Origin of the sequence: Rathayibacter sp. AY1F6 (assembly GCF_002932035.1) — a bacterium.
Taxonomy (GTDB): domain Bacteria; phylum Actinomycetota; class Actinomycetes; order Actinomycetales; family Microbacteriaceae; genus Rathayibacter.
The window spans coordinates 1-112078 of record NZ_PSVD01000007.1 but is presented as its reverse complement, the minus strand read 5'-3'; the positions used below and the strand labels follow the sequence as shown (position 1 = coordinate 112078).

Below are 112078 nucleotides of genomic sequence, written 5' to 3'. Positions count from 1 at the left end.
GGTCGCCGACGAGCGGATGTGGTCGACGAAGCCGTAGGCGAGGGCCTCCTCGGCGCTGAACCAGCGGTCGCGGTCGCCGTCCTCGTTGACCTGCTCGACGGTCTTGCCGGTCGCCTTGGCGGTGATCTCGGCGAGGCGCTTCTTCATGTCGAGGATGAGCTGCGCCTGGGTCTGGATGTCGGAGGCCGTGCCGCCGAAGCCGCCGTGCGGCTGGTGGAGGAGCACCCGCGCGTTCGGGGTGATGTAGCGCTTGCCCTGGGTTCCGGCGGTGAGGAGCAGCTGGCCCATGGAGGCCGCCATCCCGATGCCCACGGTCACGATGTCGTTCGGGACGAACTGCATCGTGTCGTAGATCGCCATGCCCGCGGTGATGGAGCCGCCGGGCGAGTTGATGTAGAGGTAGATGTCCCGCTCGGAGTCCTCGGCTGCAAGGAGCAGGAGCTTCGCGGCGATCTCGTTCGCGTTCTCGTCGCGCACCTCGGAACCGAGCCAGATGATCCGGTCCTTGAGCAGGCGGTCGAAAACACTGTTGGGCATAACCATGTCGGCCATGTATTGCTCCGTTTCAGTTGTCGCTTCGGAGGCGAATCTATCGGACGCCGCCAGGCCGATCCGGCCGTGTTCGCCCGGGGCGGAGCGGGAGTCGCCCGTGTTCGCCCGGGGCGGACCGGAGCCCCCCAACGAGAGGAGCCGCCCTCCGACGGATCGGGGGGCGGCTCCTGACGTGCTCGCGGCGACTACTCCGCGGCCGGGGTCTCCTCGGCGGGAGCGGCGGCCTTCTTCTTGGCCGGCGCGCGCTTCTTCTTGGGGGCTGGGGCGGGCTCCTCCTCGGCAGCGGGCTCCTCGGCGACGGGCTCCGCGGGGACCTCGGCGTCGGCGGCGGCCTGAGCCTCCTCCACGACCTCGGTCTCGTCCGAGGCGACGGCCTCGTCGGAGGCCTCGACGGCCTCGTCGTCACCGGGGACCGCGGTGAACGCGGTCAGGTCGACGGCGTTGCCCTCGGTGTCGGTGACCTTCGCCTTGCCGAGGACGATCGCGAGCGCCTTGTTGCGGGCGACCTCGCCGACCATCTGGCCGATCTGGTTGTTCTCGGACAGGATCTTGATGAACTCGTTCGGCTCCATGCCGTACTGCGCCGCACCCTGGATGAGGTACTGCGTGAGCTCGTCCTGGCTGACCTGGACCTTCTCCTGCTCGACGACGTGGTCGAGGAGGATCTGCGTCTTGAAGGTCTTCTCGCTGGCCTCCTTGACCTCGGCGCGGTGCTCGGCGTCCTCGAGGCGGTTCTCGCCCTCGAGGTGGCGGTGCACCTCGTCCTCGACGAGACCGGCGGGCACGGGGACCTCGACGAGGGCGAGCAGCGCCTCGACGAGCTTCTCGCGGGCCTCGCCGCCCTGGCCGAAGGTCTTCTGCTGAGCGGCCTGCTCCTTGAGCGACTCGCGCAGCTCGGCGATGGTGTCGAACTCGCTGGCGATCTGCGCGAAGTCGTCGTCGGCCTCGGGGAGCTCGCGCTCCTTGACGGCGGTGAGCGCGACGGCGATCTCGGCCTGCTCGCCGGCGTGGTCGCCGCCGAGCAGCGGAGCGGTGAACGTGGTGCTCTCGCCCGCGGTGAGCGAGTCGAGCGCCTCGTCGATGCCCTCGATCAGCTCGCCCGAGCCGAGCTCGTACGAGATGGCGTTGGCGGTGTCGACCTCGACGCCGTCGATGGAGGCGACCAGGTCGATCTGCGCGAAGTCGCCGGTCTTCGCCGGGCGGTCCACGGTGACCAGGGTGCCGAAGCGGCTGCGGAGCTTGTCCAGCTCGGCGTCGACGTCGGCGTCGGTGACCTCGGCCGCCTCGACGGTGAGCTCGATGCCGTCGTAGTCCGGGACGGTGATCTCGGGGCGCACGTCGACCTCGATGGCGAGCTCGAGGTCGCCGGTGAAGTCCTTGTCGCTCGGCCAGGCGACGATGTCGGCCTGCGGGCGGCCCAGGGGGCGGACCTCGGTCTCGCGGACGGCCTCGCGGTAGAAGCCGTCGAGGCCCTCGTTGACCGCGTGCTCGAGCACCGCGGCCTTGCCGACGCGCTGGTCGACGATGGCGGGCGGGACCTTGCCCTTGCGGAAGCCGGGGACGTTGATCTGCTCGGCGATGTGGCCGTAGGCGTGCGTGATGCTGGGGCCGAGCTCGTCCGGGGTGACCGAAATCGCGAGCTTCACGCGGGTCGGGCTCAGCTGTTCTACCGTGGTCTTCACGTGAGGGGATCTCCTGTGCTGGTTGGTGTCGGCGCCGGATGACGGTCGTCACGGGTCGATGTCGTCACGATGAGTACTCGTGGTCGGGGCGACAGGATTCGAACCTGCGACCTCCCGCTCCCAAAGCGGGCGCTCTAGCCAAGCTGAGCTACGCCCCGGATGCGCGGGCCTGGGCACCGTGCGTGAGACTCTCGTCGAGCCGTCCCCGCACGTGCGCTTGCGCGACACGCCGAAATGGCCTTCGCAAGTGTACTGCACCGCGGCAGCGGCGACCGGAACCGCGCGGCGGAGGACGACCGGGGTGTCCACGGTGCTCGTGCGATGTACTACGCTGTCCTGGTGCCCGGTCGAGAGACCCGGTCGCACCGGTTCGCGGTCGTCAGGCCGCCGATCCGGGGCTGTAGCTTAGTGGTAAAGCCTCTGTCTTCCAAACAGATGATGCGAGTTCGATTCTCGTCAGCCCCTCTCCTCTCGAAGAGCCCCGGATGTCCGGGGCTCTTCGTCGTTCCGAGGCGTTCCGGGCGTGCTCAGCCGACCGCGCCGCGGTGCTCCTCCGTCAGGGCGAGGTACGAGGCGGCGTTCCGGCGGATGCCCTCGCGCTCCTCCTCCGTCAGCTCCCGCCGGACCCTCCCGGGGACGCCCGCCACGAGCGAGCCCGGCGGGACGACCGTCCCCTCGAGGACGACGGCGCCCGCGGCGATCAGCGAGCCGGTGCCGATGACGGCCCCGTTCAGGACGGTCGCGCTCATGCCGACCAGCACGTCGTCTTCGAGGGTGCAGCCGTGCAGCACAGCGTTGTGCCCGACCGAGACTCCGGCGCCGATGACCGCGTCGTAGTCGGCGTCGACGTGGACGACGACGCCGTCCTGGAGGTTGCTGCCGGCGCCGAGCTCGATCCGCGCGTGCTCGGCGCGCAGGACGGCGCCGTACCAGACGCTCGCCCGCTCCCCCAGGCGCACGGAGCCGATCACGGTGGCGCCCGGAGCGACCCACGCGGTGTCGGCGATCTCCGGGGCGCGTCCCCCGGTCAGGGCGAGGACGCGGGCGCCCTCCGCAGGACTCGACGGCATCGGGTTCTCCTCTTCTCCGGTGGTCAGCGCCCGGCGCGCAGGAAGGCGAGGACCGCCAGCACCCGCCGGTGGTCGGAGCCCGAGTCCTCGAGCCCGAGCTTCTGGAAGATCGCGGTCACGTTCTTCTCCACGGCGCCCACGCCGACGAAGAGAGCGGAGGCGATGCCCGCGTTCGTGCGCCCCTGGGCCATCTGCTCCAGCACCTCCCGCTCCCGCGGGGTCAGCGAGGCGAGCGGGTCGCGGTTGCGCTGCAGGAGCGAGGCGACGACCTGCGGGTCGAGGACTGTTCCGCCCGCTGCGACGCGCTCGACGGCGTCGCGCAGCTCCTCCACGGAGGCGACCCGGTCCTTCAAGAGGTAGCCGAGTCCGCCGTCGCCGGAGCCGAGCAGCTCCTGCGCGTAGGTGACCTCGACGTACTGGCTGAGCAGCAGAACCGACACCTGCGGGTAGCGCCGGCGGATCTCCAGCGCCGCGCGGACGCCCTCGTCGCGGAAGGTCGGCGGCATCCGGACGTCGAGCACGGCGACGTCGACCCCGGCCGGGTCCCGCGCCAGATCGGCGAGCAGGGCGTCCGCGTCCCCGAAGGCGCCGACGGAGGCGAACCCCGCGTCCTCGAAGAGGCGGACCAGGCCCTCGCGCAGGAGGACCGAGTCCTCGGCGATGGCGACGCGGATCACGGGCACGCCCTCAGGATAGGGCGGCCGGGCGGTAGGGGACGTGCACCCCGACCGTGGTCGGCCCGCCGACCGGCGACTCCACGCTCAGGATCCCGCGCAGGCCCCGGACGCGCCCGCCGACCCCCTCGAGACCGTGACCGGCGACCGGCGACGCCCCGCCGACTCCGTCGTCCACCACCCAGGCGTCGAGCCATCGCTCCCCCGGAGTGCCGGAGTCGCGGGTGTCGAGATGCACCCGCACCGATCGGGCACCGGAGTGCTTGGAGACGTTGGCGAGCAGCTCGGCGACGACGAAGTAGACGCTGCGCTCGACCTCGGGCGGCACGTCCGCCACGGGGTGCTCGGTGAGGACCTCGACCGGCACCGGGCTGAGCTCGGCGAGCGAGTGCACCGCCGCCTCGAAGCCCCGGTCCTGCAGGATCGGCGGCGCCACTCCGCGGGAGAGGGCGCGCAGCTCGTCGAGCGCGGCGCGCACGTGCTCGCGAGCCTCGTCGACCAGGCGGGCGGCGGACTCCGGGTCGGCGGCGAGTCGGTTGCGGGCCGAGGCCAGGTCCATCTGCACCCGGATCAGGCGCTGCTGCGGGCCGTCGTGGATGTCGCGCTCGAGCCGGCGCAGCGCGCGGTCCTCGGCGGCGACGGCTGCGCCGCGGGAGGCGCTCAGCTCGGCGACCTCTCGCTGGAGCGCCTCCGACTCCCACGGGCCGAGCAGGAGACGGTCGACCAGCCAGTGCAGGAGGGAGAGGCCGCGGGTGGCGAACGGCAGGGTCGAGACGAAGAGGACGGTCGTGGCGACCGTCGCCGCGGCGACCAGTCCCGCCGGAGGCTGCGGGGCGCCCAGCAGAGCGGCCCCGCTCTCGGCCAGCAGGCGGGCCGGACCGGGGGCCCCCGTGAGCGCGGCGGCCACCGTGCCCGGGCCCGCCCAGGTCCACAGCGCGAGGAGCAGTCCGGACAGCAGCGCGAGCACCGGAGCCACGACGAGCGTGTGCAGGAGAGCGAGCCAGTAGTGCCCGTCGATCACCGGACCGTAGAGGGCGAAGGTCGAGGGAGTGACGGCGGAGGGCGGTCGCCGCCACTGCGGCCGGGGGACGGCGGGCCGTCCGGCCAGCACGTCGAGGCCGACGGCGGCCCGCGAGAAGAAGCGCGCCGTGTAGAGGGCGGCGGGCAGGAACACCAGGCCGATCAGGACTCCGACGAGCCCGAGCGCGACGGCCAGCGCGACGCCGGCGCAGAAGGCACCGAGGAGGGCGACCGGGATCGCGGCCACCAGCGCGAGCACCTCCCGGGGCAGTCCGCGCCAGAGCCGGAGGTAGGCGCGCGAGGCCTCGCCGAGGGCCGTCGATGCTCCGCTCATCCGCGCCTCCTGTCCGCTCCCGCCGCCGCCGCGACCCGGTCGAGCGTACCGGCGGCACGGCTCCGGGCACCCGGGGGGAAGCCCCCGTGACGCCCCTCCGCGACCGAGGTGAGCCTGTCCTTCACCGGACTGAGCCGAGCCTGCGCTTCCTTGCGGCGCCGAGGGATCTGCGTACTGTTGACGATCAGTCACCCCCTCTCGAAAGGACCAGACGATGTCCACCACGTCCGTCACGTCGCTCACCTCGTCGAACCCGGATGTCGCATCCGGAGTCGCCCAGTTCCTCAGCCCCGTCGTCGTCGAGATGACCGCGCTCGCCGTCAACGGCAAGCAGGCGCACTGGCACGTCCGCGGCGCCAACTTCATCGGCGTCCACGAGCTGCTCGACGCGATCGTCGGCCGCGCCATCGAGTGGGCCGACCTCGCCGCGGAGCGCGTCGTCGCCCTCGGCCTCCCGGTCGACGCCCGCATCCAGACCGTCGCCTCGGCGACGCAGTCCGAACCCCTCACCCCCGGCTTCCAGCGCTCCGAGAACGCGATCGTCGAGATCATCCGCCAGATGGACGTCGCCATCGCGACCGTCAACACGGCGATCGCCGAGCTCGCCGAGATCGACGCGAGCAGCCAGGACGTCGCGATCGAGATCGGCCGCGGCCTCGAGAAGGACCGCTGGTTCCTCTTCGCCCACGTCAGCGAGAGCTGAGCACCACGCCTCGACCGGCCCGCGGATCCTCGGATCCCGCGGGCCGTCGTCGTTCCCCGGCCCGTCCGCGCGATCCGGAGCAGCCGGAGTCGCGACGGGCGCGGGTCAGCCGCCGTGCGTGAAGCGGCCCGCCAGGAGGGTCGCGGCGACCGGCATGGATCGGAGGGCTCCTGCATCGGCGGCGAGCGGATCGCGGTCGACCACCACCAGATCGGCGGGATCGCCGGCCGCGGGCGTGAGCCGGCGCACCCGGGTCGAGGCGACGATCGCCTCCTCGACGCTCACCCGCTGCTCCGGATGCCAGGGCTCGTCGCCCGGCAGCGCCCGCGCGACCGCGGCCGAGATCGCGACCCACGGGTCGAGCGGAGCGACCGGAGCGTCCGAGCCGAGCACCACGCGGGCCCCGGAGTCGAGCAGCGAGCGCAGCGGGAACGCCCGGCCGGTGCGTCCCGGCCAGTACCGCTCCGCCACCTCGCGGTCGTCGAGCGCGTGCGCGGGCTGCACTCCGGCCTCCACGCCGAGCGCGGCGAACCGCGGAAGGTCGGTCTCCGCGAGCAGCTGAGCGTGCTCGATCCGGCCCCCGCCGACCCGGCCGAGCGCGTCCAGAGCCAGCGTCGCCGCGGCGTCTCCGATCGCGTGCACGGTGGAGCGGATGCCCCCGGCGGCCGCGCGGGCGAGCAGCTCGTCCAGCTCGGCGGGCTCCACGGTGAGGACGCCGTTGCCGTCGTGGTCGGCGTAGGGGTGGGCGCAGTAGGCGGTCCTCGTGTTGAGGGAGCCGTCGATCAGGACCTTGAGCGGGCCCATCCGCAGCAGGCCGTCACCGCCGTCGAGTTCGTCGCCAGTGCGCAGTCCCTCCGCGAGGGCGCGGTCGAGGTGGTCGCGGTAGACGCCGGTGTCGACGCGGAGGGAGCGTGCTCCGCCAGCGACGCGACGGGGCCAGTCCCCCACATTCCAGCGCATCTCGAGGTCGACGACGCCGACCACCCCGCGAGCCGCAGCCCGCCGCGCCGCCGCGTCGGCGAGTGCGTCGAGCTCGTCGTCGCCGAGGGCGCCGAGTGCGGTGACGAGCTCGAAGCAGGCGTCCTCGCGCAGCAGCTCGGGCTCGGGAGCGACGGCGTAGCGCCGGTACGCGGCGGAGTTCAGCCAGGCGCAGTGCAGGTCGCCGCTGATCAGCACGACGGGCCGCTCCGGAGAGACCTCGTCCAGGAGCGCGGTCGTCGGCGGCTCCGGCCAGAGGCCGTCGCGGAAGCCGAAGCCGATCAGCGTGCCGGTACCGGGCTCCTCCGCCAGGCGACGTCGGACCGCGTCAGCCGTTCCGCGGGCCGAGTCGGCTGACGAGACGTCCAGGCGCGGGGCCGTCATCGCCCACTGGGAGAAGTGGACGTGCTCGTCCCAGAGGCCGGGGAGCACCCAGCGCCCGTCGAGGTCGCGCACCTCGTCGCCCGGGGCGGCGGCGGCGTCCGGTCCGACCGCTTCCACGCGGCCGTCGCGCAGGAGCACGGCACCGGGTCGGGACGAGCCGAGGAGGCGGGCGCCCCGGAGCAGGAGACCGCCGGTCATCGGGCGGCCTCGCGGAGCGCGGGGCGGACGGCTCGGCGGGTGCGCGACCGGGCGGACCGCTCTCCACCCGCGCTCACGACTGGCACACCGGGCACCAGTAGAGCTTGCGCGCGCCGATCTCCTCGAGCAGCACGTTCGTGCCGCAGACGCGGCAGGGCAGGCCCTCGCGCTTGTAGACGTAGTTGCGCTCGGCGCGGCTGCGGACGGCTTTCGAGCGCTCGGTCTTCGTCAGGCCGCGGCGCGTGATCATCATCCCGGTCCGGATGCCGTCCTCGAGCAGGTCCGCCCAGTCCCGCCACAGCTCCTGTGCGAGCTCCAGCGGCACCTGCTTGCCGGGAGTGTGCGGGTCGAGGCCGGCGCGGTAGAGCAGCTCCGCGCGGTAGATGTTGCCGATGCCACTGACCACGGACTGGTCCATCAGCACCAGCCCGACCGGCGTCGCCGTCCTGCGGAGCCGGTTCACGAAGCGGTCGCGCGCCTCGTCGGAGTCGTCGTCGGCCGGATCCGGACCGAGGCGGGCGAGGAGGGCCTCCACCTGGGCGGGATCCATCACCTCGCAGGCGGTGGGGCCGCGCAGGTCGGCGACCGTCTCCTCCGTCATGATGCGCACGCGCACCGCGCCCACGGGCGGCGGCGGGAACTCGTCGAGATCGGAGTCGGTCTCGTGCTCCGTCTCGGAGAGGCGCACGGCGCGGCGGCGCCGGGGAGCGCCGATGCTGCTGCCGGCCTTGCCGTCCGGGAACAGCGGCGAGACGTGCCCGAGGAAGTCCCACGCACCGTAGAGGCCGAGGTGGACGTGCAGCGTCAGGTCGCCCTCGAAGCGCAGCAGCAGGTGCTTGCCGACGGCCGTGGACTCGAGGACCTCGCGCCCGTCGAGGAGCGCGGCTCCCTCGGTGAAGCGGCCCTGGGGGCTGCTGGTCGTAACGCGGTGCCCGACGACGTCGCGCTCGAACTGCAGGGCGATCCGGTGGACGGAGTGCCCCTCGGGCACTCAGCGCTCCTTCGCGGCGGAGTCGACGACCCGGCCGGCGATGTCGCCGGTGGCCTCGTACTCGGCGAGCTGCGCGATGCGGCGCACGTGCCGCTCCTCGAAGGTGAAGGGCTCGGCGACGAACGCGTCGATGAAGCCGGTGGCCTCCTCGACGGAGTGCTGGCGGGCCCCGATCGAGATGACGTTCGCGTCGTTGTGCTGGCGGGCCAGCACGGCGGTGCTCAGGTTCCACACGAGTGCCGCGCGCACGCCCGCGACCTTGTTCGCCGCGATCTGCTCGCCGTTGCCCGAGCCGCCGAAGACGACGCCGAGAGCCTCGACCCCCGCCTCCTGATCGCGGACGACCGCGGCGGCGGCGTTGATGCAGAAGGACGGGTAGTCGTCCAGCGGGTCGTAGGACGTGGGGCCGTGGTCGATCACGTCATGACCGGCGGCGCCGAGGTGCTCGATCAGGTGACGGCTGAAGTCCAGCCCTGCGTGGTCCGTGGCGATGTGGATGCGCACGAGAGAACTCCTCCGGAAGAGCCGTCTGGGGCCCGCGGTGCCCGGGCCGGGAGCCAGAGTACCGCGGGTCGGCTCAGTCGAACTGCGGGTCGCGGGTCCGCGAGCGCTTGAGCTCGAAGAAGCCGTCGAAGGAGGCGGCGGCGACGATGCCGTCCCAGAGGGTCAGCGCCTGCTCGCCCCTCGGGATCGGCGAGATGACGGGGCCGAAGAAGGCGACGTCGCCGATCGCGATGACCGGGGTGCCGACGTCCTGGCCGACCCGCTCGATCCCGTCGAAGTGGGAGGCGCGCATCGGCTCGTCGTACTCGTCCGAGTCGGCGTGGGCGGCGAGCTCCGCAGGCAGGCCGAGCTCGGCGAGCGACTCGGCGATCACCGCGTCGACGTCGGTGCGCCCGCCCGGGTGGATCCGGGTGCCGAGCGCGTCGTAGAGCGGCTTGACGTGCTCGCGGCCCTCGCGCTCGGCGACGGCGGCGACCAGGCGGGTGTATCGCAGCGCGCGCGGGAGGAAGGCGCGGTACGAGTCGTCCACGTCCTTGTCCTCGTTGAGGACGGCGAGGCTCATGATGTGCCACTGCACGTCGAGGTCGCGCGCGGGGGTCACCTCGTCCACGAATCGCGAGGTCATCCAGGCCCACGGGCAGGAGGGGTCGAACCAGAAGTCCACAGAGGTCATGGGGACACGCTACGCCGCTCGCGGCGGCCGCGTCCGCGCTCCCCGGCGGCTCCGCAGGATCGGCGCCACGGGGCTCCACGGCGGGTCCCGGCAGCTCTAGGGTGGATCGGCGGCGCCCGCACCCCGGCGCCCGCGGCAGCGCCCGAGACGAACGGATGGAGCACCCCCGTGCCAGGAGACAACCTCACCCGGAGCGAGGCGCAGGAGCGCGCCTCGCTGATCCAGGTCCACGACTACGACATCGCCCTCGACCTGACCCGGGGAGCCGAGACCTTCCTCAGCACGACCACGGTGCGCTTCTCCTCCGCCGAGGGCGCCTCGAGCTTCATCGACGCCGTCACGGGCACGGTCCGCTCCGTCACCCTCAACGGCGCGGAGCTCGACCCCGCCGACGTCGCCGACGGCGTCCGGATCCGCCTCGACTCCCTGGCTGCGGACAACGAGCTCACCGTCGTCGCCGACATGCTCTACACCAACACGGGCGAGGGCCTGCACCGCTTCGTCGACCCCGTCGACGGCGAGGTGTACCTGTACTCGCAGTTCGAGGTGCCCGACTCCCGCCGCGTCTTCGCGGTGTTCGAGCAGCCGGACCTCAAGGCCGAGTTCCGCTTCACCGTCACCGCGCCCGCGCAGTGGCAGGTCGTGTCGAACCAGCCCACTCCCGAGCCGGTCCCGGCGGGCGAGGGGATCGCGACTTGGAGCTTCGAGCCCACCCCGCGCATCTCCTCCTACATCACGGCCCTCGTCGCCGGACCCTACGTGGTCGAGACCGACTCGCTCGTCTCCTCCGACGGCCGCACCATCCCGCTGGGGGTCTTCGCCCGGGCCTCGCTCGCGCCCTTCCTCGACGCCGACTACGTGTTCGAGAAGACGAAGCAGGGCTTCGCCTTCTACGAGGAGAAGTTCGGCGTCCCGTACCCGTTCGCGAAGTACGACCAGCTGTTCGTCCCCGAGTTCAACGCCGGCGCGATGGAGAACGCGGGAGCGGTGACCTTCACCGAGACCTACGTGTTCCGCTCGAAGGTGACGGACGCGATCAAGGAGCGCCGGGTCGTCACGATCCTCCACGAGCTCGCCCACATGTGGTTCGGCGACCTGGTCACGATGAAGTGGTGGAACGACCTCTGGCTCAACGAGTCGTTCGCCGAGTACGCCTCCACCCTCGCCACCGCGGAGGCGACGGAGTGGACCGAGGCGTGGACCACCTTCGCCGCGATGGAGAAGAGCTGGGCCTACCGCCAGGACCAGCTGCCCTCGACCCACCCGATCGTCGCGACCATCAACGACCTCGAGGACGTCCAGGTCAACTTCGACGGCATCACCTACGCCAAGGGCGCCTCGGTGCTCAAGCAGCTCGTCGCGTGGGTCGGCGAGAAGGAGTTCCTCGCCGGCGTCCACGAGTACTTCGTCAAGCACGCCTTCTCGAACACGGAGCTGCGCGACCTGCTGGTCGAGCTGGAGGCCACCAGCGGGCGCGACCTCACCGAGTGGTCGGCGCAGTGGCTCGAGACGGCCGGCGTGAACACGCTCCGCCCCGAGATCGCGGTCGACGAGAGCGGAGCGATCGCGTCCTTCGCGATCCTGCAGACCGCGGTCGAGGAGTACCCGACGATCCGCCCGCACCGCCTGGCGATCGGCCTGTACGACTTCGAGGGCGAGCGCCTCGTCCGCGTCGACCGCCTCGAGCTGGACGTCGACGGGGAGCGCACCGAGGTGCCCGAGCTGATCGGCCGCACCCGTCCGGCGCTCGTGCTGCTCAACGACGACGACCTCGCCTACGCGAAGGTCCGCCTCGACGACGCCTCGCTCGCCGTGGCCGTCGAGCACCTCGCGAGCATCGACAGCCCCCTGGCCCGCTCGCTGGTCTGGGGCTCGGTCTGGGACTCGACCCGCGACGCCGAGTCGGCGCCGCGCGACTTCGTCCGCCTCGTCCTGGGCAACGTCGCGACCGAGACCGAGTCCACGACCCTGCGGACGGTGCTCAACCAGCTCGTCGCCACCGCCACCCAGTACGTCGCTCCGGAGTACCGGGCCGAGGTCCTCGAGGAGGCGGGCGATCAGCTGTGGACGCTCGCGCAGAGCGCCGAGCCGGGCAGCGACGCGCAGTTCCAGTTCGTGAAGTTCTTCGCCGCGATCGCGTCCACCCCGGCGCACCTCGAGGCCGTGCAGGCGCTGCTCGACGGCTCCACCGCTCTCGACGGCCTCGACATCGACACCGACCTCGGCTGGGAGCTGCTGATCGCTCTCGTCGCCGGCGGGCGGGCCGGTGCGGACGACATCGACGCGGCGCTCGCCTCGGACAACACGGCGACCGGCCAGCAGTCGGCCGCGCACGCCCGTGCCGCGCTGCCGACCGCGGAGGCGAAGCGCGCGGCGTGGGATTCCGTCACGGCCGACGACTCGGCACCGAACACGATCGTCCGCTCGACGGGCCTGGGCTTCCAGCGCGCCGCCGACCCGCGCCTGCTCGACGCGATGGTCCCGGTCTACTTCGACGCCCTCCGCACCCTCTGGGAGTCGAAGAGCTACAAGATCGCCGAGTACCTGGTCGTCGGCTTCTACCCGGCCGCCACGCCCTCGCAGGAGATCGTCGACGCCACCCGCGCCTGGCTCGACGCGAACCCGGAGGTCCCGGCGCTGCGCCGACTCGTGATCGAGAACCTGGCCGGCGTGGAGCGTGCGCTCCGCGCCCAGGAGCGCGACACCCGGGGCTGACAGTGAGCCGCCCGGTCCCCCGGCGCTCGGCGCTGCGGGACCGGGCGGCTCTCCCCGCTCCCGGCGCCTAGCGCTGCGGGACCGAGCGGCGCTCCGGCCCGTCATAGGCGGACAGCGGCCGGATGAGCGCGTTCGAGCCCCGCTGCTCGATCACGTGGGCCGTCCAGCCCACCACCCGCGCGGCGACGAACAGCGGAGTGAAGATCCCGGTGTCGAAGCCCATCAGCCGGTAGGCGGGGCCGGACGGGTAGTCGAGGTTCGGCAGGATGCCCGTCCGCTCGGCCATCGCCGCGGCCAGAGCGTCGTACAGCTCCATCATCTCGCCGGCCCCCTCGTGCTCGGCGAGCCGCCGGAGAGCGGCGTCCATGGTCGGCACCCGCGAGTCGCCCGACTTGTAGACCCGGTGGCCGAACCCCATGACCTTCCGGCGCTGTCCGAGAGCCTCGGCGAGCCACTCGCGGGACCGCCGGTCCGCCTCCGGTCCGGTGCCGACCTCGTCGAGCACGTGCAGCACGGCCTCGTTCGCCCCGCCGTGGAGCGGTCCCTTGAGCGCTCCCACGGCGGCGGTCACGGCGGAGTGGACGTCCGACAGCGTCGACGTCACGACGCGGGCCGTGAAGGTCGAGGCGTTGAAGGAGTGCTCGGCGTAGAGCACCAGCGAGACGCGGAACGCGTCGACGACGACCGGCTCCGGCACCTCGCCGAAGGTCGTCCAGAGGAAGTTCTCGGAGTAGTCGAGGTCGTCGCGCGGATCGATCGGCTCGAGGCCGCGCAGGCGGCGCTGAGCGTAGGCGACGATCGCCGGCAGTGCCGCCCAGAGCCGCACGGAGCGCTCCAGCACGGCCTCGGGAGCGTCGGCGTCCGGATCCTCCTCCAGCGCGCCCAGGACGCTCACCGCCGTTCGCACCACGTCCATCGGGTGCGCCGACAGCGGCAGCAGGTCGATCACGGTGCGCACCTCGGGGGCCAGGGCGCGGTGGGCCCGCTCCACGGCGGCCAGCCCGGCCGCCTCCTCCGCAGTGGGGAGCTCGCCGTGCCAGAGCAGCCAGGCCACGTCCTCGAACGAGGTCCCCGCCGCGAGCTCCTGCACGGGGTAGCCGCGGTAGAGCAGCGAGTTCGACGCCGGGTCGACCTTCGAGACGGCCGTCGTGTCGACGACGACCCCCACGAGTCCCTTGCGGATGTCCTGATCGGTCGTGCTCATCCTTCGCTCCTTCGCGAGAGGCGGGCGGCGGCGCCGGGGAGCGCCGCCGGTTCGTGCGGGTCGGCGCGCTCAGGCGCCGTAGTGGTCGGCGAGCGAGAAGTCGAAGACGCCGTCGTCGAAGCGGCTGTACGAGGCGTAGTCGAGGAGCTCGTAGAGCTCGGCGCGCGTCTGCATGCCTGCGACCTCCGAGCGGAGCGAGCCCTCCGCCTTGAGGGCGTCGAGTGCCCGCATCGCGGCGCCCATCGCGATCCGGAGCAGCGAGACCGGGTGGATCACGACGTTCACGCCGACGTCGGCGAGCTGCTGCGCGGTGAACAGCTCGCTCTTGCCGAACTCGGTCATGTTGGCGAGGATCGGCACGTCGATCGCGGCGCGCACGGCCTCGAACTCGGACAGGTCGCGCATCGCCTCGGGGAACACCGCGTCGGCTCCGGCGTCGACGAGGCGCTTGGCGCGGTCGATCGCGGCCGGCAGGCCGTCGAGGGCGCGGATGTCGGTGCGGGCCATGATCACCAGATCGGAGTCGCGGCGCGCGTCGACGGCCGCCGCGATCCTCCGCACCGAGGTCGCCTCGTCGACGACCGCCTTGCCGTCGAGGTGCCCGCAGCGCTTGGGGTTCACCTGGTCCTCGATGTGCAGCCCCGCGACTCCGGCGTCCTCGAGCATCTGCACCGTGCGCGCGACGTTCAGCGGCTCGCCGAAGCCGGTGTCCGCGTCGACGAGGACCGGCAGGTCGGTCAGGCGCGCGATCTGCTGCGAGCGGCCGGCCACCTCGCTGAGCGTGGTGAGCCCGATGTCCGGCAGCCCCAGCTCGGCCGAGAGCACGGCGCCCGAGACGTAGATCCCGTCGAAGCCCTTCGCCTCGATGAGGCGCGCGGAGAGCGGAGTGAACGCGCCGGGCAGCTGCAGCAGCTCGCCCGAGGCGAGGCGCTCGCGGAAGAGGCGGCGCTTCTCGGCGGGAGTCCGGGTGGAGTGGAGCATCGGGCGTCCTTCCCAGGGCGGTGTCCGGGTCCGAGCGGACCCGCCTCGAATCTATACGCGCTCGGGGCTCGTGCACCCGTCTCGGAGGGAGGCGTCCCGTAGCCTGGAGCGGTCATGCTGCTTCTTCAGACCTCCACCCCGGACCCTGTCGCCGCCACCGTCTCCTTCTTCGAGTCCGAGCCCTTCTGGAAGGTGGTCGCGATCCTCGGGATCGTGCTGGGCGCGCTGCTGGTGCGCGTCATCGCCCACTTCGTGATCGGCCGCGTCGTCGACCAGATCGTGTCGGGAGTGAAGCGCCGCCAGCGCGTCGAGGACACCCAGTCGATCGCCGCGTCGCCGCTCGCGGCCGTGCGGGTGGTGCAGCGCACGCGCACGCTCGGGTCGATCCTCAACAACCTGAGCTCGATCCTGATCGTCGTCATCGCCCTGGTCATGATCGTGACGACGATCGACAAGGACCTCATCGGCTCCTTCGCCCTGCTGACGGCCGCCCTCGGCGCGGGCCTCGGCTTCGGCGCGCAGAACATCGTCAAGGACGTCCTCAACGGGCTGTTCATGGTCGCGGAGGACCAGCTCGGGGTCGGCGACGTCGTCGACACCGGGCAGGCGACGGGCGTGGTCGAGTCGGTCGGCGTCCGGGTGACGCAGATCCGCGACGTCAACGGCACCCTCTGGTTCGTCCGCAACGGCGAGATCGTCCGGGTCGGGAACATGTCGCAGGGCTGGTCGCGCGTCATCGTCGACCTGGCCGTGCCCTACGAGACGGACCTCGAGCAGGTGCAGTCCACGGTCCTCGCGACAGCGAACGAGCTGGCGGCGAGCAGTCGCTGGCGGGCCCGGATCATCGACAAGCCCGAGCTCTGGGGCCTGGAGTCCATCGCCGACGACGCCCTGGTCATCCGGGTCGTGGTCAAGACCCGCACCACCGCCAAGGACGACGTCGCCCGCGAGCTGCGCCTGCGCCTGAAGAAGTCACTCGACGCGCTCGACGTGAAGCTCCCCTCGCTGGCCACCGTCGTCCTCGAGGGCTTCGAGGGGGCGACGAGCGTCGGAGGCGCCAAGCCGCCGCGGACCACGCCCTCCCCCACGATCAGCACCGAGCACGGCAAGCCCGTGCGACTCCCCCGCGCGCTGCGGCGCGGGAGCGGGACGCCGCCCCAGGACGGCGGCGGCACCTCCGGCCCGACGGGAGCGCGCTCGTGAGCGGCCTGCAGATCGGCGGCACGCCTCCGCTGCGCAGCTTCTGGGAGCACATCGGCGGCCGGCCGACGTTCGAGCGCCTGGTCCGCCGCTTCTACGAGGGCGTCCGCGAGGACGAGGTCCTCTGGCCGATGTACCCCGAGCACGACCTCGAGGGCGCGATCCAGCGGCTGACCGGCTTCCTCGAGCAGTACTGGGGCGGCCCGGGCACCTACAGCGAGGAGCGCGGCCACCCGCGCCTGCGGATGCGGCACCAGCCGTTCCGGATCAACCCCGAGGCCCGCGACCACTGGCTCCAGCACATGCGGACGGCCGTCGACGATCTCGAGCTCGCTCCGGCCGACGACGCCCTGCTCTGGGACTACCTGGAGCGCGCCGCCCACGCGATGGTGAACACCTTCGAGGAGTAGCCGCTCAGCCCGGGGTGCGGACCAGCACGTGTCCGCGCCGTGAGGTGAGGCGGCGCCAGGCGCCGCTCTCGAGCAGGGCGACCGGGTCGTCGGCGCCGAGGAACCCGAGCGCGAAGAGGGCGAACGCCGCTCCCGCCGGGACGTCCTCGAGGCCGTCGAGCGGGCGGCCCCAGACGCTCGACCGCACGCGGCCGACGATCTGCTCGCCCGTCTCGGAGCCGACGGCCGCCGCGATCTCGTCGATCCCCTCGCGCGCGACGCGCTCCAGGAAGCCCGGGTCCACGGGCTCGCGCCGGGTCCAGCCGCCGCGGGGCGGGGAGACGCCCGCCCAGGGTCCCGCCGTCGCGTCGTCGCCGTCGGGCAGCACGACCGGCTTGCCGTCCGCTCCGCCCGGCTCCCACTGCAGGCGGGCGAGGCGGTCCGACAGCGCACGGATCGGCACGACCCGGTCGAAACCGGCGGGCTCGTCGAGCGCGAAGACGCGCAGGCCCAGCACGGTCGCGGAGCGGTCGAGCAGACCGCGGGGCTGGAGGATCGCGGTGTAGGCGGCCAGCACGTGGTCGTCGGCGAGGAGCCGGACCGCACCGTCCTCGACCCGGGCCGAACGGCCGAGGAAGACGCGCAAATCCGACAGGCTGGGCGGATCCGCCAGGGAGAAGGACGAACTCATCGCGTCGATAAACTTACCCGAGGCCGCTCGCCCCACCGCCCGACACCCCGGAGGTACCGTGCCCGATCCCCTGTCCTCGTTCCTCACCGCGCTCGACCTGACGGACACCGGCGCCCGCACCAGCGAGGACATCTCGACGGGTCCCTCGCAGTGGATGCCCGAGGGGCGGGTCTTCGGCGGCCAGGTCCTCGCGCAGTCGCTCATCGCGGCCGGTCGCACCGTCGAGGGGCGCTCCGTGCACTCGATGCACGGGTACTTCCTCCGCCCCGGGGACGTCTCCCTGCCGATCACGTTCTCGGTCGACCGGATCCACGACGGCCGCTCCTTCTGCACCCGTCGGACGCAGGCCTACCAGAACGGACGCCCCATCCTCTCGATGATCGCCTCGTTCCAGACCGAGGACGAGGGCCTCGATCACCAGGCGCCGATGCCGGAGGGGATCCCCGACCCGGAGTCGCTGCCGAGCACCGCTGAGATCCTCGCGGGGGTCGACCACCCGGTCGGCAGCTTCTGGGCCACGCAGCGCCCCTTCGACGTGCGGCACGTCGAGCAGCCGGTGTACCTCCGGGCCGACCCCGAGCGGGTCGCGCACCAGAGCGTGTGGATGCGCTCGCTCGGACCGCTGCCGGACGATCCGATGCTGCACCGCGCCGCCCTCGCCTACGCGAGCGACTACACGATCCTCGAATCCACGCTCCGCCGGCACGGTGCGGCGTGGACGTCGCCGGGCCTGCGGATCGCGAGCCTCGACCACGCGATGTGGTGGCACCGCCCCGCGCGCGTGGACCAGTGGCTCCTCTACGTGCAGGAGGCTCCGAGCGCGTCCGGCGGACGCGGGCTCTCGCTCGGGCGCATCTACACGCAGGAGGGCGTGCTCGTGGCGAGCGTCGCCCAGGAGGGCATGGTCCGCGTCCCCCTGGGCTGAGCTCAGCCCCGCTTCGAGAAGGTGATGGGCTCCTCAACATAGGGGCCCCACGCCTCGCGGAGCTCCTCCGGGATGCGCTGGGGCCTGCCCGTCGCGGCCGTGACCAGCACCAGAGTGGTGGCCGCCTTCGTGAAGAGCACCCGCGGGACGACGCCGGCGGGCGAGTAGAGCTCGTAGCAGACCTCGAGGCTCGCCCCGCCGATCCGCCCGATCCACAGCTCCACGTCGATCGGCGCGCGCATGTACGGGATCGGCGCGAGGTACTCGATCTCCTGCCGGGCGATGAGGCTGATCGACTCGGCGCCCGGCCGTGCGTCGAGCACCGCCGTCGCCATCCCGCCGGGCTGCGGCGAGTCCGGCTTCCAGAACGCCTGGATGCGCGCCTCCTCGAGCAGGCGCAGCATCTCGGCGTTGTTCACGTGCGCGTAGGCGTCGAAGTCCGACCAGCGCAGCGGGATGGCGACGTGCAGGCGCATCAGTCGCGGGTGAGCTTGCGGTACGCGGAGCGGTGCGGCTTCGCCGCGTCCGGGCCGAGGCGCTCGATCTTGTTCTCCTCGTACGCCTCGAAGTTGCCCTCGAACCAGTACCAGTTGGCCGGGTCCTCCTCGGTGCCCTCGTAGGCGAGGATGTGGGTCGCGATCCGGTCGAGGAACCACCGGTCGTGAGTGATGACCACGGCGCAGCCCGGGAACTCGAGGAGCGCGTTCTCGAGGCTGCCCAGGGTCTCGACGTCGAGGTCGTTGGTGGGCTCGTCGAGCAGGAGCAGGTTGCCGCCCTGCTTGAGCGTCAGCGCGAGGTTGAGGCGGTTCCGCTCGCCGCCGGAGAGGACGCCGGCCTTCTTCTGCTGGTCCGGGCCCTTGAAGCCGAACTGCGAGACGTAGGCGCGGGAGGGGATCTCGGTCTTCCCGACGGTGATGTAGTCGTGCCCGTCGGAGACGACCTCCCACAGGTTCTTCTGCGGGTCGATGCCGCCGCGGCTCTGGTCGACGTAGGAGATGTCGACCGTCTCGCCGATCTTCAGGTCGCCCGAGTCGAGCGGCTCGAAGCCCACGATCGTCTTGAAGAGCGTGGTCTTGCCGACGCCGTTCGGGCCGATGACGCCGACGATGCCGTTGCGGGGCAGCGTGAAGCTGAGGTCGTCGATGAGGACGCGCTCGCCGAACTGCTTGTGCAGCTTCTTCGCGTCGATGACCTGGGAGCCCAGACGGGGGCCCACCGGGATGACGATCTCCTCGAAGTCGAGCACGCGCGTCTTCTCGGCCTCGGCCGCCATCTCCTCGTAGCGCGCCAGGCGCGCCTTCGACTTGGCCTGACGGCCCTTGGCGTTGCTGCGCACCCAGTCGAGCTCGGTGGTGAGCCGCTTGGCGAGCTTGGCGTCCTTCTTGCCCTGGACCTCCAGGCGGGCGCTCTTCTTCTCGAGGTACGTCGAGTAGTTGCCCTCGTAGGGGTAGAGGTGTCCGCGATCGACCTCGGCGATCCACTCCGCGACGTTGTCGAGGAAGTACCGGTCGTGGGTGACGGCGAGCACGGCGCCGGGGTACTTCGAGAGGAACTGCTCGAGCCAGAGCACGCTCTCGGCGTCGAGGTGGTTGGTGGGCTCGTCGAGCAGCAGCAGGTCGGGCTTCTGCAGGAGGAGCTTGGTGAGCGCCACGCGGCGCTTCTCGCCACCCGAGAGGTTGGTGACGAGGGAGTCCCCCGGCGGGGTGCGCAGCGCGTCCATCGCCTGCTCCAGCTGCGAGTCCAGGTCCCAGGCGTCGGCGGCGTCGATCGCCTCCTGCAGGGTCCCCATCTCGGCGAGGAGGCTGTCGAAGTCGGCGTCCGGGTCGGCCATCGCGAGGGAGATCTCGTTGAAGCGGTCGATCTTGCCCTTGATCTCGCCCACGCCCTCCTGGACGTTCTCGAGCACCGTCTTGGTCTCGTCGAGCTCGGGCTCCTGCATCAGGATGCCGACGGTGTAGCCCGGGCTGAGCCGCGCCTCGCCGTTGCTCGGCGTGTCCAGCCCCGCCATGATCTTCAGGATCGTCGACTTGCCGGCGCCGTTGGGCCCGACCACGCCGATCTTCGCTCCCGGCAGGAACGACATGGTGACGTCGTCCAGGATCAGCTTGTCGCCGACCGCCTTCCGCGCGCGCACCATCGAGTAGATGTATTCAGCCATGCCCAGTCCTCAAGTCCGTCGGTCTGCGCGGAGTCGGGTCGCCCGCCGGTCCCCTGCTCCGCGCGGAGGCGCTGACGGAGGCTCGGACCGGGGCGGGACGCCGGGCCCCGGCCGACGCGGAGCGCAGGCCGCGGGACCGTCCGCACCAGTCGAGGATAACGGGAACTCGCCGGTCCGCGTCGGAGGGAGCGCCTGAACGCGGACCGCCCTCCGCTCCGGCCGGGCCGGTGGGGAGGGCGGATCGCGTCAGCGGACGACGGTGCGGATCAGCTGCAGGGCGTCAGGCGCTCCACCGCCTCGGACAGCGTGTCCGTGCTGCCGAGCAGGATCACCTGCGTCGCCTTGGACGCGGTGATGTCGGCGAGGACCGCCCGGGGCACGCAGGTGGGCTGGACCGCGAAGAGCGGGCTCCCGGTGTAGCCCGCCGCCGTGGCTCCGGCCAGGGCGTCGGGGAACTTCTCACCGGTCGCGAGGTAGACGGTATTCGCCGAGGTGAAGGCCGCCTCGTTCAGCTTCTCCGAGGTGTCGTACCGGTCGGTCCCGCCGATGCGGGTGATCACCGGGCCCGTGATCGAGCGCTCGATGCCGGCGCTGACCGAGAGCGTCGAGCCCGCGATCGTCAAGCTACTGACCTCGAGGCCGCTGATGATCTGCTGGGTGAGGGGGTCCACCGTGGAGCCGGTTCCGTTGGTCAGCACCACCGGAGCGCGATTCGCGCCGGCTGCGGCGCTGGCGCTCAGGGCGTCGGGGAACTTCTCGCCCGTGGCCAGCCAGGCCATCGAGGAGCCGCCCCTGAAGGCGTCCTGGAGGATCAGCTTCGAGGTGTCGTAGCGGTCGACTCCGCCGATGCGTGTGGTCTTCCCCTTCGGCGCATACGCGGCCAGGTCGCTGTAGACCTGGCTGCCGACGCTGAGCTCGGAGCCCACGACGACGATCTTCGCGGGCTTGAGACGCGTCAGCTCGGTGCGGACGACCTGGCTCATCGAGTCGCGGTCGACCAGGAGCAGCGGCCCGCGCGCCTTGGCCGCGGCGGGTCCGGCGCTGAGCGCGTCCGGGAAGTTCTGCCCGGTGGCGACGTAGACGACGGGGACGTTCGCCGGGAAGGTGCGCTTGGACACCTCGACCGCGGTGCCCTGACGGTCGGTGCCCGAGATGCGCGAGACGACCGGCGAGCCGGCAGGCGGGGCCGTCGGCGTACTGGTCGGCACGGGCGTGACCGGAGGAGTGGTCGGGCTCGGCGTGACCGGCGGGGTGGTAGCGGTGGCCGTCGGGGTCGGCGTGACCGGCGGGGTGGTGGCTCCGCTTCCCGTCACGCGGACCGCGGCGTCCGACGTGATGGTCGCTCCGCGGGGCTGGTCCACCCTGCCGTTGCTGACGCCGGTGACCTGGACCAGGCTGCTGGCGCGGTCCTTGTAGGCGTCGTAGGCGCTCGAGGGGATCGTCACGGTGACCGCGGACCGTCTGCTGTTCGTACTCACCTGGGCGGGGATCCGCTCGGTCCTGCTGGGACCGACATAGGCGGCGAGCCCCTGGAGGTCGTAGAAGTCGTCCCGGTTGGACTCGAGGACGACGGTGTCGCCACCCTTGACGTCCAGAGCCATGTCGACCTTCTCGTACGCGAAGTACGCGGCGCTCCGCTGGAGCGTCTGTGCGCTGCTGCTGAGGTCGACCCCGCCGACACCGCCGGCGCCGGAGGCTCCGGCGACGGAGAGGGTGGCCGACGTGGTCAGCTCAAAGCCGCTGTCGACCGGCTGGCCGATCGGAGTCTCTTTCTCCTCCAGCGGCGGCTTCTGCGCCGTGATCTGGAGGGCGACAGTCCCACCGCCGAACGAGGAGAGGGGCCGCTTCAGGTCGATGAGGAAGGTGCGATCCCCGGGGTCGAGTTCCACCGACCCTGTGAGGGCGTAGTCGCCGATCACCCAGTTGTACGTCGTGAACGCCGGGTACCTCCCCGTCGGCCGGGCGGAGTCGGACAGCGTGACGTCGAGCCCGGTGACATCTCCCGCCACGGGAGCGGTCTGAGCGGCCGAGAACGTCTCGGTGGTCGACCAGCTGTAGGGGTAGGGCTTCGTCTGCAAACGCGTCTCCGCTGCGGCAGCCGCTCCGGCTCCTGTCGTCACTCCGAGAACGACGGCTGCCGTGCTCGCGACCGCGATGGCGGCGCGCCTCCACCTCGCTCGCGTCGTCGTCTGCGGTCGGGATGTGGTCATGGCGAGTTCCCCCTCGTCGTGGTCCTCGTGCCGAGCACTCCTGTCGGCACGTCCGTCGCGGTGCCCGCGCTGGGGCCCACGTGTCGGTCAGGGCAGCCTAACCGTGCGGAGCGGCGTCCCGGGGAGGGGAGGGCGCCGCCGACCACCGGGATCGTCGACCGGTCCGCTCGCACGAGGCTGTGCTCACGCTCGGATCCGCACCGGTCGGAGTGGTCCTGCAGGAGCGTCGGGCGAACACCGGGCGCTCTCGGACTCGACGGGCGAGGGGCCTTGTCGAGGATCCTTTCGTCCCTTCCGACCCCGACCGGGGCGCATGGCAGAGCGGACCCCGGTCGAGGCGAGCGCGTCAGCGCTGGATCGGTACGGTCCGGCCGACCAGGCAGGCGCCGGTCGCGATCGGTGCCGCGATCACCGCCCGCACCCCGCCGCTCTTCGGGCCGTACTGGCCGATGAGGCACGACTCCCCGAGCTTGACGGAGACCTGCACCGAGTCCGCGTCGAGTCCGACCGAGGTCTCGTCCGCTGTCAGCTGCATCGACTCGCGGGAGAACCCCGCCGCGACGAGCGCGTCGACCACGCTGGAGCCGCTCACCTCCGGATCGGGCTCGGCCGCCGCGCGAAGGGTCTGCTCGAACACGGGGAGGTTCTGCTCCGTCGTCCCGCCCGGCACGAAGGCGACGGGTGCGGCGGACTCCGCCGGTGCCGGCGCCTCGGCCGCGGAGGAGGACACCACGGGGTCCGGCGCCGACGGCGACGTGCAACCGGAGAGGCAGACGGCGAGACCGCCGAGCACGAGCGCGATGCGGGCCGCTCGGTTCCGTGTCACGCCCGGCTCCTCCCGACCGGGACGGCTCTCGCTCCGGTCCCCCGGATCAGAACGGGGTCTCCCCGGATCCTACCGAGAGACCGGGAGCGCCTCCGCCGACGCCCGCCGCCACCGGCGGCTCGGGCACGGCATCACCGCGGTCTTGGCCCGACGCGCCCCAGTCCCCCGCCGCGGCGCCCTCGCGCGGCGCCTCCTCGCTCCACGCGGGCTCGGCGGCGGGGGCGGGAGCAGAGGCGCGCCCGACGGTCTTCGTGAAGCTGCTGGTCCCCCAGGCGAGGTCGTGCCCGATGCCCTCGGCCGTGAGGACCACATCGGTACCGGCCTTGCCTCCCGCCTCCCAGGCCCTCACCCCGAGCCGCCCGGTGACCAGGATCCGGTCGCCGCGCGACAGGGAGGACAGCGCGTTGCCGGCCAGGCCGTTGAACGCGGTGACGGTGTACCAGTTGGTCGAGACGTCGACCCAGCGCTGCTCCGAGCGGTCGTAGCGCCGCTGCGTCGAGGCGAGCCGGAAGCTGGTCATCGCGGTGCCGCTGGAGGTGTCGATGCTCCGGGGCTCGGTGCCGATGGTCCCGATGACGGTCAGGGTGTCGGTCATGGTCGTGTCCTCTCTACTCCTGCCCCGCCACGGCTGCGACGGGCACGGCGCCCGGGCGGAGGGGGCTGGTACCACTCGGGCGCCGCAGGGCCAGTGTCGCGACGAAGGGCCCGCCTCCGAGGTGGAGGCGGGCCCTTCTGGGGAGAGGACGAGCGGATCGTCCCCTGTGGAGGAGCGTTACGATGCGATGATGTACCTCGAGTAGGACTTGCGGATCTTGTTCACCTTGGGCAGTGCGACCGCCATGCAGTAGCCCTGGCCCGGGTTCTTCGCGAAGAAGTCCTGGTGGTAGTCCTCGGCGGGGTAGTAGACGCCCAGCGGCGAGATCTCGGTGACGATCGGGCCGTCCCACCACTCGGACGCACGGTCGCGCGCGGTCTCGAACAGCTCCTTCTCCTCGTCGGAGGAGTAGAACATCGCCGAGCGGTACTGCGTGCCGACGTCGTTGCCCTGGCGGTTCAGCTGTCGCGGGTCGTGCAGGGTGAAGAAGACGTCGAGGACGACCTGCTCGGGGATGACCTCGGGGTCGAAGGTGACGGCGACGGCCTCGGCGTGGCCGGTGCGCCCGGAGCAGACGTCCTCGTAGTCGGGCTCGGTCGTGCGGCCGCCGGTGTAGCCGGAGACGACGTCGGTCACGCCGTCGAGGACGCGGTAGACGGCGTCCAGACACCAGAAGCATCCTCCGGCGAGTACGAATGTGCGCATTGCGTGTGACTCACTTCCTGTCGCGTCGACGCGTCCGGGGTGCCGGAGGCGTCAGTCGGTCCAACACGCTCACCGCCCCCTGCATTCCGCGGATCCGCCCCCTGCAATAGAGTCGCGGCGTGAGCTACGACGCCGCCCCCGCCCGCTACGACCGCATGGACTACCGACGCACCGGACGGAGCGGCCTGCTGCTGCCCGCCCTGTCGCTGGGCCTCTGGCACAACTTCGGATCCGACCGCTCCCTCGACACGCAGCGCGCGATCCTCCGCCGCGCGTTCGACCTGGGCGTCACCCACTTCGACCTCGCGAACAACTACGGACCGCCCTACGGCGCCGCCGAGACGGCCTTCGGCCGCATCCTCGCGGAGGACCTCCGCCCGTACCGAGACGAGATCGTCATCTCGTCCAAGGCCGGATACGACATGTGGCCCGGCCCGTACGGGGACGGCGGCTCGCGCAAGTACCTGCTCTCCTCGCTCGATCAGAGCCTGCAGCGGATCGGCGTCGACTACGTGGACGTCTTCTACTCGCACCGGCCGGACCCGGAGACTCCGATCGAGGAGACCATGGGCGCTCTCGTCTCGGCGGTGGAGTCGGGCAAGGCGCTCTACGCCGGCATCTCGAACTACTCGCCCGAGCAGACCCGGGCCGCGCAGGCGGCACTGGCGGGCAGCGGAGTGCCGCTCCTCCTGCACCAGCCCCGCTACTCGCTCTTCGACCGCGGACCCGAGGACGGCCTCTTCCCCGTGCTCGACGAGCTCGGCACCGGCTGCATCGTCTTCTCGCCGCTGGCGCAGGGGCTCCTGACGGACCGCTACCTCGACGGCACCGTGCCGGAGGGGTCCCGCGCGGCGACGTCGCGCTTCCTCTCCTCCGACCGGATCGACGAGGCGTACCTGACACGCGCCCGCGGCCTGAACGCGATCGCGCAGCAGCGCGGCCAGTCGCTGGCCCAGCTCGCCCTGAGCTGGGTGCTCCGGGTGCCCACCGTCACGAGCGCCATCATCGGCGCGTCGAGCGTCGCGCAGCTCGAGCAGAACGTCGCCGCGCTGGACGCCGGCCCCCTCTCGCAGGAGGAGATCGACGCGATCGAGGAGTTCGCGGTGCACGGGACGACCCTGCGCTGACGCCCCGGCGGGGATGTCGGTGGTCGGCCGTAGTCTGCGACAGCACTCGGCCGGTGGGTGCTCCGAGACTCGAGCAGGAGGAACCGATGTCCCTGTCCACGCTGCACGCCACCCGCACCCCGCCGACGCTCACCCGGGTCAACGCCCGGCTGTGGCGCGTGAGCACCGGCTCGGGTGCCGTCGTCGGCCACATCGAGCTGGTCGAGGATCCGCTCGGCGAGCGGTACCGCGCCCGGCTGCTGCGGGCGGGCATGCCCGCCGGCGCCGAGCTCGGCGAGTTCTGGAGCGTCGACGACGCGATCGAGGTCTTCCGCGTCGCCTGACGCGCCGATCCGCCCGGTCGGCGGCGTGCCGAACGGGCGGCGGCGACCGCCCCGGATAGCGTTCGCCCCATGCAGTGGTGGAACGAGTTCATGTCCTGGATCCGCACGAGCGACGGGCACCAGGCGGTCTTCACGGCCGCTGTGGTCCTGCTGGCCGTGGTGGTCGGAGCGATCGTGATCGGCTCCGTCTTCCGGGCCTCCATCGCGCGCCTCATCCGTCAGCAGGATCACGAGCGGAAGAACGCGGTCATCGCGACGCTCGTCGACGCCGCGGTCGACGCCTCGGCCTGGAACGTCCTCAGCAGCCCGGAGCGCGTCCTCAGCGACCGCGCGTCCGCGCAGGCCGAGACGCACCTGCGCCTCCTGCCCGTCAAGGGCTCCGGAGTCGCGGCCAACTGGGCCGCTCACGAGCTCGCCGAGCTGAAGCACACGTCGAGCACCGGCGGCTACCAGACGCAGGCGAGCGTGGGCGAGTTCCGCGACCGCCTCGTGCAGTGGCGGGACAAGCCCGGGCGCGCCCGGAAGGCCTTCCTCGCCGACCTCGAGCGCTGGCGCTTCTCGGAGACGGGTCGAGACCGCTCCGCCGAGTCCGCTCCGTCGTCCGATCGGGCCGCGAGCACCGCCGAGGCCGCTCCCCAGCGCACCGCTCCCCCGGCCGCCGCACCGACCGCCGTCGCACCGGTCGTCGTCGGCGCGGGCTCCGCCTCCGGCTCTGCAGCCCCGCAGACGCCCACGATCGTCCTCCCCGCGTCGGCCGGGGACGCCTCGCAGGAGGAGACCCGCCGCCTGCTCGCCGACGTCGACCGCCTGGAGGTGCCGTCGCGCGAGCGTCCCGTGGAGGAGCTGCCGCCCGTCGACCCGCAGCGCTCGGCTCCTGCCGCCGAGCCGCAGCCGGACGCGGAGCACGACGCGACGCCGTCGGCTCCGGCCGACGGAGACCGCGACGACGTGCCGGCCGACGACGAGGCGGTCGTCCGGGCGGACGAGGCCCGGTTCGAGCGGTCCGCCTCGGACGACGACCGAGGCCAGGACCGCAGCTCGGTCTGAGTGCTCCCGACCACGAGAAGAAGGCCCCGATCGCGAGTGCGATCGGGGCCTTCTCCGTGGTGCGGGCGGTGCGTGTACTGACTAGCTGTGTGCATCACGTGCACGGGCGACTCGGCCGACCAGTACGGCGAGGGGCGCCGCGACGATCGTCCACGCGACGGCGATTCCACCGAGGATGGCGAGGAGCAGCATGGTCGTACCTCCGTTCGTTACGTCGTTGTAATTCCGGACACCCCAAGACTAGGTGCCTGAATGACACTCAAACGACTTCGGGTGGGAAACACGCCGGTGTTGCCTCCGATTTGCCGGTGTGTTACTGGTGGAGCGACCGCGAGTCCTCGTCCGAGGGTCACCGGAGCGGAGGAAAACCCCGTGGGTGCCGGGCGTCACTCCTCGGAGGAGCGCAGCGCCGCCCGAGGAGAGGCCGCGACGCGGTCGAAGGACGGGCGCGAGGCGTCGACGCTGATCCGCACGCCACCGGGACAAGACTAGGGACGGCGACCGGCGCGCTCCCGATCCGATGGTGCCCCCGGCAGGAATCGAACCTGCGACCAAGAGATTAGAAGGCTCCTGCTCTATCCGCTGAGCTACGGGGGCGGACTGCGACCACGATACCGAAGCGCAGGGGCCGCGCCCGCCGGGGCCTAGGCGCCCCGGACGAGTCCCAGCACTCCCACGACCAGGGAGACCACGGCGAGGGCGAGCGACACGCCGATGAGCACCGTGTGCACGCGGAGGAAGGTCGTCGCGCGGCCGTCCGCGTCGCGCGCCCGCGGGTCCTTGCGGACGCGGCGGAGGAAGGGCGGCCAGACGATCGCGTTCCACACGGCGTTGACGATCAGGAGGCAGCAGGCGAGCGTGATCACGAGGGTCCAGTGTAGGAGGAGCGGGACGGCCGGACCGGGTGTCGGCGGCCGCCGATAGACTGCCCCGCATGAGTAGCGCCCCCGACCGTCTTGTCTGGATCGACTGCGAGATGACGGGGCTCGACCTCTCCGTCGACGAGCTCGTCGAGATCGCCGTCGTCGTCACCGACTTCGAGCTGAACCCGCTCGACGAGGGGCTCTCCCTCGTCATCCGGCCCGACGCGACCGCGCTCGAGAACATGGGCGACTTCGTCCGGTCGATGCACGAGACCTCCGGCCTGCTGGTCGAGATCCCCTCCGGCGTCAGCGTCGCGGAGGCCGAGTACGAGGTGCTGGAGTACGTGCTGAAGCACGTCCCGGCCGAGCAGCAGGCCCCCCTCGCCGGCAACTCGATCGGCACCGACCGCGCCTTCCTCGCGAAGTTCATGCCGCGCCTCGACGGCCACCTGCACTACCGCAACGTCGATGTCAGCACGATCAAGGAGCTGGCACGGCGCTGGTTCCCGCGCATCTACTTCAACGCGCCCAAGAAGCACGGCGGACACCGCGCTCTCGCCGACATCCTCGAGAGCATCCGAGAGCTGCAGTACTACCGCCGTGCCGTGTTCGTGGAGCAGCCGGGGCCGAGCACCGCCGAGGTGCAGGCCGTGTCGGCCGCCGTCGTGGACGAGTTCGCCTCGCGGATGTAGTACTCTCGTACAGTTGCTTCGGCGGGTCACCCCGCCGGAACACGCTCCTGGTGGGTATAGCTCAGTTGGCAGAGCGCCTGGTTGTGGTCTAGGAGGTCGCGGGTTCGAGCCCCGTTACTCACCCCAGTGGCTGTGCATGCAGCGGAAGAGGCCCGGAGTTCCGACTCCGGGCCTCTTCGCACATCCGGCGACCGGCAGCGATCGCCGACGCAGAGAGGTCCCGGATGCTCGAGCTGGACGAGGACGCCTTCGAAGCCCTGGTGATCTCCGAGCTCGACGCGCTCCCGGACGACATGGTCGACGGGCTCGACAACGTCGTGTTCGTCGTGGAGGACCGGCCCGAGGACGGGACCCTGGATCTGCTCGGCTACTACGACGGCGTCGCCCTCACCGAGCGTGAGCGCTACGGCTTCGGCGAGATGCCCGACCGCATCGTGCTGTTCCGCGAGCCGCACCTCGCCGCGTGCGACGATCTGGACGCGCTGCGCGACGAGATCCATGTCACCCTCGTCCACGAGATCGCGCACTTCTACGGCATCGACGACGACCGGCTGCACGAGCTCGGCTGGGCCTGATCGCCGCCGAGGGCGAGCCTCTCACCGGCATCCGCGCGTCGCCGCGCTCGGAGGGGACCCCTCAGCCGCGCACCGCTCCCCCGCCGCCCGTGTCCAGCACGAGGTCGGCGTTCTCCCGGGGCCGCTCCCGAGCGCAGTAGGAGCGGAAGTCGCGGTCCCAGGCGTCCCAGTGCGGAGCGAAGAGCTCGCCGTCGCGCTCGAGCGCGCGCACGCGCCGCACCTCGTCGTCGGCCTCGAGCCAGACCACCAGATCGGCGTGGCGGCGCGCGGCGGCGCCGGCCGATCCGCAGCCCTCCAACACCAGAAGCTTCTCGCGGACGGCGCGGCGCCCGGCCGTCGTCCCCGCGGCCCAGTTCCAGGGCCGCCAGTGCGCCGCGAGGCCGAGGCCGTGGGGGCGGACGAGCGTCCCGGCCGTCTCCCGCGACGCCCGGTCCAGGCCCGTCCAGCCGGGGTAGAGGTCGTCCATCCGCACGAGCGCGACCGACGGTGCCGCCAGCGCGAGACGGAGCTGCTCGACCAGCGCGCGCGCGAACGTCGATTTGCCGGAGCCGCTCGGTCCGTCCAGCAGCACCGTCCGACGACGCCGCGCGATCACGGAGCGGGCGAGGTCGCTCGCCGTGTGATCCGTCAGCGGCAGGATCCGCTCAGCCATGCAGGACGAAGCTCCAGGAGCCGGTGACGACGGCGGCGGTCACGGCGACGGCAGCGATCAGCACTCCGCCCGCGAGCAGCAGGAGGTCGCCGGCTCCGAGGCGCGACTGCCGCGCCCAGGTGCGCGGGACGCCGGAGCCGAAGCCCTTCGCCTCCATCGCCGTCGCGAGCCTGCTCCCCCGCCGGATGGCCAGCACGAGCAGCGAGAACGTGCGGGCCGCGAGGCTGCGGAGCGCCTCGACGGGCCCGCGGCCGTCGGCGACCCCGCGGGCCCGGCGGGCCATCGACAGGGTGCGCCAGTCGTCGACGAGCAGACCGACGAGCCGCATGCCGGCGAGAGCGCCGAGCACGAAGCGCGAGGGCAGTCGCAGGATCTGCGCGAGGCCGTCCGCCAGGTCGGTCGGGTCGGTGGTGGCGATGAGGACCACGCTCGGCAGTCCGATCGCCAGGACGCGCAGCGCGATGGCCAGCCCGAGGGCGACGGATCCCTCCGTGACCGAGACGATGAGGAACTCCGCGTAGACGGCGCCGCTGTCACGCCCGTAGAGGACAGTCGAGAGGCCGGCGAGCGGAGCCGCGATCCAGACGGGAGCCGTCCGCCGCACGAGCTCACCCGCCCGGAGCCCCGCGAAGGGCAGAACCAGCAGCTCGAGCGCCAGCGCCGTCGCCGCGGAGACCGCATCGACCGTGAGGAGGAGCGCGAACGCGATGACCAGGCTGGCGAGGAGCTTGGCGACCGGGTTGGCCCGGGCGATCCGGCTGCGCGCGGGAACGGAGTCGAGGAGCGTCATCCCGACACAGCCTCGCGGGCGCCGAGGGTGACGACCGAGTCGGCGAGGGCGGCGACCAGCGCCTCGTCGTGGGTGACGGCGAGCACCGCCGTGCCCGCGTCGCGCTGCTCGGCGAGGAGGTCGACGAGCACCTCCCAGGTCAGGCGGTCCTGCCCGAACGTCGGCTCGTCGAGGACGAGTACGGACGGCGACCGGGTGAGGGCGGACGCGACGGCCAGGCGCCGCTTCTCGCCTCCGGAGAGGGTGAACGGATTGGCGTCGGCGAGGTGCGCGAGGCCGAGGCGCTCCAGGAGCTCCTCCGCCCGATGCCGCTCTGTCTCGTCGCGGGCGCCCAGCGCGAGCTCGGCGCGCACGCGAGCGGTGAGGAACTGGTGCTCCGGCTCCTGGAACACCATCGCGATCCGTCCGGCGAGCTGAGCCGAGGTCCAGCGGATCGGCTCCGGGCCCGCACCGGCGCGGAGCGACTCGGAGGCGGTCACCCGCCCCGCGACCGGCGGCAGGAGACCGGCCAGCGTGAGCGCGAGGGTCGACTTCCCCGCGCCGTTGGGTCCCAGCACGGCCGTGGCCCGCGCGGAGTCGACGGCGAGCTCGAGCCCCGAGGCCACGATGGTCGAGCGGCGGCGCCCGAGGACGGGCCGGCCGATGGCGAGGTCGTGCGCGCTCAGGGCGGCGGGCGAGGGCAGCACGCTCGCCCCGCGCCGGGCGGGGGTGTCACCGGGCAGCCAGACGCCGGAGGCGCGGAGCACGTCGTGCGTTCGATCGAGGACCTCGACCGGAGCGCCGTCGGCGACGACCGCGCCGTCCCGCCCGAGCACCACGACCCGGTCGACGAGGCCGACCCACACGTCGACCCGGTGCTCGACGACGATCAGCGTCGCCCCCGTGCGGGCAGCCGTGCGCTCCACCGCCGCCCGCACCTCGCGTACACCGTCCGGATCGAGGTTGGCGGTGGGCTCGTCGAGGAGCAGGAGCCGCGGACGCATGGCGAGCACACCCGCCAGGGCGAGCCTCTGCTTCTGCCCGCCCGAGAGCGCCGAGGTGGAGTGGTCCAATGGCACGTCGAGCCCGACGTCGCCGAGTGCCTCCCGCACCCGCGCGGGGATCTCCTCGCGCGGCACGCCGAGGTTCTCGCAGGCGAACGCGACGTCGTCGCCGACCCGCGCCAGGACCGCCTGAGTGTCCGGATCCTGCAGCACGAGTCCCGCGACACCGCGCCGGGTGAGCGGCGCGGCTCCGTCGATCTCGAGCTCGCCCGCCGCGGAGCCGTCCTCCTCCCCGCCGAGGACGCCGGCCAGGGCGTGCAGCAGCGTGCTCTTTCCCGCGCCGGAGGGGCCGAGGAGCAGCACGCGCTCCCCCGGCTCCAGCGCGAGATCGAGGCCGGAGAGGGCGTCGCGGGAGCGTCCCGCGTGCCGCCAGCTCCAGCCCCGCGCCCGGACGTAAGCGCCGCTCATCGAGCGCCCGCGCCGGCTCCCTCGACCGTCCGGCCCTCGCGCCCGGAGGCGAAGCGGTCCAGCGCTCCCGAGGCCGCGAGCCCCCGCACCGCGAACCAGGACAGCAGCCCGGCCAGGAGCGCGCCCGAGACGATCGAGGAGACGACGTAGACGGTCTTGAAGAGCGCGTCGTTGACGGCGTAGTACGACAGCAGGTCGTTGATCGCGAGGGCCAGCCCGGCACCGGCACCGGCCAGCATCGCGACGAGCGGACGGCCGCTGCGGTAGAGGAAGAGCGCCAGGACGATCTCCGCGCCGAGTCCCTGCACGAGTCCGGAGATCAGCACGGTGAAGCCCCACTGGGTGCCGATCAGAGCCGACACGGCCGCGGCGACCAGCTCGGTGTAGAGCGCGGCTCCGGGCTTGCGGATGATCAGGCCGCCGAGGACGCCGGCGAAGAGCCAGCCGCCGCCGAGGAGCCCGCCGAGCCCGGGCAGGAACTCGAAGGCGAGGCCGAGGACGTTCGTCGCCAGGCCCCAGGCCCAGAAGACGATCCCGCTCGCGACGGCGACGACGCTCGCCACCACGATGTCGACGACCCGCCAGCGCAGATCGCGCCGGGCCGGGGCGGAGGAGGTGAGGTTCTGCGCGTTCGTGTTCTGCGCGTTCGTGTTCTGCGCGTTCGTGTTCTGCACTGACGTGTTCTGCGCGTTCGTGTTCTGCACTGACGTGCCCTTTCGTGGAAGCGAATGGAGGGCACGGGTTGGTAAGAGGAGATCGAAACGTTCCTTCGCTGGCATGACCCAGATCAGGTTCGACGGTCGAAGGCTGCTGCCTTCCTCTCAGCCCGGTGCACCGGACTCCCGTGTTCGTCGGCAATCATAGACGTCATGTCGTGGTCGGTGGTCGTCGTCCTGGCCGTGCTGCTGATCGTCCTGCTGCAGGCCCTGCTCTGGCAGCGCCGTGCGCGGATCCGCCGCGAGCTGCTCAGCTACGGCACGCGGGTGCCGGCGCGCGTCGTCGGGCCGGATCCGGCACGCGGCGATCGCGATTCGGCACGGGATCTGGGCAGGCTCCTGGTCGTCTACCGGACTGCCGAGGGTGTGGAGAAGCGCGCGCAGAAGTACCCGCTGAAGCGGGGGGACGCGTGGATGGCCGGTGAGCCCGCCGCGGTGATCTACGACCCCCGCCGGCCGGACGACGCCGAGCGTCTGATCGTCGGCTTCGGCCGGACGAAGAAGAAGTGGTACCACGCGCGCCAGCAGCGCGCCAGCTGACGCGGGGCCGCTCCGGCTACTTCTTGAGGGCGCGGATGATGCGCGCGAGGGCCTTGCCGGTCACCCACACGAAGGGGATGCCGACGGCGAGGACCGAGATAACGTTCGGCTGGAACCGCAGGCCGAGGTCGTCCTTGATGTACGCGCCGATCGGGATGACCGTGGCGCCGCCGCCTCCGCCGCCGCCCTCCTGGCCGTCCTCGGAGCCGCTTCCTCCGCCGAAACCGAACCAGCGGAGGGCGACGGGGACGAGCGAGACGCCGTCGACGGTGACGGGCTCGCCGTAGATCGTCGCGGTACCCGCGGTGGTGACGGTGTCGGCCAGGGAGACTGCGATGTTGGGCATGGTGCGACGGTACTCCGCGGCTCTCCGCGGCGACAAGCGGCCCGCCGGGGCGCACAGGACTCGTCCATGGACCTCCGGGGACCTGCTGTCATGATCGACGGATGTCCGCCCGCACCCGCCGCCGCCCCGTGCGCTCGGCCGCGGTGGCGGTCGCGAGCCTCGTGCTCGCCGCCTTCCTCGCCTTCCACCGCGCGCTGCCCGATCCGATCGGCTGGCTGTCGGTCCTCGAGGTCGGGATCCCGTGGACGGGGCTCGTCGTGCTGCTCCTCATCGCGGCCGCGGCGGCCCTCCGGTCGCGCCGGACGGCGGCCGCGGTCACCGTGCTGGCGATGGTCTACGGCGTGCTGGTGCTGCCGGTCGCGCTTCCGGCGCCGGCCGTGCGCTCCGGCTCGTTCACCGTCGTCAGCCAGAACATCGAGACGAGCAGCGACGCCGGTGGGCTCGCCGCCTCGCTCGCCGCCCGCGGCCCCGACGTGATCGCGCTGCAGGAGCTCGACGGAGACGCGGTGGACGCGGTCGACGCCGAGCTGGCCGACGAGTACCCGTACTCGTCCGTCTCGAGCACCGTCGGCGTCTGGAGCCGGACCGAGCTGACCGACGAGGAGCCGCTCGACCTCGGTCTCGGCTGGGAGCGCGCGCTCGCCGTCGACGTCGACACGCCGGTCGGCAGCGCGCGCCTGTTCGTGGTGCACCTGGCCTCGTTCCGGCCGGGCGACCACGAGGAGCGGGACACCATGCTCTCGAACCTCGCCACCGCTCTTCGAGACGACGCGTCGGAGCGGACACTGGTCATCGGCGATTTCAACACGCCGACGGACGACCACCTGTTCGCTCCGGTGCTGGCGGAGGCGGGTCTCGTCCGCACGGGTGGAGTCGGCTTCCCGGCGACCTGGCCGTCCCTGCTGCCGCTCGTCTCGCTCGACCACGCGCTCGCCGACGGCGTCACCGCCGCGACCGTCGCGGTCCTGCCGCCGAACGGCTCCGACCACCGCCCGATCAGTCTGACGATCGGTTCCGCGTAGCGAGCGTGTCGCTGAGGTCGATCCCCTTGGCCGACTCGGGAGCCGACCGGGACAGGAGCGAGGCGGGACGCACGGCCCCGGAACCGAAGCGGGCGGCCACGCCGTCGACCGCGAGCTCCGCGTCGCGCCAGTCGTCGGAGTCGCTCCACAGGGAGAACGCGACGTCGTCGCCCTCGACAAGCTGCTCGCCGCGCACGCCGATCAGCCGCACGGGCCGCCGCATCGGGTTGGCCGCCTCGAGCAGCGCGGAGGAGGCCTCGTAGAGGACGCGGGCCACGTCCGTCGCCTCGACGAGCGTGCGGGAGCGGGTGAGGGTGCTGAAGTCGCCGAAGCGCACCTTCACCGCGACGGTGCGGCAGCGCACTCCCGAGCGGCGCATCCGCACGGCGACCTTGTCGCAGAGCCGCAGCAGCTCACGACGGACGAGCTCGGGGTCGGCCACGTCGTCGGCGAACGTGATTTCGTGTCCGGCGCTCTTCTCGATCTGGCGGGTGTCGACCGGCCGGGGATCCACCCCGTTCGCCAGGGCGTGCAGGCGCCTCCCGGTCGCCTCGCCGAGGGCGGACACCAGCGACGGCAGCGGCGTGGTCGCGACGTCGGCGACGGTGCGCAGACCGCGGCGCAGAAGCGCCTCCTCCGTGCTCGCGCCGACTCCCCACAGCGCGCTCACGGGCAGCGGATCGAGGAACTCGCGGACGCCGTCGGCGGGGACGACCAGCAGACCGTCGGGCTTAGAGCGGCCGGAGGCGAGCTTGGCGACGAACTTGGTGCTGGCGATCCCGACCGAGCAGGTCAGCCCGAGCTCGGCGTGCACCCGGCGGCGGATCTCGGTGCCGATCGCGAACGGTGAGCCCGAGATGCGGCGGGCACCCGCGACGTCGAGGAACGCCTCGTCGATGCTCAGACGCTCGACCAGCGGCGTGAAGGAGTCGAAGATCGCCATGACGCGGCGAGAGGCCTCGCGGTAGCGCTCCATGTGCGGCTCGAGGACCACGGCCTGCGGGCACCGGCGGAGGGCGACCGCCATGGGCATCGCCGAGTTGACGCCGTAGCGGCGCGCCTCGTACGTCGCCGCTGTGACGACGGAGCGCGCTCCGTGGTGGCCCACGATGACCGGCCTCCCGCGCAGATCCGGCCGGTCGAGCAGCTCGACGGAGGCGAAGAACGCGTCCATGTCGATGTGCATGATGCTCGCGCGCGGGTCGTCGAAGGGCTCGGTCGTGACCTGCCGCCCCGTGCCGTCCTGCTTGCTCACGCGGTGCCGTCCTGCTCGCTCACGCCGTGCCGTCCTGCCTGCTCACGCCGCTCCGTCCTGCTCGACCACACCTCCGGAAATGATCGCACCCACCACCGACATCGGCTTCCCGGCCGCTGCGCCCGGGCCGGCCGGGAATGAGCGCCGACCACTCGCGGTTGACCCGAGCACCACGACGCTCCGGAGAGACCATGACGCACGAGCAGCCCGACTCCCCCACCGCCACCGAGACCGGCCCCGGCGCCGAGATGAGCCGCTGGCTCGATCTGCAGGACCGCGCCCACCGCGCCTTCGAGCTCCGGCTGAGCGCCGTCGAGGACTGGTCTGCCCCCACGCCCGACACCGAGTGGGACACGCGCGCTCTGGTGCTGCACGTCGTCCGCGAGCAGCAGCGCGCGCACACGCTCCTCTCGGGCGGCGACGAGTCGGCGCTGCGCCTCGAGTCGGTCGCCACCGATCTGAGGAGCGAGTGGCGCCGCGTGACCGACCGCCTGCGCGTCGCTGTCCGCACCGTCGACCCGGCGGCGACCGTGCAGCTGGGGCGCGACACCGTCAGCGCCGTCGAGCTGCTGCAGGAGCAGACGGCAGATGTGACCGTCCACGCCTGGGACCTCGCCCGCGCGACCGGCAGCGACGAGCGGCTGGACGAGGAGCTCGTCGCAGCGGTCTGGGAGCTCTTCGCACCCCAGGAGGAGACCCTGCGCGCGAGCGGCCTCTACGCCGCGCCCGTGCCGGTCGACGACGCCGCCTCCCTCCAGAGCCGCCTGCTCGCCATCACCGGACGCGACGACCGCCTCGCCGCCTGACGGCCCGGCGCCCGGACGCCGTCAAGGCCTGGGGGCGTCCAGGGACGCCGCGGCAGGATGGAGGGGACCACGAACACGGGGCGACCCGCCCCGACGAGGAGAGGAACGTCCATGACACGCATCGCCGTCATCGGAGCCCACGGCAAGGTGGGGCAGCAGATCCTGCACCTGCTCTACGACGCCGGCCACGAGTCGGTCGGAGTGATCCGCAACCCCGATCACGCCGAGGACATCGTCCGGCTGGGCGGCGAGCCGCTCGTGCACGACCTCGAGGACACGACGCCCGAGGCCTTCGCCGAGGCGCTGGGCCACGTCGACGGCATGGTCTTCACCGCCGGAGCCGGACCCGACTCGGGCCCGGAGCGCAAGCGCACCGTCGACCTGGGGGCGTCCGTCCTCAGCCAGAAGGCCGCCGCGATCGTCGGGGTCCAGCACTTCGTGCAGGTCAGTGCGATCGGTGTGGACGAGCCGCTCCCCGAGGACACGGAGGAGGGCTGGAAGGCCTACGTCGAGGCCAAGCGCGACGCCGACGCGGCACTGCGCGACTCCGGCCTCGACTACACGATCCTCCGCCCGGGCGGGCTGACGGACGACGAGGGCACCGGCACGATCACGCTCGGCACCTCCGTCGAGAAGGGGAGCATCCCGCGAGCGGACGTCGCCGCGACGGTGATCGCCGCCCTGGCGCAGCCGACCTCCATCGCGAAGACGTGGGAGATCGTCTCCGGTCCCACCCCGATCGAGGACGCGGTGGCTCAGGGAGCCTGAGCCCCGGCCCCTCCTCCTAGAGTGGGGCGGGTGAGCACCCACCCGCCCCGCCCCTGGATCCGCAGCTACGCGCCCGGCGTGCCGACGGAGCTCGAGCTCCCGACCGGCTCGCTCGTCGACATCGTCACCGAGTCGGCCGAGCGCTATCCCCACCAGGTCGCGCTCGAGTTCTTCGGCCGTTCGACCAGCTACTCCCAGCTCGCCGACGAGGTGGAGCGGGCCGCCGAGGGCCTCCGCCGCCTGGGCGTCCGCGCGGGCGATCCGGTCGCCCTCGTCCTCCCGAACTGCCCGCAGCACGTCGTCGCCTTCTACGCCGTCCTCCGGCTCGGCGCCGTGGTGGTCGAGCACAACCCGCTCTACACCCCGCGCGAGCTGCGCCACCAGTTCGAGGACCACGGCGCTCGTGTCGCGATCGCCTGGAACCGCGTCGTGCCGACGGTGCAGGACCTCCCGGCCGATCTCGGCGTCGAGACCGTCGTCGCCGTCGACCTCACCCGCGCGATGCCCGCCTCGATGCGCGCAGCCCTCCGCCTGCCGCTGAAGAAGGCCCGGGAGTCGCGCGCCGCGCTGACCGGGCCGGTCCGCGGTGCGATCGAGTGGGAGTCGCTGCTGAGGCGGCGGATCGACCCGGCGCACCCGCGCCCGGTCGCGGAGGACCTCGCGGTCATCCAGTACACGAGCGGCACGACCGGCACGCCCAAGGGCGCCGAGCTGACCCACGCGAACCTGACGGCGAACGCCGCCCAGTCGCGCGCCTGGGTGCCGACGGTCCGCCGCGGCGACTGCGTGGTCTACGCGGTGCTCCCCATGTTCCACGCCTACGGGCTGACGCTCTGCCTCACCTTCGCGATGAGCATGGGCGCGCGCCTGGTGCTGTTCCCGAAGTTCGACCCGGAGCTGGTGCTGAAGGTCGTCAAGAAGCACCCCGCCACCTTCCTCCCGGCCGTTCCGCCGATCGCGGAACGCCTGGCGCGCAGCGCGCAGCAGCGGGGCGTCTCCCTGCGCGGCATCGAGATCGCCATCTCCGGCGCGATGCCGCTCGACCCGGCGCTGGTCGACTCGTTCGAGGCGCTGACCGGAGGCACGCTCGTCGAAGGCTACGGCCTCTCGGAGACCTCTCCGGTCCTGATGGCCAACCCGGTCGGTCCGACGCGACGCGCCGGGACGGTCGGGCTTCCGCTGCCCGGCACGGACGTGAGGATCGTCGACCCCGAGGATCCCGACACGGAGGTGGCGACCGGCGAGCAGGGCGAGCTGGTCGTGCGCGGTCCGCAGGTGTTCCGGGGCTACCACCGCAAGCCCGACGAGACGGCGGCGACCTTCACCGGCGACGGCTGGTTCCGCACCGGCGACATCGCGACGATCGACGAGGACGGCTTCGTGCGCATCGTCGACCGGATCAAGGAGCTCGTGATCACGGGCGGCTTCAACGTCTCGCCGTCCGAGGTGGAGGAGGTGCTGCTCCGCCTGCCCGAGATCAAGGAGGTGGCGGTGGTCGGCCTGCCCGATCCGCGCAGCGGCGAGTCCGTGGCGGCGGCGGTCGTCCTGGAGCCGGGCGCGCAGCTCGACGTCGCAGCCGCCCGCAAGGCCGTCCGGGAGGCGCTGACGCCCTACAAGGTGCCCAAGCGGATCACCGTCGTCGACGAGCTGCCGCGGAGCATGATCGGCAAGGTCCTCCGCCGCCAGGTGAAGGCGATGCTGACCGACGAGGACTAGCCCGGAACGAGCGAGGGCCCCCGACCACTGTCCGTGATCGGGGGCCCTCTGCAACGAGGCTAGAAGCCGAAGTCGCCGCCTCCGAAGTCGCCGCCCCCGCCGAAGTCGCCTCCGCCACCGAAGTCGCCTCCGCCACCGAAGTCGCCGCCGCCGGAGTCGCCCCAGCCGCCGCCGTCTCCGGCGTCCGCACCGGAGGCGTCCGCACCTCCCGCATCCGCTCCGCCGTCGGCCGAGGCTTCTCCCCCGCCGTCACCACCGGCGTAGTCGCCTCCCGCGTCGGGGAGGAACGCGCCCGCGATGGCCGAGCCGATCGCGAACCCGGCGATCGTGCCGAGCATCGAGGAGGCGAGGACGCCGCCGAAGCCCATGCCTCCGCCGCCGGAGAAGCGCCGCTCCATGAATCCGGGCTGGCGCAGCTCGCTCCTCGTGGCGGACTGGGCGAGCGTGCGGGGGTCGTCGTCCTTCGGCGCGTCGCCGACAGGGGCCCCCTCGCTGAGCTCTCGGAAGACCTGCTGGCGCTGCTCCGGGGTCAGCTGCTCGAAGGCCTCGCGGTGCACCTGCTCGATCGCCTCGGGCGGCGCGGTGCGGAGGAGGTAGCGGTAGCGCTCGATGGCACGCTCATCGTCAGTGCGCGGAGACGTCGCCGGAGGGGAGCCGTACTCGGGCCTGCGGTCCGCGGCCTGCGGCGGCGCGTACGTCGAGCGGCGTGCGCTCTCGGGCTGCTCGTCGCGGCCCAGCAGTCGGTCCAGGAATCCCATGATCTCCTCCTCGGCGCCCGACGGACGCACACCGCCACGGTAGGCCTCTCACCGCTCCGGGTGCTGAGCGTTCTCTCAGAGGCTGCTCGGAGCGGAGGCCTCGGTCACTTCTGCTTCGGGATGACCACCCACATCACGAGGTAGGCGATGATCTGCGGCCCCGGGAGGAGGCACGAGAGCACGAACAGGAGACGCACCACGAAGGGGCTCCAGCCGAATCGGCGGGCGAGACCGGCACAGACGCCGGCGATGATCCTGCCCCGACGGGGGCGCACGAGAGTAGCCATGACTCCACTCTGGCGCAGGGCGCCTGAGCGGGGCATCCGGGAAACCCCCTAGGTCTGCGCGGGAGTCCCGTCGAGCTCCTCGGGCCGGAACGCTCCGACCGAGCGGGCGAAGGCGGCGGCGCGCTCGGCGTCGGCCTCCGGCCAGACCACGTGGAAGCGCTCGAAGACCACGTCGCCGATGCCGCCCGGTGAGACGCGGGCGAAGTAGCGGCGGTGGCCGTCGAGCCAGGAGGCGCGCGTGCGGTCCCCCTCGCCCTCGGCCCAGGCGAACGCGTCGTCGACGGAGTCGAGCGGACCGGTCCGCACGTCGTCCGTCACGAGGACGACACGCGCCGCTCCCGCGCCGTCGCAGACGATCCAGTGGTCACCCGCGACGGGCGCCCCCTCCTCGGCGAGGGACGCCGTGGCCGTCTTCACTCCGCGCCGCACGAGGCCCAGCAGCTCGTCCGCCATCGCCGTGCTGTCGCCGAACGCCTCGACCGGCGGGAGCGCCTCGTCGACTCCCGGATGCGCGGAGCGGTACTCCGCCCAGAGGAGCGCCGCCGAGGCGGCGTCGGTGTCGGGGAGGGAGGTGCGCTCCGGCGCGGCGGGCACGAGCGCCACGATGTTCGCCCCGGCCAGGGAGGCGGGATCGTCGGGGTGGTTGTCGGGCGTGGTGACCGTGTCGAAGGGCCAGTGCTGCTGGAGCCAGCGGCGCGCGTAGGCGTCGAGCTCCTCCTCGAGCCGCGAGCCCCGGACGGCGGGGACGACCCACCAGGAGGCCTCGGCGGAGTCGCCGCCGCCGGGCCGGACGCTCAGAGCGCCCAGCGCCTCGGTGCGGTCCGGGCCGACGAGCAGGAACGCGTGCGCTCTGCCCGCACGCGACTCCTCCTCGAGGCGCAGGAGACCGCGCACGTCCTCGCCGAGGGACGCCGACGGCAGGGCGGCCGGATCGTCCCCGCGGAGGAGAGCCGCGAGCCACGGTCTCTGCTCGCCGATCACCGCGTGCAGGAGGTCCGCGTCGCTGGAGACGAGAGGACGCAGGAGGGCGCCCGCCGGCAGCTCGAGCCGCGCGGGAAGGGGCGCGTCGCCGGTTCCACCGCTCATGACCGCACCTCCCCGCGCACCGGCTCAGCCGGCCGCGCGCTCCAGGACGAGCTCGCGGACGCGGGCAGCGTCGGCCTGCCCCTTCATTGCCTTCATCACGGCACCGATCACGGCACCGGCGGCCTGCACCTTGCCGTCGCGGATCTTCGCGAGCACGTCGGGCTGCGAGGCCAGTGCCGCGTCGATCGCCTCGATGAGCGCTCCGTCGTCCGAGACGACCGCGAGTCCCCGGGCGTCGACGACCTCCTGCGGGGTGCCCTCTCCGGCGATGACGCCCTGGAGGACCTCGCGGGCGAGGCGGTCGGTCAGCGTGCCGCTCTCGATCAGACCGGCGAGCTCGGCGACCTGCGCCGGAGTGACCAGGGAGGCCGGGTCCTCGCCCGCCGCGTTCGCGAGGCGCGCGATCTCCCCGGTCCACCACTTGCGGGCCGCCTGCGGAGCGGCTCCCGCGGAGACGGTCTCGGTGATCTCGACCAGCAGGCCGCTGTTGGCGACGTCCTGGAACTCGAGGTCGGTGAAGCCCCACTCCTGCTTGAGGCGGCGGCGGCGGTCGGCGGGCTTCTCGGGGAGCGCGGCGCGCAGCTCCTCGATCATCTCGGGGCTCGGCACCACCGGGAGCAGGTCGGGCTCTGGGAAGTAGCGGTAGTCGTCGGCGTCGCTCTTGGGCCGTCCCGCGGAGGTGCGGCCGGTGTCCTCGTGCCAGTGGCGCGTCTCCTGCGTGATCGTGCCGCCCGCGGCGAGGATCGCCGCCTGGCGCTGGATCTCGTAGCGGACGGCGCGCTCGACCGAGCGGAGCGAGTTGACGTTCTTGGTCTCGGTGCGGGTTCCGAGCTTCTCCTGGCCGATCGGGCGGAGCGAGACGTTCGCGTCGCAGCGCAGGTTGCCGCGCTCCATCTTGGCGTCCGAGATGCCGAGCGCCAGCACGATGTCGCGGATCGTCGCGACGTAGGCCTTCGCGTACTCGGGCGCGCTCTTCCCCGCGCCGTAGATGGGCTTCGTGACGATCTCGACGAGCGGGACCCCCGCTCGGTTGTAGTCCACGAGCGAGTACTCGGCGCCCTGGATGCGGCCGGTGGCGCCGCCGACGTGCGTGAGCTTGCCGGCGTCCTCCTCCATGTGCGCGCGCTCGATCGGGATCTGCACGAGCGAGCCGTCGGCCAGCTCGATCTCGACCGAGCCCTCGAAGGCGATCGGCTCGTCGAACTGCGAGATCTGGTAGTTCTTCGCCAGGTCCGGGTAGAAGTAGTTCTTGCGCGCGAAGCGGCTGGACGGGGCGATCGAGCAGCCCAGGGCGAGGCCGAGGCTGATCGAGTAGCGGACGGCCTGCTCGTTCACGACCGGCAGCGAGCCCGGGAGGCCGAGGTCGACCGGGGTCACGTTCGTGTTGGGCTCGGACCCGAACTCGTTCGGCGCGTCCGAGAACATCTTGGTCTTCGTGTTGAGCTCGACGTGCACCTCGAAGCCGAGCACCGGCTCGAAGGTCTCGAAGACCTCGTCGTAGTCCATCAGCTCGGGAGCGGACGTGTGCGCGGAGGCCATCAGACGGCACCTTCCTCGGTCGCGGAGAGCACGGAGTGGGTCAGGTCGGGGGCCTGCGCGAGGAGCGGGCGGCCCCACTTCTCCTCGAGCAGCGCCTCGAGCGCGGCGCCCACGGTGTAGAGGCGCACGTCCTCCCGGGCGGGAGCGAGGAACTGGATGCCGACGGGCAGCCCGTCCTCGTCGGCGAGGCCGGCGGGGACGGAGATGCCGGGGATGCCGGCCAGGTTCGCCGGGATGGTCGCGACGTCGCCGCGGTACATCGCCAGCGGATCGTCGAGCTTCTCGCCGAGGCGGTAGGCGGTCGTCGGCGCCGTCGGCGAGGCGATCACGTCGACGTCCGCGAAGGCCGCGTCGAAGTCCCGCTGCACCAGGGTCCGGACCTTCTGCGCGCTGCCGTAGTAGGCGTCGTAGTAGCCGGCCGAGAGGGCGTAGGTGCCGAGGATGATCCGGCGCTTGACCTCGGGGCCGAAGCCCTGCTCGCGGGTCGCGGACATGACCTGCTCGACCGTGCCGCCGCCCTCCGGCGTGACCCGGAGGCCGAACCGGACCGAGTCGAACTTGGCGAGGTTGCTGGAGGCCTCCGCGGGGAGGATCAGGTAGTAGGCGGCGACCGCGTGCTCGACGCTCGGGAGGCTCACCTCGACGACCTCGGCTCCGGCGCCCTGAAGGATCTCGAGCGCCTCGTGGAAGCGCGCCAGCACGCCGGGCTGGAAGCCCTCGCCGCCGTCGAGCTCCTTGACCACGCCGATCCGGAGGCCCGTCACGTCGGCGCGGCGCACCGCGTCGGCGAAGGAGGGCCAGGAGTCGCGCAGCGACGTCGAGTCGCGCGGGTCGTGGCCCGCGATGACGTCGTGCAGCAGCGCGGAGTCGAGGACCGTCCGGGAGACGGGGCCGATCTGGTCGAGGCTCGAGGCGAGCGCGATCGCTCCGTAGCGGGACACGCCGCCGTAGGTCGGCTTCACGCCGACGGTGCCGGTCACGTGCGCGGGCTGACGGATCGATCCCCCGGTGTCGGAGCCGAGGGCCAGGGGCGCCTCGTAGCTCGCGACGGCCGCGGCGGACCCGCCGCCGGAGCCGCCCGGGATGCGGTCGAGGTCCCACGGGTTGTGGGTGGGGCCGTAGGCGCTGCGCTCGGTGGTCGAGCCCATCGCGAACTCGTCCATGTTGGTCTTGCCGATCGGGACCAGCCCGGCCTCGCGCACCTTGCGCATGACGGTCGCGTCGTAGGGCGGGCGCCAGCCCTCGAGGATGCGGGAGCCGCTCGTGGTCGGCATGTCGTTCGTGACGATGACGTCCTTGACCGCGAGAGGCACCCCGGCGAGGGGGTGCAGCGACTCGCCGTCAGCCCGCCGGCGGTCGATCGCCTCGGCGGACGCGACCGCGCCCTCGCGCGCGACGTGAAGGAAGGCGTGGACCGCTCCGTCGACCGCGTCGATGCGCTCGAGGTGGGCGCGGGTGGCCTCGACCGAGGAGACCGAGCCGTCGGCCAGCTTCTCGGAGAGGGCGGACGCGCTGAGGCGGACGAGCTCGTCGCCGTGCGCGCTCACTGCTCCTCCCCCAGGATCGCGGAGACCTGGAAGCGGCTGCCGTCGTGCTCGGGCGCGCCGGAGAGCGCCTGCTCGAGCGTGAGGGTCTCGCCGACCACGTCGGGCCGGAAGACGTTCTCGAGCGGGATCGGGTGGCTGGTCGCCGGCACGTCGGGCGTGGCGACGGCCTGGACCGCGCGCACGGAGTCGACGATCTGGCCGAGCTCCCTGGTGAGGCTCCCGATCTCGTCGGAAGTGAGGTCGATCCTGGCCAGCTGGGCCAGATGGGCGACCGTGTCGGCCGTGATCTCGGACATGCGTCTCCGTCTGGTGGTTCGGGGGGATTTCCGGCCGCCAGTCTACTCGGCGCGCCCGCACCGCCTCCTCCCGTGCCGCCCGCCCGTCAGGAGCCGCCGAAGAGGCTGGCGCCGTGCTTCAGGAGTGCGTTGTACGCCCCCTCGTAGGTGGTCGGCAGGTCCTCGCCGGGCTCGCCGTACCGGGCCAGCAGCAGGCCCATCAGGCCGACGGCGGGCGGGCTCAGCGGCTTGTCGCGGTTCACGTGCGCCGGATGCGCCGGTGCCGCCTCGGGGTTCGGGGGCAGGTACTGCGGCACCGTGGTCGGCCAGTCGCCGATCTGCCGCGGCTCGTCAAGCGTCAGCACCCCGAAGAGGTCGGGGGCGGAGGCGTCGCGAGCGGTCAGCGGCTCGAGGCCGTGCAGGGCGCTGAGGGTCCGGATCACGGCGCCGTGGTGCAGCTCGTCGTGCACGATCGTGCCGGCCCTCGTGTACGCCGAGACGGCGATCGCCGGCACGCGGCAGCCGAGCCGGTCGAAGGCGAAGCCCATCTCGCCCTCGCGGCCGTCGCCCGGCGGAGTCGCCGACGGCGGGGGGACGTGGTCGTAGAGGCCGCCGTGCTCGTCGAAGGTCGCCAGCAGGAGCGTGTTCACCGCGTTCGAGCCGGTCGTGCTCGCGCTCTCCCGGATCGCCGAGTACACCTGGTGCAGCAGCAGCTCGCCGGCGCGGACGTCGGACAGCGCGCTGTCGTAGACGGGCGTGCCGTCGACCTCGTCCTCGTGCAGGACGCCGGTCGGCGGGTGCATGTCGTTGTGGTCGAAGACGAGCCGCGGCTCGAGGAAGGCGTAGTCGGGCAGCTCGCCGTTCTCCACGTCGGCGTAGAAGCGGTCCATCGTCGAGAAGTGGGTCTTCCAGTACTTCTCGAGCACCGGCGCGTGCAGGAACCCGGTGTAGGAGACCACCTGCAGCGCGTCGAAGTAGACGCGCCAGGTCCTCCCCGCCTCCTCGAGGCGGTTGAACACCGTCGGCGCGTCGGCCAGGTCGTCCGCGAGCCACTTCTCGTAGCCGCCGCCCTGCTTGTTGGTGACGAAGCCGTGCGAGGTCGACGCGTGCAGGAAGGACCGGTTGCAGAAGGTCTGGGAGGGGACGGCGCAGAACCACTGGTCGAAGACGGCGAACTCGCGGGCGAGGGTGGAGAAGACGGGCAGCATCTCCGGCGAGAAGCCGCCCATGATCGTCCGCGCCTCCTCCGCCGTGGGCTCCTGCCCCTTCTTCATCACCCTCAGGTGCTGGACGTAGTCCTCGAGGAAGCCGCTCATCGTCGGGGCGGAGGCGTCGGCGGGCGCGTTGAAGGGCGCGGTCATGGCGCCGACGGTGCGGCCGGCGTTCTCGGGCGGATCCACCGTGCCGAAGAGCTGGGTGTTGACGTGCGGGTACTCCTCGCCCGGGTCCGGGTCGGGCTGGCGCATCACGGAGTCGGTGGCGCCCTCGTAGACGTGCGTGCCGACGGTCAGTCCCCCGGCGCTGGTGTTCGTCCGCTCGTCGGGGAGGAGGCCCTCGAAGCTCTCGCCCGCGGGCAGGTCGTCCGGTCCGTAGAGGCGGCCGAGGACGTTGTCGAAGGAGCGGTTCTCGAACATGATCACGACGACGTGGTCGAAGCCCGGCTCCGTGCGGGCGGGCAGTCGCGGCTCCTCCTCGCGGCGGGGGCCGGAGGCGACGGCCGCGCCGATCGCGCCGCCGGCGAGGGCTCCGCCTCCGACTCCGGCGGCGGCGGTGCCGGCCAGGAAGCGGCGGCGCGAGCGGGAGCGGGGAGCTCCGTCGTCGTGCTCCGAGGGAGTCCGCTCGCTGATCATCTCCGCCGCCTCTCCTGCGCCGCCTGCGCCTGCTCGGAGTGTAGCGACGCGCCCGGGACGGCGGCTCGAACGCGGGCGAGCAGTCCGGCCTCCGGCTCGGGGTCGACGTGCGCGCGGCGGGCCGCGTCGCGGAGGCGCCGCCCGACCGGCGCGGGCGGCGCGAACGCCGGCGCCGTGCGGGGCCAGCGCGCGAGGGACCGGTCGGGACCGCCGAGGAGTGCGGCCAGCTCTCGGACCTGCGGATCGACGAGGGCCCGGCGCCCGCCCGCCCGGGCGCGGACGAGCTGCGCGGGAGTCTCCGGATCGAGCGGCACGCCGATCCGTGCACCCGAGGGGACGGCCGAGGCGAGCACGAGCGCCGGCACCGTGCCGGGCCGCTCCGCGCTCCCCCGCGCGGTGACGAGGAGCAGCATCCGCCGCCCCGCCCGCTCCCCGTCGCGGACGGCGTCGAACACGACGTGCAGCAGCTGCTCCGCGAGGCGCGCATCGGCGGATCGATCGGTGCCGGCGGCTGCGGCGTCGGCGAAGTCGGCCGGATCGACGAGGGACCGCGGCTCGACCAGGACGAGCGGAGGCAGGGTGCCGGCTGCGGCCTCGGCGGCCAGCGCGTCGATGGGAAGGAGGCGCCCGCCGCGGGAGCCGGCGGCGCCCGGGTCGCGGTGGGGCCACTCCGGATCGGCGAGGAGCGTGGTCGAGACGCCCTGCCGCTCGTCGACCGCGAGAGCCCAGCCGGTGCCGGTCTCCCGGGCCGCGCGCAGGGCCGCCGGCAGCGGATCGCGGCCGTCGGCGCGCCAGTGGTCGGCCCGGGCGAAGGCCGTGGCGAGGAGCGCGTGCACCGGCAGCATCTCGGGGGCGAAGCGCGCGCCCGGAGGATCGTCCGGGCCGGGCGCGGTCATCACGGCGTCCGTATCACCGGTGAACACCGGACCGTCCGGATCGTCGAGCGCGCCGAGGACCTGGTCGCGGCTGCGGCCGGCGAAGGAGAGCACGACCAGGTGGTCGATCCGGCCTAGCACCTCGGCGGTCCGGCGCTCGGCGGGGGTGGGCCTAACCGCGGCGTCGAGCGCGAGCGACGCTGCGTCGGCGAGGGAGCGGCGCAGGAACGCACGCCGCTCCCCGCCGCCCGCGTCAGGCATCGGGCCCGGTCGGCTCCTCCGTGCTCGGGGCGGCCGCGTCCGGGACGGCGTCGGTCTCCGGCACGGCGTCGTCCTCCGGCGAGGCGTCGGAGCGCGATGCGCCGGCGACGTCCCCGTCCGGGCCGGCGGCGGCCTCCTCCGGAGCGTCGGCGGACGCCTCCTCCGGCAGCGCGATCGCGTCCGGTCCCTCCGTCACCAGGAGGTGGAACTCGGCCGCGGTGATGATCCGGAGCCCCAGGGCCTCGGCCTTGCCGAGCTTGCTGCCGGCGCCGGGACCGGCGGCGACGTAGTCGGTCTTCTTGGAGACGCTCGAGCCGGCCTTGCCGCCGGCCGCGAGGATGGCCTCCTGCGCCCCCTCGCGGGAGTACCCCTCCAGGCTGCCGGTCGCCACGACCGTGAGACCCGCGAGCACCCCGCCGGCGGCGTCCGCGGCACCGGGACCGGGGTGGCCGGGCGTGGCGAAGCGCACTCCGGCCGCGGCCCAGCGGTCGACGATCTCGACGTGCCAGTCGACCTCGAACCAGGCGATCAGGGCGTCGGCGATGATCCCGCCCACCCCGTCGACCGCGGCGAGCTCGTCGCGGCTCGCCTCGCGGATCGCGTCGAGCGAGCCGAAGTAGCCCGCCAGCGCGCGCGCGGCGACCGGGCCGACGTGCCGGATGCTGAGCGAGACCAGCAGACGCCACAGCTCCTTGGTCTTCGCCCGCTCGATGTTCTCGATCAGCCGGAGGGCGTTGGTGGAGGGCACGGAGGCCGCGTCCCCCGCGAAGGCTCCCGCCTCCGGGTCGAAGGCGCCGTCCTTGGCGAGCTGCCGCTTGCGCTTGAAGGGCGTGACGACCTTCGGATCGCCCTTCGCGTCGAGCTTCTGCAGACCCGTCTCGGAGTCGCGGACGACGACCTCGATCGGGAAGAGATCGGCCACCGTGAGCTCGAACAGGCCGGCCTCGGTCCGCAGCGGCGGCTCGGCGGGCACCAGGGGCTGGGTCAGGGCGGCGGCGCTGACCTCGCCGAGCGCCTCGATGTCGAGCGCGCCGCGGCTGCCGATGTGCTCGACGCGCCCGCGGACCTGCGCGGGGCAGGACTCCGCGTTGGGGCAGCGCAGGTCGACGTCGCCCTCCTTGGCCGGAGCGAGCGTGGTGCCGCACTCGGGGCACTGCGTCGGCATCACGAACTCGCGCTCGGAGCCGTCGCGGAGCTCCACCACCGGGCCGAGCACCTCGGGGATGACGTCCCCGGCCTTCCGCAGCACGACCGTGTCGCCGATGAGCACGCCCTTGGCCTTGACCACGTCGGCGTTGTGCAGCGTGGCCTGGCGCACCTCGGACCCCGCGACCTTCACCTTGGTCATCTGGGCGAACGGCGTCGCGCGGCCGGTGCGCCCGACGCTCACGACGATGTCGAGGAGCTTCGTGTGGACCTCCTCGGGCGGGTACTTGTAGGCGATCGCCCAGCGCGGCGCCCGGCTGGTGGCGCCGAGCTCGTCGTGCAGCTCGAGCTCGTCCACCTTCACGACCACGCCGTCGATCTCGTGCTCGACCGAGTGCCGCTCGCGGCCGTAGCGGTCGACGAAGGCGAGCACCTCCTCCACCGAGGCCGAGACGCGGTTGTGGCCGCTGACCGGCAGTCCCCAGGAGGAGAGGAGCCCGTAGACCTCGGACTGGGTCGCGACAGGCGGGTCCGGCCAGGCGCCGATGCCGTGCACGTAGAGCGCGAGGGAGCCGACGCGCGCCTCGCCGGCGCGCAGGTCGAGACCCGACTTCTTGTCGAGCTGCTGGCGGAGGCCGCCGCTCGCCGCGTTCCGCGGGTTGGCGAAGGTCGGGAAGCGCCGCAGTGCGCTCGTGCGCGCCTTCTCCTCCTCGAAGACGCCTCGGGTGGCGGGCGGGCGGGACGACCAGCGGGTCCGCGCCTCCTCGACCGCCTCGTCGCGCAGCGTCTCCTGGAGTGCGTTCAGCTCGGCGAAGGCGGCCACGGGGATGAAGACCTCGCCGCGGACCTCGACGAGTGCCGGGTGGCCCTCGCCGGAGAGGCGCTCGGGGATGCCCGCGACGCGGAGGGCGTTGACGGTGACGTCCTCGCCGGTGCGGCCGTCACCGCGGGTCGCCGCCGTGACGAGGCGGCCGTCCTCGTAGTGGAGGGAGATCGCGAGCCCGTCGATCTTGAGCTCCGTGAGCCAGGCGACGGGGCGGTCGGCCGAGGCCACCGTCTTCTCGCACCACTCGCGCAGCTCCTCGGCCGAGAACACGTTGTCGAGGGAGAGCATCCGCTCGGCGTGGTCGATCGGGGCGAGGCCCGCTCCGACGATCCCGCCGACGGTCCGCGTCGGCGAGTCCTCGGCGGCGAGCTCGGGGTGCTCGGCCTCGAGCGCGGCGAGCTCGCGCACCAGGGCGTCGTACTCGGCGTCGGACAGCGGCGAGGAGTCGGCCGCGTAGTAGTCGTCGCTCGCCGACCGGATCCGCGCCCGCAGCTCCTCGACGCGGGCGGCGGGCTCGACGGCGCTCACCGGAGCACCGCGGCGTCGGCCGCGACCGTGCGGTCGATCGTGCACTGGCCCAGCACGCGGGTGCCGAGGTAGACGACGGCCGTCTGGCCGGGGGCGACGCCGTCGAGCGGCGAGTCCGGAGTGATCACGAGCTCCACCCTGCCATCGACGTGCGACACCACCGCGGAGGCGGGGACCGGGTCGGCGTGCGCGCGGATCTGGACGTCGCAGCGGAAGGGCGCGTCCGCGTCCTCGGGAGCGGCGCCCGCCCAGGTGAACCGCTCGCCGGCGATCTCGCCGATGCGCAGCGCTTCGCGCGGACCGACGACGACCTCGTTGCTCACCGGCCGCACCTCCAGGACGAAGCGCGGCCGACCGTCGGGCGCGGGGACGCCGAGATGCAGGCCCCGGCGCTGGCCCACCGTGTACCCGTGAGCGCCCTCGTGGGAGCCGACCACCGCGCCGTCCCGATCGACGACCGCTCCGGTCTCGGGGGCGACGCGCTCGGCGAGCCAGCCGCGGGTGTCGCCGTCGGGGATGAAGCAGATGTCGTAGCTGTCGGGCTTGCTCGCGACGCTGAGGCCCCGCTCGGCCGCCTCCGCGCGCACGATCGCCTTGGACGGCGTGGAGCCGAGCGGGAACATCGAGTGCCGCAACTGCTGCTCCGTCAGCACGCCGAGGACGTAGGACTGGTCCTTCGCCTCGTCGCTCGCGCGGTGGAGCTCCGGGGAGCCGTCGGCAGCGGTGCGGAGGGAGGCGTAGTGGCCGGTGCAGACCGCGTCGAAGCCGAGGTCGAGAGCCTTCTCGAGCAGGGCGGCGAACTTGATCCGCTCGTTGCAGCGCATGCAGGGGTTCGGGGTGCGGCCCGCCGAGTACTCGGCGACGAAGTCGTCGACGACGTCCAGCTTGAACCGCTCGGAGAAGTCCCACACGTAGTACGGGATGCCGAGGACGTTCGCGGCGCGCTGCGCGTCCATCGAGTCCTCGATCGTGCAGCACCCCCGGCTGCCGGTGCGCAGCGTGCCGGGCATCCTGCTCAGGGCGAGGTGCACGCCCACCACGTCGTGCCCCGCCTCCACCGCGCGGGCCGCGGCCACCGCCGAGTCCACTCCACCGCTCATCGCCGCCAGAACCTTCACCGTGCGAGTCTACGTTTCCCGCGGGCGCGGCCGGCAGGGGTTCAGGCGGGCAGCACCGCGCGGTTCGAGAGTCCGGCTCGGGCGGCGCGGGCGTAGGCGCCGGGCAGCGCGGCCAGGAGGGCGTCGACGTCCGCGTCGGTCGAGGTGTGGCCGAGCGTCATCCGGAGCACCCCGCGGGCCTCGTCCTCGCTCCGGCCGAGCGCGAGGACCACGTGCGAGGGCTCCGGGATCCCCGCCGTGCAGGCGGACCCGGTCGAGACGGAGACGCCCGCGGTGTCGAGGAGGAAGAGGAGGGAGTCGCCCTGCGCACCGGGGAAGGCGAGGTGCGCGTTGTTGACGACCCGGCGTCCGGAGTCGAGGGCGGGCCCGGTCAGGGTCGCCCCCGGCACGGCGGCGAGGACGCCCGCGACGAGCCGGTCGCGCAGGGCCGCCAGGCGCTGCGCCTCCACCGACAGCTCGGCGTCCGCCTCGACCGCGGCGGCGGCGAAGGCCGCGGCGCCGGGCACGTCCTGGGTGCCGGAGCGGACGCCCCGCTGCTGTCCGCCTCCGTGCAGCACCGGGACCACGCGGGCGTCGCGGGCGAGCACGAGCGCACCGGTCGCGATCGGCCCGCCGACCTTGTGACCCGAGACGCTGACGGCGGCCAGTCCCGCGCCGCGCCCGGAGCCGGAGGCGCGGCGGATCTCGGCGATCCGCAGCGGCACGTGTCCGAGGGCGGCGACCGCGTCGACGTGGAGGGGGACGCCGGCGCGGGCGCACGCGGCCGCCAGCTCGGCGATCGGGTTGATCGTCCCGATCTCGTTGTTGACCCAGAGCACCGTGACCAGGGCGACCGATCCGGGATCCTTCTCCAGCGCCGCGGCGAGCGCCTCCGGCCGCAGGGCGCCCTCGTCGTCGAGCGGCAGCCACTCGAGGACGGCGCCCTCGTGCTCGGCGAGCCAGGCGGCCGAGTCGAGCGTCGCGTGATGCTCCCCCTCGGCGACCAGGACCCGGACGCGGGCCGGGTCCTCGCTCCGGCGCTGCCAGTAGAGGCCCTTGATCCCGAGGTTGACCGCCTCGGTGCCGCCGGCGGTGAGGATCACCTCGATCGGCTCGCAGCCGAGCACCCCGGCGAGCGCCGACCGGGCGTCCTCCAGCCGGCGGCGCGCCTCCTGGCCGGAGCCGTGGACGGAGGAGGGATTGCCGCCGTGGGCGGACGCCTCCGCGAACGCGGCGAGCGCCGAGGCGCGCAGCGGGGTGGTCGCGGCGTGGTCGAGGTAGATCACAGCAGCCCTTCGTCCCGCGTCGGGGGCACGGAGGGAGCCGGTGCCCGTCACTACTGTAAGTCGCATGACCTCTCACGATCCCCTGGCCCGGCTCGGCGTGACCGTGGACGATCAGGGCGGTGAGCTGCGGGTCTGGTCCGAGAGCGCGAGCGCCGTCGATCTGCTGCTGTACGACGAGAAGGACCCGACCTGGGTGACCCGCACGGTCCCGCTGGCGCGCGACGACGCCGCGGTCTGGTCCGCGCGCTCCGATCTGCTGGCCCCCGGCCGCCGCTACGCCCTGCGCGTCGACGGGCCGACGGGCCCCCGGCACCGCTTCGACCCCCGCCGGGCCCTGCTGGAGCCGTACTCCCGCGGCCTGCACCGGGTGGCGGAGAACGAGTGGCGCTCGGTCGTCGTGGACGACGCGTTCGACTGGGGCTTCTCCTCCCGGCCCGGCACCCCGATGGACCGCACCGTGATCTACGAGGCGCATGTGAAGGGGCTGACCCGGCTGAACCCGGCGCTGCCCGTGGAGCTGCGCGGCACCTACGCCGGCCTGGCGCACGAGTCGACGGTCTCGGCGCTGCTCGATCTGGGCGTGACGGCGGTCGAGCTGCTGCCCGTGCACGCGTTCGTGTCGGAGCAGCGCCTGCTGCGGCAGGGGCTGACCAACTACTGGGGCTACAACACGCTGAACTTCTTCGCCCCGCACGCCTCGTACGCCTCCTCCACCGCGCAGCGCGGCGGACCGACCGCGGTGCTCCGCGAGTTCAAGGGGATGGTGAAGCTCCTGCACGAGGCCGGCCTCGAGGTGATCCTGGACGTGGTCTACAACCACACCGCCGAGGAGGGGCCGGGCGGGCCGATGTCGAGCCTGCGCGGGATCGACGACGCCGCCTGGTACCGCCAGACGCCCGAGGGCCACTACGTGGACGTCACCGGCTGCGGGAACACGATCGACTTCGGCCGGCCCGCGGCGCAGCGCCTCGCGTTGGACTCGATGCGCTACTGGTCGGGCGAGGTCGGGATCGACGGCTTCCGGCTCGACCTGGCCGCGACCCTCGGCCGGGACGAGATCGCGCACTTCCGGAGCGACCACCCGCTGCTGCGGGCCGCGGTCGAGGATCCGGCGCTGGCCGGCGTGAAGATGATCGCCGAGCCCTGGGACGTGGGAATGGGCGGCTGGCAGACCGGGAACTTCCCGGCCGGGTGGTCGGAGTGGAACGACCGCTACCGCGACCGCGCCCGCAACTTCTGGCTCTCGGACATCGACTACGCCCGCCGCGCCGGCACGGCCCCCGTCGGCATCGGCGGCTTCGCGACCCGGCTCTCGGGCTCCTCCAACACCTTCTCGGCGGAGCGGGGCCCCCTCGCGTCGGTCAACTTCGTCACCGCGCACGACGGCTTCACGCTGGCGGACCTCGTCTCGTACAACGTCAAGCACAACATCGGCAACGGCGAGTCGAACCGCGACGGAGCCGACACCAACCGCTCCTTCAACCACGGCTTCGAGGGCCCCACCACCGACGAGCGGATCACGCTGGCGCGGCGCAAGGCGATGCGGAACCTCCTCGGCACCCTGCTGCTGTCGGCCGGCGTGCCGATGATCACGGCGGGCGACGAGACCGGGCGCAGCCAGCGCGGCAACAACAACGCCTACTGCCAGGACTCGGACCTGACCTGGGTGCGCTGGGAGGGCCTGGCCGACTGGCAGCTCACGCTCCGCGCGCACACGCGCACCCTGCTGCGCCTGCGGCGTGAGCACCCGGCGCTGCGTCCCTCCCGCTACGGCAGCGGCGACGCGAGCGAGCCGGGCGCCACGACCATGACGTGGTTCGACGCCCACGGGCGCGGGATGAGCGAGCACGACTGGACCTCCGCCGCCAACCGGACGCTGCAGTACCTCGCCGCCTCGACGCCGGTCGAGGGCGAGCCGGACCGCGTCCTGCTGGTGGTGCACGGCGTCGAGCAGGACACCACGGTCGTGCTCGCCGACGGCGAGGGGGTCACCGGCTACACGCGCCTGTGGAACAGCGAGGAGCCGGAGCCGCTGGAGCACGGCGAGTCATTCGAGCCGGGGCAGGTCATCCGCGTGGCCGGCACCTCGATGCAGCTCTTCGCCGCGCACGGGCCGGCGGCCGAGCAGGACGCCTGATGGCGCGGAGCGGGCCGGGGACCCCGGCGACCGTCGCGCTGACGGCGGCGGGCGTCCCCTTCACTCCCCGCCAGTACCGGCACGACCCGGCCACGACGCGCTACGGGCTCGAGGCGGCCGAGGCGCTCGGCGTCGAGCCGGAGCGCGTGTTCAAGACCCTGATGGTCGACGTGGACGGCGAGCTCGTGGTGGGCGTCGTGCCCGTCACCGGCTCCCTCGGGCTGAAGGAGCTCGCGGCCGCGGTCGGAGGCAGGCGGGCGGCGATGGCCGACCCCGTGCTGGCCCAGCGCCGGACCGGCTACGTGCTCGGCGGCATCTCGCCGCTCGGGCAGAGGACGCGGCATCGCACCGTGATCGACGAGACCGTCGAGCTCCACGACACGGTGCTCGTGTCGGGCGGGCGCCGGGGCTTCGACATCGAGCTCACCCCCGCCGACCTCGTCGCCGCGACGGCCGCCCTCCTCGCCGACATCGCGCGCTGACCCCCGATCCCTCGCCGTCCTCCTCCGGGCGCCGTTTCGCTCGATGCGCCGTCCTCCTCCCGCGAGATCCCACTCCGGTCCGCGAGACGCCGAGGAAGGCGCACCGGAGCGGCATCTCGCGGAGAGGGACCGGGCGGGGTCAGCCGGCGGCGGCGGCCAGTCCCAGCTCGGCGGAGCGGGCCAGGAGGGGATGCCGCGGCACGACGCGGACGGTGTAGCCGAAGGAGCCGCTGCGGTCGAGGGTGACCACTCCGGCGTAGGGCACGCGCCCGACCGCGTCGGCGGGCACCACGGCACCCGACTCCTCGACCACCTCGAGCTCGTGGTGGCGGACCTCGGTGAGCGAGCCGTCAGCGGACGTCGTCCCGTAGACGACCTCGACCGAGACGTCCGCCGGCGAGAGCTCCCCCAGGCGCACGCCCGCCCGCACGGCGAGCCGGTCCCCGCGCTGGGGCACCGCGTCGATCCCGCCGGACTCGACGGACGCGACCGCGACCCCGGGCCAGCCGGCGCGGACCCGCCGCTTCCAGCTCGCCAGCTCCTTGGCCGGCTCGAAGTGGTCGGCGGCGACCGCGCGCCCTGCCTCGGCGGCCGGCGAGTAGAGCGCCTCGACGTACTGGCGCACCATCCGCTCGGCGGAGACCTCGGGCGAGAGGGTCGCGAGGGTGTGCCGGATCGACCGCACCCACCGACGGGGCACTCCGTCGTGATCGCGCTCGTAGTAGCGCGGCACGACCTCGGTCTCGAGCAGCTCGTAGAGCGCCTCGGCCTCGAGCGTGTCGCGGGCCTCCGGGTCGAGCGCGCGGTCGGAGGAGGGGATCGCCCAGCCGTTCTCGCCGTCGAAGTACTCGTTCCACCAGCCGTCGAGGATCGAGAGGTTGAGCGAGCCGTTGAGCGCCGCCTTCATCCCGGAGGTGCCGCACGCCTCGAGCGGGCGCAGCGGATTGTTGAGCCAGACGTCGGTGCCCGGGTAGAGCAGCTGCGCCATCGCGATGTCGTAGTCCGGCAGGAAGACGATCCTGCGGCGCACGTCCGGCTCCTGCGCGAAGCGGACGAGCCGCTGGATCAGGCGCTTCCCCTCCTCGTCGGCCGGGTGGGACTTGCCCGCGATGACGATCTGGATCGGGTGCTGCGGGTGGGTGAGCAGCGCGCGCAGACGCTCGGGGTCGTGGAGCATCAGGGTCAGCCGCTTGTAGGTCGGCACCCGCCGCGCGAAGCCGATGGTGAGCACGTCCGGGTCCAGCAGCTCGTCGAGCCAGGCCGGCGGGAGGCCGCCCGGGTTCTGCTCGCGCCAGGAGCGGGCGGCCCGGCGGCGGGCGTCCCGCACCAGCTGCTCCCGCATCGCCCGGCGCGCGGCCCACAGCTCGGTGTCGCCGAGCGCACCCGAGGCCCAGTCGGCCCGCGTCGTGTCGTCGGTGCCGAGCCGCTCCTCCGCGAGCCGCCGGAGGATCGGATCGGTCCAGGTGGCCGCGTGGACGCCGTTCGTCACCGAGCCGATCGGCACCTCCGCCGTCTCGAAGCCGGGCCAGAGGCTCGAGAACATCGATCGGCTGACCTCGCCGTGCAGCGTCGAGACGCCGTTGGAGCGCTGCGCGAGCCGCAGGCCCATGTACGCCATGTTGAACGCCGTCCCGGAGTCCCCCGGCTCGGCGCCCAGCGCGAGCACGTCCTCGACCTGCACGCCCGGGAGCAGCTCCGTGGAGAAGTACTCCTCGATCATCCCGCGGTCGAAGCGGTCGATGCCCGCCGGCACCGGAGTGTGCGTGGTGAAGACCGTGCTCGCCCGCACCACCTGGAGAGCCTGGTCGAAGTCCAGGCCCGCGCCGATCAGGCCGGAGATGCGCTCGAGCCCCTGGAAGCCGGCGTGCCCCTCGTTGGTGTGGAACACCTCCGGGAGGACGCCGCCCGAGACCTCGGCCCAGAGCTCGAGCGCGCGGACCCCGCCGATGCCCAGCAGCAGCTCCTGCAGCAGGCGGTGCTCGCCCCCGCCGCCGTAGAGGCGGTCGGTGACGGAGCGGAGCGAGTCCTCGTTCTCGGGGATGTCGGTGTCGAGCAGGAGGAGGGTCACCCGGCCGACCTCCGCGCGCCAGACCCGGGCGTAGAGCGCGCGTCCCTCGGGGAGCGCCAGCACGATGCGGGCGGGCGAGCCGTCGGCGAGACGGACGACGCGCAGCGGCAGCCCGTCGGGATCGAGCGAGGGGTAGGACTCGAGCTGCCAGCCGTCGGCGGAGAGCTTCTGCGAGAAGTAGCCCGACCGGTAGAAGAGGCCCACGCCGGTGAGCGGCACGCCCAGGTCCGAGGAGGCCTTCAGGTGGTCGCCGGCGAGGATGCCGAGTCCGCCGGAGTACTGGGGCAGCGCCGCCGCGATGCCGAACTCCGGCGAGAAGTAGGCGATCGAGCGCGGGGCGGACTCCGGCAGCGACTGGTACCACCGCGGCTCGGTGCGGTAGCGCTCCAGCTCGTCGCGGAGGCGCCACGCCTCGTCGACGAAGCCCTGGTCCCCCGCCAGCTCGGCGAGGCGCTCGGGGCTCACCGCTCCGAGCAGGGCGGTGGGGTCCGCCCCCCCGCGCCGCCACAGCTCCGGATCGACCCGCTCGAACAAGCGCCGGGCGGGCTCGTGCCAGGCCCAGCGGAGATTGCCCGCCAGATCGCCCAGAGCCGAGAGCTCGGGCGGGAGGACGGAGCGGACGATGAAGCGGCGGATCGCCTTCACGGCACCCCTCGACTCTCTGCGGACCCCGGAGCGCCCGGTCGCGGAGCACCGGGGCGGTCGCGCTCGGTCACCCTAGCGGACCCCGACCACCGCGGATCGGCGGGACGCGGACCCGCCGCGACCCTCCGGCACGCGCTCCCCGGGTCCGTTTGCACAGGCCCGAGCGCGGGCGCAACCGTCGTGTGCGAGCCGCCGCCGGTCGCTACTGTCGTGACGTGGCTCAGATACCTTTCGGCAAGGCTCAGAACGGCAAGGACGCACGGCGAGCGGGTCGCGGACGCGCACCCCAGGAGGCGTCGGCGCCTCCCGAGACGGCCGCTCCGGCGCCCGCCGCCGCCCCCGAGGCGACTCCTGCTCCCCCCGCGGCCGAGAGTGCTCCGGCCGCCCCGGTGACCGCGGACGCACCCGACGCGTCGACGGCGACCGCGACGACCGGGAGCGGCTACCGCGTCCGGGCCGAGCGACTGCCGATCATCGACCCGCAGCCGCGGCTCGAGGACGACCGCTGGCCCGCGAAGGCGTTCGTCGGCGAGGTCGTCCCCTTCGCCGCCACGGCCTTCCGCGAGGGGCACGACCTCATCGGCGTCGACCTCCTGCTGCGCTCGCCGTCCGGGGCCGAGTCGGAGCACCGCATGTCGCTCCTCGCGACCGGCACCGACCGCTACGGGCGCCTCGTGGCCCTCGACGAGGAGGGCGATTGGAGCTACCGCATCCGCGCCTACGCCGATGACTGGGCGACCTGGCTCCACACGGCCGAGGTCAAGATCCCGGCCGGCCTGGACATCGACGTCACCTTCGCCATCGGCGAGGGCCTGCTGCGCAGCGGCGCCGACGACTCCTTGCGGCCCGAGGGCGAGCGCGGCCTGCTCTCCGACACCGCCGCCCGCGTCGGTGACACCACGCTGAGCGCCGAGGAGCGCCTCGCCGCGGCGACCGATCCCGCCGTCCACGGCGCGCTCGACGCCCGCCCGGTGATGAGCCTCACCAGCGTCTCGGAGCCGCGCACCGTCCACGTCGAGCGCACCCGCGCCGGCGTCGGCGCCTGGTACGAGTTCTTCCCCCGCTCCGAGGGCGCCGTGCGCCACGAGGACGGGACCGTGACCAGCGGATCCTTCCGCACCGCGATCGACCGCCTCCCCGCTGTGGCCGCGATGGGCTTCGACGTGCTCTACCTGCCGCCGATCCACCCCATCGGCCGCTCCTTCCGCAAGGGCCCGAACAACACGCTCGACGCCGGCGAGAACGACCCCGGCTCGCCGTGGGCGATCGGCTCGGCCGAGGGCGGCCACGACGCGATCCACCCGGACCTCGGCACCGAGGACGACTTCCGCGCCTTCCACGCCGCGGTCGAGGCCGCGGGCCTCGAGCTCGCCCTCGACTTCGCCCTGCAGGCCTCGCCCGACCATCCCTGGGTCACCAGCCACCCCGAGTGGTTCACGACGCTCCCCGACGGCTCGATCGCCTACGCCGAGAACCCGCCGAAGAAGTACCAGGACATCTACCCGATCAACTTCGACAACGACCCCGAGGGCATCCGTCAGGAGTCGCTGCGGGTCCTGCGGCACTGGATCGACCTGGGCGTGCGGATCTTCCGCGTCGACAACCCCCACACGAAGCCGCTCGACTTCTGGGAGTGGATCATCCACGAGGTCAACGCCGAGCACCCCGAGGTCGTCTTCCTCGCGGAGGCGTTCACCCGCCCCGCGATCATGCGCGCACTCGGCAAGGTGGGCTTCCAGCAGTCGTACTCGTACTTCACCTGGCGCAACACCAAGGAGGAGCTCGGCGAGTTCTTCACGAGCATCTCCCACGAGACGGCCGACTACATGCGGCCGAACCTCTTCGTGAACACTCCGGACATCCTCACCGAGTACCTCCAGTACGGCGGCTGCTCGGCGTACAAGGTGCGGGCGGCCCTGGCCGCGACCGCGTCGCCGCTGTGGGGGGTCTACGCCGGCTACGAACTGGTCGAGAACGTCGCTCGCCCCGGCGCCGAGGAGAACATCGACAACGAGAAGTACGAGTACAAGACGCGCGACTGGGCCGGCGCCGAGGAGTCGGGCCGCTCGCTGGCGCCGTACATCACGCGCCTCAACGAGATCCGGCGCTCGCACCCCGCACTCGGGCAGCTGCGGAACCTGCACGTGCACGGCAGCGACGACGACGCGATCCTCGTCTACTCCAAGCACCTGCAGGCCGCGTTCACGGGCACCGGGACCGACGACACGATCATCGTCGTCGTCAACACCGACCCGCACTCGGCCCGCGAGACCACGGTCCACCTCGACCTGCCCGCGATCGGGCTCGACTGGAGCGCGACCTTCGAGGTCGAGGACCTGATCACCGGCGCCGTCTGGACCTGGGGCAGCGACGACTACGTGCGGCTCGACTCGTTCGTCGAGCCCGTGCACATCCTGAGCGTGAAGGCGGACGAGCGATGAGCGGAACCACCCCCGAGGGCACGAGCCCGGCCGAGGAGGCGGGCCTCGGCGCGCACGCCGAGACGGTCCCCACGACGGGCACCAGCTCGGCGACCACCTCCTTCCACGGCGCGCACGTCGCCGACGCGGCACCCGACGCACGACAGCACCCCGGAGCGGACGGCGAGAACGCGCGCAGCTACGCGGTCGAGACGGTCCCGGAGGCGCCTCAGCCGGTCGCGGGCGACGACGCCGTGACCGTCGAGCGCGACGCCGACGACGCGGAGTCCGCTCCGGTCGGCAGCGGGGCCGAGGGCGACCTGCCCGACGACACGGACGCCGCCGATTCCGTCGCAGCCGACAGCGCCGCTCCCGCCGAGACGACCGCCGGCCCCGCCGAGACGACCGCGGACCCCGCGACCGCTTCGGGCCCCGTCGACGGCACTGCGGCGATCGCGCTGCCCGACATCCCGGAGTGGGTGCTGCAGCAGCTCGCCACCGGCAGCAACGCGCTCCCCCACGACGTCCTGGGCCAGCACCTCGTCTCGGCCCCCGGCGTCTCCGACCCGGTGACGGTCGTCCGCGTGCGCCGCCCGCTCGCCGAGAAGGTCGCCGTGGTGCTCGCCACCGGCGCCCGCGTCGAGCTCAGCCACCTCAGCGACGGGATCTGGCAGGGCTTCCACGTCCTCGGTCCGCAGGCGTACACCGTCGAGGCCCGCTACGGCGATGGCGGCGAGTGGACCGCGGAGGACCCCTACCGGTTCTCGAAGACGGTCGGCGACTTCGACCTCTACCTCATCGGCGAGGGCCGCCACGAGCGCCTCTGGGAGGCGCTCGGCGTCCGTCACCGCGAGCACGAGGGGGTCTGGGGCACGAGCTTCGCCGTCTGGGCCCCGCACGCCCAGGCCGCTCGGGTCGTCGGCGACTTCAACGACTGGAACGGCGAGGGCCACTCCCTCCGCAACCTCGGGACGACCGGGGTCTGGGAGATCTTCGTCCCGGGCGTCGAGCCCGGAGCCTCCTACAAGTTCGACCTGCTCTCGCGCGACGGCCACTGGGTCCGCAAGGCCGACCCGATGGCCCGCGCCACGGAGGTGCCGCCTGCAACCGCCTCGAAGGTCCCCGTCTCGCACCACCAGTGGGGCGACTCCGGCTGGATGGAGAAGCGAGCCTCGGTCGATCCGCACACGCAGCCGCTCAGCGTCTACGAGATGCACCTCGGCTCCTGGCGTCCGGGACTGGGCTACCGCGACCTCGCGGACCCGCTGATCGAGTACGTCACCGAGCTCGGCTTCACGCACGTGGAGTTCATGCCGCTCGCCGAGCACCCGTTCGGCGGCTCCTGGGGCTACCAGGTCACCGGCTACTACGCCGCCTCCAGCCGCTTCGGCACGGCCGACGACCTCAAGTACCTGATCGACCGTCTGCACCAGGCCGGCATCGGCGTCATCGTCGACTGGGTGCCCGGGCACTTCCCCAAGGACGACTTCGCCCTCGCCCGCTTCGACGGCGAGCCGCTCTACGAGCACCCGGACTGGCGCCGCGGCGAGCAGATGGACTGGGGCACCTACGTCTTCGACTTCGGGCACACCCAGGTGCGCAACTTCCTCGTCGCGAACGCCCTGTTCTGGCTCGAGGAGTTCCACGTCGACGCCCTGCGCGTGGACGCCGTCGCCTCGATGCTCTACCTCGACTACTCCCGCAAGGAGGGCGAGTGGCTGCCGAACCAGTACGGCGGACGCGAGCACCTCGAGGCGATCAGCTTCCTCCAGGAGGTCAACGCCACGGCCTACAAGCTGCACCCCGGCATCATGATGATCGCCGAGGAGTCGACGAGCTGGCCCGGCGTCACCCAGCCCACCAGCTCCGGCGGCCTCGGCTTCGGGCTCAAGTGGAACATGGGCTGGATGCACGACTCGCTCGACTACATGGCGAACGACCCGCTCTGGCGCCAGTACCACCTGGGCGAGATCACCTTCTCGTTCGTCTACGCCTTCAGCGAGAAGTTCGTCCTGCCGATCAGCCACGACGAGGTCGTGCACGGCAAGGGCTCGCTGATCCAGAAGATGCCGGGCGACCACTGGCAGCAGCTCGCGAACGTGCGCGCCTACCTCGCCTTCATGTGGGCCCACCCCGGTAAGCAGCTGCTCTTCATGGGCCAGGAGTTCGGCCAGTACTCCGAGTGGAGCGAGGAGCGGGGTCTGGACTGGTGGATCCTCGATCAGCCGAGCCACCGCGGTCTCTGGAGCCTCGTCGGTCAGCTGAACCGCGTGTACCGCGACTCGCCGTCGCTCTGGGAGCTCGACCACGAGCAGTCGGGCTTCGAGTGGATCGACGGCGGCGCGGCGGCGGCCAACGTCGTCTCGTTCCTGCGCAAGGACAGCGAGGGTCGCCCGATCGCCGTCATCGCCAACTTCTCGGGCTCGCCCGTGCACGGCTACCGCGTGAGCCTGCCCACGGCCGGCCGCTGGGAGGAGCTCGTCAACACGGACGCCGAGATCTACGGCGGCAGCGGAGTCGGGAACTTCGGAGCGGTCGAGGCTCGCGAGGAGCCGTGGGCCGGCCGCCCGGCTTCCGCCGAGCTGGTCCTGCCCCCGCTGGCCGTGCTCTACCTGCGACCCGCCGACTGATCGGTCCCCGCACGGAAGAGGCCGCCCGCCGCGACGATCGTCGCGAGCGGGCGGCCTCTCGGCGTTCCGGCCGGCGTCAGTAGAGCAGGCCGGTGAGCCGGGCCCGAGCCTTGTTGACGCGCGGGTCGGTCTGACCGACGATCTCGAAGAGCTCCAGGAGACGAGCCCGGACGGCGGCCTTCCCCTCGGCGTCGAGGCGCGGGAACATCGAGAGCAGCCGGTCGAAGGCATCCTCGACGTGGCCGCCCGAGACGTCCAGGTCGGCGACGGCGAGCTGCGCGTCGAGGTTCGACGGCTCGGCTGCGGCGGTCGAGCGGATGTCGTCGAGCGTGCGGCCCTGGAGGCGGGCCAGCAGCCGCACCTGCGCAAGACCGGCGACGGCGAGGTCGTCGCGCGGGTTCTGCGCGATGGCGGTCTCGTACTCGGTGATCGCCGCGGCGTAATCGCCCCGGTCGATCGCGTCGTAGGCCTCCTGGTGGTGCGGCGGCAGCGGCTCGGGCTCGGGCTCGCCGCCCTCGGCGGGAGCGGCTCCCTCCACCGGCACCGTGCCCGTCACACCGTTCTGAGCGGCGAGCTGGAGGACCTGCTCGAGCAGGTCACGCAGCTGCTCCTCGGCGACGAGGCCGCTGAACAGGGGCACCGGGCGGCCGCCGATGATCGCGGCGACCGTCGGCACGGACTGCACCTGGAACGCCTGCGCCAGCTGCGGGCTCGACTCCACGTCGACCCCGACGAGCACGAACGCGCCGGCGTACGAGACGACGACCTTCTCGAGCAGCGCGGTCATGCTCTGGCTCTGGTCCGACCAGGAGCCGCGCAGGTCGACGATCACCGGCACGCGCGAGGAGAGCTGGACCACCTGGTCGAACTCGGCGTCGCCGGCGGTCAGCAGCAGCGGATTCGCGCCGGGCGCGCCTCCGGGAGCGGCGGGCGCGGCCGGGGCGCCGGCGGAGGCGGCGGGCGGGGTGCGGCGGTTCACCAGCGACGAGAGGTCGACGGCGCCGCGGAGGCTTCCAGGCAGGGGCGGGACGGTGCTCACGGCAGCTGCACCACCGAGACGAGTCCCTGGCTCCATCCGAGCATCACGATCTTCTCCTCCGATCCGACGGGCGGTACGTAGAACAGCAGTTGGTATCCGTAGGTGGTCTCGATGCCGGTCGTCGACTTGTCCGTGCCCAGCAGGGTCTGCGAGGCGCCGGAGGTCGAGACGGTCGAGCCCTCGGCAGTGGGGCGGACGGTCGACGTCTCGGCGATGCTCGCCGCGACGAGGGCCCCCGAGTCGTTCGTCGCGAGCGCGATCGTCGGCGACGTGCCGGCGGCGTTCGAGAACTCGATCGAGGCGGTGTCCGGCAGCGCCTCGCGGTCGGCGTTCTTCTTGTCGACGCCGACCTGCCCCCGGAGGGTGTCGCCGTCGGCCGCGAAGAGCTCGGCGTACTGGCTCGAGTCGCCGTTGGCGAGCACGTCCGCGTACGCGGAGCCGACGGTCTGCGGGGCGAGCTTCATCAGGCGCGAGTCGGGCGCCACGATCGACGTGCCGACGGTGACGGGCGCGACGTCGGGGATGCGCGCGTTGGCCTCGAGCGAGATGGCGTAGTCGACCTTGTAGTCGACGCGCGGGCTCGCCTGGCTCATCATCAGCGCGATCGGGGCCTGGGTGGAGTCCGTCGAGTTCTGCACGACGGCGGTCACCAGGCGCGGCCACGACTCCGTGTCCTGCGGGAGCACCAGGCTCACCGGGGAGGCCGGGATCGTCTGCGGCGGGTCGATCGTCCCGCCCTTGGCGACGACGTCGTAGTTGGTGGTGCGCTCGGTGAGCGCCTCGCCCTGGAAGCGCTCGGCGAGGATCCCGGCGTCCCGGGCGGCGTCGGCGCGCGACGCGACATCGGCGACCTCGGCGACGACGGCCTCCGCCTGCTGCGTGGTGACCACGGGGGTCGGCTCGGCCGAGACCGGCTCTGCCCCCGCGGTCGCCGTGGCGGACGCGGTCGGCGCCTCGCTCGCGCCCGCGGCGAGATCCGGCCAGTAGTCGGAGCTGCAGCCGGAGAGGAGGACCGTCGTCCCGAGGACGACGGGCAGCACCAGGGCGGCCCGGCGGCGCGAGGGCGCCGGCGACGCCGTGGAGGCCTGGATCCCGGCACGCGGCCGGGGGCGGCGGGCGCCGCGGGGGATCCGACCCTGCGGTCCCTTCCGGCGCGGGCCGTGCTGGCGGCGCAGGTGGACGAAGGCCCAGATGTAGAGGACGAGGCCGAGGAGGAGGAACACGGCTCCTCCGAGCAGCAGCGGGCCGGCGAGGGGCGTCGCGGTGTCCACGGGCCAGCTGACGCGCACGGAGTCGGCTGCCGGCGCGGTGCCGTCGCTCGCGATGAGGATGGAGACGTCCTCCGGCACGTCGAGCGCCAGGGTCACGCTGCCGCTCCCCTCGAACTCCTCGAGCCAGAGGTCGGAGCCGCGCGGATCGACGACCGCCGCGTCGGCGGTCTCGACGTCGGAGGAGAGCTGGACGCGCTCGCCCGTCTCCTCCGCGGAGGTGAGGGTGTCGTCGGCGCGCTCGTAGCCGATGGCGTCGTAGCTCGAGCCGCCCACCCAGCCCAGCACGTCGGAGGTCCGGGCGTAGGCGACGACGAGGTCGCCGCTGCCCTCGACCGTGATCGTCTGGCGTCCCGGGTTGGCGCCCAGGGTGCTGCCGTCGATCACCGCGTAGGGAGTGGAGGAGTCGAGCGCGGTCTCGGCGGTGAGGGACTCCGGAGGAGCCCAGACCGTCCGCTGACCGATGCCGAGCACGATCATCGCGGCAGCGATGACGGTGGCGATGATGGCGAAGACGAACCGCACGAAAGTACTCCTCCTGCGTTGCCGGATCGGGGTGACGGCCGGGGCCGGCTCGGGGTACGCAGCCGGACCGGGGCGCGACGGCAACAGACAAAGACAGTCCACGATAGCCGATGCCCTCGCTCCGATGCCCGGGAGAAGCCGAGAGTGCGGCCCGGGCGGCGCGCGGTGCGGGTGTCGCCCCGGCCGCGGCCTCCGCGCTGAATACACTTTCCGAGTGCCGCGAGCCCCACCGCGGTCCTGCTCTGAAGGAGACGACGTGGCGAACGACGAGGCCGAATTCACCCAGGTGTTCCGTGGCTACGACCGGGACGAGGTCGACAAGGCCGTCCAGGGCCTGCGCCGCGAGCTCATCCACTCGAACACCCAGGCGGCCGAGAGCGGCCGCGAGGTGAAGCGCCTGTCCTCCCGGATCGAGGGCCTCGAGAAGGAGCTGCAGCAGGTCGGCACTCCCACCTACGCCGGCCTGGGCGCCAAGCTCGAGCACACCCTGCGCGTGGCCGAGGAGCAGTCCGAGCGGATCATTGCCCAGGCCGAGAACGACGCCTCCGCCCTCCGCCGATCCACCCGCGACGACGGCGACCGCATCCTCCAGGAGGCGCGCGACGAGGCCGAGCGCCTGGTGACCGAGGCGCGCCGCCGTGCTGACCGGACCCGCGACGAGTCCGAGGCGCAGGCCGCGGCGACGCTCGGCAAGGCCGCCGACGACCGCGACGTGATGACCCAGGACGCCGTCCGCGAGGCCGCCGCGATCCGCGGCACCGTGGCGACCGAGGCCGCCGAGACCCGCGCCACCGCGAAGCGCGAGGCCGCCGCGATCCGCTCCGAGGCCGAGCGCGAGGCTGCGGAGATGCGCGCCGTCGCCGCCCGCGAGATCGAGGTCGCCCGCGCCGAGGCCGCCCGCCTCGCCCAGGCCAACGAGCTCCTGCGGGCCGAGGTCGCCTCCGAGGTGGACCGGCTCCGGGCGGCCGTCGAGGCCGAGGTCGCCCAGGCGCGCGCGGCGGTCGAGGCCGAGGTGCTCTCGACCCGCGCCGCGCTCGACGCCGAGGTCGCCGCAGTCCGCGCCGAGGGCGCGCGCGAGATCGCCGACCAGCGCACCCGGCTCACCCAGGAGCGCGCCGAGGCCGTCGCCGTGCTCGACGCCGAGCTGGCGGGCCTGCGCGCCGCGTCCGCCGACGAGGCCGCTGCGCTCTCGCGCGAGGTCGAGCAGGCCCGGATCGACCTGGTGGTCGAGCTCGCCGCGCGCCGCGAGGAGGCCGACCGCGACGACCTGCTCCGCCACCAGGAGGCCGTCGCGCAGACCCAGCGCTACCTCGACGAGTCGAACCTGCAGCTCGCCGACGCCATCCGACGCGCGAACGACAAGCGCCTCGAGGCGGACGCCCTCCGCAGCGACGCCCTCGACGACACGACGCGACTGCGCCGGAAGGCCCAGGACGACTCCGACGCCCTGCTCGACGACGCGCGCGACCAGGCGCAGAAGCTCGTCGCGGACGCGGAGCGCCGCAGCCGCGAGCTGATGGACACCGCCGAGCGGCGCCTCGACGAGATCCGCACCGAGCGCGACGCGATCGCCGGCTACGTGTCGGGACTGCGCGGGCTCATCGGCCACATCGACGGACTCGCGGACGACAGCGACGGCGACGGCTCCGACGGCAGCGGCTCCGACGGCGACGGCTCCGACGGCGGCTCGTCCGGCCGCTAGGCGGTCGCTGGGCGGGCGGGCTCAGCCGAGCTCGCCCGCCCACTCCGTCGGCAGCGGGGATGAGGCGGGCGCGACCACGCGCACGATCTCGTCGAGGACCCGGCGGGTCTGCGCCTCGCCGACCCAGAGGTGCTTCCCGCCCTCCACGGCCACGAGGTCCAGCTGCGGCACGCTCGCGAAGCGCTCGGCGGCCGCCTCCGGCCGCAGGTAGTCGTCGAACTCCGGGACGAGCGCCACGAGCGGTCGGCCGTCCTCGCCCCAGGCGGCGACCTCCTCCGCGCTCGTGCGGTGCAGCGGCGGCGAGAGCAGGATCGCTCCCTCGACGGGGTGCTCCCTCCCCCACTTCAGCGCGAGCTCGGTGCCGAAGGACCAGCCGACCAGCCAGGGGTGCGGCAGTCCGCGCTCCGCGACGAGCGCCAGGGCTGCGGCGACGTCGGCGCGCTCCTCGGTGCCGTGTCCGAACGCGCCCTCGCTCGTGCCGCGCGGCGACGCGGTGCCGCGGGTGTTGAAGCGGAGGACCGCCAGATCGGCGAGCGCGGGCAGGCGGGCGGCGGCCTTCCGCAGGATGTGCGAATCCATGAAGCCGCCGTGGGTGGGCAGCGGATGCAGGGTGACCAGGGTCGCGACCGGCTCGTGCTCCAGGGGCAGCGCGAGCTCCCCGACAAGGGTCAGCCCGTCGGCGGTGTGCAGCTCGACGTCCTCGCGGCGGGCGGGGAGGTCGACGCCTCCGCGGATCTCGTGGGTCATCGTGCTCCTCGGATTCTCCAGCAGTGCGTGTGCCAGTGACGGCGGCCGGCCAGGTCGGCCGCGTCGCCGAGCGCGCCGTCGGCCCGCCAGGTGACCAGGTGCGGCTGGCCGATGTCGATGGTGAGCCCGCAGCCCGGGCAGAGGTAGTTCTTCACGGCCCGCGCTGCGGAGACGGGCTGGACGTTCCACTCCCGGCCGGCGTGGGACTCGGTGCGCCGGAAGCCGGCGAGCATCTGCGAGAGGTCGCGCTGCTCGTCGTCGTCGTCACGGCGGCCGCCCCGGGGTCTGTTGCTGCGCGGCATCCCCCCAGTCTAGGATGCCGCCGCCGTGCCCCTCCCGTCAGTGGGAGCTGTCGTCCATCTCGAGCCGGGTCTCCTCGGCGTCGAGCATCAGCTGCGCCCGCCGCAGCGTCCGCGAGGAGTAGACCCCGCGCCCCCGGGCGTCCAGCAGCGCCTCCCGCTCGGCGAGCAGGACCGCTCGGCGCAGCCGCAGGTACTGCGCGTGCGGGCCGAGCGGCGCGTCCTCCGCGCGGCCGACCTGCTCCCACGCCACCTGCGAGCGGGTCAGAGTGTCGCGGCGCACGCGCTCGAGGACGCGCTCGCCCGCCTCGCCGTCGGGCAGCTCCGCCACCGCCTCGGGGAGGGCCTGGATGCCCGTGGCCGCGACCTCGTCGAGCAGCGTCGCGAGCTCGCGGCGGTCGGCCTCTCCGTCGGTGCCCTGGATGCCGGTGAGCCGGATCAGCGCGGGGAGCGTCGCACCCTGCAGGAGCAGCGTCACGACGGCGACGGTGAAGGCGATCAGGATCAGCTGGGAGCGGTAGGGAGTCTCGTCCGGCAGCGACTGGGCCGCGGCGAGCGTGACCACGCCGCGCATCCCGGACCAGGACAGGACGACTCCTCCGCGCCAGCCGAACGCCTCGCTCGTGGTCGCGGCCAGATCGGTCTCGCGCCGGAGGTAGAGCCGCTCCGCTCTCACCTGCCGCCGCCGGAAGCGCTCGTCGCTGGTGGCGCTGTTGCGCAGTCGCATGAGGCCCACCGCCAGCCTCCGGTTGATCCGCTCCGCCCGCCGACCGGAGCTGCGCAGCCACAGGAGCAGCGGCCACACGAAGAGGGCCCGCAGCACGATCAGGATGACCACGGTGGCCAGACCCAGCAGCACCGCGGTGCCCACTCCGAACTCGCCCGGGTCCACGACCCCGGAGACGATCGCCTTGATCTCGGCGCCCATGAGCAGGAAGACGCCGTTCTCGAGCAGGAACTGCGCCGTCCGCCAGTTCACCCGCTCGCTGATCCGCGACTGCGGCGAGAGGAAGCGCGCGCTGTTGTGCCCCGTGTAGATTCCGGTGACCACGACGGCGAGCACCCCGGACGCGCCCAGCTCCTCGGCCGGGATGTAGGCCAGGAACGGCACGGCGAAGGACACGGCGGTGTCGAGCACCGGGTCCCGCAGCGTCGAGCGCACGAAGACGGTGAGCACGCCCATCACCAGTCCGAGGACGATCGCCATCAGGACGGAGTAGACGAAGAGGACCCCCACCTCGCCCACGTCGATCGCGTCGGTCGTGACGGAGGCGCCGACCACGGCCGCCGCAGCCGTCGCGGCGCGCAGCAGCACCAGCGCCGACGCGTCGTTCACGAGGCTCTCGCCCTCGAGCACCGTCACCAGGCGGGGCGGGAGTCCGAGCTTCTTGCCGATCGAGGTCGCTGCCACCGCGTCGGTCGGGCTCACGACGGCGCCCAGAGCGATCGCTGCGGGCAGGCTCAGATCGGGGAACACGAGGTAGAGGAAGCCGCCCACCACGAGGGCGGTCACGACGACCAGCAGCACCGAGAGCCCGAAGATCGAGCGCAGGTTCCGCCGGAAGTCGGTGAGGGGCACCTGGATCGCGGCCGAGTACAGCAGCGGCGGCAGCACGCCCGCGAGGATCAGCTCAGGCTCGACCTCGATGTCCGGGACCCCGGGGAGGTAGGACGCGCCGATACCGATGACGACCAGGAGCAGCGGTGCGGCGATCCCGAGGCGGCTCGAGAACCGCGCGACGGTGACGACCGTGATGATCCCGACGACCCCGAGCAGCGCGTAATCCACGGCACCAGGGTAGCGAGAGCCTCAGCCCGCCGGACGCGGTGCCGAGCGGAGGGGAACGATCAGTACCAGCCGACCGACTCGGAGTGGGCCCAGGCACCGCAGGGCGAGCCGTAGCGGCCGGAGATGTAGCCGAGGCCCCAGGTGATCTGGGTGCTCGCGTTGGTCGCCCAGTCGGAGCCGGCCGACGCCATCTTGCTGCCGGGGAGTGCCTGCGGGATGCCGTAGGCACCGCTGGACTTGTTCTCGGCGTAGACGTTCCAGCCGGACTCGCGGTTCCAGAGGAGGACGAGGCAGTCGTACTCGCTGTCGGCCCAGCCGCGCTGCACGATCATGTCGTAAGCGATCGCCTTCGCGGATCCGGGATCCGGAGCGGCGGCGCGCTGGACGGGAGCGGCGGTCTCGGCCTCGGCGGAGCCCGACTCCTCCTCGTCGACGGTCGCGGAAGCGGTCTGAGTCTGGGTCGGAGTGGGCGTCGGGGTCGGAGTGGGCGTCGGCTTCGCCTCGGCGCCGAACGAGTCGCGCTGGACGGTCCGCTCGACGGCGTCCGCGACGACGAGCCGCTGCGCGGAGTCGCCGTTGAAGCGCGCCGGGGCCTGGTAGTAAGGGGAGGCGACCGCGCCGCTGGACGGATCGACGACGTTCACCATGGCGAACGCGATCGACGCCGTGAAGGCCAGCACCGTCACCGGGATCCGAGCCCAGGAGCGCCGCACCGGGGTCTGGTGCGGGACCGCCGGGCGACCGCTGGTGCGGTTCGCGGGCGTGTGGGCGACGGAGGTCTGAGGATGCTGAGCCACGATTACGAAAGCATAACGGACGATGACCTGATCGGCCAGCAGATCCGGCTCCGGTCAGCGGACCGCCAGCATCACATCGACGACCGTGTCGAGCAGCAGGTCGACCTGCGCCTCGGCGTACCCGCCGCGCTGCGGGGCGAAGGAGACGGTCCGCACGTCGTCCACGGTCAGCACCGATCCGTCGCGGAAGTACCCGGAGATCCGGTCGGAGAAGGCGTCGACCTGGCGGATGTTGTAGCCCGTCGTGAGAGCGCCGGCCCGGGTGAACCGCTCGCGGGGAGCGCGGGCCAGCCGGTTCACGATCTCCTGGGCCGTCGACCGCGCGTCCGCGAGCCACGCCTCCTCGCCCCGGGCCGCGATCGCGTACTGGCGCTCCCGCAGGGCGAAGGCGTCCTCGAGGCGCTCGAGCGCCGCATCGACGTGGGGCGCGGAGTAGCCGCCCTTGCGCAGGGTGAACGCGGTGTGGCGCAGGTCGGCGGCGCGGAGGTCCGCCGGTCCCCCGGAGAGCTGCGAGTAGGCCTCGCGCGCCGATGCGAGGAAGGAGTCGACCTCGGCCGTGTCGTAGCCGGGACGGGACTCGCGGGCTCGGGGGAAGGGAGCGGTCATCCCGACATCATGCCAAGCCGCGCGCCGGGAGCGGAATCGGCACGCCCCGGTGAGGCGCCCGCTCAGTGGGCGAAGAGGAAGTACAGCACGTAGGCCGCTGCGGCCGACGGCAGGATCGAGTCCAGCCGGTCGAGGACTCCCCCGTGGCCGGGCAGCCACGAGCTCATGTCCTTGATGCCGATGTCGCGCTTGATCAGCGACTCGGCGAGGTCGCCGAGCGTCGCGGTGAGCAGCACCACGGCCCCGAACACCGCACCGACCCACCAGGGCTGGCCGAGCATCAGCAGGGCGAGCAGGACGCCGACGCCGATCCCCGCGACGGCAGCACCGGCGAACCCCTCCCAGGTCTTCTTCGGGCTGATCCGCGGTGCCATCGGGTGCTTGCCCCAGGTGAGTCCGCTCACGTAGGCGCCGGTGTCGACGACGATCACGAGCACCAGGAACGCGAACGCCCAGAGCTGGCCGCCGGGCTCGGCGACGAGACGGATCGCGAAGGCGCCGAGGAAGGTCGTGTAGCCCTGGACGAACGCGCCGAGGCCGATGTCGAGGGCGAGGTCCCTCCGGCTGGAGGCGGTGCGCCGGAAGAGCTGCTCCCCCAGCCGCCAGAGGCCGACGAGGACGGATCCGCCGAGGACCGTGGCCCACGCGGCGCCGAGGCCGCCGTAGTAGGCGGCCGGCACGGCGACGACCGCCACGATCCCGGTCGGGATGCGCGGGATGTCCCGACCGGCGTGGCGCAGAGCGTTCGAGAGCTCCAGCGCCGCGAGCAGCACCACCACCCCCGCGAGCACCATGAAGAGCTCCTTGACCAGGAGGAGGCTGACGACCATCGCGCCGCCGCCGAGGAGTCCGATCGCGGTCGCCGACACGAGGTTCCGGCCCGAGCGCGCGGTCAGGCGGTCGTTCGTCGCCTCGAGCTGGGCGCGGGTCGCCTCGAGCTGGCGCTCGACGTCGGCCCGGCCCTGCTGGGCGCGCGCACGCAGCGCGTCGCGGGTGACCATCCGGGATCCCCGGGCACCCGGGACGTGCGGAGACGGTCTCTTCTCGCCGCCCTCGGGTCCTTCGGGGATCTCGGGCACCGCTACACCTCGAGCAGTTCGGATTCCTTGCGCTTGAGCGCCTCGTCGATCGCGTCGACGTGCTGCTTCGTGAGCGCCTCGAGCTCCTTCTCGCCGCGGGAGAGCTCGTCGTCGCCGATGTCGCCCTTCAGCGCGTCGAGGTCGTCCTTGCCCTTGCGGCGGATGTTGCGCACCGCGATCTTGGCGTCCTCGGCCTTGGTGCGGACGATCTTGACGAACTCCTTGCGGCGCTCGGCGGTGAGCTCCGGCAGGGTCACCCGGATGATCGTGCCGTCGTTGGTCGGGTTCGCGCCGAGGTTCGGCATGTCCCGGATGGCCTGCTCGATGTCGCGCAGCGAGCCCTTGTCGTAGGGCGTCAGGACGAGCGTGCGGGCCTCCTGGTTCTGCATCGAGGCGAGCTGCGACAGCGGCGTCGGGGTGCCGTAGTAGCTCACCAGCACCTTCTGGAACATGCCGGGGTTCGCGCGTCCGGTGCGGACCGTGGAGAAGTCCTCCTTGGCGACCTCGACGGCCTTGCCCATCTTGGTCTTCGCGTCGGCCAGTACATCCGAGATCACAGGGAGCTCCTTAAGAGAGGGAAGTGGTCAGTCTAGTTCGAGACGAGCGTGCCGAGCTCGGCGCCGCGGATGGCCTTCGCGACGTTGCCCGAGGGCTCCATGCCGAAGACCTGCATCGGCATGCCGTTGTCCATGCAGAGGCTGAACGCGGTGGAGTCGACCACCTTGAGGCCCCGCTGGAGCGCCTCCTGGTAGGTCAGCGCGTCGAGCTTCTTCGCGTCGGGGTTGGTCCGCGGGTCGGCGTCGTACACGCCGTCCACGCCGTTCTTGGCGACGAGGACCACGTCGGCGTGCGTCTCGAGCGCGCGCTGCGCGGCGACCGTGTCGGTCGAGAAGTACGGGAGTCCGGCGCCGGCGCCGAAGATGACGACGCGGCCCTTCTCCATGTGCCGGATCGCCCGGCGGGGGATGTAGGGCTCCGCGACCTGCGTCATCGCGATCGCGGACTGCACCCGCGTCTCGGCGCCCGCCTGCTCGAGGAAGTCCTGGAGGGCGAGGGCGTTCATCACCGTGCCCAGCATGCCCATGTAGTCGGCCCGGCCGCGATCCATGCCGCGCTGCGAGAGCTCGGCTCCGCGGAAGAAGTTGCCGCCGCCGACGACCACCGAGATCTCCACCTCGGTCGCGGCATCGGCGATCTCGCGCGCCAGCGCGCTGATCACGTCAGGGTTCACGCCGAGCGTGCCGGCTCCGAACGCCTCCCCCGACAGCTTCAGAAGCACCCTGCGGCGCTTGCCCGTCGTCATCGCATCCGTCTCCGTCATGGACGTTTCCTCCCGTAGACCCGTACAAACCTATCCCGCGCGGAGCGGGCCCCGCGACCACGCCCGGGACCGCCCCGGGCAAAGCGAAGGGAGCCCGGGTCGACTGAACGACCCGGACTCCCTCCTGCAGTGCTGTCAGGCGCCGACCTTGAAACGGGCGAAGCCCGACACGGTCAGGCCCGCGTCGCTCAGGACCTTGCTGACGGACAGCTTGTTGTCCTTCGCGTAGTCCTGGTCGAGCAGGGCGACCTGCTTGAAGTACGCGTTCACGCGTCCCTCGATGATCTTCGGCAGGGCGGCCTCGGGCTTGCCCTCGCCGCGCGAGATCTCCTCGACGATGCGGCGCTCGTTGTCGACCTCGGACTGCGGCACGTCCTCGCGCGAGAGGTAGGACGGGTTCGCGAACGAGATGTGCTGGGCGACGGAGCGCGCGGTCTCGGCGTCCTCACCCGCGTAGCCGACGACCACGCCGACCTGCGGGGGCAGGTCCTTGTTCGTCTTGTGGAGGTAGATCGCGAAGTGCTCGCCCGAGACGGAGGCCACGCGGCGCAGCTCCACCTTCTCGCCGAGGATCGCGGCCTCGTCGTTGATGAGGTCGGCGACGGTCTTGCCGTCGGCGGGGGCCGCGAGGGCCTCCTCGACCGTGGTGGAGCCGGCGGCGACCACCGCGGCGAGCACGGCGTCGGCGAGGGCGATGAACTTCGTGCCCTTGGCGACGAAGTCGGTCTCGCAGGCGAGCTCGATCATCGTGGCGACGCCGTCCTTCTCGGCGGCGGCGACGAGGCCCTCGCTCGTCGAGCGGTCGGCGCGCTTCGCGTTGCCCTTGGCGCCCTTGAGGCGGAGGATCTCGACCGCCTTGTCCAGGTCGCCGTCGGCCTCGACCAGCGCGTTCTTCGTGTCGACCATGCCGGTACCGAGCTGCTCGCGCAGCGTCTTGACGTCAGCGAGGCTGAAATTTGCCATGTTCTCGGAACTCCTCTTGGTTCGGAAACCCTGTGGCGCCGTCACTCGCGGCGGGCTCACGGGAGGAGCCCAGCACGCCGAGGTGACGGCGGTTCTTACTCGTGGTGAACGTGCACCGACCGAGCGGGGGCCGGACGACCGCGGGTGCGGCGTCCGACCCCCGTCACGGAACGGGGTGTCAGGCGGTGGCGGTCTCGTCGGTCGAGGTCGCGGCGGCGTCGGCCTCGGGGGCCTCCTCCGCGGCGGGGGTCTCGGCCTCGACGACGGCCTCGTCGGCGGTCTCGGCCTCGGCGTCGGCGACCTTCTCGGTCTCCGCGCCGGCCTGCTCGTTCGGCTCCTGCACGTCGGCGGCGGGCGCACCGGTGGAGAGCAGCTCCTGCTCCCACTCGGCCAGCGGCTCGACGGCGGAGACGTTGCCCTCGGCCTCGGGCTTCTGGTGGCGCTGGATGAGGCCCTCGGCCGCGGCGTCGGCGACGATGCGGGTGAGCAGGCTCACCGAGCGGATCGCGTCGTCGTTGCCCGGGATCGGGTACTGGACCTCGTCCGGGTCGCAGTTCGTGTCGAGGATGCCGATGACCGGGATGCCCAGCTTCTTGGCCTCGTCGATCGCGAGGTGCTCCTTCTTGGTGTCGACGACCCAGAGGGCCGACGGCGTCTTCGAGAGGTTGCGGATGCCGCCGAGCGACTTGTGCAGCTTGTCGAGCTCGCGCTTCTTGATGAGGAGCTCCTTCTTGGTGAAGCCGCTCTTCGACGTGTCGTCGAAGTCGAGCTCCTCCAGCTCCTTCATGCGGGCGAGGCGCTTCGAGACCGTCTGGAAGTTGGTCAGGAGGCCGCCGAGCCAGCGCTGGTTCACGTAGGGCTGGCCGACGCGGGTCGCCTGCTCCGAGATCGCGTTCTGCGCCTGCTTCTTGGTGCCGACGAAGAGGATGGTGCCGCCGTGGGCGACCGTCTCCTTGACGAAGTCGTAGGTCTTGTCGATGTAGGCCAGCGACTGCTGAAGGTCGATGATGTAGCTGCCCGAGCGCTCGGTCAGGATGAAGCGCTTCATCTTCGGGTTCCAGCGACGGGTCTGGTGCCCGAAGTGGACGCCGCTGTCGAGCAGCTGGCGCATGGTGACGACTGCCATGAGTCGTTCTCCTTGTCTCGGGGCCCGGGCGCACGACGGCGCCGAACTCCCGTTCGGTTGTCTGCGACGGCCGGTCGGCACGTCGCCCTGGCGCCCGGCGCACTCCCGCCCCGGCCGCGTGAGCGGAGAGGGACCGTGGGGAGCGGAGGCCGAATGGGCGCGCGTAGTCACCCCGACGAGCGAGGTGCTCCGTGGAGTCTAGCACCAGGACGGCCGCCTCCCCCGCTGCTGCGGGAGGGCGGCCGTCGGGGCGCGGGAGGCCGGTGCTACTTGCGCGCCGACTTCATCACGGTGCGGATGTGCAGGGTGTCCATCTCCTCCAGCGAGCGGCCCTTGGTCTCGGGCACGAACATGAAGACGAACACGAACGAGATCGCCGCGAAGGCGGCGTAGAGGCCGTAGGCCAGGGTGAGCGACACGTCCTGCGAGAGGATCGGGAACGTCACCGTGATGGCGAAGTTCGCGATCCACTGGGCCGAGGCCGCCAGGCCGAGCGCGGCCGCTCGGATCCGGTTCGGGAAGATCTCGCCGAGGAGGACCCACACCAGCGGGCCCCAGGTCGCACCGAAGAAGACGACGAACGCGTTCGCCGAGACGAGGGCGATCGGCCCCCACGCGCCGGGCAGCGAGACGTCCTCTCCGCTGATCGTCGACTGGCTGAAGGCGATGGCCATCAGTGCGAGCGAGACGGCCATGCCGGCCGATCCGACCAGCAGCAGCGGCTTCCGGCCGACCTTGTCGACCAGGAAGATCGCCACGAAGGTGACGACGACGTTCACGACCGAGGTGAAGACCGAGATCGCGAAGGAGTTGGACTCGTCGAATCCGACCGCGCTCCAGAGAGAGGTGGAGTAGTAGAAGATCACGTTGATGCCCACGAACTGCTGGAACACCGACAGCAGGATGCCGACCCAGACCACCGGGAGCAGGCCGAGGGCGGGGCCGCGGAGGCTGGAGCGCTTCGCGTTCTCGGAGTCCTCGTCGATCTTCTTCTGGATGTCCGCGAGCGCCTCGTCGACCTCGTCGCGCGGCGTGACCGTCGCGAGCACCGCGCGGGCGTCCTCGGAGCGGCCGCGGGTCGCGAGGTAGCGGGGCGACTCCGGCAGGGTCAGGGCCAGGAGGCCGTAGATGACCGCAGGCACGGCACAGGCGATGAACATCCAGCGCCACGCGGCGACGCCGAACCAGAAGGGCTCGGAGGCGCCGTCCGCGCCGTTCGCGATGAGGGTGTCCGAGAGCAGGGCGGCGAAGATGCCGAGCGTGATCGCCAGCTGCTGCAGCGACGCGAGGGCTCCGCGGATGGCCTTGGGCGCGATCTCCGAGATGTAGGTCGGAGCGATCACGGAGGCGATGCCGATGCCGAGGCCGCCGACCACGCGCCAGAGCACGAGGTCCCAGACCGCGAACGCTGCGCCGGCGCCGATGGAGGAGATGAAGAAGAGCCCGGCGCCGAGCAGCATGACCTTGATGCGGCCCCAGCGGTCGGCGAGGCGGCCCGCGAGGTACGCGCCGAGTGCGCAGCCGAGCAGCGCGGAGGCGACGGCGAAGCCGATCAGCGCGGCCGAGAGCTGGAACTCGCCCTGCACCGCCTCCACGGCACCGTTCACCACCGACGAGTCGAAGCCGAAGAGGAAGCCGCCGACCGCCGCCGCGATCGCGAGGCCGATCACCTTCCTCTTCAGCTTCGCCGCCGAGGGGTTCGGGATGTCCGCTCTCCCGCTGGTCGTGTCAGATCGTCCGCTGGTCATGGTCGTCTCCGATTCTCGCCGCCGGTGGGGGCGGGGTGCCGCTCCCGAGCCGGATCACCGGCACGTTACTCCTCGCCGCGGCACCGCCGGGACGGGTTGCGCTCTCCCCCGGCCGATGTCCTCCCTCCACAGCCGGGCCCGTCGCGCTCTCCTCCCCTGATCCGCTCGGCCGACCACCGGTCCCGAACCGGCTCCAGGAGGGTGGCCGCATGCTCCGATCCCGACTCCTGCGCCCGGGCGTGTTCGCCCTCGCCGCTCTGCTCGTCGGGGCGCCTCTCGGCACCTCGCCCTCCGGCACCTCGTCCCCCGGCCGGTCCGACCCGCGGTGGACCTCACCCGTCGCGGGCTTCTCCGTCGTGGAGCCGTGGGGCGCGCCGGCCCACCGCTACGCCCCCGGGCACCGCGGGATCGACCTCGCGGCAGCGGCCGGGCAGCCCGTGGTCGCCGTCGCGGCGGGCACCGTGTCGTTCTCGGGCAGGGTGGTCGACCGGTCCGTGGTGAGCATCGTGCACGCGGACGGTCTGGTCTCGACGGTCGAGCCGGTCGACGGATCGGTGACGGCGGGGCAGGTCCTCACCGCGGGCCAGCCCGTCGGATCAGTGGGTGCGGGCGGCCACTGCGACGGGAGGTGCGTGCACCTCGGCGTCCGCGAGGGTGGCGACTACGTCTCGCCGATGCGGTTCTTCGGCGGGATCCCCCGGGCGGTGCTCCTGCCGATGGACGACGTGGCGCAGGGTGTTCAGCGAGTGGCGCGGAAGGGTGCGTCCAGCGACTCGCGCGTCCGGTCAGGCGCGGGGGTGGGCGAGGCGGTAGGCGTCGCGGATCCGCTCGGTCGAGACGTGGGTGTAGATCTGCGTGGTGCCCAGGCTCGCGTGGCCGAGCAGCTCCTGGACGGCGCGGAGGTCGGCTCCGCCGTCGAGCAGATGGGTCGCCGCGGTGTGGCGGAGGGTGTGCGGACCGGACGGTCCGGAGCCCTGCCCGCCGTCGAGGAGCCTCGCCACGACGCCGTAGACCGTGCGCGGGGTGAGGCGCGCGCCCCGCCGTCCCAGCAGCAGGGCCCCGCTCCCGTCGCCGGTGGCGAGAGAGGGTCGGGCGCGCTCCAGGTAGTCGACGAGCGCCTCCTTCGCGGGGACGCCGAACGGGACGACCCGCTGCTTGGCGCCCTTGCCGGTGACGAGCACGGTGAGCCGGCCGAGATCGACGTCGCCCAGGTCGACGGCGACCAGCTCGGAGACGCGGATGCCGGAGGCGTAGAGCAGCTCGACGATCGCAAGGTCCCGCAGCGCCACCGGGTCCTCGGTCGCGCCTCGCGCCGCGACCGTGTCGAGCACCTGTTCCGCCTGCGGGAGCGTGAGGACCCGCGGCAGTGTCCGTCCCGACTTGGGCGTCTTGAGGCGTGCGGCGACGTCGACGGGGAGCCGCTCGGTCCGATGCGCCCAGGAGGAGAAGGAGCGGACGGCCGCGGTGCGCCGGGCGAGGGTCGCGCGGGCGATCCCCGACTCCGACTCTCGCCAGAGCCAGTCGCGCAGCAGCTCGAGGTCGAGCTCGGCGGTGAGGAGCCGCCCCTTCTCCTCCGTGTGGGCGATCAGGCGCGCCAGGTCGGAGCGGTAGCCCTTCGCGGTGGCGGGCGAGAGGGACCGCTCATCGAGGACGTACCGGAGGAAGTGCTCGACCGAGTCGGCGAGCGTCTCGCCGGTCATGATCCGTCCGGCATCCGCGACCAGAGGTCGATGCGCCCCTGCTCGTCGAGTCCTTCGAGCCGTTCGATCAGGTCGGTGCCGAACCGTGTCGCGATCGGCGCGGCGGCCGTCGGCACGAACGAGGCGGCCACCGTCTCCGGGTGGACGTGGACGAGCGAGAGGCTCTGCGCCCCGTCGATCCCGGCGAGCTCCCGCTCGGGTGCTCCGAGGTCCATCGTGTAGCTGATGGCGCCGGCGACGAACACGGGCACGCCCGCGAAGGCCGCCGCGGTGGGGTAGTGCAGGTGCCCGCCGAGGATCGCCCGGACGTCGGTGCCGCGCACCACCTCCTCGAGCCGGTCGATCCCCCGCAGCTCGAGCACGGTCATCGCGCCGAGCGGCGTGGGCAGCGGAGGGTGGTGCAGGGCGAGGATCGTCCCCAGCGGGGCCGGTGCGGCGAGCTCGTCCTTCAGCCAGGCCAGCTGGGCGTCGGTGAGGTCGCCGTGGTGGAAGCCGGGCACCGCGCTGTCGAGCGCGATGAGCCGGAGCCCGCCGAGGTCGACGACCTGGTCCACGGGTCCCGCGCCCGCCGGGTCCTGCTCGAGGAGCACCCGCCGGAAGGCTCCGCGCTCGTCGTGGTTGCCCATCACCCAGACGATCGGGCAGCCGAACCGCTCGCCCACGGGGTCGAGCTGCTCGCGCACGCGCCGGTAGGCGTCCTCCTCGCCGCGGTCCGCGACGTCCCCGGTCACCACGATCGCGTCCAGGCGTCCGCCGCGCTCGGCCAGCCGGCCGACCGCCTGCGCGAGGCGGGCGACCGTGTCGACCTTCCCGTAGAGCGGAGCGCCGTCGGCCAGCAGGTGCGTGTCGCTCAGATGCGCGATGACCCTGTCGGCGGCGCGGAAGTGCCCGAGCTGCGGGCGCTCTCCGCCGTGTCCTGCTGCCGTGGCGTCCATGCCGCTCCCCTCGCCGATGCCTCTTCAGCGTAGGGCGGACCGCCGACAGCGCCGCGGCGGCGGGGCCGCTCACCCGGGCGCCCGCTCCCAGTCCCCGTCCTCGGAACGGTGGACGCGTCCGTCTGCGAGGAGCGCACCCAGCGCCGACAGTGCCGAATCGAGCGATTCCCCGGAGAGCCGGGCGACGGTTGCGGCGTCACAGCCTCCTTCGGATTCGACGACGGCCAGGACTCGCGCCTCAGCCGCGGTCAGCGCTCGGCACGATCCGTCGGCGTCGCCGACGGCGAGCAGTTCGAGCACATCCGCCGGCGAGGTGACGCAGGTCGCCGCGTACTCGCGGAGGAGCCGGTGGCAGCCGGCGGAGGAGGCACTGGTGACCGAGCCCGGGACCGCACCGAGGGGGCGGCCCAGGGCAGCCGCGTGGCCGGCGGTGTTGAGGGATCCGGAGCGGGCGCCGGCCTCGACGACGACGGTGCCCGCGGTGGAGGCGGCGATGAGGCGGTTGCGCTGCAGGAATCGCCAGCGAGTGGGCGTGGTGCCCGGCGGGACCTCCGTTGCGACGGCGCAGCCGGGGGTGGCGATGATGCGGTGGAGGAGGTCGGCGTGAGCCGTCGGATAGAGGCGGTCCGTTCCCCCGGCGAGGAAGGCGACCGTCCGGCCTCCGGAGCCGAGGGCGGCACGGTGGGCGACCGCGTCGATCCCGAAGGCACCGCCCGAGACGACGGCGACGCCTCGCGCCGCGACGCCCGCGGCGAGCTCGGCGGCGACGTGCTCGCCGTAACCGGTCGCAGCGCGGGCGCCGACGAGGGCGAGGCGGTGCGGCGGATCGAAGGCGGCGGGATCACCGCGCAGCCAGAGCAGGAGTGGCGCGTGCGGCCCGAGGTCGTCGAGCGACTCGGGCCACACGGGAGCCCCGGGCAGGAGCAGCCGGGCGCCGAGTCGCTCGGCGATCTCGAGACGTCGAAACAGGAGCCTGCGGTCCAGGCGCGGTCGCCAGCGCGCCAGCCCCGACTGGAGCGCGGCGACCTCGGAGTCGAGGGGCGCGAGCGCCCCGCCTCCTTCGTCGGAGGGAGCGCGATGCGGGGGCGCGAGGATCTCCTCCGCGGACGACGAGGACACGACGTGGGCGAAGGCCTCGGCCGCGCCGACCCTCTCGATGAGGAGGGCTGCGACGGAGTCGCCGGGCTCGGTCAGAGAGTTCCAGCCGCACCGGGCAGCAGCGTCGACGAGTGCGCTCCGAGCGCAGCCGGACTCACCCGAAGGCTCGCCGTCGGCAGCGGAGTCCGGATCGGCTGCACCGCTCGGCAGCAGTCGGCGAACGGCGTCGAGCTCCGCGCCGTCGAAGAGCGCGTCGGGCCGGATCACGCGGCACCTCCACGGAGGACGAGCGCGCGCGAGAGGTGGGCGGCACTCGGCCGGTCGGCTGCGTCGAGGTCCGCGAGCGTCCAGGCCAGGCGCAGGACCCGGTCGTAGCCGCGCATGGTCACCAGACCTCGCTCCAGAGCCCGGTCGAGCGTGCGGGACTCGGCACTGGTCGGGCGCACCGCGTCCGAGCGCAGCCAGGCGCCGGAGACCTCCGAGTTGAGCGTCCACGGGGTGGAGGCGAGGCGAGCCGCTGCGAGGGACCGCGCCGCGGCGACACGGGCGCGGGCCTCAGCCGTCGACATTCCGGACGTGTCTCGACGTGCGGCCAGCTGAGCCGCGCTGATGCGGCGGACCGTCAGGCGGATGTCGACGCGGTCGAGCAGCGGTCCGCTGAGCCGCGCGAGGTAGCGGCGGCGGACCGAGGGAGCGCAGGTGCAGGTCTCTCCGGGGATGCCGAAGCGGCCGCACGGGCACGGGTTCGCCGCGAGGACGAGCTGCACCCGCGCGGGGAACTCGGCGACGGCGTTCGCGCGGTGGATGCGGATCACGCCGGATTCGAGCGGCTGGCGCAGCGCGTCGAGGGCGACGGACGAGAACTCGGGGGCCTCGTCCAGGAACAGCACTCCCCGGGTGGCGCGGGCGACCGCGCCGGGCCGGATGCGGCCGCTGCCCCCGCCGACGATCGCCGCGGAGGAGGCGGAGTGGTGCGGACTCTCGAACGGCGGCCTGCGCACCAGCGCGCCACCGGTCGGCGCTCCGACGAGCGAGCGCATGCAGGTGGCCTCGAGCGCTGCATCGTCGTCCAGGTCGGGGAGGATGCCCGGCAAGCGCGAGGCGAGCATCGTCTTCCCGGCGCCGGGAGGCCCGAGCAGGAACACGTGGTGCCCGCCCGCCGCCGCGACGACCATCGCCTCGGCCGCCTCCTCGTTCCCCACCACGTCGGAGAGGTCGAGGCGGGCCTCCGGCTCGGACACCGTCTCAGACGGCGGCGCGGCCTCGGGGAGCACCGGCACTTCCCACTCGGCTCCGTGCCAGACGGCGGCCGCCGCCAGCGAGGAGACCGCGATCACCTCGACGCCGTCGACCAGCTCCGCCTCGAGCCGGTCCTCGACGGGGACCATCACGCGGCGCCTGCCCTCGCGGGCGGCCGCGAGCACCGCGGGCAGCACGCCCGGGACGGAGCGCAGCCGGCCGTCCAGGCCGAGCTCCCCGATATGGACGACCGCGGCGACCGACTCCGCGTCGACCTCACGGAGCGACGCGAGCGCGGCCAGCCCGATGGCGAGATCGAAGGCGGAGCCGTGCTTGGGCATCGCGGCCGGCGAGAGGTTCACGGTGATCTTGTACTCGGCGATGGTGCTGCCGGAGTTGATCGCCGCCGAGCGCACCCGCTCCTTCGCCTGCGCGAGCGCGGCGTCGGGCAGGCCGATGATCACCATTCCCGGGGTGCCGTCGGCCGAGTGGGCCTCCACCCCGACCACGGCTCCCGCGAAGCCGACGAGACCGACCGCGGAGGTCCTCCCCAGGCCCATCAGGCCACCGCCCGCAGGTGCCGGATCTGCGACGGGACTCCCCCGGGAGCGACGATGCCGACCGCGTCGATCCGCAGATGCCGGGAGCGCTCGTGGTGCTCGTCGGCCCAGGCGTAGGCGAGTCGGCGCAGGCGCTGCGCCTTGGCCCGCGTGATGGCCTCGACCGGCAGTCCGAAGCGCGTCGATGAGCGCGTCTTCACCTCCACCACGACCAGTGCCGACCCGTCGCGGGCGACGATGTCGAGCTCGCCCTCGCGGACCCGCCAGTTGCGGTCGAGGATCTCGAATCCGTTGTCTCTCAGGTGCGCCGCCGCGATCTCCTCGCCGCGCCGCCCCAGTTCGTCCTTGTCCATGCGTCCTCCTGCCGGAAGCGTGCAGGAGCAGAGAGGAGCGTCGGACGGCCGGGAGGGGATCCGGGGAGAAGAGGGCCGAGGAGGCGGGTGGGGAGGGACGTCGGGCCGGGGTCTTCGGACGCCGCCGGGGGCGGCTATGCGACCAGCAGGAGGAATCCGCGTTGCCTGAAGACGAGACCCGCGGAGCCGAGGATCCGAGAGAGCTCCGGAGCGGGGTGGGGCTCCGGGCACCGGATCTCGATGCGCCGTCGGAAGCGGCTACTCGACCAGCAAGGGGTCCGGAGCCTGCCGCGACAGAGGGCTACTCGTCGAGCGCGAGCTCCTTGGGGAGCTCGAACTCCTTGCGGGAGAGCTCCTCGACGTTGACGTCCTTGAAGGTCAGCACGCGCACCGACTTCACGAAGCGGTCGGAGCGGTAGACGTCCCAGACCCACACGTCGCGCATGGTGAGCTCGAAGTAGAAGTCGTGCTCGGTGTCGCGGCGGACCAGGTCGACCTCGTTCGCCAGGTAGAACCGGCGCTCGGTCTCGACGACGTACGAGAACTGCGAGACGACGTCGCGGTACTCCCGGTACAGTGCCAGCTCGACCTCGCGGTCGTAGTCCTCGAATTCGTCCTCATCCATCGTTGGACAATCCTACGCCGAGCCGACGGGCACGAACGCCGGGAGCGGCTCCTCGACGCTCTCCCGCGACTTCGACAGCCAGGTCACCCGGTGCAGCGGGGACGGGCCGACCCGCTCGATCCCCGCCCAGTGCGCGGCGCTGCCGTAGCCCTTGTTGCTGTCCCAGGCGTAGTCGGCGAAGTCGTCGTGGTGGCGCACCATCTGACCGTCCCGGCCCACCTTCGCGAGCACGGAGGCGGCGGAGACGGCGGCGCAGTCGCGGTCGGCCTTCACGCGGGTGATGATCGTCAGCTCGGCCGCCCACTCGCCCAGCGCGGGCGTCAGCCAGTCGTGAGCGCCGTCGAGGAGGACGACGGCGGTGGCGAGGTCGACGCCCTGGTCGGCGAGGCGCTCGATGCCCCTCGACGCGGCGCGGCCGAGGCCGGCGATGATCCCGGTCTCGTCGATCTCGTCCGCCGAGGACTCGCCGATCGCCCAGGCCGAGACCCACTTCGCGACTCCCGGCAGGAGCGCCTCGCGGCGGGCGGGAGCGAGCATCTTGGAGTCGCGGAGCCCCTCGGGGAAGCGCCCGCAACGGCTGCCGATCGACACGACGCCGACCGACACCGGGCCGGCGATCGCGCCGCGGCCGACCTCGTCGCAGCCGATGACCGTCTCGTAGCCCTGCCGGAAGAGGCGCCGCTCCTGCGTCAGCGTCGGCTCGGCGACGACCACCTAGCCCTGCCCGCTCTGCGCGTCGTCCGAGCCCTCCTCGGAGGCCTCGGTGTCGACTCCGCGGAACACCGACGGGTAGTCGTCGAGCCACGCCCACTGCTGCACGGGCCAGGTGACGAGGATCGCGCGGCCCACGACGTTGTCGATCGGCACGAAGCCGCCGCCCGGCTTGTCGGTGTTGTAGCGGGAGTCGGCGGAGTTGTAGCGGTTGTCGCCCATCACCCAGAGCGAGCCCTCGGGCACGACGACGTCGAAGGGGGTGGCCGAGACGGCCTGCACCCCGTCCGGCAGCTTCACGTAGGGCTCGTCGATCGGGTTGCCGTTGATCTCGACCTGGCCGAGCGGTGTGCAGCAGGTCACGTGATCGCCGGGCAGGCCGATGACGCGCTTGATGAGGTGGTCGTTGCTGTCGGGAGCGGTGAGGCCGACGAGCGCGAGGGCGGAGTCGACCGCGGCCTGGAACGGCGGCACGTTGGGCTCGGAGCTCGGCGAGAGCCATCCGCCGGGATCGCGGAAGACGACGACGTCGCCGCGCGAGATCTTCACCACTCCGGGTACGAGCTCGTTCACGAGGATGCGATCGTTCTCGACGAGCGTCTGCTCCATGGAGGAGGAGGGGATGTAGAACGAGCGGATCAGGAAGGTCTTCACGAGGAAAGAGACGAGCACCGCGACCACGAAGATGATCAGCACGTCGCGGAGGAAGAGCAGGACACCCCGGCGCTTGCGCGGGCGCTTCTCGGACGGATCCGCCGAGTGGCGGGCGTGGTCCTCGCCTCCGGGGAGGCGGACCGGGGCCGTGCTGTCTGTCATCGCTCGCCGTCGCCCCTACTGTGCATCACCGGGTGGACTCCCCGGACGGATCGCCCCCGAGAAAGGGAGGAACCCCGGTCCATCATAGGTGGACCGGGGTTCCCGAGAAGTCGTGCGGAAGCCGCTCAGGCGTCGCGCTTCTCCTTGATCTTGGCCTTCTTGCCGCGGAGGTTGCGCAGGTAGTAGAGCTTCGCGCGACGGACGTCACCGCGGGTGACGACCTCGATGTGGTCGATGACCGGCGAGTGCACGGGGAACGTGCGCTCGACGCCGACCTGGAAGCTCACCTTGCGGACGGTGAAGGTCTCGCGGACGCCCTCGTTGGAGCGGCCGATGACGACGCCCTGGAAGACCTGGATGCGCGAGCGGGAGCCCTCGACGATGTTGACGTGGACCTTGACGGTGTCGCCGGCGCGGAAGTCCGGGACATCGCTGCGGAGGGACGCCGCATCGACGGAATCGAGGATGTGCATGCTGTATCGCTCTCCGTGCCCGCCACAGGTCGAACACCGTTTCGTTGATGGAAGTCGGTCGTGCCCACGTCGTCGCGGCTCCCCTGTGGCAGAGCCTGCGCGAGGCACAAGCGCTCATTCTGCCATGCCGCGTCGATCCGAGTCAAAGCAGGCTCGTCTGGAGGGCAGGGTCACCCGGAGGGCAGAGCCGCGCAGAGGGCGGGTCCGTCGAGAGGGCCGAGCTGTCGAGCAGGGCGAGGCCTCGCAGGAGACAGCGCCTCTCGGGACGCCCGACCCCTCAGAGGACGATGGTCTGCCCGTCCTGCGGGCGCTCCGGGTCGAAGCCCTCGCCGGCGACGGGGCGGTGAGCGCCCTCGGCCTGCACGGACGCCGCCTCCGAGAAGGCGAGGAGAGTGGCCCTCGCGTCGGCGAGGAACCGCCACGCCGAGTGCCAGAAGGCCGCCACTCCGAGGACCACCGAGAGCAGGCCCAGCGCCCAGGCGCCGGGCGGGAAGAAGCCGAAGGCGATCAGGGAGAGGTGCCAGGCGCCGACCACGGCCACGTCGCCCCACGCGGGAGTGCGCGTGGGCCGAACGGTCACCCGGAATGCGACGATCGCGGCCACAGCCGCCACCGCGACCGCCAGAATGGGGAGGGCGATCACCAGGCCGAGCACGGTCCAGCCGCTCGATCCTCCGAAGACCCCGTAGCCGAGGAGGATCCACAAGGGCAGCACGATCGCCGCCGGGAACTGCCAGGAACCGAATGCCCGTCGCGTGCGCATGCACCGACCGTACCCACCACCGCTGAGCGACGGCTCAGCGGACCCCGAGAGGATCAGGATGATCGAGCTACGCACCCCCGCCGAGATCGAGGAGATGCGTCCCGCCGGCCGCTTCGTCGGCGAGGTACTGAAGGCCACCTCCGCCGCTGCCGCGGTCGGCGTGAACCTGCTCGAGCTCGACCGGCTCGCCCACGACATGATCCGCACGGCCGGCGCCGAGTCCTGCTACATCGACTACCACCCCTCCTTTGGCGCGAGTCCCTTCGGCAAGGTCATCTGCACCTCCGTCAACGACGCGGTGCTGCACGGCCTGCCCTTCGACTACCGGCTGAAGGACGGCGACCTGCTCACCCTCGACTTCGCCGCCTCCGTGAACGGCTGGGTCGCCGACTCGGCCATCAGCGTCGTGGTCGGGACGCCGCGCGAGGAGGACCTCGCCCTCATCGACACCACCACCCGCGCGCTCGAGGCCGGCATCGCCGCCGCGCAGCCCGGGAAGAAGATCGGCGACATCTCCGCGGCCATCGCGGCCGTCGCACACGCCGAGGGCCTGTCCATCAACACCGACTTCGGCGGCCACGGCGTCGGCCGCACGATGCACGGCGATCCGCACATCCCCAACGACGGACGCGCCGGCCGCGGCTACCCGCTCCGCCCGGGCCTCGTCGTCGCGATCGAGCCGTGGTTCCTGCAGACGACCGACGAGATCTACACGGACAAGGACGGCTGGACCCTCCGCAGCCGCGACGGCTCGCGCGGCGCCCACATGGAGCACACGATCGCCATCACCGAGACGGGGAACATCGTCCTCTCCGCGCGGGACTGACTAAGGATGGACAGTACCGCTATCGGATAGCGATACTGTCCACGTGCGAATCTCGGAGCTCAGCCGCAGCAGCGGCGTCGGCCTGCCCACGATCAAGTACTACATCCGGGAGGGGCTGCTGCCGCCGGGCGACGCCGCCGGCCCCCAGCGGGCGGAGTACGGGGACGCCCATGTCGCCCGCCTGACGCTGCTCCGGGCGCTCATCGAGAGCGGCGGCGTCGGCATCGCCGGCGCGAAGCGGATCACGGCCGCGCTCGACGCGGGCGTCGGTCCGACAGCAGCGTTCGAGGTGGCGCAGGACGTGGTCTCCGTGAGCACCGACTCGACCGCGTCCGCCACCGAGGCGTCGACGCGGCGGATCGCCGAGGCCGCGGGCTCCGACCACTGCGGCCACCCTGCCGTCGCGACGGCGGCACGGGCGCTCGACGCGCTCGAGCTCTCCACCGGACCGATGAGCGCCGGCTGGCTCGAGGCCTACGCCCGCGCCGCCGCCCTCGTCGCCTCCGCCGACCTCGACGAACTGCAGGCCCGTGAGAGCGTGAGCGAGCAGGCTGCCGTCGCCGCCGTCGGCACCGCGCTCGGAGACGTGGTGCTGCAGTCGCTCCGGCGCGTCGCCCAGGCGCGCGAGACGCAGAGCCGCTTCGGCTCGACGGAGGTGCCCCGATGAGCGCCGCGACCGAGACGCCCGCGCGCACGGCCTCAGCTGCTCCGCACCGGCCGCTCCTGGTGCTCGCTGGCGCGATGGCGGTCGGCGCCCTCCTCTGCGCGATCGCGCTGGTCGTCGATCCCCGCGAGCTCGGCGGACAGCCGCTCTGGGGCAAGCCGCTGAAGTTCTGCCTCTCGATCGCGCTGTACGCCGTGACGCTCGCCTGGCTGATCGGGCTCGTGCCCCGCCGGCGCCGCCTCGCCCGAGCGCTGGGCACGGTCGCGGCGGTCGGTCTGGCGGTCGAGATGGTCGTGATCGGAGGCGCCGCCCTGGTCGGCGAGCGCAGCCACTTCGACGTCTCCACTCCCCTGCACGCCGCGCTCTGGGCCTCGATGGCCGTCTCGATCATGGTGGTCTGGCTGGCGACGCTGGTCCTCGCCGCCCTCCTGGCGCGGGTGCCGCTCGGCGACCCTGCGCTGACGCTCGCCGTCCGCGCCGGACTCGTGATCGGGCTCGTCGGGATGGCCCTCGCGTTCCTGATGACGGGGCCCTCGCCCGGCCAGATCAGCGACTACCAGGGCGTCGTCGGTGCGCACGCCGTCGGAGTCGCGGACGGCGGACCCGGCCTCCCCCTCCTGGGCTGGAGCACCACGGGGGGCGATCTGCGCATCCCGCACTTCGTCGGGATGCACGCTTTGCAGGGGCTCCCGCTGCTCGCGCTGCTGCTCGGACGGCTGGCAGCCCGGATCCCCGTCCTTCGCCCCGGATCCACCCGGCTGCGGCTCGTCGCCCTGGCCTCGGCGGGCTGGGCGGCCGCGGTGGCCCTCACCTGCTGGCAGGCGCTGCGCGGACAGGCGCTGACCGCACCGGACGCGCTGACCCTCGCCGTCGCTACTGTGGCCGTGATCGCCCTCGCCGGAGGGACGATCCTCACCCTCGCACGAACGGAGGCCCGCGCATGAGCCGGCTGCACCGCGGCTGGACGCCGCTCGGGATCGTCTACCTCGTCCTCGCCCTCGCCGGGCTGATCGGGACCTGGACCTGGAACGTGAGGGCGATGCAGGAGGGCGCGGACGTCCTCGCCGGCCTCGCCGCGGGCGGGCCGTGGGTGTCGTCGTTCTCGACCGACCTGCTGGTCGTCGCGATCGCGGCCGTCGCCTTCATGGTGGTGGAGGGCCGCCGGATCGGGATGCGCCGCGTGTGGATCCTGGTGCTGCTCGCGCCGCTGGTCGCCCTCGCGTTCGCGTTCCCCCTCTTCCTCGCCCTCCGCGACCGGCACCTGGCCCTCGCGGCCCGGTGACCGTGCGGCGCGGGGCTAGGGAAGCAGTTCGGGGCGGACGCGGCGCGTGCGCTCGACGCTCTGCTCGTGGCGCCAGGCGGCGATCGCCCCGTGGTTGCCGCTGAGGAGCACCGGAGGGACGTCGAGGCCGCGCCAGGAGGCCGGCTTGGTGTAGCTCGGGTACTCGAGCAGCCCGTCGGAGTGGCTCTCCTCGACCAGGCTCGCCGGATTGCCGACCACGCCCGGGACCAGGCGTCCGACGGCCTCGATCATCGCCATCACGGCGACCTCTCCTCCGTTGAGGACGTAGTCGCCGAGGCTGATCAGCCGGACCCGCGCGCGCTCGGCGGTGTGGTCCACGACGCGCTGGTCGATGCCCTCGTAGCGGCCGCAGCCGAAGACGAGGGTGGACTCCTCCGCGAGCTCGCGGGCGGTCGCCTGGGTGAACAGCTCGCCCGCGGGCGACGGGAAGATCACGACGGGGTCGTCCGCGCCGTCGAGGATCGTGTCGAGCGCCTCGCCCCACGGCTCCGGTCGCATCACCATGCCGGCGCCGCCGCCGTAGGGCGTGTCGTCGACGGTGCGGTGGCGGTCGTGGGTGAAGTCCCGCAGGTCGTGCACGCCGAGCTCGATCAGCCCGCTCTGCCGAGCACGGCCGAGCAGGCTGATGTCGAGCACGCCGAAGAACTCCGGGAAGATCGTGACGATGTCGATCCTCACGACCGGGGCTCCTCCTCGGAGGCGGCGTCGGAGGCGGCCGGGGGCTCGTCGTCGGCGGGCTCCTCAAGAGCGGAGTCCGCGTCATCGGAGGCGTCCGGCGCGTCGGCGTCCGCAGGCGCGCTCAGCGCCGGGTCCGCGAGGTCGACACCGCTGAGGTCGACCGCGGCGGGCTCCTCCTCGGGAGCCTCCTCGAACAGGCCGATCGGAGGCGTGACCGTGACGATCCCGGCCGCGGCGTCGACGGAGGGGACGATCGCGTTCACGAACGGCACCATCACCTCGCCGGAGGGGGTGCCGACGATGAGCAGGTCCTGCGCGGGGAAGTGGTCGACGCGGCGGACGGTGCCGACCTCGACGCCGTCGCGGACGACCTTCATGCCGACCAGCTGGTAGTCGTACCAGGAGTCGTCCTCGCCCGGCTGGGTCTGCACCTCCTCGTCGATCCAGAGGATCGCCTTCAGGAGGGTCTCAGCGGCGTTGCGGTCGTCGACGCCTCGGAAGAACGCGACGGGGTGGCTGTTGTACCAGCGCAGCTCGACGAGCTCGAGCTTCTTGCCGTGCCACTCGGAGGTGCGCGGGACCTGCAGCGTGAACGTGGATCCGGGGGTGAAGCGCTTGTCGGGCTCGTCCGTGTAGAGCTCGAGCTTGATGGCGCCCTTGAGTCCGTGGGCCTTGGTGAGTCGGGCGACGCGGAGCTGCGTCGTGCCCGGTCCGGTGACCGACACCTCTACTTGTCGGTGTCGACGACGTCGACGCGCACTCGGCGCCCGTCGGCGAGCGCGGCGACGAGAGTGCGGACGGCCTTGGCGGTGCGACCGGAGCGTCCGATCACGCGGCCGAGGTCCTCGGGGTGCACGCGCACCTCGAGGACCTCTCCGCGCGGGGAGCTCGTGGCCACGACACTGACCTCATCGGGGTTCTCGACGATCCCCTTGACGAGGTGTTCGACGGCGGGAGCGAGCACTGACTACGCCTCGGTGGAGGTCTCGTCGGCGGTGTCCTCGACCGGGGCGGCCTTGGCCGGAGCCTCGGACTTCGGCTTGAGGACGGGCTTCTTCTTCGCGTCGACGACGAACGGAGCCTTGGGCTCCTTCACCTGGACCGTGCTGACGGCGTCGGCGTCGCCCTTGAAGCGGCCCCAGTCGCCGGTCAGCTTGAGGATCGCGGCGACCTGCTCGGTCGGCTGCGCGCCGACTCCGAGCCAGTACTGCGCGCGCTCCGAGTCGACCTGGATGAACGAGGGCTGCTCGGTCGGGTGGTACTTGCCGATCTCCTCGATCACGCGGCCGTCGCGCTTGGTGCGCGAGTCGGCGACGACGATGCGGTAGTAGGGCGCCCGGATCTTGCCGAGGCGCTTCAGACGAATCTTGACAGCCACAATTCTCCTGTGTGGTCGTTGACCGGTGTCCGGTCGATGATGGATGAACTGAGCCGTGAGCGTGGGGGCACACCCGGCGGAAGCTCGAGGGGGTTTCGTCGGCGGTGAGTAGAGGGTCGACCGCCTCGGACCCGACGGATCATTCTGCCAGAAAAACCGCCCCGGTGCGGGCCCGGCACGCCGCCGACCAGCGGCACCCTCGCGGGAGCGGGCCGCGCGGGACCCCGAAGGCCGCCGCCGGGGCTCGGCGTCCGCCCCGGCCGCAGGTGGCAGGATGGCGAGGCGCGTCCCGATCGGCGGACGCCCGGATCCGATGAGGACCACGCCATGGAGATCAGCTTCGCCGCATCAGACCGCTCCACGCTCGGGATCGAGTGGGAGGTCGCGATCGTCGACCGGCAGACGGGCGATCTCGCCAACGTCGCCGATGTGGTGCTGGAGGCGCTCCGCAGCGACGACGGCGCCCCGCACGCGCACATCACCGGCGAGCTCCTGCGCAACACGGTCGAGCTGGTCTCCGGCGTGCACACCTCCGTCCGCGACGCGGTCGCCGACCTGCAGGATCAGCTGCGGCAGGTGCGCGAGATCACCGACCCCATGGGACTCGACCTCGTGTGCTCGGGCACGCACCCGTTCGCGCAGTGGTTCGACCAGGCCATCACGGACAAGGAGCGGTACCACCGCCTCATCGACCGGACCCAGTGGTGGGGCCGGAACATGATGATCTGGGGCATCCACGTGCACGTCGGCATCGAGCACCGCGACAAGGTGCTGCCGATCCTCAACTCCCTGCTCGACTACTACCCGCACCTGCAGGCGCTCTCGGCGTCGAGCCCGTTCTGGGGCGGAGTCGACACGGGCTACGCCTCGAACCGCGCGCTGATGTTCCAGCAGCTGCCGACGGCGGGCCTGCCTCCGCAGTTCGGTGCCTGGGCGAACTACGAGGAGTACGTCGACGACATGATGCGCACCGGCGTCATCGACGACCACACGGAGGTCCGCTGGGACATCCGCCCCTCGCCGCAGTGGGGCACCCTCGAGATGCGCGCGTGCGACGGCCTCTCCTCCGCGGAGGAGATCGGAGCGGTCGCCGCGCTGATCCAGTGCCTCGTCGAGCACCTCTCGTCGCGGCTGGACGCGGGCGAGGACCTTCCGACGATGCAGCCCTGGTACGTGCGCGAGAACAAGTGGCGCGCGGCCCGCTACGGACTCGACGCCGAGATCATCCTCGACGCCGCCGGAGCGGAGCGGCTGGTCACCGACGACATCCGGGACCTGCTCGTCACCCTCGCACCGGTCGCCGAGCGTCTCGACTGCGTGAAGGAGCTCGGCGACGTCGAGCTGATCCTGGTCGCGGGAGCGAGCTACCAGCGCCAGCTGCGGACGGCCGCGGCGAACGACGGCGACCTGAAGGCGGTGGTCCGGGCGCTCGCGGGCGAGCTGCGCGACGGGCTCCGGGATCCCCGCTCATGACGCGTCCCGTCCTCCTCGCCGCAGCCGCGATCGGCGCGCTGGCCCTCGGCCTCGCCGGCTGCTCGTCCTCGACGACGACCGTCCCGGCGACCGCGTCCCCCGCCGGCACCGCCACTCCCCTCCCGACCGTCACCGCCGATCCGCTGCCGCTCTCGATCGGCGGCTCTCTCCCCGCCGGCTCCCGGGTGACGATCGTCGGCGACAGCATCGTGCGCGGTCTGACGGTCGACCCGGAGCAGGCCTGGCCCGCTCTCGTCGGCGACGACCTCGGCTGGGAGGTCACGAACCTGGGCTGCGACGGCGGCGGCTTCATCGAGCCGGGCGACTGCGGCGTCGCGATCGGCGACCGCGCGGAGGAGATCGCCGACACCCGGCCCGACGCGATCGTGCTGATCGCCAGCAGCAACGATCTCGGCTGGGATCCGGAGGACGTGGACGCCGCGATCGGGCCGGCAGTGGACGCGATCGTGTCCGCCTCGCCCTCGGCCCGGCTCATCGCGCTCGACTCGGTCTGGGGCCCCGACCCGCGCCCCTCCGATCTCGACGAGTACGACGCGGCGCTGGTCGAGGCCGTGACTGCCGCCGGCGGCGGTGCGCTCGAGTACCCGGACCCCCTCCGCGAGGACGGGCTGCTCGGCGAGGACGGCGTGCATCCCACCGTCGAGGGCCAGCGCGCCCTGGCCGACGCGTTCGAGGTGGCGGCCGAGAAGTCCGGCCTCGCCCGGGCGGTGCCGACCGGCCAGAAGGCGACGGACGCGCCGGCGGCCTGACTCCGACGCGGGGCGCCGTCGTGACGGCGCCCCGCCGGGTCAGCGCGCGGTGCTGTTCCGGCCGTCGCGCCAGCCGAGCAGGTCGCGCACGGGCGCGAGGTCGATGTCCGGACCGGTGATGCCGAGCGTGAACAGGCGGGCGCCCAGGTCGTACTGCTGGTCGAGCACGTCGAAGGAGGCGTCGCCGACACCGCCGCGCACGCTCGCGCCGGTCGAGATCTCGATCGCGGCCGGGTCGCGGTCGACGCGGCCGCACCACTCCGAGAGCACACCGAGCTTGCGCTCGAGCGTCGGGACGTCCGAGAAGCTGTGCCAGATGTCGGCGTGCTCGGCGACGATCCGCAGCGTCTTCTTCTCGCCGCCGCCGCCGATCATCACCGGGATGTCGCGGGTGGGCGCCGGGTTGAGCATCGACCACCGGCTGCGGATGCGCGGCATCGCCTCGGAGAGCTCGTCGAGGCGGGAGCCGGGAGTGCCGAACTCGTAGCCGTACTCCTCGTAGTCGCGCTCGAACCAGCCCGAGCCGATGCCGAAGATCAGACGGCCCTCGGCGCCCTTGGCGCTGATGTGGTCGACCGTGCGCGCCATGTCGGCGAGGAGGTCGGGGTTCCGGTAGCTGTTGCAGGTGACCAGCGGGCCGAACTCGATGCGGCTGGTCTGCTCGGCCCAGGCCGCGAGCATGCTCCAGCCCTCGAAGTGCAGGCCGTTCGGCTCTCCCGAGAGCGGGAAGAAGTGGTCCCAGTTGAAGGCGATGTCGACGCCGAGGTCCTCGAGCTCGGCGAGCGTGTCGCGGATGACCTCGTAGGGGACGTGCTGCGGTGCGATCTGGACGCCGATGCGGACGGGGCGCGCGTGTGCGGTTGTCATGCCCTCACGCTAGCGAGCGGTGCGCCTCACGGGGATCCCGGCTGCGGCCCCCGGAGGGACGGTGCGCTACTCCCCCGCCGGGTCCGGCGACGCCGACGGCGCCTCGTCGCTCGTGGAGCGGGCGAGCTTGACGACGGTGGCCCCCTCCTCGTCGAACAGGCGGAGCCGTCCGCCATCGATCGAGGCCATCGCCGCCTCAGAGAAGATCATCGGCAGCGCGACGCCGTCGCAGGCGATCAGCGTGCTCGGCCCGGCCGAGACGGTGAGGGCGCCCTCCTGGTCGATCGACCACTCGCCCTGCGCGCCGTTGCAGCCGTCGGAGCCCGTCCAGGTCCCGTCCTCCGCGATCAGGAGGAAAGGAACGTCGGGCGCGTCGTAGGAGACGCCCGTCACCCAGCGGCCGACCAGGTCCTCCGGGGAGGGCGCCGTCATCGCGTCGACCCCGGAGCCCTCGGCGCAGCCGGTGAGCCCGAGCACGGCCGCGAGGACGAGGATCCCGCCCGCGCGTCCGGCCGCGACCCGCCTCATCGCCCGAGGAGCTTCTGCAGCTGCTCGAGCTCCTCCGGCGTGGGCTGGGCGCCCTTGCCGGCGCCGCCGCCCAGGCCGAAGCCGGAGCCGCCCGCATCGCCCGGGCGGGGCCCGGAGGTGATCGCCGCGTTCTCGGCCGCGCGCTTGGCGGGGTTGCCGGACTTGCTGCTCTTCTTCTTCTGCGGCTTCGGGCGGCCCTGGTAGCCGGCGCCGGGCACGGGGCCCATGCCGGGGACCGAGGGCATGCCGCCCTTGGCGACCGTCTTCATCATCTTGGCGGCCTGCTCGAAGCGCTGGACGAGCTGGTTGACGTCCGTGACCGTCATGCCGGAGCCGCGGGCGATGCGCAGGCGCCGCGAGCCGTTGAGCAGCTTCGGGTTGACCCGCTCCGCCTTCGTCATCGACTGGATGATCGCCTCGGTGCGCACGATCTCGCGCTCGTCGAACTGGTCGAGCTGCTCTCGCATGCCCTTCGCGCCGGGCAGCATGCCGATCATCTTCTTGATCGAGCCCATGTTGCGCAGCTGCTGCATCTGGCCGAGGAAGTCGTCGAGGGTGAACGTGTCCCCCATGATCTTCTCGGCGATCTTGCGCGCCTCGTCCTCGTCGAACGCGGACTGGGCCTGCTCGATGAGGGTCAGCACGTCGCCGAGGTCGAGGATGCGGCTCGCCATGCGGTCGGGGTGGAACTGCTCGAAGTCGTCGAGCGACTCGCCCGTGGAGGCGAAGAGGATCGGGCGGCCGGTGAGCGAGGCGACCGAGAGCGCCGCGCCTCCGCGGGCGTCGCCGTCGAGCTTGGAGAGGACGACGCCGGTGAAGTCGACTCCCTCCTGGAAGGCCTTGGCGGTCGCGACCGCGTCCTGGCCGATCATCGCGTCGATGACGAACAGGACCTCGTCGGGGTTCGTGACGCGGCGGATGTCGGCGGCCTGCTTCATCATGTCGGCGTCGACGCCGAGGCGTCCGGCCGTGTCGATGATGACCGTGTCGTACTGCTTGTCGGTCGCGAAGCGGATCGCGTTCTGGGCGACCTTGACCGGGTTGCCGACGCCGTTGCCCGGCTCCGGCGCGTAGACCGCGACTCCGGCCTGCTCGCCGACGACCTGCAGCTGCTGCACGGCGTTGGGGCGCTGGAGGTCGGCCGCGACGAGCAGCGGGGTGTGGCCGTCCTTGCCGAGGTACTTGCCGAGCTTGCCCGCGAGGGTCGTCTTGCCCGCGCCCTGGAGGCCGGCGAGCATGATGACGGTCGGCGGGCGCTTGGCGAACTCGAGCCGGCGCGACTGCCCGCCGAGGATCGCGACGAGCTCCTCGTTGACGATCTGGACGACCTGCTGGGCCGGGTTGAGCGCCTTGTTGACCTCGTCGCCGAGGGCGCGCTCGCGCACCTTGCCGGTGAACTCCTTCACGACCTCCAGCGCGACGTCGGCGTCGAGGAGGGCCCGCCGGATCTCGCGGACGGTGCCGTCGACGTCCGACGCGGAGAGCTTGCCCTTCGTCCGGAGGTTCTTGAAGGTCTCGACGAGTCGATCGGAAAGGGTGCCGAAAGTAGCCATGATGCCCGGAATTCTACCGGAGGCCCGGAGGGTCGGCGGGCGGGGCCGCCGATCGGCTCGCGATCGGCGCGATCACCGCGGAGCGGATTAACTGGTCCGGGTCCAAGAACAGGGTTAGGGTGGCCCGGTGATCGAGACACTGGTGGCGGGCGACTCCGCGGATCCCCTGGACTACGCCGACGGCTGGGAGCTGCAGCGCCGCCTGCACGCCGAGGTGGTGGCGGGCTCGAGGCCGGACACCCTCGTGCTCTGCGAGCACTCCTCCGTCTACACCGCAGGCAAGCGCACCGAGGCGCACGAGCGCCCGGACGACGGCTCGCCCGTGGTCGACGTCGACCGCGGAGGGCGGATCACCTGGCACGGCCCGGGGCAGCTCGTCGGCTACCCGATCGTGCGGCTCGGCGAGCCCGTCGACGTGGTCGCCTACGTCCGCTCGCTGGAGGGCGTGCTGATCGCCGCTCTCGACGACCTGGGCGTGCAGGGGCGGCGCGTCGACGGGCGCTCGGGAGTGTGGATCCCGAGGGACGGCGGCGCCGACAAGATCGCCGCGATCGGCATCCGCGTCGCCTCGGGCGTGACGATGCACGGATTCGCCCTCAACGTCTCGAACAGCCTCGAGCCCTACGCCCGCATCGTCGCCTGCGGCATCGCCGACGCCGGAGTGACCACGCTCGAGCGCGAGCGCGGCGAGGCTCCGCCCATGGAGGCGGTGCGGGCGCGGGTGGCGGCGCGCTTCTCGGAGGCGGCCCCCGCCTTCTCCGCCCGCATCGAGGAGGTCGCCGCGTGAGCGCCGAGGCCGGCGGCCGCAAGCTCCTGCGGCTGGAGATCCGCAACGCCGAGACGCCGATCGAGCGCAAGCCCGAGTGGATCCGCACGAAGGCCTCGATGGGCCCGGAGTACCGGCAGCTGCAGTCGCTGGTGAAGAGCGAGGAGCTGCACACCGTCTGCCAGGAGGCGGGCTGCCCCAACATCTTCGAGTGCTGGGAGGACCGAGAGGCGACCTTCCTCATCGGGGGCGCCCAGTGCACCCGCCGCTGCGACTTCTGCCAGATCGACACCGGGAAGCCCGCGGACTACGACGCGGACGAGCCCCGGCGCGTCGGCGAGTCCGTGGCGCGGATGAACCTCCGCTACGCGACCGTCACCGGAGTCGCCCGCGACGACCTGCCGGACGAGGGCTCCTGGCTCTACGCCGAGACCATCCGCCAGATCCACGCCCAGGCTCCGGGCACGGGGGTCGAGATCCTGGTCCCGGACTTCACCGGCCGCGCCGAGCACCTGCAGAGGGTGTTCGACGCGGAGCCGGAGGTGTTCGCCCACAACGTCGAGACGGTGCCGCGGATCTTCAAGCGCATCCGGCCGGCCTTCCGCTACGAGCGCTCGCTCGACGTGCTCACCCAGGGCCGGGAGGCGGGGCTGATCACGAAGTCGAACCTCATCCTCGGCATGGGCGAGGAGCGGGAGGAGATCTCGCAGGCGCTGCAGGACCTCCACGACGCCGGCACCGACATCGTGACCATCACGCAGTACCTCCGCCCGACGCCGCGGCATCTGCCGGTGGACCGCTGGGTGCACCCGGAGGAGTTCGTGGCGATCAAGGAGGAGGCCGAGGACATCGGCTTCCTCGGCGTCCTCGCGGGGCCCCTGGTCCGCTCCTCCTACCGGGCCGGCAGGCTCTGGGCGCGCTCGATGGAGTCGAAGGGGCTGCCGGTCCCGGAGCACCTGCGCCACCTCGCCGACGCGGCACTGGGCTTCTCGCAGGCCGTGTAGCCCGCCACCGGGACGGCGCCGGCGCGTCGTCCCGGGCGGAGCCGCTCAGCTGACGAGCTGCTGGGCGAAGACGTGGGGGGTGAAGCCGGTGAGGTCGCCGATGCCCTCGCCCTGGCCGACGAGCTTGATCGGGATGCCGGTGCGCTCCTGGACCGCGAGGACGAAGCCGCCCTTCGCGGAGCCGTCGAGCTTGGTGATGACCAGGCCGGTGACGCCCGCGTGCTCGATGAACGCCTCGGCCTGGCTCAGCCCGTTCTGACCGGTCGTCGCGTCGAGCACGAGCAGGATCTCGGAGATCGGGGCCTGCTTCTCGATGACGCGCTTGATCTTCGTGAGCTCGTCCATCAGCCCGCCCTTGGTGTGCAGGCGGCCGGCCGTGTCGATGATGACCATCTCGACGCCGGTGTCCTTCGCGAACTGCACGGTCTGGAAGGCGACGGACGCCGGATCCTGGCGCTCCTGCTGCGGGCGGACGATCTGGGCGTCGGCGCGCTGCGCCCAGGTGGCGAGCTGGTCGACCGCCGCGGCGCGGAAGGTGTCGGCCGCGCCGACCACGACGCTCCGGCCGTAGTTGCGGAGGAACTTGGCGAACTTGCCGATGGTCGTGGTCTTGCCGACGCCGTTCACGCCGACCACGAGGATCACGGCGGGGCGCTCGCTGAGCTTGAGGGTCGTGTCGTACTTCGACAGGCGCTCCTCGAGGGACTCGCGGAGCATCCGCTGCAGGTCGCGCGGGTCGGTGGTGGAGTAGCGGGCGACCTTGGCGCGGAGGTCGTCGACGATCTCCTCGGTGATGTCGGGGCCGAAGTCGGCGGTGATCAGCGCCGTCTCGAGGTCGTCCCAGGTCTGGTCGTCGATCGTGCGCTTCTCGAACAGGCCGCGCAGTGCGCGGCCGAGCGACCAGGAGGTGCGTTCTGCCATGGGTCCAGGCTACCGGCGGGCGCGCCTCCGAGCGGTCGGGGAGGCGGGTTCAGGCCGGGGGCGCGGCGACGCGCTGGCCGACGACGGCCGAGACGCCGTCCTGCCGCATCGAGACGCCGTAGAGGGCGTCCGCGATCTCCATGGTCCGCTTCTGGTGGGTGATGACGATCAGCTGGCTCGAGGTGCGCAGGTCCTCGAAGATGCTGAGCAGTCGGCCGAGATTCGCGTCGTCGAGAGCGGCCTCCACCTCGTCCATGATGTAGAAGGGGCTCGGCCGCGACTTGAAGATGGCGACCATGAACGCCACGGCCGCGAGCGAGCGCTCCCCTCCGGAGAGGAGCGACAGCCGCTCGATCTTCTTGCCGGCCGGCCGCACCGCGACCTCGATGCCGGTGGTGAGCAGGTTCTCCGGGTCGGTCAGGCGGATGCTGCCGGTGCCGCCGGGGAAGAGGACGGGGAACACGTCCGCGAACGCCGCCTGCGTGTCGTCGAACGCGGAGGCGAACACGGTCTGCATCGTCTCGTCGAGCTCCTCGATGATGGTGAGCAGGTCGCGCCGGGTCCCGGTGAGGTCGGCCAGCTGCTCGGTCAGGAACGCGTGCCGCTGCTCCAGCGCGGCGAACTCCTCCAGCGCGAGCGGATTGACGCGGCCCAGCTGCCCGAGCTGCTTCTCGGCCTTCTCGAGGCGGCGGCGCTGCTCCTCGCGGACGTAGGGCCGCGGCTCCTGCTCCTCGTCCGTCTCGTCGGGGACGCCGACTCCGGGACCGTACTCCTCCACCAGCACGTCCTCGGCGAGCCCGAGCTCGGACGCGGCGCGCTCGAGCAGACCGGTGAGCTGCAGCCTCTTCTCGTAGATCTGCAGCTCGAGGCCGTGGACGCTCTCGGTGACGGACTGGAGCCGGTCGCGCACGCTCCCCTCCTCGCGGCGGAGCCCCTGCAGCTCGGCGTTCTGCTGCGAGCGCACCGCCTCGGCCGCGACGAGCTCGGCCCGGGCCTGCTGGACGGAGCGGTCGACGGAGGCGAGGACGGCGGGGAGCGCGGCGGTCACCTCGGCCGCCGCGTCGCGCTGGCGACGGCGGATCACGGCGCGGCGCGCGGCCTCGTCGGCGGCGGCGCGGTCGGCGGCCAGCTGGCGGGCCAGCGCCTCCCCGCGGGACTGCTCCGCCCGCACCCGCTCCTTGGCGGTCTCGACGCCGAGCCGCGCCTCGATCTCGCGCTCGCGTGCGGTGTCGACGTCGCGCTGCAGACCGTCCCGGGCGCTCGCGTCGAGCACCGGCCGGGGCCGGGCGCGCGCGGCGTCGAGCGCCGACCTCGCCTCCTGGGCCGCGCGCTCGGCGTCGCCGACCCGGTCCGAGGCGACGGCCAGCGCCCTCGAGCCCCGGCCGTGCTCGGCGGTGGCCGCCTCGAGCTGGGCGCGCACGCCGCCGAGCCGCTCGGTGTGGGCGGCACGGGCGGCGTCGTGCTCGCGGAGGGCCGAGAGCGCGCTCGCGGCCTGCTCCTTCGCGCCGCGGAGCGCTCCGGTCTGCTCGGCGAGTTCGAAGCGGAGCCGGTCGATCCCGCCCTCGACCTCCTCCAGCCGGGCGGCGGCGGAGTCGCGCTCGGAGACGAGCTCGATCCGGCTGCGCTGCCCGCCGGAGCCGGCGCTCTGCACGGCGTCGGAGACGGTCGCGCCGTCGCGGGTGACCAGGACGGTGCCCGGATCGATGCGCTCCCTCAGCCGCCGCGCCGCGGCGAGGTCCTCGACCACGAGCACGCGCTCGAGGAGCGAGAGGACCCCGGCCGGCGCCGTGACGAGGTCGCCCGCGCGTTCCGCCCCCTCGGGAACGGCGAGAGCGACGTGCGGCCGGGTGGCGTCGGCGACCAGCAGCTCGACGCGTCCGAGGTCGCGCTCCAGCGCGGCGTCCAGAGCCGCGTCGGCCCGGGCGGTCGACTCGACCAGCACGGCGTCGGCGACCGCGCCGAGGGCGGCGGCGATCGCGGCCTCGGCGCCCGGCCGCACCTGGATCCGCTCGGCGACCCGGCCGCGCACCCCCTCGATCCGGGCGGCGATCAGCTCGGCCGAGCCGTCCGAGACGTCGAGGGCCAGCGACAGGGCACCCGTGCGGGCGGCCAGCGCCTCGCGCTCGCGCTCCAGGGCGTGCAGCTCCTCGCGCAGCCGCTCGATTCCGGCCTCGGCGGCCGAGACCGCGGACTGGGCGAGCTCGTAGCCTTCGTCGAGGCCGCCGTCGGGGCCGCGGCCCGCGTCGCCTAGCTCGGCCTCCAGAGCGTCGAGCGCCCGCCGCGCCGCCTCCTTCCGCCGGTCGGCCGCGTCGAGGGTGTTCTGCGCGCGCAGGACCTCGCCCCGGACGGACGCGAGACGGGAGGCGGCGGTGTCGGCCTGCCCCGAGAGGGTGGAGAGCTCGAGGTCGTAGCGCGAGACGAGGGCCGCCTGCGCGGCGATCTCCTCGTCGACCGCGTCGAGGGCGGAGCGGGCGGCGACGGTCGTGCGCTGCGCCTGGACCCACGCCGTCTCCGCGTCGAGGACGGCCTGCCGCAGGCGCTCCAGCTCGACCCGCGCCTCCTCCACCTGCGCCGGCGTCACGCGCGGCTGGATCTGCGGCTGCTCGGACTCGAGCTCGAGCATCGCGAGCCGCTGCCCGGCGAGGGCCGAGAGGTTGCGCAGCCGCTCCTGCACCGACTCCAGCTCGAACGAGGTGCGCCGGGCGTCGTCGACCGCGTCGCCGACCGCCTCCGCCTCGATCCGCGCTCGCCGGAGCGTCGCCTGCTCGAGCCGCTGCTGCAGGACCACCCGCTCGCTGTGCCGCTCGCTCTCGGTGCGGGCGAAGCCGTCCAGAGCGGTCCGGAGCGCGACCACGTCGTCCGCGAGCAGGCGCGCCCGGGCGTCGCGCACCACGGCGGCGATCGTCTGCGCCTGCCGTGCGACCTCGGCCTGGCGCCCGAGGGGCTTGAGCTGGCGCCGGATCTCGCCCGCGAGGTCGGAGAGGCGGGTCAGGTTCGCCTGCATCGCCTCGAGCTTGCGGAGCGTCTTCTCCTTGCGGCGGCGGTGCTTGAGGATCCCGGCGGCCTCCTCGATGAACCCGCGCCGCTCCTCGGGGGTCGCGTGCAGCACGGCGTCGAGCTGTCCCTGCCCCACGATGACGTGCATCTCGCGCCCGAGACCGGAGTCGCTCAACAGCTCCTGCACGTCGAGCAGCCGGCAACCGCGTCCGTTGATCGCGTACTCGCTGCCGCCGTTGCGGAAGAGGGTCCGGGTGATCGTCACCTCGGTGTACTCGATCGGCAGGGCGCCGTCCGAGTTGTCGATGGTGAGCGCGACCTCGGCGCGGCCGAGGGGTCCGCGGGTGGAGGTGCCCGCGAAGATGACGTCCTCCATCTTGCCGCCGCGGAGCGTCTTCGCCCCCTGCTCCCCCATCACCCAGGCGAGCGCGTCGACGACGTTGCTCTTGCCCGAGCCGTTGGGGCCGACGACGCAGGTGACCCCCGGCTCGAAGGCGAACGTGGTCGGCTGAGCGAAGGACTTGAACCCCTTGAGGGTCAGGCTCTTCAGGTACACCCGGCCGCCTCGCTCCCGTCCACAACGCCTCCACGGTAGCCGACGGCCGCGGCCGGGCCGGGAGGCGGAGCCCCGACCGGCCGACGGACCGCCGCGATCCCGCACCGGAACAGGCGCAGGAGGCCGTCGCGTGCGACGGGACGTGCACACTGGGGTGGTGAACCGCACCTCCGACCCGGCGCTCCGGATCCGCGAGCTCGCGATCCCCGAGGCCGTGGGCGCCGACGGCTGGAGCGAGTTCCTCGCCCTGACCGCGATCGGCGATGCGGTGGGGACCGCCCCGGACTGTCGGGCCGTCTACACCTGGAACGCCGAGGAGAACCGACCGATGCTCGCCGTGAACGAGGCCGTCGGCTTCACCCCCGTCGCCCACGAGGGCCAGTGGAGGAAGGAGCTCTCATGACCCCGCTCGTCGAGCCCGGACCGCCGCTGACCGCCGCCGAGCGCGAGCGGTTCGCCCGGCAGATCCGCCTGGCGCCCCTCGGGGAGCTCGGACAGCGGCGCCTCCGGAACGCGCGCGTGCTGATCCTCGGCGCGGGCGGCATCGGCTCGCCGGTGATCACGGCGCTCGCCGCGGCCGGGATCGGGCGGCTCGGCATCGTGGACGGCGATGTCGTCGAGCTCTCGAACCTGGCGCGGCAGACGGCGCACGACGACTCCTCGGTGGGCCGGTCGAAGGCGGAGTCGGCGGCGGCGACCGCGCGGCGGCTCTCCCCCGGCATCGACGCCCGGGCCTTCCCGGTGTCGCTGACCTCGGCCAACGTCGACGCCCTGGTGGCGGGCTGGGACGTCGTGGTCGACGGCTTCGACACCTTCGGCGCGCGCTACCTCGCCTCGGACGCGACGACGCGCGCCGGGATCCCGCACGTGTGGGGATCGGCACTCGGCTTCGACGGGCAGCTCTCGACCTTCTGGGCCGGCGCTCCGGGCGGAGGGGTGACCCTGCGCGCGCTGCACCCCGAGGCCGAGGACGCGGGCGACAGCTGCTCGTCGGTGGGCGTGCTGGGCGCGCTCTGCGCGCTGATCGGCTCGGCCATGGCGGCCGAGGTGGTGAAGCTCGTGACCGGGGCGGGCGAGCCGCTGTTCGGTCGCGTCCTCGTGCACGACGCTCTCGACTCCTCCTGGGCCGAGCTCCCCCTCGAGCGGCGGGTGCCGCCGGTCCCGGAGCGGCGGGCCGCGGCGGGCTCGATCACGGCGGCCGAGCTGCGGGAGCGGCTGGCCGGGCCGACTCCCCCGACCGTCGTCGACCTCCGCGAGGACGACGAGGACCGGTCCGTCGCGGTGCCCGGTGCCGTGCGGATGCCGATGTCGCGCTTCGACCCCGCCGCTCTGCCGGCCGGTCCGCTCGTGCTGCACTGCGCCTCCGGGGTCCGGTCGCGTCTCGCGGCGGAGCGCGCGGCGGCGGCGGGCGTGGCGTCCGACTCGCTCGACGGCGGGATGGCGTCGTGGCGGGAGCGGTGACCCGCCCCGCGGCCGCGTGCGCCGTGGAACGGGAGGGGTGAGGCGCACCCAGCGCCCTGCCGATCGGCGACCCGGGATGTTCGGTGCTCGCAGCGGAGAGGATCCGTCCTTCTCCGCGGATCAGGGCGGAGCAGTGTCCGAAGCTGAGCGGCGGTGGCGTGCTCGCGGCCACCGTTCCGAGGAGAGCACCCATGCCGACGCCTTCACCGCACTCCGCGCGGCAGGCGGCGCTGCTCGATCCTCCCGACCCGCTCGGCCCCGGCGCGGAGGCGTGATGCCCGAGGTCTGGAGTCCCGCCGAGAGGCGGCTGCGTCGGCTCGGCTGGATTCCGCGGCGCCCCCTGCCGCGAGGTGCCGTCTGCGACGCGATCGTCTCGCCGCGCCTCAGCCTCAGCCGCGCCTGGCTGCAGACCGGGGAGTTCGAGGTCCTCCCCCATCCCGGGAGGCTCCGCGTGCTCTTCAGCCTCGACGGGACCGGCCGCCTCTCCGCCCGGGGCCGCGACCACCGGCTCCCGGCCGGCAGCGCTCTCGTGACCCGCGCCTCGACGGTGCAGTACGCGGCGGCGGTCAGTCCGTGGGCGCGCTTCGAGTGGCAGCTGCGCCCCTCGGTGCTCCGCGCGAGCGAGTTCGCCTCGCTCACGGACCGGGTCCTCGCCCTCCCGGAGGCCTACTGGCGCGCACTCACCGGTGCGGCGAACACCGTCCTCACTTTCGGCGTCGAGCCCTCGGACGCGGCCTTCGAGCACTTCGAGATCGCGAGCGAGCACCTCCTGGCCTCGGCCTTCTCGGCGCTGCTGCCCTCCCCCGACCGGGAGGACCGGTCCCCCGCCGCCGTGTACGCGAACGGCACGCGCCTGATCGAGCGGCACTACCGCGACCGCTCCTTCACTGTGGAGACGCTGGCGGAGCGCCTCGGCGTGTCGGTCAGCCACCTGCACCGGGCGTTCTCAGCCGCCGGCACCACCCCTCGTCAGCGGATCGAGCGCGCGCGGGCCTTCGAGGCGCAGCGCCTCCTCGACGAGCTCGGCCCGCGGGCGGCGACGGACCTGGACCGCGTGGCGCGGTCGGCCGGCTTCAGCTCGCGGATCCACATGCAGCGGACCCTCCGCCGGATCGACGACGCGAGCTGACGTGGGCCGCCGCGTCCCCCACGCCGGACGGGCTCCCGGCGAGGAGGCGGCCTGAGCGGCTCCCCCGGTCCGGCGGCGCGACGGAACGTCCACGGTCGGGCATGGAACCTCGTCGCGGCCCGTTCCGCGTCGACCGGAGGCCGGACGTTCGGCAGGATCGGCGCGTCCACCACCCCTCGCACGAAAGAAAGAAAAGGAACACCATGACGGACACCAACGCCCTGGACCCGACGGCAGCGCACTCGCGCTCCCTCCCACCGCGGATCGACTCGACCGGCGGGGGGCCCGCCCGGCGGACGATCATGTCGGGTGCGGCCTGGTCCGTCCCCGTCGTCGCCGCGGCGGTCGCGACCCCCGCGGCCGCCGCGTCCACCGGCCTCACCCTCGCCTTCGACGCCCCGGCGTACTCCTTCCCCGCCTGCACCACGAGAACGGTCTCCGTCCTCGCCACGACCAACGGCGCTCCCGCTGCCGGCGACACGGTCACCATCACTCTCCCCGCCGGCCTGACCAGCGGCGGCGCGCAGACCGTCAGGGCGACGACCGGCGCGGACGGACGCGTGAGCATCCCGGTCACGGCCGGGAACGTGGCGCAGAACGGCATCACCCTCTCCGCCGTCTCCGGCGCCGCGGGCGCGACGGCGACCGCGAGCACCACCGCGACCACGGGGACCGCCGTCCGGTACGTCACCGACGGCGGACGGACGACGACGGAGTCGAACGGCAACGTGCCCTCGGGAGCCAAGACCGTCGGACCCCGGTACTACCTGACGGAGTCGGGCGAGCTCTACCACGGCGGGGGGCGGATCGCGCGCGGCGTCACCAGCGTCCAGGGGTTCCGCGACGAGCAGAACCGCGACGTCGCCGACTTCGTCGTCGACGGCGTCTTCTACCGCTTCGTCACCGGAGAGGCCGCGCCGAAGGCCATCGGGAGCGGCGTGCCGGCCGGATCGACGGTCCATGCGCCCGCCTTCTACGTCACACCGAACGGCGAGCTGCGGCGCGCCGGCGGAGCCCTCGTGACCACCGGAGTGACGAGCGCGGACTCCTTCCGCGACCAGAGCAACAACGACGTCATCGACGTGATCGTCGGCTCGGAGCTCGTCCGCTACATCTCCTCCACGAAGAACCAGGTCTACGCCAGGAACGTTCCGGCAGGATCGACGGCCTTGGCGCCCTCGTATCACCTGACGCCGGACGGGCGCCTCTTCAACAGCAGCATCCTGGTCGCCACCGGGGTGACCAGTGCCGACGCCTACCGCGATCGACAGAACCGTGACGTCGTGGACGTGATCCAGAACGGCGCTCTCGTCCGGTACGGCGCGTTCGCGGACAGGACGCAGCCGCAGATCCGCGTCGCCTCCGGTGTGCCCTCCGACGCCACCATCTTCGCGCCGGACGCCTACGTGACCCGGGACGGCAGGGCCTTCGTCAGCGGCGTGCTGGTCGCCACCGGAGTCTCCTCGGCGTTCGGATTCCTCGACGTGCAGAACCGCAACGTGCTCGACACGATGACCAACGTCCTGTGCCCGTGACGCACGGGATCGGCCGCTGATCCGGTCCTGCCCCGCCGCACGCGGGTCCGAGGGAGGCGTCCCACGGGTCCCTGTGCGGCGGGACAGGACCAGTCCGTCCTCGGGATGCAGCGTCCTCCAGAAGCGCGGACGCACCTGCCGCGAACCGCGCGGAGCGGACGCACCGGTCCGGTCGAGGACGGCTCGTCACGGAGGGCTCTTCGGGGTCAGCCGCCGGCGAACGGCGGCAGGACGTCGACCGCGGCATCGGGACGCAGCGGCGTGGCCCTGTCCGCGGTCGACACGCCGTCGACCAGGTAGGTGCACCGTGCGAGCACGTCGGCGGCCGAGGGCGCGGAGGCGACGAGTCTCTCCTCGAGAGCGCCCAGGTCGGGCACCTCGTCGAGCTCGTCGGAACCACGGCCGAGGGCGGCCTTGGCCGCCGCGAAGTAGCGGACCCGCATGCTCATCCGCCGATCGCGCTCATCGTGCGCTCGGGCTGCACGAAGCCCGCCCGGTTCATCTCGTGTCCCGCGGGCTTTGCCCACATCGCCCCGCGCCAGAGCTGGGCGACCTCGTGGTCGTCCGCGCCCGCGCGCATCGGGCCGAGCAGGTCCGTCTCCTCGTTCGAGAAGAGGCAGCTGCGGACACCGCCCTCGGCGGTGAGCCGGGTGCGGCGGCAGTCGTCGCAGAAGTTCTCGGTGACGGACGCGATGATCCCCACCTGGCCGAGCACCTCGGACCCCCCGGCCTCGCGGACGTCGAAGAGCTCGGCGGGGGCGCCGTCACGGGGGGCCGCGTGCGGGCTGAGCGAGAAGCGCTCCGAGAGCAGCGCCCGGATGTCCGCGGCGGTGATCATGGTCGCGCGGTCCCAGCCGTGGTCGGCGTCGAGCGCCATCTGCTCGATGAAGCGGAGCTGGTGGCCTCCCGCGAGGGCCCAGGCGAGCAGCTCCGGGGCCTCGTGGTCGTTGATCCCGGGCAGGAGCACCGCGTTGATCTTGGTCTGGTCCAGGCCGGCGGGACCGAGCGCGTCGATGCCCGCGAGCACGCGGTCGAGGAACGGGCGACGGGTGACCTTCGCGAAGGTCTCGGCGCAGATCGAGTCGAGCGAGACGTTGACGCGGTTCAGGCCGGCGTCGGCGAGCGCCGCTGCCCGACCCGACAGGCCGATCGCGTTCGTGGTGAGCGAGATCTCGGGGCGCGGGTCGAGGGAGGCGACGTCGCGGATGATGTCGACGAGGTCCTTGCGCAGGAGCGGCTCGCCGCCGGTGAAGCGGATCTGGCGGACGCCGAACTGCTCCACGGCGATGCGCGCGAGGCGGAGGATCTCCTCACGGCTCAGCAGGGACGCGGGCGGCTGGAACGGCAGGCCCTCCGCCGGCATGCAGTAGGTGCAGCGCAGATTGCACTTGTCCGTCAGCGAGATCCGCAGATCGTCCGCGACGCGCCCGTAGGTGTCCAGGAGGAGCGGGGTGGCGGGGCGGTCGGCCGGGAGGACCGCGCTGCGCTGTCGGGGCCGGAAGCCCGGGATCCCCAGTGCTGTGCTCATCCGCTCACACTACGCCGCGGAACCGGGCGCGACCCGGCAAGATGGACTCGGTCCCGCCGCCGGTCGGGCTCCGCCGCTCGCGAGAGGACACGATGACCTCGATCGACCTGCACGCCGCCCGGGTGCGGGCGCTGCTCGCGCCGCTGGCCACGCGGCGTGCCCGCGAGACGCTGAGCCTGGATCCGGCCGCCGTCGCCGCCGATCCGGGCGCGTACGACCGGCGGGTCCTCGCCCGCTCCGTCGACTCCCCGCTCGACCTGCCGCGCTTCGACAACTCGCAGATGGACGGCTTCGCGGTGCGGGCGGCCGACCTCGACGCGGCGGCGCCGGAGCATCCCGTCGCCCTGCCCGTCTCGGCGCCGATCCCCGCGGGCGACCGGGCGCCGCGGCACGAGCCCGGCACGGCGACACCGATCATGACCGGCTCGCCGCTGCCGGAGGGGGCCGACGCCGTCGTCCCGGTCGAGCGCGTCGATCCTCCGCGCTTCCCCGCGGCGGGCAGCGTCGCCTTCGCGCACCCGGTGGTGCCGGCGACCTTCGTCCGAGCCCGGGGCAGCGACGCCCGCCGCGGCGAGCTCGCCCTCCCGGCCGGCACGGTCCTCCGCGCGGCCCACTACGGACTCCTCGCCTCCCTCGGGCTGACCGAGGCGGAGGTGCTGCCGCGACTCCGGGTGCTCGTCGTCCCCACCGGCAACGAGATCCGTCCCGCAGTCGCCGTCCTCGAGGAGGCGCAGATCCACGACGCGAACGGCGCCCTGCTGGCCGAGGCCGTCCGCGAGGCGGGCGCGCTGCCCGTCGTCGCCGCCTGCACGAGCGATCGGGCCGAGGACCTCCTGGCGCTGCTCGAGGAGCACGCGGGCGCGGCCGACCTGGTGATCACGGTCGGCGGTGTCAGCGCGGGCGCCTACGAGGTCGTCCGCGACGCGCTCGGCCCGGCGGGCTCGGAGTTCGGCCACGTCGAGATGCAGCCGGGCGGCCCGCAGGGCCTCGGTCTCGTGCGCGTGGCCGAGGGGCTGCACCTGCCGGTGGTCTCGCTTCCCGGGAACCCGGTGAGCGCCCTGGTCTCGTTCGAGGTGTTCCTCCGGCCCGTGCTGCGCTCGCTCGCGGGACGGACGCCCGCCGAGCGGCCGCGGCTCCGTGCGCGCCTCGGCACGGCGCTCGACTCGCCCGCGCACCTGCACCAGATCCGCCGCGGAGTCCTCGACGACGAGGGCTTCGTGCACCCGGTGGGCGGGCCCGGCTCGCACCTGCTGGCGTCCTACGCCCGCTCCACCGTGCTCATCCACGTCCCCGTCGGGACGGACCACGCAGCGACCGGCGACACGGTCGAGATCTGGAGGATCGATGACTGAGAGCGATCGGCTCACCCATGTGCGCGGCGACGGAGCCGTGCACATGGTCGATGTGAGCGCGAAGGAGGTCACGGCGCGCACCGCCGTCGCCGAGGGCTACGTCGAGACCTCACCCGAGGTGGTGCGGCTCCTCGAGCAGGGCGAGCTGCCCAAGGGCGAAGCGCTCGGCGTGGCGCGGATCGCCGGGATCCTCGGCGCGAAGGCGACCTCGACCCTCATCCCGCTCTGCCACCCGCTGGCGCTGGACGGCGTCGACGTGAACCTCGAGCCGCAGGACGGCCGCGTCCGGATCGAGGCACGCGTGCGCACGACCGGGCGCACCGGGGTCGAGATGGAGGCGCTGACCGCGGTCAGCGTGGCCGCTCTCACGGTCTACGACATGATCAAGGCGGTCGATCGCGGTGCCGCGATCACCGGTATCCGTGTGCTCGCGAAGGCGGGCGGGAGGAGCGGCTCGTGGACGAGCGGAGGAACCCCGTGACGCGGCGGGCGGTGGCGGTCGTCGCCTCCACCCGTGCCGCCTCCGGCGTGTACGAGGACCGGACGGGACCGGCGCTGGAGGCCTGGTTCACCACCCGCGGCTGGGAGTCGCGGGTGGTCGTCGTGGCCGACGGCGACGCGGTGGGCGAGGCGATCGCCGACGCGATCGGCAGCGGAGTCGACGTGGTCGTGACCACCGGCGGGACGGGCGTCGCCCCGAGCGACGTCACCCCGGAGCAGACCGCCCCCCTCCTGGAGCGGCCCCTGCCCGGCCTCGCCGAGGCGGTGCGCGCCAAGGGCGCCGCCCACGTCCCGACCGCCGTGCTCAGCCGCGGGCTCGCCGGCGTCAGCGGCCGCACCGTCGTGGTGAACCTCCCCGGTTCCCCCGGCGGCGTCCGCGACGGGATCGACGTGCTCGACCCGGTGATCGGGCACCTGCTCGACCAGCTCGGAGGCGGCGACCATGCCCGCTGAGCCGGTCGCCCTCGCCCGGCTCGCGGCCGAGGCCATCACCGTCGACGAGTGCGAGCAGGCGGTCGACTCCCCGACGCACGGCGCCGTCGTGACCTTCGCGGGCGTCGTCCGCGACCACGACGAGGGCCGCGGCGTGCTCCGGCTGTCCTACGAGGCGCACCCGGACGCCCCCGCCGCACTCCTCGCCTCCGCCCGCCGCATCGCCGAGCGCTGGCCCGACGTCCGGATCGCCGCCGTGCACCGGGTCGGCGACCTCGTGGTCGGCGACCTCGCCCTCGCCTGCGCCGTGGCCTCGGCCCACCGCGCGGCAGCCTTCGAAGCCTGCGCGGCACTGGTCGACGACATCAAGGCGTCGGTGCCGATCTGGAAGGAGCAGTCCTTCGTCGACGGCAGCTCGGAGTGGGTCGCGAGCCTCGGCTGATCTTCCTTCGAGCCCGTCCCCGCCGGGCTCGGCGCGGTCGGCCGGAGAGGGTGGTCACGTTTCGCAGAGCGGGGAGCGATCGCCTAGATCGATCCGCTGGCACGCGGATCGATCGTTCGGCTCGAGGGTGTTTCATACCGAGCCCGTCCCCGCCGGGCTCGGAGCGGTCGGCCGGAGAGGGTGGCTGCGATTCGCAGAGCGGGGAGTGATCGCCTAGACCGATCCGCTGGCACGCGGATCGATCGTTCGGCTCGGGGGGAGAGCGAGGGGGTGGCGGGTCGACATCGGGAGGTCGCCCACTGATCCGCAAGGTCGGGGCCCGGGGTGTGGCGCAGCGG

General features: G+C 72.8%; 107 protein-coding genes, 4 tRNA genes, 1 pseudogene and 1 riboswitch (1 of these 113 cut by a window edge). Of the genes and pseudogenes, 39 read left to right on the top strand and 73 right to left on the bottom strand.

The window, feature by feature from the left end:
* The 3 genes from C5C44_RS08540 to C5C44_RS08530 all read right to left on the bottom strand — a co-directional run.
* Positions 1-552: the 5' portion of an ATP-dependent Clp protease proteolytic subunit gene (locus C5C44_RS08540; protein WP_097165884.1), read on the bottom strand. It extends 39 nt beyond the left edge of the window; only the first 552 of its 591 coding nucleotides appear in the window; the start codon lies at positions 550-552; its stop codon lies beyond the left edge, outside the window.
* A gap of 185 nt (positions 553-737) precedes the next feature.
* The gene (tig, locus tag C5C44_RS08535) at positions 738-2234 is read right to left on the bottom strand and encodes a trigger factor (RefSeq protein ID WP_104226727.1); all 1497 of its coding nucleotides are present in this window, start codon (positions 2232-2234) and stop codon (positions 738-740) included.
* 80 nt (positions 2235-2314) lie between these two features.
* Positions 2315-2392 (bottom strand) — tRNA-Pro (locus C5C44_RS08530).
* A 236-nt stretch (positions 2393-2628) separates the two neighbouring features.
* Between C5C44_RS08530 and C5C44_RS08525 the strand changes: the two genes are divergently transcribed.
* A tRNA-Gly gene (locus tag C5C44_RS08525) sits at positions 2629-2699 on the top strand.
* A 62-nt stretch (positions 2700-2761) separates the two neighbouring features.
* Here C5C44_RS08525 and C5C44_RS08520 read toward each other — a convergent pair.
* Genes C5C44_RS08520 through C5C44_RS08510 form a run of 3 tightly spaced genes read right to left on the bottom strand, consistent with a single transcriptional unit; the run spans position 2762 to position 5332 of the window.
* Positions 2762-3304, bottom strand: coding sequence for a gamma carbonic anhydrase family protein (locus C5C44_RS08520; protein ID WP_104226728.1), 543 nt, complete (start codon positions 3302-3304; stop codon positions 2762-2764).
* A gap of 23 nt (positions 3305-3327) precedes the next feature.
* On the bottom strand, positions 3328-3987 hold the full coding sequence (locus C5C44_RS08515) for a response regulator transcription factor (protein WP_104247297.1): 660 nt from the start codon (positions 3985-3987) through the stop codon (positions 3328-3330).
* Between the two features lie 4 nt (positions 3988-3991).
* Positions 3992-5332, bottom strand: a complete 1341-nt coding sequence (locus C5C44_RS08510; RefSeq protein ID WP_104335680.1) for a histidine kinase — start codon at positions 5330-5332, stop codon at positions 3992-3994.
* Positions 5333-5546: 214 nt separating this feature from the next.
* Here C5C44_RS08510 and C5C44_RS08505 point away from each other — a divergent pair, with 214 nt between their 5' ends.
* Positions 5547-6035, top strand: coding sequence for a Dps family protein (locus C5C44_RS08505; RefSeq protein ID WP_104226731.1), 489 nt, complete (start codon positions 5547-5549; stop codon positions 6033-6035).
* A gap of 105 nt (positions 6036-6140) precedes the next feature.
* Here C5C44_RS08505 and C5C44_RS08500 read toward each other — a convergent pair whose 3' ends face one another.
* The 4 genes from C5C44_RS08500 to C5C44_RS08485 form a co-directional block, all read right to left on the bottom strand.
* Positions 6141-7595 carry an amidohydrolase gene (locus C5C44_RS08500; RefSeq protein WP_104226732.1) on the bottom strand — a complete coding sequence of 485 codons (1455 nt, stop codon included), beginning with the start codon at positions 7593-7595 and terminating at the stop codon, positions 6141-6143.
* 73 nt (positions 7596-7668) lie between these two features.
* Positions 7669-8586 carry an Fpg/Nei family DNA glycosylase gene (locus C5C44_RS08495; protein ID WP_104226733.1) on the bottom strand — a complete coding sequence of 306 codons (918 nt, stop codon included), beginning with the start codon at positions 8584-8586 and terminating at the stop codon, positions 7669-7671.
* Positions 8587-9090, bottom strand: coding sequence for a ribose-5-phosphate isomerase (locus tag C5C44_RS08490; RefSeq protein WP_104223700.1), 504 nt, complete (start codon positions 9088-9090; stop codon positions 8587-8589).
* A gap of 73 nt (positions 9091-9163) precedes the next feature.
* Positions 9164-9763: a DsbA family protein gene (locus C5C44_RS08485; protein ID WP_104223701.1), complete on the bottom strand. Its 600-nt coding sequence runs from the start codon at positions 9761-9763 to the stop codon at positions 9164-9166.
* 168 nt (positions 9764-9931) lie between these two features.
* Here C5C44_RS08485 and pepN point away from each other — a divergent pair, with 168 nt between their 5' ends.
* On the top strand, positions 9932-12478 hold the full coding sequence (gene pepN / locus C5C44_RS08480) for an aminopeptidase N (protein WP_104335679.1): 2547 nt from the start codon (positions 9932-9934) through the stop codon (positions 12476-12478).
* A 67-nt stretch (positions 12479-12545) separates the two neighbouring features.
* Here the strand turns inward: pepN and C5C44_RS08475 are convergent, their stop codons facing one another.
* Together C5C44_RS08475 and prpB are read right to left on the bottom strand one after the other, a co-directional pair.
* Positions 12546-13682 (bottom strand): bifunctional 2-methylcitrate synthase/citrate synthase, encoded by a 1137-nt coding sequence (locus tag C5C44_RS08475; RefSeq protein ID WP_104232531.1) that lies wholly within the window; start codon positions 13680-13682, stop codon positions 12546-12548.
* Positions 13683-13751: 69 nt separating this feature from the next.
* Entirely contained in the window at positions 13752-14663 is a 912-nt protein-coding gene (gene prpB, locus C5C44_RS08470) for a methylisocitrate lyase (RefSeq protein ID WP_104335678.1), read from the bottom strand.
* A gap of 114 nt (positions 14664-14777) precedes the next feature.
* Here prpB and C5C44_RS08465 point away from each other — a divergent pair, with 114 nt between their 5' ends.
* Together C5C44_RS08465 and C5C44_RS08460 are read left to right on the top strand one after the other, a co-directional pair.
* Complete coding sequence (locus C5C44_RS08465) at positions 14778-15866, top strand: mechanosensitive ion channel family protein (protein ID WP_104223705.1); 1089 nt, start codon at positions 14778-14780, stop codon at positions 15864-15866.
* Complete coding sequence (locus tag C5C44_RS08460; RefSeq protein ID WP_279630823.1) at positions 15863-16273, top strand: globin; 411 nt, start codon at positions 15863-15865, stop codon at positions 16271-16273. The genes C5C44_RS08465 and C5C44_RS08460 overlap by 4 nt, the downstream gene beginning before the upstream one ends.
* A gap of 4 nt (positions 16274-16277) precedes the next feature.
* Here C5C44_RS08460 and C5C44_RS08455 read toward each other — a convergent pair whose 3' ends face one another.
* A complete protein-coding gene (locus tag C5C44_RS08455) occupies positions 16278-16943 on the bottom strand; it encodes a hypothetical protein (RefSeq protein ID WP_104223706.1) in 666 nt (221 codons plus the stop codon).
* 58 nt (positions 16944-17001) lie between these two features.
* On the opposite strand from C5C44_RS08455, the gene C5C44_RS08450 reads away from it, so the two are divergent.
* Positions 17002-17868: an acyl-CoA thioesterase II gene (locus C5C44_RS08450; RefSeq protein ID WP_258062278.1), complete on the top strand. Its 867-nt coding sequence runs from the start codon at positions 17002-17004 to the stop codon at positions 17866-17868.
* A gap of 2 nt (positions 17869-17870) precedes the next feature.
* Here C5C44_RS08450 and C5C44_RS08445 read toward each other — a convergent pair whose 3' ends face one another.
* The 6 genes from C5C44_RS08445 to msrA all read right to left on the bottom strand — a co-directional run bounded on the left by C5C44_RS08445 (position 17871) and on the right by msrA (position 24362).
* Positions 17871-18344, bottom strand: coding sequence for a thioesterase family protein (locus tag C5C44_RS08445; RefSeq protein ID WP_104223707.1), 474 nt, complete (start codon positions 18342-18344; stop codon positions 17871-17873).
* Positions 18344-20026: an energy-dependent translational throttle protein EttA gene (gene ettA / locus C5C44_RS08440; RefSeq protein WP_104223708.1), complete on the bottom strand. Its 1683-nt coding sequence runs from the start codon at positions 20024-20026 to the stop codon at positions 18344-18346. Before ettA ends, C5C44_RS08445 begins: the two co-directional genes overlap by 1 nt.
* A 266-nt stretch (positions 20027-20292) precedes the next feature.
* Positions 20293-22104, bottom strand: coding sequence for a cell wall-binding repeat-containing protein (locus C5C44_RS08435; protein WP_146084320.1), 1812 nt, complete (start codon positions 22102-22104; stop codon positions 20293-20295).
* A gap of 478 nt (positions 22105-22582) precedes the next feature.
* On the bottom strand, positions 22583-23062 hold the full coding sequence (locus C5C44_RS08430) for a DUF6993 domain-containing protein (RefSeq protein ID WP_104262817.1): 480 nt from the start codon (positions 23060-23062) through the stop codon (positions 22583-22585).
* 46 nt (positions 23063-23108) lie between these two features.
* Positions 23109-23657 carry a single-stranded DNA-binding protein gene (locus C5C44_RS08425; RefSeq protein WP_104223711.1) on the bottom strand — a complete coding sequence of 183 codons (549 nt, stop codon included), beginning with the start codon at positions 23655-23657 and terminating at the stop codon, positions 23109-23111.
* Between the two features lie 177 nt (positions 23658-23834).
* Positions 23835-24362 carry a peptide-methionine (S)-S-oxide reductase MsrA gene (gene msrA / locus C5C44_RS08420; RefSeq protein WP_104262818.1) on the bottom strand — a complete coding sequence of 176 codons (528 nt, stop codon included), beginning with the start codon at positions 24360-24362 and terminating at the stop codon, positions 23835-23837.
* 119 nt (positions 24363-24481) lie between these two features.
* Between msrA and C5C44_RS08415 the strand changes: the two genes are divergently transcribed.
* The 3 genes from C5C44_RS08415 (at position 24482) to C5C44_RS08405 (ending at position 26859) form a co-directional block, all read left to right on the top strand.
* On the top strand, positions 24482-25489 hold the full coding sequence (locus C5C44_RS08415; RefSeq protein WP_104223714.1) for an aldo/keto reductase: 1008 nt from the start codon (positions 24482-24484) through the stop codon (positions 25487-25489).
* An 86-nt stretch (positions 25490-25575) separates the two neighbouring features.
* Positions 25576-25812, top strand: a complete 237-nt coding sequence (locus C5C44_RS08410) for a hypothetical protein (protein WP_104223715.1) — start codon at positions 25576-25578, stop codon at positions 25810-25812.
* Between the two features lie 69 nt (positions 25813-25881).
* The gene (locus C5C44_RS08405) at positions 25882-26859 is read left to right on the top strand and encodes a hypothetical protein (protein ID WP_104223716.1); all 978 of its coding nucleotides are present in this window, start codon (positions 25882-25884) and stop codon (positions 26857-26859) included.
* Between the two features lie 521 nt (positions 26860-27380).
* On the opposite strand, the gene C5C44_RS08400 is transcribed toward C5C44_RS08405, so the two are convergent.
* Positions 27381-27456, bottom strand: a tRNA-Arg gene (locus tag C5C44_RS08400).
* A 47-nt stretch (positions 27457-27503) separates the two neighbouring features.
* Positions 27504-27725, bottom strand: a complete 222-nt coding sequence (locus C5C44_RS08395) for an SCO4848 family membrane protein (RefSeq protein ID WP_104223717.1) — start codon at positions 27723-27725, stop codon at positions 27504-27506.
* A 68-nt stretch (positions 27726-27793) separates the two neighbouring features.
* Between C5C44_RS08395 and orn the strand changes: the two genes are divergently transcribed.
* From orn to C5C44_RS08380, 3 genes are all read left to right on the top strand, one after another.
* Positions 27794-28414 (top strand): oligoribonuclease, encoded by a 621-nt coding sequence (gene orn / locus C5C44_RS08390; RefSeq protein WP_104223718.1) that lies wholly within the window; start codon positions 27794-27796, stop codon positions 28412-28414.
* Positions 28415-28464: 50 nt separating this feature from the next.
* A tRNA-His gene (locus C5C44_RS08385) sits at positions 28465-28540 on the top strand.
* 98 nt (positions 28541-28638) lie between these two features.
* Positions 28639-28989 carry a metallopeptidase family protein gene (locus C5C44_RS08380; RefSeq protein WP_104223719.1) on the top strand — a complete coding sequence of 117 codons (351 nt, stop codon included), beginning with the start codon at positions 28639-28641 and terminating at the stop codon, positions 28987-28989.
* Between the two features lie 61 nt (positions 28990-29050).
* Here the strand turns inward: C5C44_RS08380 and C5C44_RS08375 are convergent, their stop codons facing one another.
* The 4 genes from C5C44_RS08375 to C5C44_RS08360 are packed head-to-tail and all read right to left on the bottom strand — an operon-like array spanning position 29051 to position 32586.
* Entirely contained in the window at positions 29051-29641 is a 591-nt protein-coding gene (locus C5C44_RS08375) for an AAA family ATPase (protein ID WP_219827841.1), read from the bottom strand.
* A complete protein-coding gene (locus C5C44_RS08370) occupies positions 29634-30431 on the bottom strand; it encodes an energy-coupling factor transporter transmembrane protein EcfT (RefSeq protein ID WP_104223720.1) in 798 nt (265 codons plus the stop codon). Before C5C44_RS08370 ends, C5C44_RS08375 begins: the two co-directional genes overlap by 8 nt.
* Entirely contained in the window at positions 30428-31882 is a 1455-nt protein-coding gene (locus C5C44_RS08365; RefSeq protein ID WP_104335676.1) for an ABC transporter ATP-binding protein, read from the bottom strand. The genes C5C44_RS08370 and C5C44_RS08365 overlap by 4 nt, the downstream gene beginning before the upstream one ends.
* Entirely contained in the window at positions 31879-32586 is a 708-nt protein-coding gene (locus tag C5C44_RS08360) for an ECF transporter S component (RefSeq protein WP_374953969.1), read from the bottom strand. Before C5C44_RS08360 ends, C5C44_RS08365 begins: the two co-directional genes overlap by 4 nt.
* Before the next feature lie 43 nt (positions 32587-32629).
* Positions 32630-32737, bottom strand: a riboswitch (TPP riboswitch).
* Between the two features lie 14 nt (positions 32738-32751).
* Between C5C44_RS08360 and C5C44_RS08355 the strand changes: the two genes are divergently transcribed.
* Positions 32752-33138 carry a DUF3592 domain-containing protein gene (locus tag C5C44_RS08355; RefSeq protein ID WP_104335675.1) on the top strand — a complete coding sequence of 129 codons (387 nt, stop codon included), beginning with the start codon at positions 32752-32754 and terminating at the stop codon, positions 33136-33138.
* A gap of 16 nt (positions 33139-33154) precedes the next feature.
* Here the strand turns inward: C5C44_RS08355 and C5C44_RS08350 are convergent, their stop codons facing one another.
* The gene (locus C5C44_RS08350; RefSeq protein WP_104223724.1) at positions 33155-33484 is read right to left on the bottom strand and encodes a hypothetical protein; all 330 of its coding nucleotides are present in this window, start codon (positions 33482-33484) and stop codon (positions 33155-33157) included.
* A gap of 101 nt (positions 33485-33585) precedes the next feature.
* On the opposite strand from C5C44_RS08350, the gene C5C44_RS08345 reads away from it, so the two are divergent.
* Positions 33586-34506, top strand: coding sequence for an endonuclease/exonuclease/phosphatase family protein (locus C5C44_RS08345; RefSeq protein ID WP_104335674.1), 921 nt, complete (start codon positions 33586-33588; stop codon positions 34504-34506).
* On the opposite strand, the gene dinB is transcribed toward C5C44_RS08345, so the two are convergent.
* Complete coding sequence (dinB, locus tag C5C44_RS08340; protein WP_104226745.1) at positions 34481-35761, bottom strand: DNA polymerase IV; 1281 nt, start codon at positions 35759-35761, stop codon at positions 34481-34483. The two genes, C5C44_RS08345 and dinB, sit on opposite strands and share 26 nt — an antisense overlap.
* Before the next feature lie 191 nt (positions 35762-35952).
* Here dinB and C5C44_RS08335 point away from each other — a divergent pair, with 191 nt between their 5' ends.
* The 3 genes from C5C44_RS08335 (at position 35953) to C5C44_RS08325 (ending at position 39051) form a co-directional block, all read left to right on the top strand.
* On the top strand, positions 35953-36567 hold the full coding sequence (locus tag C5C44_RS08335; RefSeq protein ID WP_258059445.1) for a TIGR03086 family metal-binding protein: 615 nt from the start codon (positions 35953-35955) through the stop codon (positions 36565-36567).
* A gap of 111 nt (positions 36568-36678) precedes the next feature.
* A complete protein-coding gene (locus tag C5C44_RS08330; protein WP_104223727.1) occupies positions 36679-37335 on the top strand; it encodes an SDR family oxidoreductase in 657 nt (218 codons plus the stop codon).
* A gap of 30 nt (positions 37336-37365) precedes the next feature.
* A complete protein-coding gene (locus C5C44_RS08325) occupies positions 37366-39051 on the top strand; it encodes a long-chain-fatty-acid--CoA ligase (RefSeq protein ID WP_104308734.1) in 1686 nt (561 codons plus the stop codon).
* A gap of 59 nt (positions 39052-39110) precedes the next feature.
* Here the strand turns inward: C5C44_RS08325 and C5C44_RS08320 are convergent, their stop codons facing one another.
* The 11 genes from C5C44_RS08320 to C5C44_RS08270 all read right to left on the bottom strand — a co-directional run bounded on the left by C5C44_RS08320 (position 39111) and on the right by C5C44_RS08270 (position 52478).
* Positions 39111-39809, bottom strand: a complete 699-nt coding sequence (locus C5C44_RS08320) for a hypothetical protein (protein ID WP_104335690.1) — start codon at positions 39807-39809, stop codon at positions 39111-39113.
* Between the two features lie 104 nt (positions 39810-39913).
* Positions 39914-40096 carry a PspC domain-containing protein gene (locus C5C44_RS08315; protein ID WP_104223873.1) on the bottom strand — a complete coding sequence of 61 codons (183 nt, stop codon included), beginning with the start codon at positions 40094-40096 and terminating at the stop codon, positions 39914-39916.
* 48 nt (positions 40097-40144) lie between these two features.
* Complete coding sequence (locus C5C44_RS17000; protein WP_104335673.1) at positions 40145-41182, bottom strand: ASCH domain-containing protein; 1038 nt, start codon at positions 41180-41182, stop codon at positions 40145-40147.
* Positions 41183-41206: 24 nt separating this feature from the next.
* Positions 41207-42721, bottom strand: coding sequence for an Asp-tRNA(Asn)/Glu-tRNA(Gln) amidotransferase subunit GatB (gatB, locus tag C5C44_RS08305; protein ID WP_104283580.1), 1515 nt, complete (start codon positions 42719-42721; stop codon positions 41207-41209).
* On the bottom strand, positions 42721-44268 hold the full coding sequence (gatA, locus tag C5C44_RS08300; protein WP_104247609.1) for an Asp-tRNA(Asn)/Glu-tRNA(Gln) amidotransferase subunit GatA: 1548 nt from the start codon (positions 44266-44268) through the stop codon (positions 42721-42723). The genes gatB and gatA overlap by 1 nt, the downstream gene beginning before the upstream one ends.
* Entirely contained in the window at positions 44265-44564 is a 300-nt protein-coding gene (gene gatC / locus C5C44_RS08295; RefSeq protein WP_104223877.1) for an Asp-tRNA(Asn)/Glu-tRNA(Gln) amidotransferase subunit GatC, read from the bottom strand. Before gatC ends, gatA begins: the two co-directional genes overlap by 4 nt.
* An 86-nt stretch (positions 44565-44650) precedes the next feature.
* Positions 44651-46393: an alkaline phosphatase family protein gene (locus tag C5C44_RS08290; protein ID WP_104335672.1), complete on the bottom strand. Its 1743-nt coding sequence runs from the start codon at positions 46391-46393 to the stop codon at positions 44651-44653.
* On the bottom strand, positions 46390-47529 hold the full coding sequence (locus C5C44_RS08285; protein WP_104250545.1) for a hypothetical protein: 1140 nt from the start codon (positions 47527-47529) through the stop codon (positions 46390-46392). The genes C5C44_RS08290 and C5C44_RS08285 overlap by 4 nt, the downstream gene beginning before the upstream one ends.
* The gene (gene ligA / locus C5C44_RS08280; protein ID WP_146084319.1) at positions 47522-50029 is read right to left on the bottom strand and encodes an NAD-dependent DNA ligase LigA; all 2508 of its coding nucleotides are present in this window, start codon (positions 50027-50029) and stop codon (positions 47522-47524) included. Before ligA ends, C5C44_RS08285 begins: the two co-directional genes overlap by 8 nt.
* Positions 50026-51147: a tRNA 2-thiouridine(34) synthase MnmA gene (gene mnmA / locus C5C44_RS08275; RefSeq protein WP_181028759.1), complete on the bottom strand. Its 1122-nt coding sequence runs from the start codon at positions 51145-51147 to the stop codon at positions 50026-50028. Before mnmA ends, ligA begins: the two co-directional genes overlap by 4 nt.
* 41 nt (positions 51148-51188) lie before the next feature.
* Positions 51189-52478, bottom strand: a complete 1290-nt coding sequence (locus C5C44_RS08270; RefSeq protein WP_104335671.1) for a cysteine desulfurase family protein — start codon at positions 52476-52478, stop codon at positions 51189-51191.
* Between C5C44_RS08270 and glgX the strand changes: the two genes are divergently transcribed.
* Both glgX and ybaK read left to right on the top strand, forming a co-directional pair.
* The gene (glgX, locus tag C5C44_RS08265; RefSeq protein WP_104335670.1) at positions 52477-54549 is read left to right on the top strand and encodes a glycogen debranching protein GlgX; all 2073 of its coding nucleotides are present in this window, start codon (positions 52477-52479) and stop codon (positions 54547-54549) included. The genes C5C44_RS08270 and glgX overlap by 2 nt on opposite strands.
* On the top strand, positions 54549-55031 hold the full coding sequence (gene ybaK, locus C5C44_RS08260) for a Cys-tRNA(Pro) deacylase (protein WP_104247616.1): 483 nt from the start codon (positions 54549-54551) through the stop codon (positions 55029-55031). The genes glgX and ybaK overlap by 1 nt, the downstream gene beginning before the upstream one ends.
* Before the next feature lie 139 nt (positions 55032-55170).
* Here ybaK and glgP read toward each other — a convergent pair whose 3' ends face one another.
* Positions 55171-57744 carry an alpha-glucan family phosphorylase gene (glgP, locus tag C5C44_RS08255; protein ID WP_104335669.1) on the bottom strand — a complete coding sequence of 858 codons (2574 nt, stop codon included), beginning with the start codon at positions 57742-57744 and terminating at the stop codon, positions 55171-55173.
* Positions 57745-58214: 470 nt separating this feature from the next.
* Between glgP and C5C44_RS08250 the strand changes: the two genes are divergently transcribed.
* Both C5C44_RS08250 and glgB read left to right on the top strand, forming a co-directional pair.
* Positions 58215-60185 carry an alpha-1,4-glucan--maltose-1-phosphate maltosyltransferase gene (locus C5C44_RS08250; protein ID WP_308471039.1) on the top strand — a complete coding sequence of 657 codons (1971 nt, stop codon included), beginning with the start codon at positions 58215-58217 and terminating at the stop codon, positions 60183-60185.
* On the top strand, positions 60182-62794 hold the full coding sequence (gene glgB / locus C5C44_RS08245) for a 1,4-alpha-glucan branching protein GlgB (RefSeq protein WP_104335668.1): 2613 nt from the start codon (positions 60182-60184) through the stop codon (positions 62792-62794). The genes C5C44_RS08250 and glgB overlap by 4 nt, the downstream gene beginning before the upstream one ends.
* A gap of 76 nt (positions 62795-62870) precedes the next feature.
* Here the strand turns inward: glgB and C5C44_RS08240 are convergent, their stop codons facing one another.
* Together C5C44_RS08240 and C5C44_RS08235 are read right to left on the bottom strand one after the other, a co-directional pair.
* Complete coding sequence (locus tag C5C44_RS08240) at positions 62871-63833, bottom strand: tetratricopeptide repeat protein (protein WP_104335667.1); 963 nt, start codon at positions 63831-63833, stop codon at positions 62871-62873.
* Entirely contained in the window at positions 63830-65626 is a 1797-nt protein-coding gene (locus tag C5C44_RS08235; RefSeq protein WP_104250536.1) for a hypothetical protein, read from the bottom strand. The genes C5C44_RS08240 and C5C44_RS08235 overlap by 4 nt, the downstream gene beginning before the upstream one ends.
* Positions 65627-65882: 256 nt before the next feature.
* Between C5C44_RS08235 and C5C44_RS08230 the strand changes: the two genes are divergently transcribed.
* On the top strand, positions 65883-67328 hold the full coding sequence (locus C5C44_RS08230; protein WP_104247620.1) for a DivIVA domain-containing protein: 1446 nt from the start codon (positions 65883-65885) through the stop codon (positions 67326-67328).
* Between the two features lie 21 nt (positions 67329-67349).
* Here C5C44_RS08230 and C5C44_RS08225 read toward each other — a convergent pair whose 3' ends face one another.
* From C5C44_RS08225 to C5C44_RS08175, 11 genes are all read right to left on the bottom strand, one after another.
* Positions 67350-68075 (bottom strand): alpha/beta hydrolase, encoded by a 726-nt coding sequence (locus C5C44_RS08225; RefSeq protein WP_104250535.1) that lies wholly within the window; start codon positions 68073-68075, stop codon positions 67350-67352.
* The gene (locus C5C44_RS08220) at positions 68072-68377 is read right to left on the bottom strand and encodes a hypothetical protein (RefSeq protein ID WP_181027199.1); all 306 of its coding nucleotides are present in this window, start codon (positions 68375-68377) and stop codon (positions 68072-68074) included. Before C5C44_RS08220 ends, C5C44_RS08225 begins: the two co-directional genes overlap by 4 nt.
* Before the next feature lie 37 nt (positions 68378-68414).
* Positions 68415-70163, bottom strand: a complete 1749-nt coding sequence (locus tag C5C44_RS08215; RefSeq protein WP_104223889.1) for a sodium:proton antiporter — start codon at positions 70161-70163, stop codon at positions 68415-68417.
* A 59-nt stretch (positions 70164-70222) separates the two neighbouring features.
* Positions 70223-70960, bottom strand: coding sequence for a lytic transglycosylase domain-containing protein (locus C5C44_RS08210; RefSeq protein ID WP_258066696.1), 738 nt, complete (start codon positions 70958-70960; stop codon positions 70223-70225).
* Positions 70961-71014: 54 nt separating this feature from the next.
* Positions 71015-71566, bottom strand: a complete 552-nt coding sequence (locus tag C5C44_RS08205) for a DivIVA domain-containing protein (protein WP_104250532.1) — start codon at positions 71564-71566, stop codon at positions 71015-71017.
* 62 nt (positions 71567-71628) lie between these two features.
* Positions 71629-72567 (bottom strand): phosphatidate cytidylyltransferase, encoded by a 939-nt coding sequence (locus C5C44_RS08200; RefSeq protein ID WP_104257363.1) that lies wholly within the window; start codon positions 72565-72567, stop codon positions 71629-71631.
* A gap of 80 nt (positions 72568-72647) precedes the next feature.
* Positions 72648-73202, bottom strand: a complete 555-nt coding sequence (gene frr / locus C5C44_RS08195) for a ribosome recycling factor (protein WP_104223893.1) — start codon at positions 73200-73202, stop codon at positions 72648-72650.
* Positions 73203-73234: 32 nt separating this feature from the next.
* Entirely contained in the window at positions 73235-73948 is a 714-nt protein-coding gene (gene pyrH, locus C5C44_RS08190) for a UMP kinase (protein ID WP_374952923.1), read from the bottom strand.
* A gap of 153 nt (positions 73949-74101) precedes the next feature.
* A complete protein-coding gene (gene tsf, locus C5C44_RS08185) occupies positions 74102-74929 on the bottom strand; it encodes a translation elongation factor Ts (protein ID WP_104223895.1) in 828 nt (275 codons plus the stop codon).
* Between the two features lie 178 nt (positions 74930-75107).
* Positions 75108-76055 (bottom strand): 30S ribosomal protein S2, encoded by a 948-nt coding sequence (gene rpsB / locus C5C44_RS08180; RefSeq protein ID WP_104223896.1) that lies wholly within the window; start codon positions 76053-76055, stop codon positions 75108-75110.
* Positions 76056-76321: 266 nt separating this feature from the next.
* Complete coding sequence (locus tag C5C44_RS08175; protein ID WP_104223897.1) at positions 76322-77803, bottom strand: sugar porter family MFS transporter; 1482 nt, start codon at positions 77801-77803, stop codon at positions 76322-76324.
* A 209-nt stretch (positions 77804-78012) separates the two neighbouring features.
* On the opposite strand from C5C44_RS08175, the pseudogene C5C44_RS17525 reads away from it, so the two are divergent.
* Positions 78013-78465: pseudogene (locus tag C5C44_RS17525) on the top strand (murein hydrolase activator EnvC family protein); the annotation flags it as partial.
* A 123-nt stretch (positions 78466-78588) separates the two neighbouring features.
* Here the strand turns inward: C5C44_RS17525 and C5C44_RS08165 are convergent.
* The 10 genes from C5C44_RS08165 to C5C44_RS08120 all read right to left on the bottom strand — a co-directional run bounded on the left by C5C44_RS08165 (position 78589) and on the right by C5C44_RS08120 (position 87076).
* Positions 78589-79503 carry a tyrosine recombinase XerC gene (locus C5C44_RS08165; RefSeq protein WP_104232497.1) on the bottom strand — a complete coding sequence of 305 codons (915 nt, stop codon included), beginning with the start codon at positions 79501-79503 and terminating at the stop codon, positions 78589-78591.
* Positions 79500-80438 (bottom strand): phosphodiesterase, encoded by a 939-nt coding sequence (locus C5C44_RS08160; RefSeq protein ID WP_104335665.1) that lies wholly within the window; start codon positions 80436-80438, stop codon positions 79500-79502. The genes C5C44_RS08165 and C5C44_RS08160 overlap by 4 nt, the downstream gene beginning before the upstream one ends.
* A gap of 69 nt (positions 80439-80507) precedes the next feature.
* On the bottom strand, positions 80508-81803 hold the full coding sequence (gene dprA / locus C5C44_RS08155) for a DNA-processing protein DprA (RefSeq protein ID WP_258066695.1): 1296 nt from the start codon (positions 81801-81803) through the stop codon (positions 80508-80510).
* Positions 81800-83335: a YifB family Mg chelatase-like AAA ATPase gene (locus C5C44_RS08150; protein WP_104335664.1), complete on the bottom strand. Its 1536-nt coding sequence runs from the start codon at positions 83333-83335 to the stop codon at positions 81800-81802. Before C5C44_RS08150 ends, dprA begins: the two co-directional genes overlap by 4 nt.
* On the bottom strand, positions 83335-83688 hold the full coding sequence (locus tag C5C44_RS08145; protein WP_104223901.1) for a YraN family protein: 354 nt from the start codon (positions 83686-83688) through the stop codon (positions 83335-83337). The genes C5C44_RS08150 and C5C44_RS08145 overlap by 1 nt, the downstream gene beginning before the upstream one ends.
* Before the next feature lie 301 nt (positions 83689-83989).
* Complete coding sequence (locus tag C5C44_RS08140) at positions 83990-84313, bottom strand: DUF2469 domain-containing protein (protein ID WP_055792576.1); 324 nt, start codon at positions 84311-84313, stop codon at positions 83990-83992.
* Between the two features lie 12 nt (positions 84314-84325).
* Positions 84326-85027 carry a ribonuclease HII gene (locus C5C44_RS08135; RefSeq protein ID WP_104335663.1) on the bottom strand — a complete coding sequence of 234 codons (702 nt, stop codon included), beginning with the start codon at positions 85025-85027 and terminating at the stop codon, positions 84326-84328.
* Positions 85028-85840, bottom strand: coding sequence for a signal peptidase I (gene lepB / locus C5C44_RS08130; protein ID WP_104223903.1), 813 nt, complete (start codon positions 85838-85840; stop codon positions 85028-85030). It lies immediately after the preceding gene.
* Between the two features lie 125 nt (positions 85841-85965).
* Complete coding sequence (gene rplS / locus C5C44_RS08125) at positions 85966-86313, bottom strand: 50S ribosomal protein L19 (RefSeq protein ID WP_104223904.1); 348 nt, start codon at positions 86311-86313, stop codon at positions 85966-85968.
* A 277-nt stretch (positions 86314-86590) separates the two neighbouring features.
* Entirely contained in the window at positions 86591-87076 is a 486-nt protein-coding gene (locus C5C44_RS08120) for a hypothetical protein (protein ID WP_104226872.1), read from the bottom strand.
* Between the two features lie 58 nt (positions 87077-87134).
* On the opposite strand from C5C44_RS08120, the gene map reads away from it, so the two are divergent.
* Genes map through C5C44_RS08100 form a run of 4 tightly spaced genes read left to right on the top strand, consistent with a single transcriptional unit; the run spans position 87135 to position 89848 of the window.
* The gene (gene map, locus C5C44_RS08115; RefSeq protein ID WP_104223906.1) at positions 87135-87902 is read left to right on the top strand and encodes a type I methionyl aminopeptidase; all 768 of its coding nucleotides are present in this window, start codon (positions 87135-87137) and stop codon (positions 87900-87902) included.
* Positions 87903-87945: 43 nt separating this feature from the next.
* On the top strand, positions 87946-88569 hold the full coding sequence (locus C5C44_RS08110) for a MerR family transcriptional regulator (protein ID WP_104335662.1): 624 nt from the start codon (positions 87946-87948) through the stop codon (positions 88567-88569).
* On the top strand, positions 88566-89510 hold the full coding sequence (locus C5C44_RS08105) for a hypothetical protein (protein WP_104308458.1): 945 nt from the start codon (positions 88566-88568) through the stop codon (positions 89508-89510). The genes C5C44_RS08110 and C5C44_RS08105 overlap by 4 nt, the downstream gene beginning before the upstream one ends.
* Complete coding sequence (locus C5C44_RS08100) at positions 89507-89848, top strand: DUF2834 domain-containing protein (RefSeq protein WP_104250523.1); 342 nt, start codon at positions 89507-89509, stop codon at positions 89846-89848. Before C5C44_RS08105 ends, C5C44_RS08100 begins: the two co-directional genes overlap by 4 nt.
* A gap of 15 nt (positions 89849-89863) precedes the next feature.
* On the opposite strand, the gene trmD is transcribed toward C5C44_RS08100, so the two are convergent.
* From trmD to rpsP, 4 genes are read right to left on the bottom strand one after another with little or no spacing between them, the layout of a single operon-like run.
* Positions 89864-90547, bottom strand: coding sequence for a tRNA (guanosine(37)-N1)-methyltransferase TrmD (gene trmD / locus C5C44_RS08095; RefSeq protein WP_104226875.1), 684 nt, complete (start codon positions 90545-90547; stop codon positions 89864-89866).
* Entirely contained in the window at positions 90544-91272 is a 729-nt protein-coding gene (gene rimM / locus C5C44_RS08090; RefSeq protein WP_104247631.1) for a ribosome maturation factor RimM, read from the bottom strand. The genes trmD and rimM overlap by 4 nt, the downstream gene beginning before the upstream one ends.
* 2 nt (positions 91273-91274) lie before the next feature.
* A complete protein-coding gene (locus C5C44_RS08085) occupies positions 91275-91511 on the bottom strand; it encodes an RNA-binding protein (RefSeq protein WP_068210678.1) in 237 nt (78 codons plus the stop codon).
* A 3-nt stretch (positions 91512-91514) separates the two neighbouring features.
* Positions 91515-91925, bottom strand: a complete 411-nt coding sequence (gene rpsP / locus C5C44_RS08080; RefSeq protein WP_104223912.1) for a 30S ribosomal protein S16 — start codon at positions 91923-91925, stop codon at positions 91515-91517.
* Between the two features lie 327 nt (positions 91926-92252).
* On the opposite strand from rpsP, the gene C5C44_RS08075 reads away from it, so the two are divergent.
* Together C5C44_RS08075 and C5C44_RS08070 are read left to right on the top strand one after the other, a co-directional pair.
* Positions 92253-93398: a glutamate--cysteine ligase gene (locus C5C44_RS08075; RefSeq protein WP_104247632.1), complete on the top strand. Its 1146-nt coding sequence runs from the start codon at positions 92253-92255 to the stop codon at positions 93396-93398.
* A complete protein-coding gene (locus C5C44_RS08070; RefSeq protein WP_104335661.1) occupies positions 93395-94168 on the top strand; it encodes an SGNH/GDSL hydrolase family protein in 774 nt (257 codons plus the stop codon). Before C5C44_RS08075 ends, C5C44_RS08070 begins: the two co-directional genes overlap by 4 nt.
* A gap of 39 nt (positions 94169-94207) precedes the next feature.
* On the opposite strand, the gene C5C44_RS08065 is transcribed toward C5C44_RS08070, so the two are convergent.
* The 3 genes from C5C44_RS08065 to ffh form a co-directional block, all read right to left on the bottom strand.
* Positions 94208-95035 (bottom strand): LLM class F420-dependent oxidoreductase, encoded by an 828-nt coding sequence (locus C5C44_RS08065; RefSeq protein WP_104223915.1) that lies wholly within the window; start codon positions 95033-95035, stop codon positions 94208-94210.
* A 66-nt stretch (positions 95036-95101) separates the two neighbouring features.
* Positions 95102-95563 (bottom strand): META domain-containing protein, encoded by a 462-nt coding sequence (locus C5C44_RS08060; protein ID WP_104226881.1) that lies wholly within the window; start codon positions 95561-95563, stop codon positions 95102-95104.
* Positions 95560-97116: a signal recognition particle protein gene (gene ffh, locus C5C44_RS08055; RefSeq protein ID WP_104226882.1), complete on the bottom strand. Its 1557-nt coding sequence runs from the start codon at positions 97114-97116 to the stop codon at positions 95560-95562. The genes C5C44_RS08060 and ffh overlap by 4 nt, the downstream gene beginning before the upstream one ends.
* A 127-nt stretch (positions 97117-97243) precedes the next feature.
* On the opposite strand from ffh, the gene lipB reads away from it, so the two are divergent.
* Both lipB and lipA read left to right on the top strand, forming a co-directional pair.
* Positions 97244-97903 carry a lipoyl(octanoyl) transferase LipB gene (gene lipB / locus C5C44_RS08050; protein WP_104335660.1) on the top strand — a complete coding sequence of 220 codons (660 nt, stop codon included), beginning with the start codon at positions 97244-97246 and terminating at the stop codon, positions 97901-97903.
* Positions 97900-98886 (top strand): lipoyl synthase, encoded by a 987-nt coding sequence (gene lipA, locus C5C44_RS08045; RefSeq protein ID WP_104292199.1) that lies wholly within the window; start codon positions 97900-97902, stop codon positions 98884-98886. Before lipB ends, lipA begins: the two co-directional genes overlap by 4 nt.
* 45 nt (positions 98887-98931) lie before the next feature.
* Here lipA and ftsY read toward each other — a convergent pair whose 3' ends face one another.
* The gene (ftsY, locus tag C5C44_RS08040; RefSeq protein ID WP_104223920.1) at positions 98932-99807 is read right to left on the bottom strand and encodes a signal recognition particle-docking protein FtsY; all 876 of its coding nucleotides are present in this window, start codon (positions 99805-99807) and stop codon (positions 98932-98934) included.
* Positions 99808-99856: 49 nt separating this feature from the next.
* Entirely contained in the window at positions 99857-103360 is a 3504-nt protein-coding gene (gene smc / locus C5C44_RS08035) for a chromosome segregation protein SMC (protein ID WP_104335659.1), read from the bottom strand.
* Between the two features lie 157 nt (positions 103361-103517).
* Here smc and C5C44_RS17445 point away from each other — a divergent pair, with 157 nt between their 5' ends.
* From C5C44_RS17445 to C5C44_RS08015, 4 genes are all read left to right on the top strand, one after another.
* Complete coding sequence (locus tag C5C44_RS17445) at positions 103518-103763, top strand: hypothetical protein (protein ID WP_181065628.1); 246 nt, start codon at positions 103518-103520, stop codon at positions 103761-103763.
* Entirely contained in the window at positions 103760-104821 is a 1062-nt protein-coding gene (locus C5C44_RS08025) for a ThiF family adenylyltransferase (protein ID WP_104335658.1), read from the top strand. Before C5C44_RS17445 ends, C5C44_RS08025 begins: the two co-directional genes overlap by 4 nt.
* Positions 104822-105095: 274 nt before the next feature.
* Positions 105096-105950, top strand: coding sequence for an AraC family transcriptional regulator (locus C5C44_RS17210; protein WP_258066693.1), 855 nt, complete (start codon positions 105096-105098; stop codon positions 105948-105950).
* Positions 105951-106153: 203 nt separating this feature from the next.
* On the top strand, positions 106154-107485 hold the full coding sequence (locus C5C44_RS08015; RefSeq protein WP_104226888.1) for a hypothetical protein: 1332 nt from the start codon (positions 106154-106156) through the stop codon (positions 107483-107485).
* Between the two features lie 206 nt (positions 107486-107691).
* Here the strand turns inward: C5C44_RS08015 and C5C44_RS08010 are convergent, their stop codons facing one another.
* Both C5C44_RS08010 and moaA read right to left on the bottom strand, forming a co-directional pair.
* The gene (locus C5C44_RS08010) at positions 107692-107934 is read right to left on the bottom strand and encodes a MoaD/ThiS family protein (RefSeq protein ID WP_104223924.1); all 243 of its coding nucleotides are present in this window, start codon (positions 107932-107934) and stop codon (positions 107692-107694) included.
* A complete protein-coding gene (gene moaA, locus C5C44_RS08005) occupies positions 107931-109013 on the bottom strand; it encodes a GTP 3',8-cyclase MoaA (protein ID WP_104226889.1) in 1083 nt (360 codons plus the stop codon). Before moaA ends, C5C44_RS08010 begins: the two co-directional genes overlap by 4 nt.
* 92 nt (positions 109014-109105) lie before the next feature.
* On the opposite strand from moaA, the gene glp reads away from it, so the two are divergent.
* Genes glp through C5C44_RS07985 form a run of 4 tightly spaced genes read left to right on the top strand, consistent with a single transcriptional unit; the run spans position 109106 to position 111740 of the window.
* Positions 109106-110365, top strand: a complete 1260-nt coding sequence (glp, locus tag C5C44_RS08000) for a gephyrin-like molybdotransferase Glp (protein WP_104335686.1) — start codon at positions 109106-109108, stop codon at positions 110363-110365.
* Positions 110358-110846, top strand: coding sequence for a cyclic pyranopterin monophosphate synthase MoaC (gene moaC, locus C5C44_RS07995; RefSeq protein ID WP_104335657.1), 489 nt, complete (start codon positions 110358-110360; stop codon positions 110844-110846). The genes glp and moaC overlap by 8 nt, the downstream gene beginning before the upstream one ends.
* Positions 110822-111319, top strand: a complete 498-nt coding sequence (locus C5C44_RS07990; RefSeq protein ID WP_244229433.1) for a molybdenum cofactor biosynthesis protein B — start codon at positions 110822-110824, stop codon at positions 111317-111319. The genes moaC and C5C44_RS07990 overlap by 25 nt, the downstream gene beginning before the upstream one ends.
* On the top strand, positions 111309-111740 hold the full coding sequence (locus C5C44_RS07985) for a molybdenum cofactor biosynthesis protein MoaE (RefSeq protein WP_104226891.1): 432 nt from the start codon (positions 111309-111311) through the stop codon (positions 111738-111740). The genes C5C44_RS07990 and C5C44_RS07985 overlap by 11 nt, the downstream gene beginning before the upstream one ends.
* Positions 111741-112078 lie beyond the last annotated feature (338 nt).

Coding starts and splice junctions, on each gene's coding strand:
- C5C44_RS08520 (WP_104226728.1), bottom strand. CDS start 3,304: ATGCCGTCGAGTCCTGCGGAGGGCGCCCGCGTCCTCGCCCTGACCGGG.
- C5C44_RS08510 (WP_104335680.1), bottom strand. CDS start 5,332: ATGAGCGGAGCATCGACGGCCCTCGGCGAGGCCTCGCGCGCCTACCTC.
- C5C44_RS08505 (WP_104226731.1), top strand. CDS start 5,547: ATGTCCACCACGTCCGTCACGTCGCTCACCTCGTCGAACCCGGATGTC.
- C5C44_RS08500 (WP_104226732.1), bottom strand. CDS start 7,595: ATGACCGGCGGTCTCCTGCTCCGGGGCGCCCGCCTCCTCGGCTCGTCC.
- C5C44_RS08485 (WP_104223701.1), bottom strand. CDS start 9,763: ATGACCTCTGTGGACTTCTGGTTCGACCCCTCCTGCCCGTGGGCCTGG.
- C5C44_RS08475 (WP_104232531.1), bottom strand. CDS start 13,682: ATGAGCACGACCGATCAGGACATCCGCAAGGGACTCGTGGGGGTCGTC.
- prpB (WP_104335678.1), bottom strand. CDS start 14,663: ATGCTCCACTCCACCCGGACTCCCGCCGAGAAGCGCCGCCTCTTCCGC.
- C5C44_RS08465 (WP_104223705.1), top strand. CDS start 14,778: ATGCTGCTTCTTCAGACCTCCACCCCGGACCCTGTCGCCGCCACCGTC.
- C5C44_RS08455 (WP_104223706.1), bottom strand. CDS start 16,943: ATGAGTTCGTCCTTCTCCCTGGCGGATCCGCCCAGCCTGTCGGATTTG.
- C5C44_RS08445 (WP_104223707.1), bottom strand. CDS start 18,344: ATGCGCCTGCACGTCGCCATCCCGCTGCGCTGGTCGGACTTCGACGCC.
- ettA (WP_104223708.1), bottom strand. CDS start 20,026: ATGGCTGAATACATCTACTCGATGGTGCGCGCGCGGAAGGCGGTCGGC.
- C5C44_RS08425 (WP_104223711.1), bottom strand. CDS start 23,657: ATGACCGACACCCTGACCGTCATCGGGACCATCGGCACCGAGCCCCGG.
- msrA (WP_104262818.1), bottom strand. CDS start 24,362: ATGCGCACATTCGTACTCGCCGGAGGATGCTTCTGGTGTCTGGACGCC.
- C5C44_RS08410 (WP_104223715.1), top strand. CDS start 25,576: ATGTCCCTGTCCACGCTGCACGCCACCCGCACCCCGCCGACGCTCACC.
- C5C44_RS08405 (WP_104223716.1), top strand. CDS start 25,882: ATGCAGTGGTGGAACGAGTTCATGTCCTGGATCCGCACGAGCGACGGG.
- orn (WP_104223718.1), top strand. CDS start 27,794: ATGAGTAGCGCCCCCGACCGTCTTGTCTGGATCGACTGCGAGATGACG.
- C5C44_RS08380 (WP_104223719.1), top strand. CDS start 28,639: ATGCTCGAGCTGGACGAGGACGCCTTCGAAGCCCTGGTGATCTCCGAG.
- C5C44_RS08375 (WP_219827841.1), bottom strand. CDS start 29,641: ATGGCTGAGCGGATCCTGCCGCTGACGGATCACACGGCGAGCGACCTC.
- C5C44_RS08370 (WP_104223720.1), bottom strand. CDS start 30,431: ATGACGCTCCTCGACTCCGTTCCCGCGCGCAGCCGGATCGCCCGGGCC.
- C5C44_RS08365 (WP_104335676.1), bottom strand. CDS start 31,882: ATGAGCGGCGCTTACGTCCGGGCGCGGGGCTGGAGCTGGCGGCACGCG.
- C5C44_RS08355 (WP_104335675.1), top strand. CDS start 32,752: ATGTCGTGGTCGGTGGTCGTCGTCCTGGCCGTGCTGCTGATCGTCCTG.
- C5C44_RS08350 (WP_104223724.1), bottom strand. CDS start 33,484: ATGCCCAACATCGCAGTCTCCCTGGCCGACACCGTCACCACCGCGGGT.
- C5C44_RS08345 (WP_104335674.1), top strand. CDS start 33,586: ATGTCCGCCCGCACCCGCCGCCGCCCCGTGCGCTCGGCCGCGGTGGCG.
- C5C44_RS08335 (WP_258059445.1), top strand. CDS start 35,953: ATGACGCACGAGCAGCCCGACTCCCCCACCGCCACCGAGACCGGCCCC.
- C5C44_RS08330 (WP_104223727.1), top strand. CDS start 36,679: ATGACACGCATCGCCGTCATCGGAGCCCACGGCAAGGTGGGGCAGCAG.
- C5C44_RS08320 (WP_104335690.1), bottom strand. CDS start 39,809: ATGGGATTCCTGGACCGACTGCTGGGCCGCGACGAGCAGCCCGAGAGC.
- C5C44_RS08315 (WP_104223873.1), bottom strand. CDS start 40,096: ATGGCTACTCTCGTGCGCCCCCGTCGGGGCAGGATCATCGCCGGCGTC.
- C5C44_RS17000 (WP_104335673.1), bottom strand. CDS start 41,182: ATGAGCGGTGGAACCGGCGACGCGCCCCTTCCCGCGCGGCTCGAGCTG.
- gatB (WP_104283580.1), bottom strand. CDS start 42,721: ATGGCCTCCGCGCACACGTCCGCTCCCGAGCTGATGGACTACGACGAG.
- gatC (WP_104223877.1), bottom strand. CDS start 44,564: ATGTCCGAGATCACGGCCGACACGGTCGCCCATCTGGCCCAGCTGGCC.
- C5C44_RS08290 (WP_104335672.1), bottom strand. CDS start 46,393: ATGATCAGCGAGCGGACTCCCTCGGAGCACGACGACGGAGCTCCCCGC.
- C5C44_RS08285 (WP_104250545.1), bottom strand. CDS start 47,529: ATGCCTGACGCGGGCGGCGGGGAGCGGCGTGCGTTCCTGCGCCGCTCC.
- glgX (WP_104335670.1), top strand. CDS start 52,477: ATGACCTCTCACGATCCCCTGGCCCGGCTCGGCGTGACCGTGGACGAT.
- C5C44_RS08270 (WP_104335671.1), bottom strand. CDS start 52,478: ATGCGACTTACAGTAGTGACGGGCACCGGCTCCCTCCGTGCCCCCGAC.
- ybaK (WP_104247616.1), top strand. CDS start 54,549: ATGGCGCGGAGCGGGCCGGGGACCCCGGCGACCGTCGCGCTGACGGCG.
- glgB (WP_104335668.1), top strand. CDS start 60,182: ATGAGCGGAACCACCCCCGAGGGCACGAGCCCGGCCGAGGAGGCGGGC.
- C5C44_RS08225 (WP_104250535.1), bottom strand. CDS start 68,075: ATGACCCACGAGATCCGCGGAGGCGTCGACCTCCCCGCCCGCCGCGAG.
- C5C44_RS08220 (WP_181027199.1), bottom strand. CDS start 68,377: ATGCCGCGCAGCAACAGACCCCGGGGCGGCCGCCGTGACGACGACGAC.
- C5C44_RS08205 (WP_104250532.1), bottom strand. CDS start 71,566: ATGACCGCTCCCTTCCCCCGAGCCCGCGAGTCCCGTCCCGGCTACGAC.
- C5C44_RS08200 (WP_104257363.1), bottom strand. CDS start 72,567: ATGGTCACCCGCGACGCGCTGCGTGCGCGCGCCCAGCAGGGCCGGGCC.
- pyrH (WP_374952923.1), bottom strand. CDS start 73,948: ATGACGACGGGCAAGCGCCGCAGGGTGCTTCTGAAGCTGTCGGGGGAG.
- tsf (WP_104223895.1), bottom strand. CDS start 74,929: ATGGCAAATTTCAGCCTCGCTGACGTCAAGACGCTGCGCGAGCAGCTC.
- rpsB (WP_104223896.1), bottom strand. CDS start 76,055: ATGGCAGTCGTCACCATGCGCCAGCTGCTCGACAGCGGCGTCCACTTC.
- C5C44_RS08175 (WP_104223897.1), bottom strand. CDS start 77,803: ATGACCAGCGGACGATCTGACACGACCAGCGGGAGAGCGGACATCCCG.
- C5C44_RS08165 (WP_104232497.1), bottom strand. CDS start 79,503: ATGACCGGCGAGACGCTCGCCGACTCGGTCGAGCACTTCCTCCGGTAC.
- C5C44_RS08160 (WP_104335665.1), bottom strand. CDS start 80,438: ATGGACGCCACGGCAGCAGGACACGGCGGAGAGCGCCCGCAGCTCGGG.
- C5C44_RS08150 (WP_104335664.1), bottom strand. CDS start 83,335: ATGGGCCTGGGGAGGACCTCCGCGGTCGGTCTCGTCGGCTTCGCGGGA.
- C5C44_RS08145 (WP_104223901.1), bottom strand. CDS start 83,688: ATGGACAAGGACGAACTGGGGCGGCGCGGCGAGGAGATCGCGGCGGCG.
- C5C44_RS08140 (WP_055792576.1), bottom strand. CDS start 84,313: ATGGATGAGGACGAATTCGAGGACTACGACCGCGAGGTCGAGCTGGCA.
- lepB (WP_104223903.1), bottom strand. CDS start 85,840: ATGACAGACAGCACGGCCCCGGTCCGCCTCCCCGGAGGCGAGGACCAC.
- rplS (WP_104223904.1), bottom strand. CDS start 86,313: ATGCACATCCTCGATTCCGTCGATGCGGCGTCCCTCCGCAGCGATGTC.
- C5C44_RS08120 (WP_104226872.1), bottom strand. CDS start 87,076: ATGCGCACGCGACGGGCATTCGGTTCCTGGCAGTTCCCGGCGGCGATC.
- map (WP_104223906.1), top strand. CDS start 87,135: ATGATCGAGCTACGCACCCCCGCCGAGATCGAGGAGATGCGTCCCGCC.
- C5C44_RS08105 (WP_104308458.1), top strand. CDS start 88,566: ATGAGCGCCGCGACCGAGACGCCCGCGCGCACGGCCTCAGCTGCTCCG.
- C5C44_RS08100 (WP_104250523.1), top strand. CDS start 89,507: ATGAGCCGGCTGCACCGCGGCTGGACGCCGCTCGGGATCGTCTACCTC.
- C5C44_RS08075 (WP_104247632.1), top strand. CDS start 92,253: ATGGAGATCAGCTTCGCCGCATCAGACCGCTCCACGCTCGGGATCGAG.
- C5C44_RS08070 (WP_104335661.1), top strand. CDS start 93,395: ATGACGCGTCCCGTCCTCCTCGCCGCAGCCGCGATCGGCGCGCTGGCC.
- C5C44_RS08065 (WP_104223915.1), bottom strand. CDS start 95,035: ATGACAACCGCACACGCGCGCCCCGTCCGCATCGGCGTCCAGATCGCA.
- C5C44_RS08060 (WP_104226881.1), bottom strand. CDS start 95,563: ATGAGGCGGGTCGCGGCCGGACGCGCGGGCGGGATCCTCGTCCTCGCG.
- ffh (WP_104226882.1), bottom strand. CDS start 97,116: ATGGCTACTTTCGGCACCCTTTCCGATCGACTCGTCGAGACCTTCAAG.
- ftsY (WP_104223920.1), bottom strand. CDS start 99,807: ATGGCAGAACGCACCTCCTGGTCGCTCGGCCGCGCACTGCGCGGCCTG.
- C5C44_RS08025 (WP_104335658.1), top strand. CDS start 103,760: ATGACCCCGCTCGTCGAGCCCGGACCGCCGCTGACCGCCGCCGAGCGC.
- C5C44_RS17210 (WP_258066693.1), top strand. CDS start 105,096: ATGCCCGAGGTCTGGAGTCCCGCCGAGAGGCGGCTGCGTCGGCTCGGC.
- C5C44_RS08015 (WP_104226888.1), top strand. CDS start 106,154: ATGACGGACACCAACGCCCTGGACCCGACGGCAGCGCACTCGCGCTCC.
- C5C44_RS08010 (WP_104223924.1), bottom strand. CDS start 107,934: ATGAGCATGCGGGTCCGCTACTTCGCGGCGGCCAAGGCCGCCCTCGGC.
- moaA (WP_104226889.1), bottom strand. CDS start 109,013: ATGAGCACAGCACTGGGGATCCCGGGCTTCCGGCCCCGACAGCGCAGC.
- glp (WP_104335686.1), top strand. CDS start 109,106: ATGACCTCGATCGACCTGCACGCCGCCCGGGTGCGGGCGCTGCTCGCG.
- moaC (WP_104335657.1), top strand. CDS start 110,358: ATGACTGAGAGCGATCGGCTCACCCATGTGCGCGGCGACGGAGCCGTG.
- C5C44_RS07985 (WP_104226891.1), top strand. CDS start 111,309: ATGCCCGCTGAGCCGGTCGCCCTCGCCCGGCTCGCGGCCGAGGCCATC.